This window comes from Streptomyces sp. NPDC005799, from assembly GCF_040630525.1.
Classification (GTDB): Bacteria; Actinomycetota; Actinomycetes; order Streptomycetales; family Streptomycetaceae; genus Streptomyces; species Streptomyces griseorubiginosus_B.
The window spans coordinates 17458-128016 of the sequence record NZ_JBEXXQ010000021.1; the positions used below are offsets into that span (position 1 = coordinate 17458).

105 protein-coding genes and 4 pseudogenes (1 of these 109 only partly in view) are annotated in these 110559 nt (G+C 71.5%); 53 read left to right on the forward strand and 56 right to left on the reverse strand.

Annotated features, from left to right (window positions below):
- Positions 1 to 273 precede the first annotated feature (273 nt).
- The 4 genes from ABZ453_RS21435 to ABZ453_RS21450 form a co-directional block, all read right to left on the reverse strand.
- Positions 274 to 1638 carry a diacylglycerol kinase family protein gene (locus tag ABZ453_RS21435; protein WP_359016584.1) on the reverse strand — a complete coding sequence of 455 codons (1365 nt, stop codon included), beginning with the start codon at positions 1636 to 1638 and terminating at the stop codon, positions 274 to 276.
- Positions 1639 to 1653: 15 nt separating this feature from the next.
- On the reverse strand, positions 1654 to 2076 hold the full coding sequence (locus tag ABZ453_RS21440) for a hypothetical protein (protein ID WP_359016586.1): 423 nt from the start codon (positions 2074 to 2076) through the stop codon (positions 1654 to 1656).
- Complete coding sequence (locus ABZ453_RS21445) at positions 2073 to 2507, reverse strand: SHOCT domain-containing protein (RefSeq protein ID WP_359016588.1); 435 nt, start codon at positions 2505 to 2507, stop codon at positions 2073 to 2075. The genes ABZ453_RS21440 and ABZ453_RS21445 overlap by 4 nt, the downstream gene beginning before the upstream one ends.
- A 105-nt stretch (positions 2508 to 2612) precedes the next feature.
- Positions 2613 to 3275, reverse strand: a complete 663-nt coding sequence (locus ABZ453_RS21450) for an HdeD family acid-resistance protein (RefSeq protein ID WP_359016589.1) — start codon at positions 3273 to 3275, stop codon at positions 2613 to 2615.
- 198 nt (positions 3276 to 3473) lie between these two features.
- Between ABZ453_RS21450 and ABZ453_RS21455 the strand changes: the two genes are divergently transcribed.
- Positions 3474 to 4880: a DUF2252 domain-containing protein gene (locus ABZ453_RS21455; protein ID WP_359016591.1), complete on the forward strand. Its 1407-nt coding sequence runs from the start codon at positions 3474 to 3476 to the stop codon at positions 4878 to 4880.
- 11 nt (positions 4881 to 4891) lie between these two features.
- On the opposite strand, the gene ABZ453_RS21460 is transcribed toward ABZ453_RS21455, so the two are convergent.
- On the reverse strand, positions 4892 to 5089 hold the full coding sequence (locus ABZ453_RS21460) for a hypothetical protein (protein WP_359016593.1): 198 nt from the start codon (positions 5087 to 5089) through the stop codon (positions 4892 to 4894).
- Positions 5090 to 5225: 136 nt separating this feature from the next.
- Positions 5226 to 7895 carry a LuxR C-terminal-related transcriptional regulator gene (locus ABZ453_RS21465; RefSeq protein ID WP_359016595.1) on the reverse strand — a complete coding sequence of 890 codons (2670 nt, stop codon included), beginning with the start codon at positions 7893 to 7895 and terminating at the stop codon, positions 5226 to 5228.
- 254 nt (positions 7896 to 8149) lie between these two features.
- Here ABZ453_RS21465 and ABZ453_RS21470 point away from each other — a divergent pair, with 254 nt between their 5' ends.
- The 3 genes and pseudogenes from ABZ453_RS21470 to ABZ453_RS21480 all read left to right on the forward strand — a co-directional run.
- On the forward strand, positions 8150 to 8227 hold the full coding sequence (locus tag ABZ453_RS21470; RefSeq protein ID WP_359016820.1) for a putative leader peptide: 78 nt from the start codon (positions 8150 to 8152) through the stop codon (positions 8225 to 8227).
- 171 nt (positions 8228 to 8398) lie between these two features.
- Entirely contained in the window at positions 8399 to 8953 is a 555-nt protein-coding gene (ssuE, locus tag ABZ453_RS21475) for an NADPH-dependent FMN reductase (protein ID WP_356763992.1), read from the forward strand.
- Positions 8954 to 9001: 48 nt separating this feature from the next.
- Positions 9002 to 9174: pseudogene (locus ABZ453_RS21480) on the forward strand (alkanesulfonate monooxygenase); the annotation flags it as partial.
- Between the two features lie 105 nt (positions 9175 to 9279).
- Here the strand turns inward: ABZ453_RS21480 and ABZ453_RS21485 are convergent.
- Both ABZ453_RS21485 and ABZ453_RS21490 read right to left on the reverse strand, forming a co-directional pair.
- Positions 9280 to 10197, reverse strand: coding sequence for a class I SAM-dependent methyltransferase (locus ABZ453_RS21485; RefSeq protein ID WP_359016598.1), 918 nt, complete (start codon positions 10195 to 10197; stop codon positions 9280 to 9282).
- Positions 10198 to 10260: 63 nt separating this feature from the next.
- Positions 10261 to 11334: an acyl-CoA dehydrogenase family protein gene (locus tag ABZ453_RS21490; protein ID WP_359016600.1), complete on the reverse strand. Its 1074-nt coding sequence runs from the start codon at positions 11332 to 11334 to the stop codon at positions 10261 to 10263.
- A gap of 97 nt (positions 11335 to 11431) precedes the next feature.
- On the opposite strand from ABZ453_RS21490, the gene ABZ453_RS21495 reads away from it, so the two are divergent.
- From ABZ453_RS21495 to ABZ453_RS21520, 6 genes and pseudogenes are all read left to right on the forward strand, one after another.
- A complete protein-coding gene (locus ABZ453_RS21495) occupies positions 11432 to 11788 on the forward strand; it encodes a YciI family protein (RefSeq protein ID WP_359016602.1) in 357 nt (118 codons plus the stop codon).
- Positions 11788 to 12984, forward strand: coding sequence for a sigma-70 family RNA polymerase sigma factor (locus tag ABZ453_RS21500; RefSeq protein WP_359016604.1), 1197 nt, complete (start codon positions 11788 to 11790; stop codon positions 12982 to 12984). Before ABZ453_RS21495 ends, ABZ453_RS21500 begins: the two co-directional genes overlap by 1 nt.
- A 33-nt stretch (positions 12985 to 13017) precedes the next feature.
- Positions 13018 to 13301: pseudogene (locus tag ABZ453_RS21505) on the forward strand (aldehyde dehydrogenase family protein); the annotation flags it as partial.
- 51 nt (positions 13302 to 13352) lie between these two features.
- Entirely contained in the window at positions 13353 to 13715 is a 363-nt protein-coding gene (locus ABZ453_RS21510; RefSeq protein WP_359016606.1) for a metalloregulator ArsR/SmtB family transcription factor, read from the forward strand.
- Positions 13712 to 14359: an SRPBCC family protein gene (locus ABZ453_RS21515; protein ID WP_359016608.1), complete on the forward strand. Its 648-nt coding sequence runs from the start codon at positions 13712 to 13714 to the stop codon at positions 14357 to 14359. Before ABZ453_RS21510 ends, ABZ453_RS21515 begins: the two co-directional genes overlap by 4 nt.
- 186 nt (positions 14360 to 14545) lie before the next feature.
- Positions 14546 to 15835, forward strand: coding sequence for a chloride channel protein (locus ABZ453_RS21520; protein WP_359016822.1), 1290 nt, complete (start codon positions 14546 to 14548; stop codon positions 15833 to 15835).
- Positions 15836 to 15860: 25 nt separating this feature from the next.
- Here the strand turns inward: ABZ453_RS21520 and ABZ453_RS21525 are convergent, their stop codons facing one another.
- Positions 15861 to 16799, reverse strand: coding sequence for a YhjD/YihY/BrkB family envelope integrity protein (locus ABZ453_RS21525; RefSeq protein ID WP_359016610.1), 939 nt, complete (start codon positions 16797 to 16799; stop codon positions 15861 to 15863).
- 228 nt (positions 16800 to 17027) lie between these two features.
- Here ABZ453_RS21525 and ABZ453_RS21530 point away from each other — a divergent pair, with 228 nt between their 5' ends.
- Positions 17028 to 17699, forward strand: coding sequence for a GAP family protein (locus ABZ453_RS21530; protein ID WP_359016613.1), 672 nt, complete (start codon positions 17028 to 17030; stop codon positions 17697 to 17699).
- Here ABZ453_RS21530 and ABZ453_RS21535 read toward each other — a convergent pair.
- Complete coding sequence (locus tag ABZ453_RS21535) at positions 17680 to 18978, reverse strand: hypothetical protein (RefSeq protein WP_359016614.1); 1299 nt, start codon at positions 18976 to 18978, stop codon at positions 17680 to 17682. The genes ABZ453_RS21530 and ABZ453_RS21535 overlap by 20 nt on opposite strands.
- Positions 18979 to 19118: 140 nt before the next feature.
- Here ABZ453_RS21535 and ABZ453_RS21540 point away from each other — a divergent pair, with 140 nt between their 5' ends.
- From ABZ453_RS21540 to ABZ453_RS21565, 6 genes are all read left to right on the forward strand, one after another.
- A complete protein-coding gene (locus ABZ453_RS21540; RefSeq protein WP_359016616.1) occupies positions 19119 to 19559 on the forward strand; it encodes a DUF6325 family protein in 441 nt (146 codons plus the stop codon).
- Positions 19560 to 19680: 121 nt separating this feature from the next.
- The gene (locus ABZ453_RS21545) at positions 19681 to 19986 is read left to right on the forward strand and encodes an SHOCT domain-containing protein (protein WP_359016617.1); all 306 of its coding nucleotides are present in this window, start codon (positions 19681 to 19683) and stop codon (positions 19984 to 19986) included.
- 406 nt (positions 19987 to 20392) lie between these two features.
- Entirely contained in the window at positions 20393 to 21757 is a 1365-nt protein-coding gene (locus ABZ453_RS21550) for a phospholipase (protein ID WP_359016619.1), read from the forward strand.
- 40 nt (positions 21758 to 21797) lie between these two features.
- Entirely contained in the window at positions 21798 to 22703 is a 906-nt protein-coding gene (locus ABZ453_RS21555) for an aldo/keto reductase (protein ID WP_359016621.1), read from the forward strand.
- Positions 22704 to 22842: 139 nt separating this feature from the next.
- Complete coding sequence (locus tag ABZ453_RS21560) at positions 22843 to 23235, forward strand: VOC family protein (RefSeq protein WP_359016623.1); 393 nt, start codon at positions 22843 to 22845, stop codon at positions 23233 to 23235.
- Between the two features lie 42 nt (positions 23236 to 23277).
- Positions 23278 to 24348: an adenosine deaminase gene (locus ABZ453_RS21565; protein ID WP_359016625.1), complete on the forward strand. Its 1071-nt coding sequence runs from the start codon at positions 23278 to 23280 to the stop codon at positions 24346 to 24348.
- Here the strand turns inward: ABZ453_RS21565 and ABZ453_RS21570 are convergent.
- Together ABZ453_RS21570 and ABZ453_RS21575 are read right to left on the reverse strand one after the other, a co-directional pair.
- The gene (locus tag ABZ453_RS21570; RefSeq protein WP_359016627.1) at positions 24330 to 24845 is read right to left on the reverse strand and encodes a DUF664 domain-containing protein; all 516 of its coding nucleotides are present in this window, start codon (positions 24843 to 24845) and stop codon (positions 24330 to 24332) included. The genes ABZ453_RS21565 and ABZ453_RS21570 overlap by 19 nt on opposite strands.
- A gap of 17 nt (positions 24846 to 24862) precedes the next feature.
- Positions 24863 to 25756 (reverse strand): LysR family transcriptional regulator, encoded by an 894-nt coding sequence (locus ABZ453_RS21575; RefSeq protein WP_359016629.1) that lies wholly within the window; start codon positions 25754 to 25756, stop codon positions 24863 to 24865.
- Between the two features lie 126 nt (positions 25757 to 25882).
- Between ABZ453_RS21575 and mgrA the strand changes: the two genes are divergently transcribed.
- Complete coding sequence (gene mgrA, locus ABZ453_RS21580) at positions 25883 to 26875, forward strand: L-glyceraldehyde 3-phosphate reductase (protein ID WP_359016631.1); 993 nt, start codon at positions 25883 to 25885, stop codon at positions 26873 to 26875.
- Here mgrA and ABZ453_RS21585 read toward each other — a convergent pair.
- The gene (locus ABZ453_RS21585; RefSeq protein ID WP_359016633.1) at positions 26865 to 27851 is read right to left on the reverse strand and encodes an oxidoreductase; all 987 of its coding nucleotides are present in this window, start codon (positions 27849 to 27851) and stop codon (positions 26865 to 26867) included. The genes mgrA and ABZ453_RS21585 overlap by 11 nt on opposite strands.
- 100 nt (positions 27852 to 27951) lie before the next feature.
- On the opposite strand from ABZ453_RS21585, the gene ABZ453_RS21590 reads away from it, so the two are divergent.
- Entirely contained in the window at positions 27952 to 28869 is a 918-nt protein-coding gene (locus ABZ453_RS21590; RefSeq protein WP_359016635.1) for an AraC family transcriptional regulator, read from the forward strand.
- Here ABZ453_RS21590 and ABZ453_RS21595 read toward each other — a convergent pair.
- Both ABZ453_RS21595 and ABZ453_RS21600 read right to left on the reverse strand, forming a co-directional pair.
- Positions 28866 to 29147, reverse strand: coding sequence for a DUF1905 domain-containing protein (locus ABZ453_RS21595; RefSeq protein WP_359016637.1), 282 nt, complete (start codon positions 29145 to 29147; stop codon positions 28866 to 28868). The genes ABZ453_RS21590 and ABZ453_RS21595 overlap by 4 nt on opposite strands.
- A 76-nt stretch (positions 29148 to 29223) precedes the next feature.
- Positions 29224 to 29607 (reverse strand): nuclear transport factor 2 family protein, encoded by a 384-nt coding sequence (locus tag ABZ453_RS21600; RefSeq protein ID WP_359016639.1) that lies wholly within the window; start codon positions 29605 to 29607, stop codon positions 29224 to 29226.
- Between the two features lie 322 nt (positions 29608 to 29929).
- Between ABZ453_RS21600 and ABZ453_RS21605 the strand changes: the two genes are divergently transcribed.
- Genes ABZ453_RS21605 through ABZ453_RS21625 form a run of 5 tightly spaced genes read left to right on the forward strand, consistent with a single transcriptional unit; the run spans position 29930 to position 34870 of the window.
- Positions 29930 to 30340: a hypothetical protein gene (locus tag ABZ453_RS21605; protein WP_359016641.1), complete on the forward strand. Its 411-nt coding sequence runs from the start codon at positions 29930 to 29932 to the stop codon at positions 30338 to 30340.
- Positions 30341 to 30399: 59 nt separating this feature from the next.
- Positions 30400 to 32739, forward strand: coding sequence for an FHA domain-containing protein (locus ABZ453_RS21610; protein ID WP_359016643.1), 2340 nt, complete (start codon positions 30400 to 30402; stop codon positions 32737 to 32739).
- 7 nt (positions 32740 to 32746) lie between these two features.
- The gene (locus tag ABZ453_RS21615) at positions 32747 to 33301 is read left to right on the forward strand and encodes a hypothetical protein (RefSeq protein WP_359016645.1); all 555 of its coding nucleotides are present in this window, start codon (positions 32747 to 32749) and stop codon (positions 33299 to 33301) included.
- The gene (locus ABZ453_RS21620) at positions 33291 to 34289 is read left to right on the forward strand and encodes a serine/threonine-protein kinase (protein WP_359016646.1); all 999 of its coding nucleotides are present in this window, start codon (positions 33291 to 33293) and stop codon (positions 34287 to 34289) included. Before ABZ453_RS21615 ends, ABZ453_RS21620 begins: the two co-directional genes overlap by 11 nt.
- 38 nt (positions 34290 to 34327) lie before the next feature.
- The gene (locus ABZ453_RS21625; protein WP_359016648.1) at positions 34328 to 34870 is read left to right on the forward strand and encodes an MOSC domain-containing protein; all 543 of its coding nucleotides are present in this window, start codon (positions 34328 to 34330) and stop codon (positions 34868 to 34870) included.
- Positions 34871 to 34877: 7 nt separating this feature from the next.
- On the opposite strand, the gene ABZ453_RS21630 is transcribed toward ABZ453_RS21625, so the two are convergent.
- Complete coding sequence (locus ABZ453_RS21630) at positions 34878 to 36146, reverse strand: streptophobe family protein (protein WP_359016650.1); 1269 nt, start codon at positions 36144 to 36146, stop codon at positions 34878 to 34880.
- Between the two features lie 173 nt (positions 36147 to 36319).
- Here ABZ453_RS21630 and ABZ453_RS21635 point away from each other — a divergent pair, with 173 nt between their 5' ends.
- A complete protein-coding gene (locus ABZ453_RS21635) occupies positions 36320 to 37504 on the forward strand; it encodes a DUF6777 domain-containing protein (protein ID WP_359016652.1) in 1185 nt (394 codons plus the stop codon).
- Positions 37505 to 37610: 106 nt separating this feature from the next.
- Positions 37611 to 38066: an ATP-binding protein gene (locus ABZ453_RS21640; protein ID WP_133048660.1), complete on the forward strand. Its 456-nt coding sequence runs from the start codon at positions 37611 to 37613 to the stop codon at positions 38064 to 38066.
- 58 nt (positions 38067 to 38124) lie between these two features.
- Here the strand turns inward: ABZ453_RS21640 and ABZ453_RS21645 are convergent, their stop codons facing one another.
- Positions 38125 to 39012 (reverse strand): RNA polymerase sigma factor SigF, encoded by an 888-nt coding sequence (locus ABZ453_RS21645; RefSeq protein WP_359016655.1) that lies wholly within the window; start codon positions 39010 to 39012, stop codon positions 38125 to 38127.
- 114 nt (positions 39013 to 39126) lie between these two features.
- Complete coding sequence (locus tag ABZ453_RS21650) at positions 39127 to 39915, reverse strand: class I SAM-dependent methyltransferase (RefSeq protein ID WP_359016657.1); 789 nt, start codon at positions 39913 to 39915, stop codon at positions 39127 to 39129.
- A gap of 81 nt (positions 39916 to 39996) precedes the next feature.
- Between ABZ453_RS21650 and ABZ453_RS21655 the strand changes: the two genes are divergently transcribed.
- Positions 39997 to 40413 (forward strand): helix-turn-helix transcriptional regulator, encoded by a 417-nt coding sequence (locus ABZ453_RS21655; RefSeq protein WP_359016659.1) that lies wholly within the window; start codon positions 39997 to 39999, stop codon positions 40411 to 40413.
- 21 nt (positions 40414 to 40434) lie between these two features.
- Here the strand turns inward: ABZ453_RS21655 and ABZ453_RS21660 are convergent, their stop codons facing one another.
- From ABZ453_RS21660 to ABZ453_RS21670, 3 genes are all read right to left on the reverse strand, one after another.
- Complete coding sequence (locus ABZ453_RS21660) at positions 40435 to 41037, reverse strand: ATP-dependent Clp protease proteolytic subunit (protein WP_356763927.1); 603 nt, start codon at positions 41035 to 41037, stop codon at positions 40435 to 40437.
- 1 nt (position 41038) lies between these two features.
- Positions 41039 to 41677, reverse strand: coding sequence for an ATP-dependent Clp protease proteolytic subunit (locus tag ABZ453_RS21665; RefSeq protein ID WP_359016662.1), 639 nt, complete (start codon positions 41675 to 41677; stop codon positions 41039 to 41041).
- Between the two features lie 125 nt (positions 41678 to 41802).
- Positions 41803 to 43002, reverse strand: a complete 1200-nt coding sequence (locus tag ABZ453_RS21670) for an epoxide hydrolase family protein (RefSeq protein WP_359016664.1) — start codon at positions 43000 to 43002, stop codon at positions 41803 to 41805.
- A gap of 123 nt (positions 43003 to 43125) precedes the next feature.
- Here ABZ453_RS21670 and ABZ453_RS21675 point away from each other — a divergent pair, with 123 nt between their 5' ends.
- On the forward strand, positions 43126 to 43608 hold the full coding sequence (locus tag ABZ453_RS21675) for a VOC family protein (protein WP_208785079.1): 483 nt from the start codon (positions 43126 to 43128) through the stop codon (positions 43606 to 43608).
- A gap of 51 nt (positions 43609 to 43659) precedes the next feature.
- Here ABZ453_RS21675 and ABZ453_RS21680 read toward each other — a convergent pair whose 3' ends face one another.
- The 7 genes from ABZ453_RS21680 to ABZ453_RS21710 all read right to left on the reverse strand — a co-directional run bounded on the left by ABZ453_RS21680 (position 43660) and on the right by ABZ453_RS21710 (position 51883).
- The gene (locus ABZ453_RS21680) at positions 43660 to 44574 is read right to left on the reverse strand and encodes an SGNH/GDSL hydrolase family protein (protein ID WP_359016666.1); all 915 of its coding nucleotides are present in this window, start codon (positions 44572 to 44574) and stop codon (positions 43660 to 43662) included.
- An 82-nt stretch (positions 44575 to 44656) separates the two neighbouring features.
- Complete coding sequence (locus ABZ453_RS21685; RefSeq protein WP_359016668.1) at positions 44657 to 46318, reverse strand: ATP-binding protein; 1662 nt, start codon at positions 46316 to 46318, stop codon at positions 44657 to 44659.
- A gap of 29 nt (positions 46319 to 46347) precedes the next feature.
- A complete protein-coding gene (locus ABZ453_RS21690; protein ID WP_359016670.1) occupies positions 46348 to 47022 on the reverse strand; it encodes a response regulator transcription factor in 675 nt (224 codons plus the stop codon).
- A 199-nt stretch (positions 47023 to 47221) separates the two neighbouring features.
- Positions 47222 to 48097 carry a geranyl diphosphate 2-C-methyltransferase gene (locus ABZ453_RS21695; RefSeq protein WP_359016672.1) on the reverse strand — a complete coding sequence of 292 codons (876 nt, stop codon included), beginning with the start codon at positions 48095 to 48097 and terminating at the stop codon, positions 47222 to 47224.
- A gap of 44 nt (positions 48098 to 48141) precedes the next feature.
- Complete coding sequence (locus ABZ453_RS21700; RefSeq protein ID WP_359016674.1) at positions 48142 to 49191, reverse strand: family 2 encapsulin nanocompartment cargo protein terpene cyclase; 1050 nt, start codon at positions 49189 to 49191, stop codon at positions 48142 to 48144.
- A gap of 14 nt (positions 49192 to 49205) precedes the next feature.
- On the reverse strand, positions 49206 to 50636 hold the full coding sequence (locus tag ABZ453_RS21705) for a family 2B encapsulin nanocompartment shell protein (protein ID WP_359016676.1): 1431 nt from the start codon (positions 50634 to 50636) through the stop codon (positions 49206 to 49208).
- 236 nt (positions 50637 to 50872) lie between these two features.
- Positions 50873 to 51883, reverse strand: coding sequence for a zinc-binding alcohol dehydrogenase family protein (locus ABZ453_RS21710; RefSeq protein ID WP_359016824.1), 1011 nt, complete (start codon positions 51881 to 51883; stop codon positions 50873 to 50875).
- Positions 51884 to 52045: 162 nt separating this feature from the next.
- Between ABZ453_RS21710 and ABZ453_RS21715 the strand changes: the two genes are divergently transcribed.
- Positions 52046 to 52843 (forward strand): VOC family protein, encoded by a 798-nt coding sequence (locus ABZ453_RS21715; protein ID WP_359016678.1) that lies wholly within the window; start codon positions 52046 to 52048, stop codon positions 52841 to 52843.
- 29 nt (positions 52844 to 52872) lie between these two features.
- Positions 52873 to 53574 (forward strand): ribonuclease H, encoded by a 702-nt coding sequence (locus ABZ453_RS21720; protein ID WP_359016826.1) that lies wholly within the window; start codon positions 52873 to 52875, stop codon positions 53572 to 53574.
- A 9-nt stretch (positions 53575 to 53583) separates the two neighbouring features.
- Here the strand turns inward: ABZ453_RS21720 and ABZ453_RS21725 are convergent, their stop codons facing one another.
- Positions 53584 to 54036, reverse strand: a complete 453-nt coding sequence (locus ABZ453_RS21725) for an SRPBCC family protein (protein ID WP_359016680.1) — start codon at positions 54034 to 54036, stop codon at positions 53584 to 53586.
- 149 nt (positions 54037 to 54185) lie between these two features.
- Between ABZ453_RS21725 and ABZ453_RS21730 the strand changes: the two genes are divergently transcribed.
- The 3 genes from ABZ453_RS21730 (at position 54186) to ABZ453_RS21740 (ending at position 57590) form a co-directional block, all read left to right on the forward strand.
- Positions 54186 to 55397 (forward strand): FAD-dependent monooxygenase, encoded by a 1212-nt coding sequence (locus ABZ453_RS21730; RefSeq protein WP_359016682.1) that lies wholly within the window; start codon positions 54186 to 54188, stop codon positions 55395 to 55397.
- A gap of 109 nt (positions 55398 to 55506) precedes the next feature.
- Positions 55507 to 56988 carry an MFS transporter gene (locus ABZ453_RS21735; RefSeq protein WP_359016684.1) on the forward strand — a complete coding sequence of 494 codons (1482 nt, stop codon included), beginning with the start codon at positions 55507 to 55509 and terminating at the stop codon, positions 56986 to 56988.
- Positions 56985 to 57590 carry a TetR family transcriptional regulator gene (locus ABZ453_RS21740; RefSeq protein ID WP_359016686.1) on the forward strand — a complete coding sequence of 202 codons (606 nt, stop codon included), beginning with the start codon at positions 56985 to 56987 and terminating at the stop codon, positions 57588 to 57590. The genes ABZ453_RS21735 and ABZ453_RS21740 overlap by 4 nt, the downstream gene beginning before the upstream one ends.
- On the opposite strand, the gene ABZ453_RS21745 is transcribed toward ABZ453_RS21740, so the two are convergent.
- Together ABZ453_RS21745 and ABZ453_RS21750 are read right to left on the reverse strand one after the other, a co-directional pair.
- On the reverse strand, positions 57559 to 58398 hold the full coding sequence (locus ABZ453_RS21745) for an alpha/beta hydrolase (protein WP_359016688.1): 840 nt from the start codon (positions 58396 to 58398) through the stop codon (positions 57559 to 57561). The genes ABZ453_RS21740 and ABZ453_RS21745 overlap by 32 nt on opposite strands.
- A 40-nt stretch (positions 58399 to 58438) precedes the next feature.
- On the reverse strand, positions 58439 to 60172 hold the full coding sequence (locus ABZ453_RS21750) for a cholesterol oxidase substrate-binding domain-containing protein (protein WP_359016690.1): 1734 nt from the start codon (positions 60170 to 60172) through the stop codon (positions 58439 to 58441).
- A 136-nt stretch (positions 60173 to 60308) separates the two neighbouring features.
- Here ABZ453_RS21750 and ABZ453_RS21755 point away from each other — a divergent pair, with 136 nt between their 5' ends.
- Entirely contained in the window at positions 60309 to 61292 is a 984-nt protein-coding gene (locus ABZ453_RS21755; RefSeq protein WP_359016692.1) for an aldo/keto reductase, read from the forward strand.
- A gap of 15 nt (positions 61293 to 61307) precedes the next feature.
- On the opposite strand, the gene ABZ453_RS21760 is transcribed toward ABZ453_RS21755, so the two are convergent.
- Entirely contained in the window at positions 61308 to 61658 is a 351-nt protein-coding gene (locus ABZ453_RS21760; protein ID WP_359016694.1) for a hypothetical protein, read from the reverse strand.
- Positions 61659 to 61845: 187 nt separating this feature from the next.
- On the opposite strand from ABZ453_RS21760, the gene ABZ453_RS21765 reads away from it, so the two are divergent.
- On the forward strand, positions 61846 to 62319 hold the full coding sequence (locus ABZ453_RS21765; protein WP_359016696.1) for a DUF6328 family protein: 474 nt from the start codon (positions 61846 to 61848) through the stop codon (positions 62317 to 62319).
- Here ABZ453_RS21765 and ABZ453_RS21770 read toward each other — a convergent pair.
- The 3 genes from ABZ453_RS21770 to ABZ453_RS21780 all read right to left on the reverse strand — a co-directional run bounded on the left by ABZ453_RS21770 (position 62240) and on the right by ABZ453_RS21780 (position 65151).
- Entirely contained in the window at positions 62240 to 62950 is a 711-nt protein-coding gene (locus ABZ453_RS21770; protein ID WP_359016698.1) for a DUF2238 domain-containing protein, read from the reverse strand. The two genes, ABZ453_RS21765 and ABZ453_RS21770, sit on opposite strands and share 80 nt — an antisense overlap.
- Before the next feature lie 95 nt (positions 62951 to 63045).
- Complete coding sequence (locus ABZ453_RS21775) at positions 63046 to 64071, reverse strand: hypothetical protein (RefSeq protein WP_359016700.1); 1026 nt, start codon at positions 64069 to 64071, stop codon at positions 63046 to 63048.
- A gap of 108 nt (positions 64072 to 64179) precedes the next feature.
- Entirely contained in the window at positions 64180 to 65151 is a 972-nt protein-coding gene (locus tag ABZ453_RS21780) for an LLM class F420-dependent oxidoreductase (RefSeq protein WP_359016702.1), read from the reverse strand.
- A gap of 75 nt (positions 65152 to 65226) precedes the next feature.
- On the opposite strand from ABZ453_RS21780, the gene ABZ453_RS21785 reads away from it, so the two are divergent.
- Positions 65227 to 66669 (forward strand): serine hydrolase domain-containing protein, encoded by a 1443-nt coding sequence (locus ABZ453_RS21785; RefSeq protein ID WP_359016704.1) that lies wholly within the window; start codon positions 65227 to 65229, stop codon positions 66667 to 66669.
- Here the strand turns inward: ABZ453_RS21785 and ABZ453_RS21790 are convergent.
- The 4 genes from ABZ453_RS21790 to ABZ453_RS21805 all read right to left on the reverse strand — a co-directional run bounded on the left by ABZ453_RS21790 (position 66661) and on the right by ABZ453_RS21805 (position 71860).
- Positions 66661 to 68283 carry a serine/threonine-protein kinase gene (locus ABZ453_RS21790; protein ID WP_359016706.1) on the reverse strand — a complete coding sequence of 541 codons (1623 nt, stop codon included), beginning with the start codon at positions 68281 to 68283 and terminating at the stop codon, positions 66661 to 66663. The genes ABZ453_RS21785 and ABZ453_RS21790 overlap by 9 nt on opposite strands.
- 198 nt (positions 68284 to 68481) lie before the next feature.
- The gene (locus tag ABZ453_RS21795) at positions 68482 to 69159 is read right to left on the reverse strand and encodes an AIM24 family protein (protein WP_359016708.1); all 678 of its coding nucleotides are present in this window, start codon (positions 69157 to 69159) and stop codon (positions 68482 to 68484) included.
- 64 nt (positions 69160 to 69223) lie between these two features.
- Positions 69224 to 70567: a CAP domain-containing protein gene (locus tag ABZ453_RS21800; RefSeq protein WP_359016710.1), complete on the reverse strand. Its 1344-nt coding sequence runs from the start codon at positions 70565 to 70567 to the stop codon at positions 69224 to 69226.
- A gap of 90 nt (positions 70568 to 70657) precedes the next feature.
- Entirely contained in the window at positions 70658 to 71860 is a 1203-nt protein-coding gene (locus tag ABZ453_RS21805) for a serine hydrolase domain-containing protein (protein ID WP_359016713.1), read from the reverse strand.
- Between the two features lie 246 nt (positions 71861 to 72106).
- Between ABZ453_RS21805 and ABZ453_RS21810 the strand changes: the two genes are divergently transcribed.
- Positions 72107 to 73918, forward strand: coding sequence for a M4 family metallopeptidase (locus ABZ453_RS21810; RefSeq protein WP_359016715.1), 1812 nt, complete (start codon positions 72107 to 72109; stop codon positions 73916 to 73918).
- An 18-nt stretch (positions 73919 to 73936) separates the two neighbouring features.
- Here ABZ453_RS21810 and ABZ453_RS21815 read toward each other — a convergent pair whose 3' ends face one another.
- On the reverse strand, positions 73937 to 74671 hold the full coding sequence (locus ABZ453_RS21815) for a hypothetical protein (protein WP_359016717.1): 735 nt from the start codon (positions 74669 to 74671) through the stop codon (positions 73937 to 73939).
- A gap of 95 nt (positions 74672 to 74766) precedes the next feature.
- On the opposite strand from ABZ453_RS21815, the gene ABZ453_RS21820 reads away from it, so the two are divergent.
- From ABZ453_RS21820 to ABZ453_RS21835, 4 genes are read left to right on the forward strand one after another with little or no spacing between them, the layout of a single operon-like run.
- Positions 74767 to 75954, forward strand: coding sequence for an ROK family transcriptional regulator (locus ABZ453_RS21820; RefSeq protein WP_359016719.1), 1188 nt, complete (start codon positions 74767 to 74769; stop codon positions 75952 to 75954).
- A gap of 26 nt (positions 75955 to 75980) precedes the next feature.
- Positions 75981 to 77777 (forward strand): CBM35 domain-containing protein, encoded by a 1797-nt coding sequence (locus tag ABZ453_RS21825; RefSeq protein WP_359016721.1) that lies wholly within the window; start codon positions 75981 to 75983, stop codon positions 77775 to 77777.
- Positions 77778 to 77797: 20 nt separating this feature from the next.
- The gene (locus ABZ453_RS21830) at positions 77798 to 80161 is read left to right on the forward strand and encodes a glycoside hydrolase N-terminal domain-containing protein (RefSeq protein WP_359016723.1); all 2364 of its coding nucleotides are present in this window, start codon (positions 77798 to 77800) and stop codon (positions 80159 to 80161) included.
- The gene (locus ABZ453_RS21835) at positions 80158 to 81396 is read left to right on the forward strand and encodes an SGNH/GDSL hydrolase family protein (protein ID WP_359016725.1); all 1239 of its coding nucleotides are present in this window, start codon (positions 80158 to 80160) and stop codon (positions 81394 to 81396) included. The genes ABZ453_RS21830 and ABZ453_RS21835 overlap by 4 nt, the downstream gene beginning before the upstream one ends.
- A gap of 12 nt (positions 81397 to 81408) precedes the next feature.
- Here ABZ453_RS21835 and ABZ453_RS21840 read toward each other — a convergent pair.
- From ABZ453_RS21840 to ABZ453_RS21860, 5 genes and pseudogenes are all read right to left on the reverse strand, one after another.
- Positions 81409 to 84362, reverse strand: a pseudogene (locus ABZ453_RS21840) (AAA family ATPase).
- 90 nt (positions 84363 to 84452) lie between these two features.
- Positions 84453 to 84806, reverse strand: a complete 354-nt coding sequence (locus ABZ453_RS21845) for a UBP-type zinc finger domain-containing protein (RefSeq protein WP_359016727.1) — start codon at positions 84804 to 84806, stop codon at positions 84453 to 84455.
- Positions 84803 to 86260, reverse strand: coding sequence for an ATP-binding protein (locus tag ABZ453_RS21850; protein ID WP_359016729.1), 1458 nt, complete (start codon positions 86258 to 86260; stop codon positions 84803 to 84805). The genes ABZ453_RS21845 and ABZ453_RS21850 overlap by 4 nt, the downstream gene beginning before the upstream one ends.
- On the reverse strand, positions 86257 to 87933 hold the full coding sequence (locus tag ABZ453_RS21855) for an FAD-dependent oxidoreductase (RefSeq protein ID WP_359016731.1): 1677 nt from the start codon (positions 87931 to 87933) through the stop codon (positions 86257 to 86259). Before ABZ453_RS21855 ends, ABZ453_RS21850 begins: the two co-directional genes overlap by 4 nt.
- A 136-nt stretch (positions 87934 to 88069) precedes the next feature.
- On the reverse strand, positions 88070 to 88663 hold the full coding sequence (locus ABZ453_RS21860) for a helix-turn-helix domain-containing protein (RefSeq protein WP_359016733.1): 594 nt from the start codon (positions 88661 to 88663) through the stop codon (positions 88070 to 88072).
- A 141-nt stretch (positions 88664 to 88804) separates the two neighbouring features.
- Between ABZ453_RS21860 and ABZ453_RS21865 the strand changes: the two are divergent.
- Positions 88805 to 89737: pseudogene (locus ABZ453_RS21865) on the forward strand (SDR family oxidoreductase).
- Positions 89738 to 89753: 16 nt separating this feature from the next.
- Here the strand turns inward: ABZ453_RS21865 and ABZ453_RS21870 are convergent.
- The gene (locus ABZ453_RS21870; RefSeq protein WP_359016735.1) at positions 89754 to 90110 is read right to left on the reverse strand and encodes a VOC family protein; all 357 of its coding nucleotides are present in this window, start codon (positions 90108 to 90110) and stop codon (positions 89754 to 89756) included.
- A 60-nt stretch (positions 90111 to 90170) separates the two neighbouring features.
- On the opposite strand from ABZ453_RS21870, the gene ABZ453_RS21875 reads away from it, so the two are divergent.
- Complete coding sequence (locus ABZ453_RS21875; protein WP_359016737.1) at positions 90171 to 91043, forward strand: universal stress protein; 873 nt, start codon at positions 90171 to 90173, stop codon at positions 91041 to 91043.
- A gap of 1 nt (position 91044) precedes the next feature.
- Here the strand turns inward: ABZ453_RS21875 and ABZ453_RS21880 are convergent, their stop codons facing one another.
- The 3 genes from ABZ453_RS21880 to ABZ453_RS21890 all read right to left on the reverse strand — a co-directional run bounded on the left by ABZ453_RS21880 (position 91045) and on the right by ABZ453_RS21890 (position 93863).
- Entirely contained in the window at positions 91045 to 92280 is a 1236-nt protein-coding gene (locus ABZ453_RS21880; RefSeq protein ID WP_359016739.1) for a DUF4032 domain-containing protein, read from the reverse strand.
- Positions 92281 to 92321: 41 nt separating this feature from the next.
- The gene (locus ABZ453_RS21885) at positions 92322 to 93068 is read right to left on the reverse strand and encodes an MBL fold metallo-hydrolase (protein WP_358602166.1); all 747 of its coding nucleotides are present in this window, start codon (positions 93066 to 93068) and stop codon (positions 92322 to 92324) included.
- 168 nt (positions 93069 to 93236) lie between these two features.
- Positions 93237 to 93863 carry an alpha-ketoglutarate-dependent dioxygenase AlkB gene (locus ABZ453_RS21890; RefSeq protein ID WP_359016742.1) on the reverse strand — a complete coding sequence of 209 codons (627 nt, stop codon included), beginning with the start codon at positions 93861 to 93863 and terminating at the stop codon, positions 93237 to 93239.
- Between the two features lie 143 nt (positions 93864 to 94006).
- Between ABZ453_RS21890 and ABZ453_RS21895 the strand changes: the two genes are divergently transcribed.
- Both ABZ453_RS21895 and ABZ453_RS21900 read left to right on the forward strand, forming a co-directional pair.
- Complete coding sequence (locus tag ABZ453_RS21895) at positions 94007 to 94639, forward strand: TetR/AcrR family transcriptional regulator (protein ID WP_359016744.1); 633 nt, start codon at positions 94007 to 94009, stop codon at positions 94637 to 94639.
- 17 nt (positions 94640 to 94656) lie between these two features.
- Entirely contained in the window at positions 94657 to 96327 is a 1671-nt protein-coding gene (locus ABZ453_RS21900) for an FAD-binding dehydrogenase (RefSeq protein WP_359016746.1), read from the forward strand.
- A 1-nt stretch (position 96328) separates the two neighbouring features.
- On the opposite strand, the gene ABZ453_RS21905 is transcribed toward ABZ453_RS21900, so the two are convergent.
- On the reverse strand, positions 96329 to 96679 hold the full coding sequence (locus tag ABZ453_RS21905; protein WP_359016748.1) for a DUF488 family protein: 351 nt from the start codon (positions 96677 to 96679) through the stop codon (positions 96329 to 96331).
- 149 nt (positions 96680 to 96828) lie between these two features.
- Between ABZ453_RS21905 and ABZ453_RS21910 the strand changes: the two genes are divergently transcribed.
- From ABZ453_RS21910 to ABZ453_RS21925, 4 genes are read left to right on the forward strand one after another with little or no spacing between them, the layout of a single operon-like run.
- On the forward strand, positions 96829 to 98232 hold the full coding sequence (locus tag ABZ453_RS21910) for a M1 family metallopeptidase (RefSeq protein WP_359016750.1): 1404 nt from the start codon (positions 96829 to 96831) through the stop codon (positions 98230 to 98232).
- Positions 98233 to 98279: 47 nt separating this feature from the next.
- Positions 98280 to 99038, forward strand: a complete 759-nt coding sequence (locus tag ABZ453_RS21915) for a L,D-transpeptidase family protein (RefSeq protein WP_359016828.1) — start codon at positions 98280 to 98282, stop codon at positions 99036 to 99038.
- A gap of 18 nt (positions 99039 to 99056) precedes the next feature.
- Positions 99057 to 99755, forward strand: coding sequence for a response regulator transcription factor (locus ABZ453_RS21920; protein WP_359016752.1), 699 nt, complete (start codon positions 99057 to 99059; stop codon positions 99753 to 99755).
- Positions 99752 to 101575: a HAMP domain-containing sensor histidine kinase gene (locus ABZ453_RS21925; protein ID WP_359016754.1), complete on the forward strand. Its 1824-nt coding sequence runs from the start codon at positions 99752 to 99754 to the stop codon at positions 101573 to 101575. The genes ABZ453_RS21920 and ABZ453_RS21925 overlap by 4 nt, the downstream gene beginning before the upstream one ends.
- A 105-nt stretch (positions 101576 to 101680) precedes the next feature.
- On the opposite strand, the gene ABZ453_RS21930 is transcribed toward ABZ453_RS21925, so the two are convergent.
- Positions 101681 to 102676 carry a zinc-binding dehydrogenase gene (locus tag ABZ453_RS21930; RefSeq protein WP_359016756.1) on the reverse strand — a complete coding sequence of 332 codons (996 nt, stop codon included), beginning with the start codon at positions 102674 to 102676 and terminating at the stop codon, positions 101681 to 101683.
- 54 nt (positions 102677 to 102730) lie between these two features.
- Between ABZ453_RS21930 and ABZ453_RS21935 the strand changes: the two genes are divergently transcribed.
- Positions 102731 to 103546: a helix-turn-helix transcriptional regulator gene (locus ABZ453_RS21935; RefSeq protein ID WP_359016758.1), complete on the forward strand. Its 816-nt coding sequence runs from the start codon at positions 102731 to 102733 to the stop codon at positions 103544 to 103546.
- A 34-nt stretch (positions 103547 to 103580) separates the two neighbouring features.
- Here ABZ453_RS21935 and ABZ453_RS21940 read toward each other — a convergent pair whose 3' ends face one another.
- Together ABZ453_RS21940 and ABZ453_RS21945 are read right to left on the reverse strand one after the other, a co-directional pair.
- Entirely contained in the window at positions 103581 to 103838 is a 258-nt protein-coding gene (locus ABZ453_RS21940; protein ID WP_133048717.1) for a WhiB family transcriptional regulator, read from the reverse strand.
- 110 nt (positions 103839 to 103948) lie between these two features.
- On the reverse strand, positions 103949 to 105163 hold the full coding sequence (locus tag ABZ453_RS21945; protein WP_359016760.1) for a saccharopine dehydrogenase C-terminal domain-containing protein: 1215 nt from the start codon (positions 105161 to 105163) through the stop codon (positions 103949 to 103951).
- A gap of 101 nt (positions 105164 to 105264) precedes the next feature.
- On the opposite strand from ABZ453_RS21945, the gene ABZ453_RS21950 reads away from it, so the two are divergent.
- A complete protein-coding gene (locus ABZ453_RS21950) occupies positions 105265 to 105996 on the forward strand; it encodes a TetR/AcrR family transcriptional regulator (protein ID WP_359016762.1) in 732 nt (243 codons plus the stop codon).
- Here the strand turns inward: ABZ453_RS21950 and ABZ453_RS21955 are convergent.
- Entirely contained in the window at positions 105962 to 106870 is a 909-nt protein-coding gene (locus ABZ453_RS21955) for a LysR family transcriptional regulator ArgP (RefSeq protein WP_359016764.1), read from the reverse strand. The two genes, ABZ453_RS21950 and ABZ453_RS21955, sit on opposite strands and share 35 nt — an antisense overlap.
- Positions 106871 to 106936: 66 nt before the next feature.
- On the opposite strand from ABZ453_RS21955, the gene ABZ453_RS21960 reads away from it, so the two are divergent.
- On the forward strand, positions 106937 to 107554 hold the full coding sequence (locus ABZ453_RS21960; RefSeq protein ID WP_359016766.1) for a LysE/ArgO family amino acid transporter: 618 nt from the start codon (positions 106937 to 106939) through the stop codon (positions 107552 to 107554).
- A gap of 93 nt (positions 107555 to 107647) precedes the next feature.
- Entirely contained in the window at positions 107648 to 108955 is a 1308-nt protein-coding gene (locus tag ABZ453_RS21965) for an MFS transporter (protein WP_359016768.1), read from the forward strand.
- 184 nt (positions 108956 to 109139) lie between these two features.
- On the opposite strand, the gene ABZ453_RS21970 is transcribed toward ABZ453_RS21965, so the two are convergent.
- Positions 109140 to 109595 carry a cyclic nucleotide-binding domain-containing protein gene (locus tag ABZ453_RS21970; protein WP_356763811.1) on the reverse strand — a complete coding sequence of 152 codons (456 nt, stop codon included), beginning with the start codon at positions 109593 to 109595 and terminating at the stop codon, positions 109140 to 109142.
- Between the two features lie 266 nt (positions 109596 to 109861).
- Positions 109862 to 110559, reverse strand: the 3' end of a protein-coding gene (locus tag ABZ453_RS21975) for an aminotransferase class I/II-fold pyridoxal phosphate-dependent enzyme (protein ID WP_359016770.1). The gene runs 790 nt beyond the window's last position; only the last 698 of its 1488 coding nucleotides appear in the window; its start codon lies beyond the right edge, outside the window; the stop codon is at positions 109862 to 109864.

A 110559-nucleotide genomic window follows, 5' to 3' on the forward strand; every position in this document is an offset into this window, starting at 1 on the left:
TGTCTGTGGCACGACTCTCTGCGTTGTCGGGGGTTTTGGCCCGGGTGGACGTCGAACGGGGGTACCGCTCGGGCCGGTTCGGTTCAGGTGGCGGGCGTGCCCCGTCGGCGGTGCGGGGCGAGGCGGCTCGACCTGAGCGTTGCCGCGCGGTGTCGGTCCGTGGGGGTCACGGGGCGACGTCACGGGCTGGTGTCTGTGGCACGACTCTCTGCGTTGTCGGGGGTTTTGGCCCGGGTGGACGTCGAACGGGGGTACCGCTCGGGCCGGTTCGGTTCAGGTGGCGGGTGCGCTCCGTCGGTGGTGCGGGGCGAGGCGGCCCAGCCCGAGCCTTGCCACCTGTGGCCAGTCCGCGGGGCCGCCGGACGCCGGCACCCCCGGCCGGTGACGCGGCACGACCACCCGCAGTGCCGCGGGGGCGGACCGGCACACCACCGGTGCCGGCAGCGTGACGTACTCCCCGTCGATGCCGACCGCCACGGCGTCCGAGTCCGCCTCCACCACGACTTCCTCGGCGTTCAGCCGCACGACCGACCCGGACCGCGGACCGCGCACCAGACGGGCCGCCTGAGCGGTGTTGCCGACGCGGACGCACAGCACGCCGAGCCGTCCCGAGTCCAGCCGTTCCCGGCGTCCCGGGTGGGCCGAGTCGACCGCGCGCCGGTAGGGGTTGTTGCTGACCAGGAGCGCCTGCAGGCCCTCCGCCTCGGAGCCCCCGGCCCGCATGCGCAGCGCGGGCGCGTCCTTGCCGGTGAGGAGTTCGGGGAGGGTCTGCAGGGCGGTGTGCACTTTGGCGTCCCGGTAGGCGGGGTCGGCGACCACGGACGCGTAGCTCCCGAAGGACGCGTTGTTGACGAACACCCGGTCGGCGGCGAACCCGAGGTCGACGCGGAGCTCCACGCCGTCGGTGAGTGCCTCCAGGCTCGCGGCGGGATCCTCCCGGTCCAGACCGAGGTCGAGGGCGAAGTGGTTGCGGGTGCCGGCGGGGATCACGGCGAACGGCACGTCGTGATGCGCCGCCACCTCGGCCACCAGCGCCTGGGTGCCGTCACCGCCCGCAACGGCCAGCAGATCGGCCCCCTCGGCCACGGCCCGGCGCGCCAGGTCCACGACGTCCTGCCCCGCCTCGAGCAGCACCACCCGGGCGCCCGCCGCCCGCGCCTTCTCGGCGAGATGGAACCGGTCCACCTTGCCCCCGCCGGAGCGCGGGTTCATCAGGATCCAGGGGCGGTGCGGGGTCTCGGCCGTCTTGGGCTGCCGGGTGGTGTGTGAGGGTGCCAGCGCGGTGTGCGCCGCGGCGACGGCCAGGGCCCACAGGGCCAGCGACAGACAGGCGGGACCCAGCATGCCGGAGGACGCGTACAGGGCGAGCACGGCCAGGGGCGCGGTCACCGACAGCACCACCCCGAGGACACGCAGCACACCGGTGTGGGCCAGCGTCCACCACACGCCGACGGCGGCGAGCGCCAGGCCGGCGAGGCCGACCAGCGCCCACAGCACACTGCGCAGACCGGCGACGATCAGCGGCACGAGCACGCTGCCCAGCAGGGCGAGCAGCGCGACCCGTGCCCTGAGGACACTGCCCGAGGGCGGATCCGCCGCAGGGCTCGTGCTCGCGCCCGAGTCGCGGTGCCGACCCATGTCCTCACCCGTCCGTCACATCGCGGAGGTGTCGTCCCGCTGGACCACGCACAGGGCCCAGATGATGAACCCCGACATCGCGATCATCACGACCGACCACACCGGGTAGTACGGCAGCGAGAGGAAGTTGGCGATGATGACGAGGGCCGCGACGCCCACGCCGGCGACACGGGCCCAGGTGGACGTCACGAACAGTCCCATGCTGACGATCACGGCGACCACACCGAGGGCGAGGTGGACCCAGCCCCAGCCGGTGAGGTCGAACTGGAAGACGTAGTTACGGGTGGTGACGAAGACGTCGTCCTCGGCGATCGCCATGATCCCCCGGAAGATGGCGAGGAGGCCGGCGATCGTCAGCATGACGGCGGCGAAGGCCGTCAGGCCGGCGGCCCAGTTCTGCTTCGTCGAGGGAGCGTGTGCGGTGTGCGTGGCGGTCATCCTGAGTACCTCGTTCCACTGAGCACCAGGTCCTTGGCCCTGGCGTACTCCTGGTCGGTGATGTCGCCGCGGGCGCGGATCTCAGACAGCCTGGCGAGTTCGTCCACGCTGCTGGACCCGGCGCCGTTTCCGGCGGTCCTGCGGATGTAGGAGTCGAACTCCCGTTGCTGCGCCTGTGCCTGTGCCACCTCACGGCGGCCCATGCTCTTGCCGCGGGCGATCACGTAGACGAACACCCCGAGGAAGGGCAGGAGGATGACGAGCGCCAGCCAGCCGGCCTTCGCCCAGCCGCCCATGTCGTCGTCGCGGAAGATGTCGACGACGATCCGGAAGAGCAGGACGAACCACATGATCCACAGGAAGAACACCAGCATGGACCAGAAGACGCTCAGCAGCGGATAGTCGTACGCGAGGTACGTCGGCGTGCTCATGGCTCTCCTCCGTCCCGGGCGGCCGCACGGCCGCCTTTCTCTGCCTTCTCAGCGTGCCCACGGCAAGTAGCGGACGGCCTCACCCGGTGCGGGTGAACGGGGGCGTCAGGTCGCCGCCGAGGGGCCCGCGCCGCCCCTGACACCCGACCTGCGCAGAGCCGCCCGCCAGGCGAGGGCGAGCACCAGCTCCATCAGGCCCAGCAGGACGAGCCACAGGCCCAGCAGCCGGGTCAGCGCGCGGGCCGACTCGGTCGGCAGGGCGAGGACCACGACCCCGGCGAGGATGCCGAGCACCGCGGCGCCCAGGACGAAGCCGCGGTGCGGCAGGTCCTCGGCGGTGATCGCCGTGTAGAGGGTGAGGATCCCGGACACGAGCCAGAGGATCCCGACGACCAGCGAGAGCGCGGTCACGGTCTGCAGCGGGTTGCGCAGGCACAGCACTCCGGCCAGCACGTACAGCACGGCGACGAGCAGTCCGGCGATGCGTTCGCCGATTCCCTGTCCGGCGAACAGCGCCACGAATCGGAACGCCCCGTTCACCAGCAGGTACAGGCCGACGAGGACGGCCAGGACGTGCAGGGTCTCGTCCGGCCAGACCAGCACCAGCAGGCCCGGTATCAGCGTCGCGACCGCGGACCCCAGGATCCAGGTCCAGGAGCGGCCCAGCTGCTCCAGGGCCCGCTCGGTGCCGTCCGCCTGATCGCGGACCGCCCCGTCGGGACTGAACTGCGGTCCGGTACGCGGTGCCGTACCACGCGGAACGGTCATGGCTCCTCCTCGCGTGGGTGGGGCGGGTCGGCACCGGACCGCCGACGGGGCGGTGTGCGGGGACCTCAGGGCAAGCGTCCTCCGCTCCACCGGCGGCCGGGTCACCCGTTCCGGGTGATCCGGGCGGAGTCGCCGCGCGGGTGGGCTGGAGTCCGCGACGCCGCGTGGCGGAACGAGCGATCTCAGGGAGGCCGGGCCATGACCGTACCCAATTTCAGCGCAGCCCTGTCGACCGCCGAGCGGGCCGCGATCGGCCGGCACGCCCGGGTCCGTGCGTCCCGTTCGTGCCACGGGTGGTTCGAGGCCGGCCCCGACCGGTTCGATCCCGTCGAGATGATGGAACGTCAGTCGGCTTCCTGGGCGCCGGAGTTGGTGCGGGTCCGTCACGGCCGCATGCTTCAGTCGCCGTTGTGCTTCTACCGCGGCGCGGCGGCGGTCATGGCCGCGGACCTCGGGCCCACCCCCAATACGGGTCTGGGAGTGCAGCTGTGCGGTGACGCGCACCCGCTGAACTTCCGGCTGTTCGTCTCACCGGAACGCCATCTGGTCTTCGACATCGACGACTTCGACGAGACCTTCCCCGGACCATTCGAGTGGGACGTCAAACGTCTCACCGCCGGCTTGGTGATCGCGGGCCGGGAGAACGGCTTCTCCCCCAGTCAGCAGAACCGGGTCGTACGCTCCTGCGTGCGGGCCTACCGGGAGCGGGTGCGCGACTTCGCCCGCATGCGCACCCTCGACGTCTGGTATGCCCAGGACGACGTGGACCGGCTGCGCAGGCTGCTCGCCTCCTCGACGGACAAGGACGCCAGGCGCCAGGCCGCCCGGGCCGTCGTGCCCGCCCGCTCCCGCACGCACCTGCAGGCGTTCGAGAAGCTCACCCGCACCACGGTCGAGGGCCGTCGCATCACTCCGGACCCACCGCTGATCACTCCGCTGAGGGACCTGGTGTCCGTTTCGTCGGGTGACGAGGAGGAGAAGATGCTGCGGCTCGTGGTGGAGGGATACGCCCGCTCCCTGCCTCCCGAGCGCAGGCACCTGTTGCGCCGCTACCACCTGGTCGACATCGCCCGGAAGATGGTGGGCGTCGGCAGCGTCGGCACCCGCTGCTGGATGCTGCTCCTGCTGGGCGGGAACGACGACGATCCCCTGCTGCTGCAGGCCAAGGAGGCGCAGGAGTCGGTGCTGGCCTCTCAGATGGGCGGCGACCGCTACGACAACCAGGGCCGCCGGGTCGTCAACGGGCAGCGGCTGATCCAGGCGACGAGCGACATCCTCCTGGGCTGGACGCACGCGGTGGGTCTGGACGGCAAGGGCCGGGACTTCCATGTGCGACAGCTGCACGACTGGAAGGGTGTCGCCAGGCCGGAGACCATGGACGCGGATCTGCTGAACGTCTTCGCCCAGCTGTGCGGCGCCAGTCTGGCACGGGCCCACGCCCGGTCCGGCGACCCCGTCGCCATCGCCGCGTACCTCGGCGGCAGCGACCGCTTCGACCGGGCGATCGCCGAGTTCGCCCAGTCCTACGCCGACCGGAACGAGCGGGACTTCGAGGCGCTGCGGGCCGCGGCACGCTCCGGCCGGATCATCGCGTCGGAGCTGTGAGCCGTCCTCGCTCACTCGGGCGTCTGCCGCATCTCCAGGACGCGCAGGCCCAGCGACTGGCAGCGGGCCAGCAGCCCGAACAGCTGGGCCTCGTCGACGACGGAACCGAACAGGACCGTCTGGCCCGACATGAGGACGTGGTCCAGCTCCGGAAAGGCCTTGGCCAGCGTCTCCGACATGTTTCCCTCGACCCGGATCTCGTAGCGCATGGGCTTTGCTCCCGCGAGCGACCTGGTGCGGCGGTCTGCGCCCCGTACTGAGATCGTCCGGCCGTTCGGCCCACCCGGCCTCACCCTGCACAGGTGAACCGTCGTCCCGGTCGTCGGTCGTCCGAGGAAGGCACGGTCACAGCAGTCCCATCTCCCGGCCACGGCGTACCGCGACGCTGCGGCGGTTGACCGCCAGCTTGCGGTACAGGCTCTTGAGGTGGGTCTTGACCGTGTTCACCGAGACATACAGGTCCGCGGCGATCTCCTGGGTCGACATCATCTGGGCCAGTCGCTGAAGGACTTCGAGTTCCCGTGTGGTGAGCTCCTCCACGACGATCGGCAGGGGGAGCGGCGCAGACCCGGCCGCCCCCATGTGCGTCGAGGTACCGGGTGTGAGCCACCCCGCCGCCAGCTCGTTCAGCGGAGACGTGACCAGGAGCGGGCGGATCCACCGCCCGGCGTCCAGGAAGGGGCGCCGCAACTGCTCGCGCCGGGCGTCGAGGAGGGCCTGTGCGACGAGTCGGTGGGCGGCGTCGACGTCCCCCGCGGCATCCGCGGCCTGGGCTCTGACCAGAGTCGCCCGGACGGTCACCGCCGGGCCGGGCCGGCCGGCCGCGGGGACGGAGTCGAGCAGGTCGACGGCCGCCTCCTCGTTGCCCACGGCCAGCTGGATACGAGCGGCTTCCACGGCGCACGACGGCTGGTCGTCGCAGAGCTGCCGCAGCACGTCGGCGGCCTGCTCGGGCCGGCCTTCGGCCAGGTAGGCGGCCGAGGTCACCAGCATCTCGTGGCTGTTCGCCCACGGCGAGGCCACGGCGGCGGCGACGTCCGGATCCGCCGCCTCTACGGCGGCCGGGGCATTGCCCTGGGCGAGCTGGAGCCGGGCCGTCACGATGGCCCGTCCGGCGGCCGTCACCGGGTCGTGCGGCGCGACGGAGAGCTCGGCGGCCTCCTCGAGGAGAGCCCTGGCCCGGCCCAGCTCGTTGCGGTCGATGGCCACGGCGGCCAGAACCACCTGTCCGATCCCGGAGCCGGACGGCGGGGAGAGGCGGCCGTAGCGCTCCGTCTCGCTCACCGCCTCCAGGGCCTTGTGCTCGGCTCGGGCCGGCCAGCCGTTGAGATAGTCGATCAGCGCCAGGTGGCCCATCGACTCCTCTCGTGCCAGCACGGTGGAGGCCTTGCCGGGAGAGGCCACCACCTGGGACAGCGCGGCTCGGGCGTCCTCGAACCGCCCCGCCCACAGACGTGCCGAACCGAGATGGGTCAGCAGCAGGGCGGGTAGTTCGGGATGCTTGTCCAAGAGGTGCGGGGGAAGCTCCGGCCGCGCTTCCTCGGCCGTCTCGGCGGCCCGCTCCGCCAGCTCGGGTGATCCGGTCAGCCGGGCAGCGAGCGCCTCCAGGAGTGCGCAGCTCAGCTGCACGGCCGCAGGATCGCCGGCGTCGGTGGCCGGGTGGGCCTGAGCGTCGCGCAGATGGGCGAGACCGTGCTGGAAGTCGCTCCGGGACAGGTCACGGGCGGCCCGTACGAGGTCGGAGGCGGGGCTGGTGGTCTCGGGCCCCATGCCGGAGAAGAGCCCCGCCAGGTCGTCGGAGCCCAGGCCCGTGAAGAACTGTCCGATGGCCAGGTCGTCGACGAGGGCGCCGGCGGTGAAGTCCCAGGCGCCGGCGGCGGCACCGTGAGCGAGGGTCTCGGGAAGCGACCCCGCCCGGCGCAGCCACCGCGCGGCGCGCAGGTGGAGCTCGGATTCCAGACCGGGACGGTGCACACGCAGATAGGTGCGCAGTATCTCCCCGAACAGCGGGTGCAGACGGAACCAGGAGTGCCCGAGCTGCTCCACGAACGCGTTGTCCCGGTGCAGGTCGGTCAGGATGCGCTCGGCGTCGTCGCGGCCGGTCAGCGAGTTCACCAGATCGGGACAGAAGCGCTCCAGGACGCTGACGCGCAGCAGCAGGTCCTGCGTCTGTTCCGGCTGCCGTTTGAGCACCTCGCCGAGCAGGTAGTCGGCGATGGTGCTGCGGTCCGCCTCGAACTCCTTGAGGTAGGCCGCGGGGTCAGGGCTCTCGCGCGCGGCCAGGGCGCACAGGCGCAGCCCGGCGGCCCAGCCGCGCGTGCGGTCCACGAGGGCCCGGGCGGCGGCGACCGAAAGGGTCAGGCCATGCAGATCCAGCAGCGAGACGGCCTCTTGAGGGGTGAAGGCCAGCTCGGCGTCCCGGATCTCCGTCAGTTCGCCCGCCGCCCGGTACCGGTGCAGCGAGAGCATGGGTTCGGTGCGGGTGACGAGGATCAGATGCAGCCCCTGCCCGGCATGCCGGAGGACGAACTCCAGCTGGTCCGCGATCTCCGGTGCGGTCACGCGCTCGTACTCGTCCAGTACGACGGTCAGGGCCGGACCGGCCGCGTCCAGATTCTCGGCGATCGCGAACAGCACCCGTTGATCCACGCGGTCCGCGTCGGTGGGACCTGCGACCTCCTCGGGCAGGGCCCTGCCGCCGGCGCGCACGGCCTCGAGGAAGTACGCCCAGAACATGCCCGGCCGTTTGCCCTCCGCCTCGACGGTGAGCCAGGCGACCGGCTGCTCCAGGCCGGCCGCCCAGTCCGCGACCAGGAGTGTCTTGCCGGCACCGGCCGGACCGTTGACCATGGTCAGCGGCGTGTCGAGGGCATGGTCCAGATGCTGGTTGAGCCGGTGCCGGGCCAGGAAGGTGCCGGGTCTGGCGGGCAGGGCGAAACGTGTACGCAGGAAGGGGTCCCCGAGCGGGTCGACGTACTGTCCGGTCGGAACCGGCTGGTCCTTGGTAGCAGCCACGGCGCTCACCGCCAGTGTGAGTCAGGTCATGGGCAGCGCTCCCCATCGCTCAGCATCCCATTGTCCTCACACATGCGCCTGGCACACCCGGCCCAATGACCTCATCGCTGGGTCGAACGGCCCAACGAAAGGCCCACGGGGCCTACGACGTGGGCGTACGGAAACCCACACAGGGCTCCGGGTCCGCGATACGAGATCACTCCGGCTTTCCTTGACGCTTCTCGCCACCGGCTGCCACGATCGTCGACATGAAGATGCGACTGGACCTCACGCGGCGACGCCACGTCGACCTCGCACGCGTCTCCAGCGCCTCCTGTTGCTTCGCGGCCTGATCAATTTCTGGATCCGCCGCGTTTTCCGTCTTCCCACGTTTGAATTCACCGCACTCGCGGCTGCGCTGAAAAGGCGCCCTTCTCGAATTCGGCGTGCCCGGAAACATTCGGCCTCCGCTCCCAAGCGTGCACATCCCGGCGCCACCCCCGCGCATCCCCGAAAGAGGACCCATGGCCACCGTCCTGTCCGTCTCCGGCAGCCCCTCCGCCTCCTCCCGCACCAACCGACTGCTGCGCCACCTGGACCAGCGGCTGACCGCCCAGGGCCACGAGGTGATCCCGCTCGACGTGCGCACCGTGCCGGCCGAGGCCCTGCTGGGCGCGGACTTCCGGCACCCCGCCATCGTCGAGGCGACCGAGTTGTTCGAGCGGGCCGACGGGGTCGTCGTCGGCACCCCCGTCTACAAGGCGTCGTACTCCGGCGTGCTCAAGGCGCTCCTCGACCTGCTCCCGCAGTACGCGCTGGCCGGCAAGACCGTGCTGCCGCTGGCCACCGGCGGCTCCACCGCCCATGTCCTGGCCATCGACTACGCGCTCCGGCCGGTCCTGTCCTCCATGGGTGCCGCACACATCGTGCAGGGCTGGTTCACCCTCGACAAGGACATCACCGTGCACGAGGACGGCTCACTCACGGTCGCGCCTCCCGCGACCGAGGCGCTCACCCAGGTGGTCGACCAGTTCTCGACGGCCCTGGGCAGCCCCCGCGTGCTGGCCGCGGCGAGCTGAGCCCCGCTATCGGCCGCCGTGCCCCCACGCACCCTGATCGGAGATCGCGTGTCCCTCACCCTCCACTGGTTCCCGCCCACCAACGGCGACAGCCGCCATGTGGTCGGCGGCGGCCACGGCACGCCGGCGACCGCCTCCGGCCGCCGACGGTCGCCTGTCTGAGTCAAATCGCCCGTGCGGCCGAGGACTTGGGCTTCGTCGGCGCGCTCACGCCGACCGGTCGGCTTCGCTCGAGCGGGGGGACCCCCATCGAGGGCGCTCCGGCGCCTTGCGATGCACGGCACCAGACCACGCGACCTGATCGGACGCTCATCGTGAAAGGACCCCTACCGGGAGCGGTTGGCCAGTGCCCGGCGCACCGTCCGGGTGAGGATCGGGGGCATCAGGTCCACGCCTATGCGGCGGGCGCGGGAGCGCGGGCGCCGGGGAGCGGGCACCGAGGGCGGGGCGGGGGCCGTCGGCGGCTGCGGCTCGGGCGGTGTGTAGTGCCGGGAGTGCGGGAAGGGCGGTGCCTGCATGCCCTTGTTGGCGCGGGTGCGCACCAGCCGGTGCCCGGCGGCGTCCTGCACGCTCAGACCGATGTCCGTCCGCTCCTCCAGCATCGCCAGCAGCTCCTCCTGCACCGGCTCGGGATCGCCCCATGTGCCGTACAGCTTCTGGGTGCTGAGGCAGATTGGGCGCAGCCCGCGGTTGAGCACGGCCTCCCAGGTGGCGACCGAGACGCCGGGGGTGTGCTCGGAGCGGAAGTCGTCGAGGACGACGATGCCCTCGGGCAGCAGCAGGTCGCGGGCGGCCCCGATGTCGTCGCGCACGTGCTCGTACAGGTGGGAGGCGTCGATGTGGACGAAGCGGCAGGTGCCCGGTTTCACCTCGGCCGAGATCACGGAGGACGGGGCCTCCAGCACCCGGGGCAGGGTGTCGTGGAAGGAGAGGTAGTTGCGCTCGAAGGCCTGCCGGGTGAGGGAGGAGTACGACTTCGCCGTCTCGGCCTGGTTGGCGCCGTCCGGTGCCTCACCGCCGAACAGGTCGCAGACCGTGAACTCCTCGTCGTCCTGCCGGTGTTGGCCGAGCAGGATCGCGCTCTTGCCCATGTACACGCCGAGTTCCACCAGATCGCCCCGGAAGCCGCCCTTTTCCTGCCGCTCCAGGAACCAGGTGAACAGGAGCTGGTCCAGCGGAGGGAACCAGCCGGGGACGTCTTTGAGCTCGGCGGGGTTCTTGTCGATTGACTGTGCGATCGCCATGGAACGAGTCTGCTCATCCGGCGCCGGAGAAAGTGGCCGCCGACTGAATGTCCAGTGAACAGCTCAGTCGGCCCACGGCGCGGCCAGAGCGTCGAGATGGGCCCGGCGCACCTCGGCCGTCTGGCCCTGCACGAGGAGGAACATCCCCTCACGGGCGAGGCGTTGGGCGGTCCCGGCCAGATCCATGGCGCGCCCGCCGCCCGCCACGATCGCCGCTGTCGTCGCCGCGCGCATCAGGTCGTACGACCGTGTCTTGAGTGCCAGGCGTTCCTCGACGCGTTCGTGCGGGACCGGGTGTTCGGCCAGGGCGTACACCTGTCGTCGCACCTCGTCGATGCGCCCGCGCAGGGGGCGTGCCGTCTCCGCTTCCCCGGCCTCCTCCAGTACCCGCAGCGCGGCGTACGCCACGCCGAAGACGGCGGGGGAGGCGTTGGTGTTGCGCGGCCGGTCCACCAGGGCGAACTTCTCCTGCGGGGTGCGCAGTACGACCGACTCCTCGGGCAGCCACAGCCCGTCCAGCTCCAGGGAGACGGTACGGGCGGCGGTGAGCGCCGCCAGCCGCATGGGCGGTGACGGGCGCAGCCCGGGCTGCTCACGCGCCTCGGTGAAGGCGAACACCACCTCGTCCGTGCCGGTCACCCCGGCGAGCAGCATCACGTCGTTCAGGCCCCAGCCCGTGTACCAGGGCACGGTCCCCTCGAAGCGCCAGCCGCCGCGCTCGGCGCTCGCGCGGACCGGGACGTGAGGAAAGGCACGCACGTGCGCGAAGGCGATGCCCGCCAGCAGTTCCCCGGTGGCCAGTGGCCGCAACAGCCGCTCCCTGACCGGCAGTTCGCACTGTGCCAGCAGTTTCACCGGTGTGTGGTGCTGGGTCTGGACGAACCAGGTCGAGCAGCAGGCCCCGGCGAGGATCTCCATGATCTCCCGCGCCACCGCGTCGGGAGCCCCCGCGCCGCCGTACTGCCGCGGCGCGCTCACGCCCAGCAGGCCCGAGCGCTTGATCGCCTCGATGTGCCCCGCCGGCACGCCCTCCTGGTCGACCCGCGCCGCCTGCGGAGCGAGGAGGGAGCCGGCGAGGCTCCGGGCGGTGGTGACGAGCGGGTGGGGTGCGGTGGCCGGGTGCGGTGCCGTGGTCATGGAAGAGATTCTCCCGATCTCGTCGTGCGCGGTGTCGATCCGGGGGAGGGGCGTTCGTGTAGGAGGTGGAGAAGGACACGACCCCGAGGAGGACCTCATGCAGTACTACCTGCTCAGCGTGATCACCCCGGCCGACGGCACGCCGCCCGGTCCCGAGGCGATGGCGGAGATCCGCCGCAACCTCGACACCTTCCACACGGAGCTGCGCGAGGCCGGCGCCTGGGTGTTCGCCGGCGGGCTGCACGGCCCCGAGACGGCGACCGTGCTGCGCCCCGAGGACGGCGAGGTGCTGATCACCGACGGGCCGTACGCCGAGGGCAAGGAGTACCTGGGCGGCATCTGTCTCATCAAGGCGCCCGACCTGGACGCTGCCCTGGAGTGGGGCAGGAAGGCGACCCGCGCCACCACTCTGCCCATCGAGGTGCGGCCGTTCCTGCACCAGGCCGACGACTGATGCCACAGCCCGTCGACGTCGAGGCCGTCTTCCGCGCCGAGTACGGGCGCGCGGTCTCCGTCCTGGTCCGCTTCCTCGGCGACATCGACCTCGCCGAGGAAGCGGTGCAGGACGCGTTCGCCACGGCGCTCGGCAAATGGCCGGAGACCGGTGTGCCGCCGAGTCCGGCCGGATGGATCATCACCACCGCCCGCAACCGCGCGCTCGACCGGCTGCGTCGGGAGGGGAAACGCGACGCACGGCACGCCGAGGCCGCTCTGCTGCACACCCCCGACGCACCGGCCGAGGAGGGCCCCGTGCGCGACGACCGGCTCCGTCTGATCTTCACCTGCTGCCATCCCGCGCTCGCCCCCCAGGCCCGGGTCGCCCTCACCCTGCGCCTGCTCGGCGGCCTGACCACACCCCAGATCGCCCGCGCCTTCCTGGTGCCCGAGCCGACCATGGCCCAGCGGATCGTCCGCGCCAAGGCCAAGATCCGCGACGCGCGGATCCCCTACCGCGTGCCCCGGGACGCCGACCTCCCGGACCGGCTGCAGGGCGTCCTGGCCGTCGTCTACCTGATCTTCAACCAGGGGTACGAGGGCACGCCCGAACTGACGTCGGAGGCGCTGCGCCTCGGCCGGCTGCTCGTCGACCTGATGCCGGACGAGCCGGAGGCCGTCGGCCTGCTCGCGCTGATGCTCCTCGCCGACTCCCGCCGGGACGCCCGCCGGGACGACCACGGCGAGCTGGTGCCGCTGCCCGAACAGGACCGCGCCCGCTGGAACCGGGAGCTGATCGCCGAGGGACAGTTGCTCGTGCGACGCTGTCTGCGCCGCGACCGGCCCGGCCCGTACCAGATCCAGGCCGCCATCCAGGCCGTCCACAGCGACGCGGCGACCGCGGAGGACACCGACTGGGGGCAGATCCTCACGCTCTACGACCAGCTGACGGCCTTCACCCCGAGCCCGGTCGTGGCGCTGAACCGGGCGGTCGCGGTGGCCGAGACCGAGGGCCCGAGCCCGGCGCTGGAACTGGTCGACGCCCTGGACCTCGACGCGTACCACGTCTTCCACGCGGTCCGCGCCGACCTGCTGCGCCGGCTGGGCCGCGACACCGAGGCGGTGCGGGCGTACGAGGCGGCCGCCGAGCGGGCCGAGAGTCCGGCGCAGCGTGCCTTCCTGGAACGGCGTCGGCGGGAACTCCTGCGGACGTGACCGGAGGAGACGGGATGTGACCGGAGGGCGACCGTCCTGCCCATGATCACCGTGTCCGACCTCGACAAGGCGATCGACTTCATCGACGACCGCGACAAGCCCCTCGTGCCGTACGTGTTCTCCGAGTCCGAGGAGACCCGCGCCCGGATCGCCGCCGAGACCTCCACCGGCGGCCTCGGCCTGCCGCTCGCCCATCTCGCCGTCTCGGACCTGCCCTTCGGCGGAGTGGTGGAGAGCGGCATGGGCAGCTACCGCGGCCGCTGCTCCATCGAGACCTTCAGTCCCGCAAGGCGGTGCTGAGCAAGCCGCCGTGCTGAAACCGGATATCAATTGCTGCTTATATAAGCGATCGCTGATACATTGACCGTATGCACGCCTTCGATGTGCTCGGCGATCCGGTGCGCCGACGGATCCTGGAACTGCTGGCCGACGGCGAGATGACCTCCGGAGCGGTGTGCGAGGTCATAGGGGAGGAGTTCGGGATCTCGCAGCCCGGCGTGTCGCAGCACCTGAAGGTGCTGCGGGACAACGGGTTCGCGACCGTGCGCCCCGAAGGAGCCCGACGGCTCTACGCGGTCAACACCGAGCCGCTGCAGGACATAGACGCCTGGCTCGACCGCTTCCGCCGCTTCTGGACCCCGCACCTGGACGCCCTCGCCACCGAACTGGCCCGCGGCAAGCGCGCGCGCCGGCTCGGTGGCGCCGACGAGACCCCGAGGAGCACCTCATGACCGACGTGACCCACGACATCAACGACGTACACCGGCAGGTCGGCCGGCGTGCCTTCCGGGAGGGGGAGGCCCGCGTGGTGACCGTGGCCCGGTCCTACGACGCCCCACTGGAGGATGTGTGGGACGCCTGTACGAACGCCGAGCGCATCCCGCGCTGGCTGCTGCCGGTGTCGGGGGAGCTGCGCCTCGGCGGCCGCTACCAGCTCGAGGGCAACGCCGGTGGCGTGATCGAGCGGTGCGACCCGCCACGCGGCCTTACGGCGACCTGGGAGTACGGCGGAGAGGTCAGCTGGATCGAACTGCGTCTGACACCGGAGGGCGGCGGCACGCGCTTCGAACTCGACCACATCGCCGACGTCGACGACACCAAGTGGGCGGAGTTCGGCCCCGGTGCGGTGGGCGTCGGCTGGGACCTGATGGTCCGGGGTCTGTCCCTGCATCTGGGCAGCGACGGCGCTCCCGTCGACCCGAAGAGGTTCATGAGCTGGATGGGCTCGGACGAGGGCCGTCGGTTCATGACGGACAGCAGCGAGGCCTGGTACGCGGCGAACCTCGCGGGCGGAGAGGACGAGAAGACGGCGCGCGCGGCGGCGGACCGCACCATCGCCGCCTATACCGGAGCCGGTGAGCCCGAAGAAGGCTAGGACGGGCTAGGACCTGTGGCCCGGGCTGTCCCCCGCGGGTATGTTCGTCCCGATATGTTCCGATAGTTGGAGCGGCCACCGCGTGTGGCGCCGAAATCGGGAGGACCCATCGCCGGGACGACGTCGGAGGGCCGCTCGGAGGCGGCGGAGCGCAGCCAGCCTCCGGAGGCCGATCTGCTGAGGACCATGCTGGGCCGGCCGGAGTACCGCAAGGCCCTGGTGTTCTGCGGGCTGATCGGCGTTCCGGTGGCCCTGATCGCGTTCTGGTTCCTCGTGGCCCTGCGCCAGCTGGAAGACCTGCTCTGGACGACCTGGCCCAAGGACCTGGGCTGGAAGCAGGCTCCCTGGTGGTGGGCGCTTCCGCTGCTGACGGTGGCCGGTCTCGTCGTCGGCCTGGTGGTCGCCCGGTTGCCGGGTCGGGGCGGACACCTCCCCGCCGGAGGTCTGCACGCCGGAGGCGTCTCCAGCAAGGCGCTGCCGGGTGTCCTGATCGCCGCACTGGTCGGGCTTCCGCTCGGCGTCGTGCTGGGACCCGAGGCCCCGCTGATCGCGATGGGCGGCGGATTCGCACTGCTCTTCGCGGGCCTGGTCCGAGCTCCGCAGACCCAGGCGAGTACGGCGCTGCTGGGCGCGGCGGGGGCGGCGGCCGCCATCTCCGCGCTCTTCGGGAACCCGATCGTGGGCGCGGTGCTGCTGATGGAGGTCGCCGGGGTGGGCGGGCCGCAACTGTTCGCGGTGATGCTGCCGGCCCTGCTGGCCAGCGGCGTGGGAGACCTGATCTTCACCGGATTCGTCCACTGGACCGGCCTCCAGACGGGAAGCCTGAACATCGGCCTGCCCAAGCCGCCGCCACTCGACTGGGGTGACGTGCTGTGGGTGCTGGTGCTGGCCCCCGCCCTCGCGTTCCTCGTCCACTCGATCTTCGTGGGCGGGCGGTTCGCGGCCCGTTTCGTGGCGAGGCGGACGGTGCGGAACACGACCATCTGCGCGCTCGGCGCCGGGGTCTGCATCACCCTCTACGCGCTCGCCACGGGACGCTCACCGGCCGAGGCGGCCCTGTCCGGGGAGGACACGCTGGCCCGGCTGGCCCAGGACCCGCATGCCTGGCCGGTGGGCGCGCTCATCGCCGTACTGGCCTTCAAGGGCCTGGCGTACGCGCTGTGCCTGGGCAGCCTGCGCGGTGGCCCTGTGTTTCCCGCCCTGTTCCTGGGCGGTGCGGCCGGGGTGCTGCTGGCACCGCTGCCCGGACTGGGGGTGGTCCCGGCGATGGCGGTCGGGATGGCGGCTTCGGTGACCGCGGCCCTGCGGCTGCCGGTGAGCTGCGTCGTCCTGGTCGTGCTGCTGCTGGGCAATGTCGAGACGGTGGCCCTCGTCGTGCTGGCCGCCGTCGTGTCGTTCGTGGTCGTCCAGCTGCTGCCGCAGGGCCCGAGCCTTCCGGTGGCCGGCGAGGAACCGGCCGATCAGCCGGCTCACTGACGCGCCTTCTCCCCGGAACGGTCCTCTACATGTCGTCGGGCGGCGCGTCCGGCAGCACGGGCGTGCCCAGACGGCGGGCCGCCCAGGGCTCGCGGGCGATGACAGCGCCGGCAGTGATGCACAGGGTCGCGACCACGCAGAGCGTGATGAGCCAGGACAGCAGGGTGAAGACGGCGCCCAGCGAGCCGTACTTGTCCAGGCTGTGGTTGAGGGCCCTGGGCACGTACAGGGGCGCGGCGGAGGTGAGGACGGTCAGGGCCGCTCCGGTCAGCAGCGCGCCCGGCAGCAACGGCCGCCAGGGCACGCGCGCCACCAGCAGCAGATGCTGCGTCCACCACCAGATGGCGACCTCCGCGATCAGCAGCAGGGGCACGCCGAGCCACAGGCCGAGGCCGAAGCCGTCGCGCAGGCTCCCCTGCAGTCCGAACATCAGCAGCCAGGCCGCGAGCCAGACGACCCAGCGCCAGGCGGCCACCCGTGCACCCGCCTTGGGCAGGCTCCAGGCGCGCTGGCACATCCGTTGCATGGCACGGCTGCACGCGGTGGCCGAGACGAGCACCATCAGCCCGCCGATCACACCGGTGGTCTGCCGAAGCTCGTCGGACGGGGCACCGGTGCCCTGGACGGCCTTGCTGAGTTCGGCGTTCGCACTTCCGGACAGTCCGAAGGCGTCGTGCAGGGAGTTGACGAGCTGGTCGCGCAGGGCCGGCGGGGCGATGGACGCCACCACGAACAGCAGCGGGACGGCCGTGAGGAACGTCTGGGCCGCCAGCCGGGTCGCCGAGTCGAGCACGTTCACCGAGATCAGATGCGACAGCAGATGTGTGATCACCGGGAAGCGGGTCTCGGCCCGGGTCCGCAGTCCCACCAGCCGGGCCCGCGTCGAGGCGAGGCGTTTCCGGCGCGATGCCCGGCGCGACGGGCGGTCCGGGCTGTTTCCTCCGGTCCCTGTCCCTGACTGCATGCTGCCAGGGTGCCCTCACTGGGGCCGCTTGGCCCAGGCAGGCGCACCCCGCAGGGCCGAACGGGTCAGCAAAACGGCATGAACAGCGGCGACCGAGAAGCATGGCCACGCGATCGGGTGAGCCGCCCCACCGTTGACGAATGGTGAGCCGCGCGCCCAGCGGTGAGACTGAGGCCATGGGCGAAAGCCGTTCCGTGTCCGGGCGGGCAGGATCGCGCGGGGGCCGCGATGGTGCTTGACCTGGTGTTCATCGGCCTCGCGATCGCCGTGTTCCCCCTGTCGGTGACCGCGTTCGTCCTGGTGCTGTCGGCTGATCGCGGAATCCTGAAGGGCCTGGTCTTCATCCTGGCCTGGCTCGCGTGTTTCGTGGCTGTCCTGACCGTCGTCCTGCTCACCACCGGCGGCAAACCGCCGGCTCCGAGGTCCCCGCCCTCCACCGCCGCCTCCGCCGTCAAGCTCGCCATCGGCGTGGGGCTCCTCGGGTACGGCTGGTACCGGCACCGGTCGCGGCACGGCGACCATGATCGGCGCCGGCACCGGCACAAGTCGTCCGGCGGCGGATTGATGGCGCGGCTCGACCGGCTGTCCCTGTGGGGCGCGGCGGGGATGGCTCCGCTCCTCCAGCCCTGGGGGCTCGTGGCGGCCGGCGCCGCGACGGTGGTCGGCGCCGACCTGTCCCACACCTCCTCGTACCTGGCCCTGTTCGGCTACTGCCTGCTCGCCACGAGCAGTCTGCTGGCGATGGAGGTGTACACGACGTTCGCCCCGGACTCGGCCAGGGTGCGCCTCGGGAAGCTGCGCACCTGGATCGAGACCCACCAGGAACAGGCGCTCGTGGCCGTGGCACTGGTGGCCGGGCTGTTCCTGGTGAGCAGAAGCATCAGTCAGCTGACGTCCTGACGTCCAGGAACTCGCGGATGGCGAAGGCGGCCAGCACGATCACGGCGGTCCAGATCACCACCGCCGTGGTCGGATAGCTCCAGGTGAACAGGACGATCGCGGCCACCGCGAGGATCGCCGCTCCGATCCACTTCTTGAAGCGGTGCACGAACCGGCCCACCGGGCCCAGTCGCAGCCCGGCCGAGACGGACGCGTCCCGCCCCGCGCCGATGCTCCTGCTGAAGAAGTGCCGGGTGAAGACGGCGGGGCGGGACGGGCCGACGAAGAACGCGCCGATGGCCGTGACCAGGGCCAGCGCCCCGACCGCCCGCACGCTGGAGCGCAGGAACCGCACCAGCGCGTCGTACACGGCGCCCGCGGCGGCCGAGTTGGTGCCCGGCGGCAGATGGTCCAGGTACACCGCGCGGAAGACACTGAGCGTGACACCGAGCAGCACCATCGCGAGGAAGAACCCGATCGCGGCCCCGATCAGCGCCCGCCGGCGATGGGTTGCCACGAACACGCCCGCGGCGGCGACGAGGACCGCGATGATCGGCATCCAGTCGCCGATGATCTGCAGCACTCGCAGATACGTCTTCACCTTGCCGATGTCCTTGCCCTGGACCACCACGAAGTCCGTGTGGACCGACGGGATGTTTGCCGCGACCCCCAGACCCGAGGAGACGAGGCGCTGCTTCACCTGGTCCACGATCGGCCCCACGTCGATGGCGACCGCGTTGTCCTTCAACTGGACGACACTGTCGCTGTTGCCCGTGAGCGCCTTGTCCACGGCGCTGTGGGCCCGGCGGTTGGCGTTCTTCCAGGCCGTCTCGAAGGCGGAGCTGGAGACCACGCGCTGCACGGTGGTGCTCACCAGTGTCTTCAGGCCGTTGGTGATCGGTGCGTCCAGTTTGCCGATCAGGGTCGCGACCTTCGGCGGCACGCCCTTCTGTGCCGCCGCGTCTTCCAGCTGCTTGACGAGCGCGTCCACGTCGACCCGCTCCAGAACGGCGTTGGTGACCCGGTCGGTCACCGCCTTCTGCACGTCGGGGTTGGACGCGAGGGGTGCCACGGTGGCGACGTAGCGATCGGTGTCCCGGATGATGCTGTTCGCCCAGACCGCGACCACCGCGAGCAGGGCCAGCAGGGACGCCAGAATGATCAGCAGGGTCGAACCGAGCGCCCGCAGCCGGTGCTTCGGCTCGCGCCGGGTGCTCTCCAGTTCACTGACCCGGCGCCGCAGTTCCTCCAGCTCACCGTCGTTCGGGCGGTCCGGCTGGGGCGTGTCGCTGCTCGTCATGCCTCCGAGGAGATCCCGGGAGAGGTCACCGGGCGAGCCGGGAGGGCCCGGAGGAGTGACGCTTGCACGAGGTGCGCCGGTCCATGTCCGGTGATGCAATGGCAACCAGGGGGAGTCCAGGCCTGCCAGAGGTGACCACCATGAGCGAGTTCGACGACATGGGACCCATCGACTACGTGGTCGTGGAGTTCCCCGGCAACCGCATGACGGGCGAGGCCTTCCCGCTGCTGGTGGATCTGGTGGACCGCGGCATCATCCGCATCCTGGACCTGAGGTTCATCAGGAAGGACGAGGACGGATCGGTGACCGCCCTGGAGATCGCCGACCTCACCGGCGACGGTCAACTCGACCTCGCCGTTTTCGAAGGGGCCAGCTCGGACCTGCTGGGGCAGGACGACCTGGAAGAGGCGGCCGCGGCGGTGGAGCCGGGCAACTCGGCCGGTCTGCTCGTCTACGAGAACCTGTGGGCGGCGCCCTTCGCGAGCGCCCTGCGGCGCGGCGGCGCCCAGCTCGTCGCCTCCGGACGCCTGAACGTGCAGGCCGTCCTCGCCGCCCTCGAGGCCGCCGAGGCCGCGTCCTGAGGTGAGAAGCGCGGGATCATGGAACGCGCACGTCATACGCCATGCCGAGATGCCGCCCGATGAGGGTGATGGTGCAATGGACATGGTGTCTTCCATCGACTTCGGGTAAGAGGCGATTGCCATGCCAGGTCTACTTCGCGGAGTTGCGCGTACCGCCGTGGTCGCGGGCACGGCGACCGCGGTCTCCAATCGGGTGTCACGCCGCCAGCAGGGCCGCTGGGCGGAGCAGGCCCAACAGCAGTCCGCCTACCAGGAGCCACAGGGGCCCCAGCAGGGCTACCAGGCGCCTCCGCCTCCGCCCGCCACCTCCACTGCCGACGACATGACGAACAAGATCGACCAGCTCAAGCAGCTCGGCGACCTGAAGGCCCAAGGCGTTCTGACCGAAGCCGAGTTCGAGGAACAGAAGCGCAGGCTGCTCGCCTGACGGCCCATCACCGCCCCACGAACCCCGGTGTGTTCGCACCGGGGTTCGTCGCGTGCGTGCCCCTTTCCGGACGGGAACCGGGGTTGACTGGTCTACACCCTTGACTGGTACAGACCAAGGGAGTTGAGTGTGGCTCCACAACCCCCCACCGCGGCCGTGCCCCTCACCGGGTACGGCCGTGTTCCGCGAAGGAGCCGATCGTGTCCGGGCCTCGTATCGCTGCCGGCTTCGTGGTCGGCAAGGCGCAGTGCAACCAGCCGTTCCCGAACCGGAGTTCCTCCTGAATGCCACAACTGCGCGCACTGGCGTGTCACCCGGCGGCAACCTCTCCTGCTGACGGCGGCCCCTGCCTCATGGTGTCATGCACCTGATCACCCGATGCTCACCTCGGACGAAGGGCACCACCATGCGCACCCCCCACGCCCTGCTCGCCACGGCCGCGGCGCTCGCCGCCACGGTCGTGGCACCTCCGGCCCACGCGGCAGCCGCCGTTCCGGCACCCGGCCTCTACTACGTCCAGAGCGCCACGACCGGGCTGAACGCCGCCGACAACGCCGGAGCCGTCGAACAGCACAGACCCAAGGGCAACGAGGACCACCAGCAGTGGAGACTGACGGCGAGTGGATCGTCGTACCTCCTGGAGAGCACCGACGCCGCCGGCAGCTGTCTCGGCCGCTCCGGTGACCAGGCCAGAACCCTCACCTGCACGAGCCCGGACGCGGCGTGGGAGATCGTCCCCTCCGGCAGCGAACAGTTCACGCTCAAGGCACCTGGTACGGACCGCTACTTGACGGTCGCGGGCAAGCCCTCCGGGGCCAACTACCCCGCCCAGCTGGCCGTCGGAGCCTCCGGCGACCTGTCCGGCTGGTACCTCACCCCCGTCACCACGCCGACCGCGCCGATGCCGCCCCAGGACCAACGTACCCTGGACCAGGTCACGTTCCTCACCGCCCACAACGCCTACGCCAACGGCGTCGACGGCGGTTTCGCGCCGCCGTTCGTCAACTTCTTCCCCAACCAGGCGCGTGGCATCAACCAGCAACTCGCCGACGGCGTACGGGGGTTCATGCTGGACATCCACCAGACCCCGGACGGTGCGATCCTCTGCCACGACAGCTGCACCCTGGTCAGCAGGCCCGTCGCCCTCTGGGTCGACCTCCAGCGCATGGTCGACTTCCTCAAGGCCCATCCCGACCAGGTCGTCACCGTCTTCCTCGAGGACTACGTCGATCCGGGCGTCCTGCGGTCCGAACTCGCCCGCGTCAGCGGCCTGTACGACGTCCTGTACCGTCCCGACCGCACCGGGGTCCGGCAGCACGGCTGGCCCCGACTGGCCGACCTGATCGCCGCGAACCAACGGCTGCTGATCTTCACCGATCACAGCCGCTCCTCCGACGAGTCGGCCGGCCTCACCCGGGACAGCTTCGGCGTGATGTACCAGCGTGAGTGGACCGTCGAGAACTACTGGTCCATGGGCTCCGGCGTCGGCTCCTCCGACTGGTCCTGCTACAGCCGCTGGTACGACGCGAACACCAACGTCCCGCTCACCCGCACGGAGAGCGGCTTCCGTCCCCTGTTCGTCATGAACCACTTCCGGGACGCCGCGGTCGCCGGCACGGCCGGCACGGACAACACCAAACTCGCCGACCGCGCCCAGCGGTTCTGCCAGCCGGCCGCCCGCAAGAAGCCCAACTTCCTCGCTGTGGACCGCTACGACCTGGGCGACCCCGCCTCCGCCGTCGACACCCTCAACTCGTACACGTATCCGTAAAAGGATCGGCGGAGCACGGGTGCTGTGCGAGACTCCGCCGATGACCTCCGAAACGATCACCGCGGACGCCGCGGGCACCTGGAAACTCGCCGGCCTGACCGTCAGCCGCATCGGCTTCGGAGCCATGCGGCTGACGGGCAGCGCCGCCTTCCACCTCGGCACCCCCAGCGACCGGGACCGCTCGATCGCCGTGCTGCGCAGGGCGATCGAGCTCGGCGTCAACCACATCGACACCGCCGCCTTCTACTTCTCCCAGCTGCGCTCCGCCAACGAGATCATCAACGCCGCCCTGGCGCCGTACCCGGACGACCTCCTCATCGCCGTGAAGGTCGGCCCCTTCCGCGACTACCACGGCGAGTGGGGCACCTCCGCCCGGCCCGACCAGCTGCGCGGCCACGTCGAGGAGAACCTGCGCCAGCTCGGCCGCGACCACCTGGACCTGGTCTATCTGCGCCGCATGCGGCAGGAGTCCGTCGCCGAGCACTTCGGCGCCCTGGCCGAACTGCGCGAGGCGGGCCTCATCAGGCACCTGGCCCTGTCCGACGTCGAACCCCGGCACTTGGCCGAGGCGCAGGCCATCGCGCCCGTGGTGAGCGTGCAGAACCGGTACGCGCTCGACGACCCGAACCCCGACACCGACGAAGTCCTGCGCCTCTGCGGCGAGCAGGGCATCGCCTTCGTGCCGTTCTACGCCGTCGCCGGCAAGAGCGGTCCGCGCGCCGCCGCCGATCACCACGACGCCGCGGTACGCGCCGTCGCCGAGGCCCATGGCGCCAGTCCCGCTCAGGTCCGGCTCGCCTGGACCCTGCACCAGGGCCCGCACGTCCTCGCCATCCCCGGCACGAGCAACCCCGACCACCTCGTCGAGAACCTCGCCGCGGGCGCGTTGCGGTTGACGGACGAGGAACTGCGACGGCTGGGCGCCCTGCGCGGACCGAGCGACTGACCACCCGCCGTACCCGTGCCTCCCGGCCCGTCCCGCGAAGGCGGTCCGGGGTCGCCGCAGGGCCTTTCCGATACCGACTGGCGTTCCCCGAGTTTTACGTATAACCTCACCCGTCAACCGCTCACCCCGAAAGGCCCCGATGAGTCGCATCGCCCTGGTCACCCTCGTCGTCGACGACTATGACGAGGCGATCCGCTTCTACACCGAGGCCCTCGGATTCCGGCTCGTCGAGGACGCACCGCGCCCCGACGGGTCCCGGTGGGTGGTCGTCGGTCCCGGCACCGATGCCCACGGCACCGGCCTGCTGCTCGCCCGCGCCAAGGGCGAGGCGCAGCGTGACCGGGTCGGCGACCAGACCGGCGGACGGGTGGGCTTCTTCCTGCACACCGACGACTTCGCCCGCGACCACGCCCGTATGCTCGCCGCCGGCGTGACCTTCCTGGAGGAGCCGCGGCATGAGCCCTACGGCTCCGTCGCCGTCTTCCAGGACCTGTACGGAAACCGCTGGGACCTGCTCCAGCCCGCCGTGTAACCCCCGTTCTCCCAGAACCGCCTGTCGTAGAAAGCGCCCGCCATGACCGCTACGCGCGTAGACGCCGATGTGATCCGCCGCCTCCCCAAGGCCGTCCTGCACGACCACCTGGACGGTGGCCTGCGCCCCGCCACCGTGGTGGACCTCGCGGCCGCGGTCGGTCACACCCTGCCCACCACGGACCCCGACGAGCTGGCCGCCTGGTACTTCGAGGCCGCCAACTCCGGTGACCTGGTGCGTTACATAGCCACCTTCGAGCACACCCTGGCCGTCATGCAGACCCGCGAGGGCCTGCTGCGTGTCGCGGAGGAGTACGTGCTCGACCTGGCGGCCGACGGGGTCGTCTACGCGGAGGTGCGCTACGCGCCCGAGCTGAACACCCGGGGCGGGCTGGCGCTCAGCGAGGTCGTCGAGACCGTCCAGGAGGGGCTCGCGGCCGGCATGGCGAAGGCCGCTGCCGCCGGTACCCCCGTCCGGGTGGGCACCCTGCTGTGCGGCATGCGGATGTTCGACCGGGTCCGCGAGGCGGCCGACCTGGCCGTCGCGTTCCGGGACGCCGGCGTCGTCGGCTTCGACATCGCCGGCGCCGAGGACGGTTTCCCGCCTGCCGACCACCTCGACGCCTTCGAGCACCTGCGCCGCGAGAGCGTGCCCTTCACCATCCACGCCGGCGAGGCGCACGGACTGCCCAGCATCCACCAGGCCGTACAGGTGTGCGGCGCGCAGCGCATCGGCCACGGAGTGCGCCTCACCGAGGACATCGTCGACGGCAAGCTCGGCCGGCTCGCGGGCTGGGTGCGCGACCGCCGTATCGCGCTGGAGATGTGCCCGACCTCCAACCTCCAGACGGGTGCGGCCCCCTCGATCGCCGAGCACCCGATCACGGCCCTTAAGGACCTGGGCTTCCGGGTCACCCTCAACACCGACAACCGTCTGGTCTCGGGCACGACGATGACCCGGGAGATGTCCCTGCTGGTGGAGGAGGCGGGCTGGACGGTCGAGGACCTGCGCACCGTCACGGTGAACGCCGTCAAGAGCGCGTTCATCCCGTTCGACGAGCGCAAGGCCCTCATCGAGGACGTCGTCCTGCCGGGCTACGCGGCAGCGTTCTGAAGCAGCCCGCGCACATAGGCGGCCTGTCCGACGTGCTGCAGATCGTCGGACAGGACGCTGACCAGGCGGACACCCAGGGTGACGGGCGGCTCCCAGCGTTCGTCGACGACGCGGTCCAGGTCTTGCGAGGCCAGCTCACCCAGGACGGAGAGGGTCTGCTCGTGCACGGCGTCGTAATAGCCGGTCAGCAGCTCGCCGGAGTCGACCCGGACCTTGCCGACCCTCGTGGAGCTGTGCCCGTAGCCGGTGTCGTGGCGGGGCAGGTCCAGGCCGAAGCGCTTGAACCAGTCCTGGGTGAGCCAGACCTGCTCCAGCCCGAAGGCGTCGGCGACGTGGTCGTCCTGGACCCGGGTCAGATGCCAGATCAGCCAGCTGACGGAGTTGGCGTCGTGCGAGGGGCGGGCGTTGAGCTCGTCCGGGCCGAGCCCCTCGACGACGGAGTGGACTTCTTCCCGGATGCGGCTGTGGCCGTCGATGAGGATGTCCTTTGCATGCATGACTCCACCATCGCGCATCACACGCTGTCGTGTGTCGCCTGTTCCAGAAGCGCCATCAGTGCCCGCGCCGCCGGACTGGTCGCCGGGGCCGGCGGCAGCAGGGCCACCGTCTCGTAGACCGTCTCGCCCGTGCCCTTCACGGGCAGGGCGGTCAGCGCCTCGCGCTTGTGCCGGAAGTGCCGGGGGACGACGGCCACGCCGAGGTTCTCGTCCACCAGGTCCAGCAGACTGTGCACGTCGTTGACCTCCAGCGCCACCGTGCGCCGTACACCCGCCGCGGTGAAGGCCGCGTCGGTGGTGCGGCGCGGGCCCCAGTCGGGCTGGAAGTCGACGAACACCTCGCAGCCCAGATCGTCCGGGGTCACCGCCGCGTCGTCCCTCGCCAGGCGGTGGCTGGGATGGCACAGCACGGTCATCGGCTCGGCCGTCAGCGACACCGAGCGCAGCTGGTCGGTGTCCGCCTGCGTACGGTAGGCGAAGGCCAGGTCCAGCCGTCCCGCCGCGACCTCCTCGGCGAGTTCCAGCGAGCCCGCCTGCCGCAGCCGGATCTCCACGTCCGGATGCCGGTGCCGGAACGCCGCCAGCAGCCGCGCCACATGCACGCCCGCGATGCACTGCTCGGTCCCCACCGACAGCGTGCCCCGCAGCACTCCCTGCACGGCCGCGACCGCCTCGTGCGCCGCCCGCACCTGTGCCAGGATCCGCTCGGCCTCGCCCAGCAGCGCCCGTCCCGCCTCGGTGAGCGTCACCCTGCGGGTGGTGCGCACGAACAGCGGCGTCTGCAACTCCCGCTCCAGCGCCCGGATCGAGGCCGACAGCCCCGACTGGGAGACCATCAGCCGTTCGGCGGCCCGGGTGAAATGCTGGTCCTCGGCGACCGCGACGAAGTGCTGGAGATGGCGGAGTTCCATGATTGTGCAGCCTATCTGCTGAGTTCCATCGCATTCTCCTGTTGGACCACTGCCCTCAGGTCGCCAAAGATGGGGTACCGGTTTCCGGAACCGAGAAAGTCCTGTGCCAACCCCTCTGGAGTCGCGTTGTACACCGCACACCCCGACCGCTACGCGGACCTGCCCTACCGGCGCACCGGACGCAGCGGCCTCAAGCTCCCCGCGATCTCGCTCGGCCTGTGGCACAACTTCGGTCCCGACCGCCCGGTCGAGACTCAGCGGGCCATTCTGCGCCGCGCCTTCGACCTCGGCGTCACCCACTTCGACCTCGCCAACAACTACGGCCCGCCGCCCGGCGCCGCCGAGCTGGCCTTCGGCGAGGCCCTCAAGGGCGACTTCGCGCGCTACCGCGACGAGCTGGTGATCTCCACCAAGGCCGGCTATCTGATGTGGCCCGGCCCGTACGGCGAGTGGGGCTCGCGCAAGTACCTGCTGTCCTCGCTGGACCAGAGCCTTGCCCGGATGGGCCTGGACTACGTCGACATCTTCTACTCGCACCGCCCCGACCCGGAGACTCCGCTGGAGGAGACGATGGGCGCCCTGCACTCCGCGGTGCAGCAGGGCAAGGCGCTCTATGTCGGCATCTCCAACTACTCGGCCGAGCAGACCCGGGAGGCCGCACGCATCCTGGGCGAGCTGGGCACCCCACTGCTGATCCACCAGCCGCGCTACTCGATGCTCGACCGCCGCCCCGAGGACGGCGGCCTGCTGGACGCGCTCGACGAGCTCCAGGTCGGCTCCATCGTCTTCTCCCCGCTGGAGCAGGGCCTGCTGTCCTCCCGCTACCTCGACGGCATCCCGGAGGACTCGCGGGCCGCCTCCGACAGCCCGTTCCTGCAGTCGGACGCGGTCACCGAGGACCTGGTGGCCAAGCTGCGTGCTCTCGACGAGATCGCCAAGGGCCGCGGACAGACCCTGGCCCAGCTGGCCCTCGCGTGGGTGCTGCGCGGCGGCCGGGTGACCTCCGCGCTGGTCGGCGCGAGCAGCCCGCAGCAGATCGAGGACAGCGTCGCGGCCACCCGCAACCTGGACTTCGACGCCGACGAACTGGCCCGCATCGACGCGATCGTCACGCCGTAAGACGCTCGCTGACCTCCCAGAGGCGGGCCGCCGCCTTCGGATCGACGGCGCCCGGCAGCACGCCGGGCGTCCGCTCGCTCTCGTACCAGGCGGCCTCGGTCTCGGGCGTCACGAGCGGGCTGACGTCGCAGTTCTCGCAGTAGACCCCGCCGAGGCCGGCCAGCTGGGGACTGGTCGCGCACCAGACGCCGGTGGCCGCGCCCTGCTGCACCGTCTTCCACTGACGGCCGGGATCGATGACGGGCCTGCCGTCTGCGTCGACCGTGCCCGACGCCCGGACGATCTCCGGGTCGAGGTGCTTGATCAGCCCGGTGTCGATGATGATGCCGGGGTGCACGGAGAAGGCCCGTACGCCCTCGGTGCGCCCGCGCCGGTCCAGCTCCACGGCGAACAGCGCGTTGGCCGTCTTCGACTGGCCGTACGCGACGAACGGCTCGTAGGGCCGGTGCTCGAAGTGCAGGTCGTCGAAGTCGACGCCGCCGAAGCGGATGCCCCGGGAGGACACGGACACGACCCGTGCTCCGCCTGCCGCGACGAGCGCCGGCCACAGGCGTCGGACCAGCTGGAAGTGCCCCAGGTGGTTGGTCGCGAACTGTGCCTCGTAGCCGCGCGCGTCCCGGGTCAGGGGAGTCGCCATGATCCCGGCGCTGTTGACCAGGAGGTGCAGCGGCCGTCCGGAGGCCAGGAACTTCTCCGCGAAGGCGTCGATCGACGCCGGATCCAGCAGGTCCAGGTACTCGGTCTCGGCCCCGGGCACAACCGTCAGCGCGGCCCGCGCCCGCTCGAGGTCACGCGCCGGTACGACGACCTGGGCGCCGGCGGAGCGCAGCACCCGGGCCGTCTCCAGGCCGATCCCCGAGTAGCCGCCGGTGACGATCGCGACCTTCCCGGTCAGGTCGATCCCGCTGGTCACCTCCTCGGCGGTGGACGCGGCGCCGAAGCCGGAGCGGACGGGACGCTGTGCGGTGGTGGTCATGTCTGGCTCTCCTCGAAATGGACTGACCAGGCCACCGTAGGACCGCCGATCCGTACGATGAATGCTTGAGAATCCGCATTGCTTGCGTGATGGTTCGAGCATGACCGCGGATCCGCTCTCCGACGCTCTCGCCGTCGCCGACGCCCGCAGTGTGTTCTCCGGGGGATTCCTGGCCGGAGGGCACTGGGCGATCCGGCTCGTGGGGCGCGACAAACTGAAGGTCAACGCCGTGGTGCGCGGACGATGCCTGCTGCTGCCGCCGGACGGCGGCGAGCCACTGCCACTGGTCGAGGGCGACATCGTGGTCTCCGACGGCAGACGGCCGTATGTGCTGTGCAGCGGGCCCGGCATCGAGCCGATCAGCTCCGACCAGGTCGCGATGGACCCAGGAACCCGCATGGGGCGGCTCGGCGAGGGCGAGGACGTCGCCTGCGTCTCCGGGCACATCGACCTCAGCCGGGACAGCGGCGAGCTGCTGCGCCGGGCGCTGCCGGAGCTCATCCACGTGACAGCCGACGCGGCCGAGGCGTCCGTGCTGCGCTGGCTGGTCGGGCAGCTGATGGGGGAGATGAAGACGCGCCGGGCGGGCGGCGAGTTCGCCTCGGACCAGCTGGCCCAGCTGATGTTCGTGCAGGTGCTGCGGGTCTGCCTCGCCGAGGCCGGCGGGCTGCCGCCCGGCTGGCTACGCGCTCTCGCCGACGAACGGCTCGTCCCGGCGCTGCGTCTGATGCACGCCGACCCGGGACACCCCTGGCGGCTCCAGGAGCTGGCCCGCGCCGCCGCGATGTCCCGCACCACCTTCGCCGTACGGTTCAAGGAGGCGGCCGGGGTGCCGCCGCTGACGTACCTGCTGAACTGGCGCATGAGTCTCGCGGCCCGCGCCCTGCGCCAGGACACGGCCCCCATCGCCACGCTCGCCCGCTCCGTCGGCTACACCTCCGAAAGCGCCTTCAGCAACGCCTTCAAACGCTCCATGGGCGTAGCCCCCCGCCGCTACCGGGACGCCGCCCGGGCCTAGAGCCGCTCCTCCAGGCGTACGGTCACCGAGTCGCCCTCCGTCTTGCCGATCGCCTTGCGGAGGTCGGCCTTGACCGGCAGTTTGTGGGTGCCGTCGCCGAGGGCCATGAAGGAGCTGCGGAAGGGGTGTCCGTCGATCGTGCCGCGGACCTTGACGAGCCCGCGGGTGCCGAAGAAGTCGACGGACTTCGGCCAGACCAGATAGGTCCAGCCACCCTCGGCGGGGCTCTTGCGCAGGACGGCGGTGAACTGCTCGTCGAGTTTTCCGGTCGTCACCATGGTGGTTCCTCCGCTCCCGGTGGTCGTGTACAGGAGACCGTCGGGAGCGGGGAAACTCATCGCCCCGGCCGCGTGCTCACGTCCCGGTCGGCACCCGGTCCAGAAAGCCCAGCACGGTGCGGATGCGCCCGTCCTCGTCCAGCGTGATGACGTCGAAGCCGGCCACCGGCGCCGAGCCGTCGGACTCGTTGACCAGCTCCCAGGAGAAACGCGCCGTGCCGTGGTGGCCGTCGACCGGGCCGGCCGGCCGGAAGGCGAACCCGGGGAACTGCTCGTGGGCCGCGGCGATCACGGCGGCGATCCCCTCGTGGCCGGTGACATCGGCCAGCGGGTCGGTGTAGGAACCGTTTGGGGTCCACGCGGCGGCGACCGCCTTCGCCAGCTCCTCCGGCTCGCCCGCGTTCCAGGCCTCGAAGTAGCGGGCGACGGCGTTCTCGTAACGGTCGGTGTTCGCGGACATGGCGATCAGCCTCCACAGAGGTAGTCGTTGCTGGTCAGAGCCTGGATCGCGGTCTCGGCGACCCGGTACGACCACCCTGCCCGGCGCGGGGCGGTGGGTCGATTACCCCTCGGGTAATGAACCGACCCGCGCATTTCGGCCAACTGCCCCTGTGAATATGCCAGGAGACTGGCCGGAAAAGCATGGTGACACTGTTTCAGTAGTGAACATACTCAACAGTTGAGGGACTTCACGGCGAGCGAAGACGCCGTCACGTACCGCACATGAGCCGCCCGGAAAGCGAGGAAAGGCCGAGAGGCGAACGAGCAGCGGGGGAATGACCATGCATGACGAGTTCTTATGCCACGTCACCGCGTACGGAGTCTGTGCCGGGCAGCGCATCGGCGTACCCCTGGGCACCTACCGTGCCCCCACCCTCGCCCTCGCGCTGTGGTGGCTGCGCGACCGCGCCATCTGGATCGCCGACCGTCTCGACCCGCAGCCCGAGGCCGAACACTTCCCGTCCGGTTCGCTGATCCCGGTCGCCGAGACCGTGCCGGACGTGCCGACCGCGCTGCGCTGGTGGTGCGGTGAACTCTCCCAACAGGAGCTGGTCGCCGACGAGTTGGCCGCCGGGAGACTGGTGCGGGTCGCCATCTGCGACGAGACCACCGAGTACGAGCTGCTCGCCGAGTCCGTAGACGCACTGCGCATGCAGCGGGTCGTCCCGGCGCTGTTCATGCCTGTCGGCTGAGCTCCGGGACCGCTCCTCGCGCCAGGCGCACATGTGGACGAATCGGTAGTATTTGCCGCATGGCAGAGCGGCCGGTCGCTCCGACAGCGCCTGAACTCGTGCTGGAGACCGAGACGGGCTCCACGGTGATGAGCCCGAGCCACGACTACCACGTGGGCCGCGACCCGCTGTGCGACATCGTCCTGGACGACGCGCGGGTCTCGTGGCACCACGCGGTGCTGCGGCCCGAGGACGGTCACTGGCTGGTCGAGGACGAGCACAGCACCAACGGCACGTTCGCCGACGGCCGCCGTGTCCACGAGTGGGGCGTCGGACCCGGAAGCGTCATTCGCTTCGGCAACCCCTCCGACGGCCCCCGCGCCGTCCTGCTCGACTGCCCGCCACCGGTCGTCGAACGCCCCTCCGCGGTGTCGATGCCCGGCCTGACCGGCACCTTCCGCCAGCCCACCACCGTACGGCCGCTGCCCACCCGCACCCTGCGCATCGGCCGCGCCACCGACAACGACCTGGTCATCGACGACCTCGGCGTCTCCCGCCGGCACGCCGAACTGCGCGCCCTGCCCGACGGCAGCTACGAGATCGCCGACCTCGGCAGCCACAACGGCACCTACCTCAACGGCACGCCCGTCACCGTCGCCCCGATCGGCCCCGGCGACATCGTCGGCATCGGCCACTCGGCGTTCAGCCTCGTCGGCGACACCCTGCAGGAATACGTCGACACCGGCGAGGTCTCCCTCGACGTGCAGGATCTCGCGGTCGCCGTCGACCGGGGCCGCAAGACGCTGCTGGACCACGTCTCCTTCCCGGTCGGGGAGAAGTGCCTGCTCGCGGTCGTCGGCCCGAGCGGTGCCGGAAAATCCACCCTGCTCAACGCGCTCACCGGGCAGCGGCCCGCCGACCACGGCACCGTCCTCTACGACGGCCGCGACCTCTACCGCGACTATGCCGAGCTGCGCCAGCGCATCGGCCTGGTCCCGCAGGACGACATCCTGCACTCCCAGCTCACCGTCCGCAGCGCCCTGTCCTACGCGGCCGAACTGCGCTTCCCGCAGGACACCGCCAAGGCCGAGCGCCGGGCCCGCGTCGACGAGGTCATCCGCGAGCTGGGCCTGGAGCAGCGCGCCCGCCAGCCCGTGCACAGCCTCTCCGGCGGCCAGCGCAAACGCGTCAGCGTCGCCCTGGAGCTGCTGACCAAGCCCTCCCTGCTCTTCCTCGACGAGCCGACCTCCGGTCTGGACCCCGGCATGGACCGCTCGGTGATGCACATGCTGCGCGGCCTCGCCGACGACGGACGCACGGTCATCGTCGTCACCCACAGCGTCCTCAGCCTCGACGTGTGCGACCGACTCCTGGTCCTCGCACCCGGCGGCAAGGTCGCCTACTACGGCCCGCCCGAGGACGCCCTCGCCTTCTTCGGCTTCGAACAGTGGCCGGAGGCCTTCGAGGCCTTCGAACGGGACGCCGACCGCGACTGGGCGGGCGACTTCCGCCTCTCGCCCTTCCACCGGCACTACGTCACCGAGGCCACCGCCCAGCCCCGGGTGCCCCGCTCCGGCCCGGTCGTCATCACCCCGCCCGCCCGGCCACGCAGCCGGGGCGCCCAGCTCGGCACCCTGGTGCGCCGCTACACCGCCGCGCTCAGCGCCGACCGCACCTTCCTCGCCATCATGATCGCCCTGCCGTTCGTGATGGGCGCCATGGCCCGCGCCCTGGCCGGCAGCAAACTCACCCATGACACGGCGATGAACGCCCTGCTGATCCTGTGCGTCGGCGGAGTCCTCACGGGGGCGGCCAACGCCGTGCGCGAACTGGTGAAGGAGCGCACCATCTACCAGCGGGAACGCGCCGTGGGCCTGTCCAGATCGGCGTACCTGATGTCCAAGGTCGTCGTCCTCGGCACGGTCACCGTGCTGCAGGCCGTTGTGCTGACCCTCGTCGCCCTGCTCGGCGTCGATCTCAACGCACCCGGCGGGAAAGGCGTGTTGATGCCGCCCCTGGTCGAAATCACCGTCGCGGTCGCCCTGCTGGCGTTCACGGCGATGATGCTCGGCCTGCTGGTCTCCGCGCTGGTGCGCAAGGAGGAGGTGACGATGCCGCTTCTGGTGCTGCTCGCCATCGTCCAGGTCGTCTTCTGCGGCGCCCTGTTGAAACTGCACGGCGTACCGGGCCTGGAACAACTGTCCTGGCTGGTGCCCTCACGCTGGGCGCTCGGCGCGATGGCCGGCACGATCGGGCTGTCCCGGATCGTCCCGGGCGAGCTGACCGCCGACCCGCTGTTCCGGCACTCCACCGGGGTGTGGCTGCTGAACATCGCCATGCTGGTCGTGCTGTCCGCCGTCTTCTGGTTCGCGGTGTCCCGGCTGCTGCGCCGGCACGAACCGGCCGTGATGCGGAAGTAGGGCCGCGATGACCACGCCCGGATTCCGGCCCACCCACGTCGTCCCCCAGCACGGCATGCCCGCCTGGGAGGCCCCCGACCCCGCCCGCCCCACCATGCCCCTCGACCCGTTGCTGCCCGTGCAGCTGACGGAGCGGCGCGGCGACTGGGCGCACGTCCTGTGCGTCAACGGCTGGTCGGCCTGGGTGGACGGCCGCCTGCTGGTCGCCGTACCCCAGGAACCGCCGGCCGCCGGCGATCCCCGCGCCCGGATCGCCGACCCGCGCCCCCTGCTCGCCCGCGCCGAACAGGCCCTGGCCCACTACCGGGCCGCCGTCGAGGACCTCGCCGGCGGCATGGACGGGGAGTCCTTCCGCGGCCGTACGCGCGGGCTGCGCGTCGGAATCGTCGTCGACGGCGAGTCCGTGTGGCTGTACGACACCGAGCAGGGCCGGTGGGTGTACGGCGACGGAGCGCGTCTGGCCCCGTACGCCACCGACGACGGACCCGGCGCGGCCGCGGGTCCGGCCGCGGCGGACGCCGGGCATGCCCCGACCCAGGTCGTGACGCCCGATGGACCGTGACACGGGCCTGTTCTCGGGCCGCCCCTCCGAGCTGGTCGGCACCCAGGTCGCCGACTACCGCATCGAGCGCGAGATCGGGCGCGGCGGCATGGCCGTCGTCTACCGCGCCCGCGACCTGCGCCTGGACCGCACGGTCGCGCTGAAGCTGCTCGCCCCCGAGCTGGCCCGCAACGACACCTTCCGGCTCCGTTTCACGCACGAGTCCCGGGCGGCCGCCGCCATCGACCACCCGCACATCGTGCCGATCTACGAGGCGGGCGAGACGGACGGCGTCCTGTACATCGCGATGCGTTACGTCGAGGGCAGCGACCTGCGGCATGTCCTGGACCGCCGCGGCCCGCTGGCCCCCTCGGTCGCGGTCCGCATCGCCGCGCAGGTCGCCTCCGCGCTGGACGCGGCCCACGAACACGGGCTGGTCCACCGGGACGTGAAGCCCGGCAACATCCTGGTGGCCCGCGGCACCGACAGCGACCACCCGGAGCACAGCTACCTCACCGACTTCGGCCTGACGAAGAAGTCGTTGTCCCTGACCGGCTTCACGACCGTCGGCCAGTTCGTCGGCACCCTCGACTACGTGGCACCCGAGCAGATCTCCGGCCGCCCGGTCGACGGACGCTGCGACGTCTACGGTTTCGCCTGCGTCGTCTACGAGTCCCTCGCGGGTCACCCGCCCTTCCGCCGCGACGACGACATGGCCCTGCTGTGGGCCCACCAGTACGACCAGCCGCCTGCGCTGACGGAGTCCCGCCCCGACCTCGCCCCCGAGGTCGACCCGGTCTTCACCAAGGCCCTCGCCAAGCCCCCGGACGAGCGCCACGCCTCCTGTCTCGCCTTCGTCTCCGATCTGCGCGCGTCCCTGACCGGAGGCCTGGACGCCAGTCATCCGGCGACGGCGGTGGACCTTCGGCAGGCGGGCCCGGGGGAGGAGCCGCCACCGGCGCCCCCACGCTGGGCCGACCCGGTGTTCGGGCGTCCGGGCCCGGGATAGGCTCATAACTGATCGTTACCGACGAGGGGGGTCCGACGATGAGCGGAAGCGTGACGGCGGTCAGCAGCAACGGGGTGTACTCCTTCACCAAGCCGAACCGGGACAGCATCACGCTGCTCGCCGGGCTGGGGGTGGAGGGGGACGTGCACGCCGGGGTGACGGTCAAGCACCGGTCCAGGGTCGCGCAGGACCCCACCCAGCCCAACCTGCGCCAGGTGCATCTCATCCACGAGGAGCTCTTCGCCGAGGTCGGCGAGGCCGGGTTCAAGGTGGCGCCCGGCGAGCTCGGCGAGAACATCACCACGCGCGGCATCGACCTGCTCGGCCTGCCGGTCGGCACCCTGCTGCGCGTCGGCGACTCCGCCGTCCTGGAGGTCACCGGTCTGCGCAACCCCTGTCTGCAGATCGACAACTTCCAGGACGGGCTGCTCAAGCAGGTCGTCGGCAGGGACGAGGCCGGCAAGGTCGTACGCAAGGCCGGGATCATGACCGTCGTGCGGGAAGGGGGCGTGGTGCGCCCCGACGACAGGATCGAGGCGGAACTCCCCAGCGGCCCGCACCGGCCCCTGGACAGGGTCTGACCACACGTCACACCCCTGCGGCGGCACCCCTCCGCCGTACCGGCCTCGCCAGCAGCGCGCCCAGGAACCCGGTCACCAGCCCCCACAGCACCGCCAGCCCCAGCGCGCTCCACACCTGGGGCGTGAGGAACAGGTTCCCGCCCAGACGCCCGCCCAGGTCGCCGATGCCCAGCACCGACAGGCCGTAGTGCGCGGAGATCCGGCCGACCAGGCAGATCATCCAGACCGTGAGCGCGAGGGCGACGGCCATGTGCAGGGCGTGCTGCCAGGCGCGCGTCCGGGACGGGGAGCGGGCCGCCATCACGAAGGCCGCGCCCAGCAGCAGCACCGCGTCCACGACGACCAGCCACCACACCCGGCTGTCGTAGTCGGAGAGGGTGCTCAGGTTGAGCGTGGAGACGTCCTTGGTGCGCAGCACCTCGTCGAGCACGTGCGGCATGGGCAGCCCGAACGGCCCCTGCACCCTGCCGTGCCAGGTCGCGCCGAGGCCGAGGGTGAGGGTGAGCCAGGCCAGGTTCGGCATGCCCAGCAGGATCACCGCGAGGGTCTCCACGGCATGCCCGCGGGTCGCCGCGGTCACCAGGCCGATGACGACGCCGAGAGCGACGTACACGAGGAGCAGGGCCACCATCGCGTACGCGGCCGGACGCACCGACTCCTGGAAGCGCAGCAACCGGCCGGGCAGCGGCGCCCCGCGCGAGACCAGCAGGGCCAGCACCAGGACGCCGGCCAGCCACAGCAGGCCGAAGAGAAGCGTTTGCGGTACGTCGGTCTTGAAACCGACCTTCGGCGAGACGTCGAACAGGTCACCGACGTCGCTGAGCGTGCCGTTGCCGAGGGAGAGGGCGAAGGTCTGGCGGGCACCGAAGGCCAGACCGAGCAGGGCGAGCAGCCACAAGGCTGCGATCCGGGCCGCCCATCCAGCCAGTTCGGGCGCTCCGGTGACCGCCCGGTGCCGCAGCGGGCGCAGGAAGCCGGCGGCGAGCACGAGCGCACCCGTCAGCGTGACGGACAGCGGGATCACGGTCAGCCCGGCGGAGGACGAGGCGAGCCCGCCCGCGTCCCCGGACAGCTCGATCGTGCCGCCGACGGCCGTGACCACCGTCGCCGCCACCACCCGGGGAAACGCGCCCTGGGGAAGATCCGTCGCTCCGGCCGCCCACAACCCCAGGGCGGCCACGACCCCCATGGCGATCAGCGCGGCCAGCACCGCGGCCAGGGCCTGCACCCAGCCATGACGGGTCACGGTCTGCTCGGAGGCGGTTCGCAGGCTCACGCCTGCCACGCTAAGCAGCACCCGCCCACCCCGCCCGCCGGGAGGGCCGTCCGCGTCGGCTTGCGAGCCGCGCACGACAGATGCAGACAATAGGTATGTAGGTCATTTGAGCTGCACAACTCCGAGCAAGCAGCTGGAAACCAGCAGGAATCCAACGTCGGGAAGAAGAGCTCGTGAGCGTCGAACCGCCGTCTTCCGGCCGCCCCACAGGACCGCCCTCGGGCCCGCTGTCGGGTCCCACCGAGCCACCGTCCGGTCCGCCCTCCGAGCCGCCGCCCGGCAGCAGTGGCGGAGCGCCCACACCGGAACCCCACCGTCCGTGGTGGAGGTCGGTACCGCGCGTCGCCCTGCTTACCACCGCGGTCGTCGCGGTCGTGGCCCTGGCACTCGTGTTCACCCACTCGGGCGGGGGTGGCGGCGGCAAGAAGAGCGGCGAGGTCTTCCTTCAGGCGGCGGACAAGAGCGGCCCCGACCCGTTCACCCCGTCCACCGCCAAGAACAGCTCCACCACCCCCGTCTCGCCCTCTCCGGCCACACCCTCGGCCCAGTCCAACGCGGTGCAGGGGGTGGACGGCGGCGCGCCCGGCCTCTACGGCGGCAGCCGCAACGTCTCCAGCTGCGACGTGGAACAGCAGATCAAGTACCTCCAGGCGACCCCGGCGAAGACCCAGGCCTTCGCCGGCGTCGAGGGCATCGCCCCCTCCCAGGTCCCCGCCTACCTGCGCTCGCTCACCCCGGTGCAGCTGCGCATGGACACCCGCGTCACCAACCACGGCTACCGCAACGGCACCGCCACCACCTACCAGGCCGTCCTTCAGGCGGGCACCGCCGTCATGGTCGACGGCCACGGCGTACCCCGCGTCCGCTGCGCCTGCGGCAACCCGCTCACCCAGCCCGTCGCCCAGCAGGGCGCGTTCAGGCAGACCGGCGACGCGTGGCCGTCGTACCACGCCTCGAACACCGTCGTGGTCACACCCGCACCGCAGATCATCAACGTCTTCGTGATCTACGACCCCCACCACAAGGCCTGGATCGGCCGGCACCGCGGAGACACCGGGCACCACGACCGGCCGGTCAAACCGCCGACGCGACCCTCGCCGTCGGTGAGCGTCACCACGCCCACGCCGTCGTCGCCGTGCGCCTCCTCGCCGGGCCCGGGTTCGGGCAAGAAGTCCCCCTGCCCGCCCAGCTCGAGCACCCCATCCTCCCCGTCCTCCTCGTCGCCGAGTTCGGAGTCGCCGTCGTCCGTGCCGCCCACGACCGCGCCGCCGTCCTCGGATTCCTCGTCCCTCGAGCCGCCGACGGCCTCGAGCTCACTGAGTTCCTTGTCATCGGTGGGCACGACACCGGCGCTCTGAGTGGAAGCGGACACATCGGGCCGCGGCGGGGACTGCGAAGCGCGGCTCGGGGTACGAGCACTGGTGCAGCAGCGTCCGGCCGGTCCGGCTTCCGAGAGAGAAACGCATGAACGACCATGTGGGCGGAGCAGTGGTGGCAACTGGTTTCGATGTACCGGTGGAACCCCTCCGACGGGCGGCCCACTACACCGGCGAACCGGGGTGCATCGCCGAGGCCAGGGCCTTCGCCGCGCACTTCGTGGGCCGGCTGAGAACGGAGTGGTGCGCCGAGATCGGGTCACGCGCCGAGGAGGAGGTCCTGCTCGTCGTGAGCGAGCTGGTCACCAACGCCGACCGGCACAGCAACGGCCCCTACATCCTGGAGCTGGAGGGCACGGACACCTTTGTGACGGTGTGCGTGTGCGACAGCAGCGCGGCCCTGCCGCGCCGGTTCCCGCGCGACCCCGAGCGCATCGGCCGGCACGGTCTGGAGATAGTCCACGCGCTCGCCAAGGGGATGTCCGTCGAACGGGTGCCGGTGGGCAAGCGCGTGTCGGCCGTGGTGGCGCTGAGCGCGGAGTGAGTGCGTCGGCTGACCGCTGCGGGCCATCGCGGCGGTCAGCCGACTTCGTGCGGGTATCTCAGGCGCAGCCGAGTTCGCCCAGCATGCCCTCGCGCAGCCGCGCGATGATCCGCTTGATCAGGCGGGACACATGCATCTGCGAGCAGCCGAGGCGCTCGCCGATCTCCGCCTGGGTGGCCTCCTCCACGAACCGCATGTGGATGATCTGCCGGTCGCGCTCGCCGAGCTCGGCCATCAGCGGGGCCAGCGACTGGAAGTCCTCGACGAGCCGCAGCCCGTCCTCCTCGACGCCGATGAAGTCGGCCAGCACCGCCTCGCCGCCCTCCGGTCCGTCGCCGGTGAGCGCGGCGTCCAGGGAGGAGGAGTTGTACCCGTTGGCGGCGATCTGCGCCTCGACGGCCTCGTTCTCGGAGATGTTCATGAGCGTGGCCAGCTCGGCGGTCGTGGGATCGCGGTCCAGCCGGCTGGCGAGTTCCTCGCGCGCCTTGGCGAGCTCCACGCGCAGTTCCTGCAGCCGCCGCGGCACGTGCACGGCCCAGGTGGTGTCGCGGAAGAACCGCTTGATCTCACCGACGATGTACGGCAGCGCGAAGGACGTGAACTCCACCTCGCGGGACAGCTCGAACCGGTCGATCGCCTTGATCAGGCCGATCATGCCGGTCTGGACGAGGTCCTCCATGTCGTCGCCGCGCCCCCGGAACCGCCCGGCGGCGAACCGCACCAGCGACATGTTCATCTCGATGAGGGTGTTACGGGCGTACTGGTACTCGTGCGTACCCTCTTCCAGCTCCGCGAGCCGCTGGAAGAACTGCCGGGACAGCTCTCGCGCGTCGCGCGGTGCCACGGACCGGGGCTCGACGATGCCCGGAAGCGGCCCGTCGCTCGTGCCGGTCCCGGCGGTCTCCGCTGTGACCTGCGCCTTCGACCGATTCACGGCGGTATTCATTTCCTCTCCCACGGAAGTCGGGGTCCGACGGTGTGTACTACCTCGGGTCCTCGGGATGCGGGTACCCCGGGTTCGGCGGACCATACCTCCCGCAGATCCGGCTGGCGGAAAATATCACTCCGGTGTCCGGGCGGCCACGACGAGTTCGTGGAGATAACGCTTGGTGACGGTCCCGCCGAACCGGGTGTCGATGAGCTGCCGCAGAGAGGTCAGCAGGCCCTGTCGGGCCGTGTCGTCCAGTGCCCGGTGGCCCGAGTAGGTCAGCAGGACGTCGATGTACTGGTCGGCGGTGTAGGTGATGTCCTGGGTGACACGGACCGGCACCGGGGTCTCGAACAGGTCGGATCCGTTGAGCTGGGCGGTCTCCGCGAAGACGATCTCGGACGCCGGCTGCAGACGCAGCCCGGGCGGGGTGGCCGGATCCCAGCGTTCGTAGCACTCCTGTGCCAGCCGGAAGAACTCCTCGGTGCCGCCCGCGACGTGGTCGGTGAGGATCAGGGCCAGACGCCCGCCGGGCCGCAGCGCCCGCGCCGACTTCACCAGCCGGACCGCCGGGTCGATCCAGTGGAACGCGGTGGCGCACACCACCAGGTCGAACGGCTCGTCCGGCAGTTCCCAGCGCTCGAAGTCCGCCACCCGCACGTCCACCCGGGGAAAGCCGCGCAGGCGCCGCCGGGCCACCTGTGCCATGGCGTCGCCGAGTTCCACCGCCGTGATGCGGCAGCCCGACTCGGCCAGCGGAAGGGTGAGTTGACCGGTGCCCGGACCGATCTCCAGGACCCTGCTGTCCGGGCCGAGGTCTGCGGCGCGCGTCAACTCCTCGACGAGGGAGGCCGGATAGCGCGGCCGTGCCCGGTCGTACAGCTCCGCGACTTCGTTGAACGTCTCCCGCAGCACCTTCATCGCGTCCTCCGCTCCTGGGATTCCACCCAGGGCAGAATGCCGATCTCTTCCCATCGGGGCGATCGAATTTAGTCTGAGGGGGTGAGCAGCCAAGCGCCGAACGAAGCACGTGTCATTCCCCTGCGCCGTCCGCAGGCCGAACGTCCCGCAGCCTCGCCGCCGCGTGAGGCGGCCCCGGCGCCCCCCGCGCCCAGGGAGCCGCTCTGGCGTGACCTGGTCGGGGACGTCCTGCGGCGCGAGCGCCTCGCGCAGGAGCGCACCCTCAAGGACGTGGCGGACGCCGCCCGGATCTCCATGCCGTACCTCTCCGAGGTGGAGCGGGGCCGCAAGGAGGCCTCCTCCGAGGTCCTCGCGGCCGCCGCCCACGCCCTGGGCCTGGGCCTCGGCGACCTGCTGTCGCTGGCGCAGGGCGAGCTCACCCGGAGCGGCAGTCGCCGGCACGGCCGGAGCGCGGCCACGCCCGCCTCGCCGTACAACGGACTGTGCCTGGCCGCCTGACCGCGGCAGCGGGCCGGCGCCTCAGACCGCCACGAGGCGCCGGCTCAGCACCTCGTCGGCCAGTCCGTAGGCCACCGCCTCCTGGGCGGTGAAGACCTTGTCGCGGTCCATGTCCGCGCGCAGGGTCGTGATGTCGTGGTGGGTGTGGCGCGCCAGCACCTCCTCGATCTGCGAGCGGATCCGCACCATCTCCTTGGCCTGCAGGGACAGATCGGAGACCGTGCCCTGCCGGCCGCCGCTGGCCGGCTGCCCCAGCAGCACCCGTGCGTGTTCCAGCACGAACCGCCGCCCCGGATCGCCGCCCGCCAGCAGGACGGCCGCCGTGGAGGCCGCCTGGCCGACACAGAACGTCGAGATCGGCGCCTGGACGAACGTCATCGTGTCGTAGATCGCCATCAGCGAAGTGACCGAGCCCCCCGGGGAGTTGATGTAGATCGCGATCTCGTGCTCGGGGGCCGCCGACTCCAGGTGCAGGAGTTGCGCGATGACGACGTTGGCGACGCCGTCGTCGATCTCGGTGCCGAGGAAGATGATCCGTTCCGACAGCAGCCGGCTGAACACGTCGGAGGAGCGCTCGCCGTGCGCGGTCCGCTCGACGACGTACGGAATCGTGTAGTTCCCCATGTCACAGCCCCATCCGTCGCTTGGAGGCGGCCGGGCGGACGTCCGCGAGGGAGTCCAGGACCCGGTCGACCATGCCGTACTCCCTGGCCTCCTCGGCCGTGAACCAGCGGTCGCGGTCGCCGTCCCGGGAGATGGTCTCCGGGCTCTGCCCGGTGTGCTCGGCGGTGATCCGCTCGATGGTCCGTTTGGTGTGCTCCAGGTTCTCCGCCTGGATCTCGATGTCGGCGGTGGTGCCGCCGATCCCGGCCGACGGCTGGTGCATCATGATGCGCGCGTTGGGCAGCGCGTACCGCTTGCCCGTCGCGCCGACGCTGAGCAGGAACTGGCCCATGCTGGCCGCGAAGCCCATGGCGAGCGTGGAGACGTCGTTCGGGATCAGCCGCATGGTGTCGTAGATGGCGAGACCGGCGTGGACCGAGCCGCCGGGGCTGTTGATGTAGAGGCTGATGTCGCTGCGCGGGTCCTCCGCGGACAGCAGGAGCAGCTGGGCGCAGACCCGGTTGGCGGAGATCTCGTCGACCTGGGTGCCGAGGAAGACGATGCGCTGCCCGAGCAGTTGGGCGGCGAGATGGTCGTCGAAGCGGCTGGGCGGGGTGTCGCCCTCCTCGGCGCGGGGCGCGAGCGGGGTGAGTGGAGTCATCGGTTCTCCTGTCGAACGGGTGATGCCGTCGCATCGTGATGCCGTCGACTCCACTCTTGGCCCGGTTCGGTGCCCCGATGCGGTTTCTCTGCCCGCGGCAGATTCGCCACCGGCAGAGCCCGCCGTCAGCCCTTCTCGCGCAGCTGCCGGAAGAACGCCCGCACGTCGCCGACCAGCAGGTCGGGCTCCTCCATCGCCGCGAAGTGCCCGCCGCGGTCGAACTCCGTCCAGCGCACCAGGTTCTCGGTGCGTTCCGCCTTGTGTCGCAGCGGGATCTGGGGTTCGGCCGGGAACAGGGCGAGTGCGGTGGGGGCGGTCGACGGCTCGGTCTGCAGGGCGACCCGGCCGGTGGCGTGGGCGCGTTCGTAGTAGATGCGGGCCGCGGAACCGGCGGTCCCGGTCAGCCAGTAGAGCATCACGTTGGTGAGCAGCCGGTCCCGGTCCACGGCCTCCTCCGGCAGCAGCTGGGAGTCCGTCCACTCGTGGAACTTCTCGACGATCCAGGCGAGTTGGCCCACGGGGGAGTCCGTGAGCGCGTAGGCCACGGTCTGCGGCCGGGTGGCCTGCAGGACGGCGTACCCGGTGCCCTCGCGCGACCACTCGCTCCACCGGCGCCACGACAGCAGCGCCCGCTCCTGTTCCTCGGTGCCCAGCCCGTCCAGCTCCTCCTGCGTGGGCTCGGTGAGCTGCTGAGCCCCCGGCAGCAGGTTGAGGTGGACGCCGATCACCCGGTCGGGGTGGGCGCGCCCCAGTTCACGGGAGATCGCCGCGCCCCAGTCGCCGCCCTGCGCGCCGAAGCGCTCGTAGCCCAGGCGGCGCATCAGCTCGGCCCAGGCGTCCGCGACCCGGCCCGCCTCCCAGCCGGTGTCCGTGGGCGGTCCGGACAGCCCGAACCCGGGAATGCCGGGGACGACGACGTGGAAGGCGTCGGCCGGGTCGCCGCCGTGCGCGGCCGGATCGGCGAGCGGGCCGACCACGTCCAGGAACTCCACGATCGATCCCGGCCAGCCGTGCGTGATGATCAGCGGGGTGGCGTCCGGTTCGGGGGAGCGGACGTGCGCGAAGTGCACGGTCGAGCCGTCGATGGTGGTGGTGAACTGCGGCCACCGGTTCAGCTGCGCCTCGGCGGCCCGCCAGTCGTAGGTGTGGCGCCAGTAGTGGACCAGCTCGCGCAGATAGTCGGCCGGCACGCCGTACGCCCATCCGGTGCCCGGCAGCTCGTCCGGCCAGCGGGTGCGGTCGAGGCGGTCGCGCAGGTCGTCGAGGTCGCGCTGCGGGATGTCGAGGCGGAAGGGGCGGATCGTGTCCGTGGGGGATGACGTCATAGAGCGGAGCCTAGGCGGGGGCCTAGGCAGGGCCATATGGATTAATCGGTCGCCCCACCGATGAGTTCCGCCGCCAGGATCGGTCGGTAGAGGTGACAGCGTTCCACGTCCCAGGAGGAGCCCATGACCACCGACGGATTCACCACCTGTCTCTGGTTCGACGGACAGGCCGAGGAGGCCGCTCACTACTACGTCTCGATCTTCAAGAACTCCAGCATCGGCCGCGTCGGCCGGAACGTCGAAGGGGGAGCGGGCCCGGTCGGCTCCGTGCTGGCGGTGGAGTTCACCGCCAACGGCCAGAAGTTCGTGGCGCTCAACGGCGGGCCCCAGTTCACGTTCAACGAGTCGATCTCCTTCCAGATCTTCTGCAAGGACCAGGAGGAGATCGACTACTACTGGACCAAGCTCACCGAGGGCGGCGGCGAGCCGGGCCCCTGCGGTTGGCTCAAGGACAGGTACGGCCTGTCCTGGCAGGTCGTACCGGACAAGCTGATCGACATGATCAGCGACCCGGACCAGGAGAAGGCCTCCCGCACCACCAAGGCCTTCATGGCGATGTCCAAGTTCGACATCGCGGCCCTGGAGAAGGCCTACGCGGGCGAGTGACGGCCCGTCCGACTGCTGCTGCCGTGGGCGCGCGGGGTCACTGGCCGGCGGTCAGTGCCCCGCTGCCTGCCGCGCGATCACCCGGGTGACCTCGCGGGCCATGCGCAGGATGCCGGGGGAGCGCACCGGGCACGGCTTGGGGGTGGACGTCGTGGGGGCCAGGCAGAAGTGCAGGTAGTCCGAGCTGAGGTGGAGGGCGGTACGGTCCTGGTCCGCCTGGGTGCAGTAGTCGGGGTGCGCGTGCTCGTAGGGGGTGCACGGCAGGTACTGCGCCCAGGTGTAGCGGCCGCCCGCCGGGCTGACCGTCGCGCCCGCGTCGGCGACCAGGTCGTGGGAGGCGGCGGCCTGCTGCTCGTACATCTCGTTGACGCGGCGCACCCGGTCCGGCGTGATCGGATCCGGTCCCTGCAGCACCCACACGATCCTCGGCCGTTTCGCCCCGCCCGCGTCCGCGATCTGCTCGGTGAGTCTGCGCAGGTCGGCGCGGTAGCGGGTGAAGTACCGCTGCTGCGAGGCGTTGTAGGTGATGCCGTTCATGCACCAGGTGTAGCCCCAGGCGTTGCCCCAGAACTGCATCACCACGTAGTCCGGATGCCGTGCCCGTACCAGCGCGGCGGCCTTGTCGGCGTCCGGCACCAGCGAGCGCGCCCCGGTGCCCTCCAGGTAGTCGCAGAGTGTGGTGCCCGAGTACGGGGCGCTGGCGTAGGTCGCGTTCAGATCCGTGCGCAGCTGCCGTCCGAGGACGTTCTGGGCCTCCATCGCCAGCGAGTCGCCGAGGTACAGCACCTTGGGGGCCACGGCCGGGCGGCCGGGGGAGGCGGGGGCCCGCTGGTGGGTCGTGGTGGCACTCGCGCCCGGTACGGCCGGGGAGGGCGGCGGGGCCTGCGGGGCGGACGACGGGTCGGTGCACCCGCCGAGCAGGAGCGCGCAGGCCAGCGACACCCCCACGATCCACGGTTTCCGCATGCAGCAACTCCCGCCCCGGCAACCGAAAACGGTTCCCCAGGCAAGCACAGGAGGGCGCAAGGGGGAAGATGCGGGGGCGAGTTCAGGCCTGGCCGAGCCGTTCGAGGAGGTCCAGCAGCTCGGCGAGCGGCAGTGGTTTGGCCAGGTGGGCGTCGAAACCGGCCGTACGGGACAGGGCGCGGTCGGTGCCCCGGCTGAACCCGGACACCGCGATCAGGCGCAATCGGTCCCCGCCCGGCCTGGCACGCAGGGTACGGGCGACCGTGTAACCGTCCATGTCCGGCAACCCCAGATCGCACAGGACGGCGTCGAAGGACTCGTTCCCGGTGGCGGCGAGGGCATCCGCGCCGGTGTGGACGGCGGCGACCCGGTGGCCCCGGCGTTCCAGCAGGGTGCGGTAGGTGGCGGCCAGGTCCGCGTTGTCCTCGACGATCAGCAGGGAGAGACGGCCGGGTGCCGGACGGGTGGCCGTGGTGCGCGTCGGCCGAGGGGCCGTCACCTCGGTGGTCGGCAGCCGCACCGTGAACGCCGCGCCCTTGCCGGGGCCGTCGCTGTGGGCGCCGATCCGGCCGCCGTGCAGCTCCACCACCGTGCGCGCCACCGCGAGCCCCAGTCCCAGCCCCTCCGGGGTGTCGGGGCCGGCCGGGGCGGCCCGCATGAACACCCCGAACAGCTCCTCGGCCTGTTCCGGGGCGAAGCCGATGCCGTCGTCGCGGACGGTGAGCAGGGCCAAGCCGTCCTCGACTTCCAGGCCCACCTCGGTGTGTCCGCCGGTCCGGGTGTACTTCAGCGCGTTGGACAGGAGGTTGGTCAGCACCTGGGCCAGGCGCAGCCGGTCGCCGTCGATCATCACCGGCTCGGACGGCACGACGACGCCCAGGGTGCGGCCCTCGTGTCCGAACACGCCCCGGATGTCGGCACACGCGCCGTCCACGACCGAGCGCAGGTCGACCGGGTCGCGCACCAGCTCCAGACGTCCGGTCACCGCCCGGGTGCCGTCCAGCAGGTCGTTGCTCATCCGCGCCAGTGTGCCCAGCTGCCGCTCCAGGACCGACAGCGCCGGATGGCCGCCGGGCAGGTCGAGGGCGAGCAGCTCGGTGGCCGCGGTGGCGGCGGCGAGCGGGTTGCGCAGTTCGTGCGAGAGGGTGGCGATGAACCGGTCCTTGGCCCGCTGCTCCTCCCGCAACCGGCGTCCGGCGGCGTCGAGTTCGGCGTTGGCCCGGCTGAGCTGCTCGTTGACCTCGCGGATCTCCCGGGCCCGGACGAACAGGTCGATCTCCATGCCCTCGGCCCGCATCTGCGCCTCGGCGACGGCCCGCCGCTGCTCGCGCCCGACCCGGCGCAGATGCACGAAGTCCGTGACGTCCTCGACCCGGTGGATGATGTGGACGACACGGCCGTCGTCGTCCAGGACCGGTGCGTTGACCGGGCTCCAGTAGCGCTCGGCGAAGACGCCCTCCTCGCCGGCGGGGATGTCGTAGCGCTGCAGCGCCATCGTGTCCGTACGGCCGCTCGCCACCACCGTCTCCAGTGAGCGCCGCAGATTGGCCACGCCGTCGGCCGAGGGGTCGTCCGGATTGTCGGGGAAGACCTCGAAGATCGGCCGCCCCACGATGTCCCGCTCCGTCCGTGTCGCCGTCAGATACGCGCGGTTGACCTCGACGATGGTGAAGTCGGTGCTCAGGACGAGCAGCGGGGACAGCGTGGCGTCGAACAGGCGCCGGTAGTCCGGCTCGTCGGGCATGGTCGGACCTCCGGACCGAGGCGGGTCACTCACAGGTCGAGGCGGTAGCCGTAGCCGCGGACGGTCGTGATCCGCGGGGCGGGGGCGGGCATCGCCGCGAGCTTGCCGCGCAGCCGGTACACGTGCTCGACCACGGTGGCCGCCTGCTGCCAGGACGAGCCCCAGATCCGCTCCAGCAGCTGCTCCGCCGAGAAGACCCGGCCGGGCGCCTGGGCCAGCATCTCCAGCAGCGCGTACTCCTTGGGACGCAGCGTCAGCGTCATGCCGTCGACGGAGGCCTGGCGGCCCGCGCTGTCGATGAGCAGGGAGCCGACCCGGAGCACGGTGGGCGCCTCGGGCGGCTGCGAGCGGCGCAGCACCGCGTGGATACGGGCCACCAGTTCCCGTTGTGAGAACGGTTTCACCAGGTAGTCGTCGGCGCCGATCTCCAGCCCCGCCACCCGGTCCGTCTCCGCGCCGCGTCCGCTGACCACGATGACCGGCAGCCGGCTGGTGGAGCGCAACGCACGCAGCAGCTCGAGGCCGCTGCCGTCGGGCAGCCCCAGGTCGAGGACGGCGAGGTCGATGCCGCCCTCGTGCAGAGCGGCCTTGCCGGCGCGCGCGTCCATGGCCCAGGTGACGGTGAAGCCCGCGCGCTCCAGATAGGAACGGCACATCAGTGCGAAGTCGGGGTCGTCCTCGATCAGCGCGAGATGCGGTCGCATAACGCATCACCCGGACTGTCTGCCGCCCGCTCGTTGTGCAGCTCATGAGCGGGCGTTGATGCCCCGACCATGTGGCGAAGGTAGAACAGGACAAGCCCACGGTTCAAGGGGGAGCCGCCCGGGGGGAGTTTCGGCGCGGGCTCGTGCGGTGCGGGGATGTGTGTCGCAACCGCCGCACGGGCCCGCGCCGGAACGCGGATCAGACGCGGTCCGCGGCGATCAGCAGGTACTGGAAGCTGCCGTTGCGGTACGCGGACAGGAACGTGTCCTCGATGCCGGTGACCAGGTGGTCCGCCTCGCGGCGCAGTTCCCAGTAGGGGATGGTGTCGGCGGTCAGGTCCTGGACGTGGACCGGGACCAGACGGTGGCGGGCCATCGCCCGGAAGTACTCCGAGCGCGGGTGGATGTCGCAGATGTAGTGGGCGTTGATCAGGGACACCTCGCGCGAGGCACGCCCGTAGGTGTCGTTGTAGCAGCCGGTGATCACGACGTAGCGTCCGCCGCGGCGCAGCAGCCGGGCGTGCTCCGCGAACAGCAGGTCCAGTTCGACGTACATGGTCGACTCGTTGTTCCACGACGCGGCGTAGGCACCGGTCTCGAAACCGGTGTCGAGCATGTTGCGGTGGTGGTAGCGCACCCTGCCGTCGATGCCTCGTTTGCGGGCCTGTTCGCCCGCGAAGGCGGCCTGCTTGGCGGAGATGGTCACGCCGTCGGCGTGGCAGCCGTAGCGCAGGTTCGCCACCACGCTGCCGCCGCCGCGTCCGCAGCCGGCGTCGAAGACCCGGTCGTCCGGGGTGAGTGGGCCGAGATGGGCGGCGAGGAGTTCGGCCTGGGCGTGTTCCAGCCGGTGCAGTTCCGCGGTGATCCGCTCACGGCGCAGCACGGGGTCGCTCTCGTCGAGCACGGAGTGGTCCGCGGCGCCGACGCCGTAGTGGTGGTGGTAGAGGTCGTCGAGCTTGCCGAGTTCGAGGTTGACCGGGTTCTCCTCGGCGTTCCAGTAGTCCGCCACGCGGTTCTGGTACGTGGACTGGGTCGGCAGCGGGACGTTCCTGGTGTCGGCGGGGGCGATGGTCAACGGTGACTCCTCGTGGTGTTGCTGATGGTTCATCGGGGTGGCGCCTACCAGTAGTCGGGAAGGTGGTAGCGGTGGGTGTTGGTGGCGTGCCACTCGTGGTTGCCGGCCACCCAGTCGGACAGGCTCCGGGCGTAGCGCTCCACGAGGGGCGAGGCGGCGGACAGAACGGCCGACTCGTCCTCGAACGCGGTCATGATCTCGTTGTGGATGTCGACGGCCCTGAGATAGGCGGCCTTCAGCCCGCACCGCTCGTTGGCGGCGACGACCTGCGGCAGGTTGAGGTGGTCGGGGTCGCTGGCCAGCTCCTTGGTGAAGGAGTACAGGTCGTTGACGATGGTCGTGGCGTTGCAGGCGAGCGCGGTGATCCGCTGGATCTCCGGGCGGGCGTAGACGGCTTCCGGCAGTTCGTAGCCGTCCACCGCGTCGACGATGGACAGACAGGGGCGGAAGTTGTTGAACTGCCGCATCACCAGGTACTCCCAGACCCGCGGCACGTGTCGGGTCTCCATCCAGGCGGCCTCCGCGAGATAGCCGAGGTGGAGGCGGGCGATGTCGTGGACGAAGCGGTCGCTCTGGCTGGGGGTGGCGAAGGCGGCGAAGTCCTTCATGGCCCAGTGGTACGAGCGCAGCGGGCCGTCGGCCTGGACGCCCTCGCGCCACTCGGCCTCCAGGGCGGGTGTGCCGTGGTACGGGTCGATCGCCGACTGGGCCAGGATCAGCGGCCCGCCGAGTCCGCGGCGCGCTCCGCCGCGGCCCTCGTCCTCCTCGCAGTAGCAGCTGTCGACGAGGTTCTCGGCGAGCAGCAGCTGCCCGGCCACGGTCAGCCGGTCCAGGTCGGCCGCCTGAGGATGCTGCAGCACGACGGCCCGGCCGAACTGGAACCCGGAGAAGTCCCCCTTCCAGGCGGCCGGGAACAGCTCCAGGCCGCGGGCCCAGGTCTCCAGTCTGCGGTCGATCTCCGCGGCCTTCTCGGGGTCGGCGGGGACGACCGGCCGGTACTTGAGCCCGGGGATCGCGCCGCCACGCCGGGTGCGCACGGTGCGGGCCAGGTTCGGCGGCCCCGGCAGGGACGGGACGGACGTGGGGGTGCTCATCGCGTGCTCCACCCTCAGTCGGCCGTCCGGCCGATCTGGACGTTCTCCAGGATCCCCGCCGCGTCCGGCACGAGGATGGCGAGCGAGTGGTACGCGGTGACCAGGTAGCTGATGATCGCGGCCGCGTCGATCCCCATGAACCGCACGTTCAGGCCCGGCTGGTACTCCTCCGGGATGCCGGTCTGGAACAGGCCGATCACGCCCTGGTCGGACTCGCCGGTGCGCAGCGCGATGATGCTGCTGGTGTGCCGGTCGCTGACCGGGATCTTGTTGCAGGGGAGGATCGGCACCCCGCGCCAGGCGGGAATCTCGTGCCCCTCGACGGTCGCCGTGCCCGGTACCAGTCCGCGGCGGTTGCACTGCCGGAAGAAGGCGGCGATCGCCTTGGGATGGGCGAGGAACACCTTGGTCTTGCGGCGCATGGCCAGCAACTCGTCCATGTCGTCCGGTGTCGGCGGCCCGGTGAAGGTGCTGACGCGCTGTCCGTAGTCGACGTTGTGCAGCAGCCCGAACTCCCGGTTGTTGACCAGCTCCCACTCCTGGCGCTCGCGGATCTCCTCGATGGTCAGGCGCAGTTGCTGCTCGGTCTGGTTCATCGGGTCGTTGTAGAGGTCGGCGACCCGGGTGTGCACCCGCAGCACGGTCTGGGTGAGCGACAGCTCGTACTCGCGCGGGGCGAGGTCGTAGTTGACGAACCCGCCGGGCAGCGTCGGTTCGCCCACGTGGCCCGCCTGGACGGGGACGTCGGCCTCTCCCTTGCGGTTCATCGGGAGTTTCTGCCGCTCGGCGAACGCCTGGAGGTGGGCGGCCAGCGACGGCACCCGGTCGGTGAGCTCGGTGACGACGTCCCAGGGCAGCGCCAGCAGCACGCCCGCCGTCTCCGCGCGCACCGAGCTCAGCCACAGCGGGTCCGACTGGCCGATGGCCTCGTCGCCCATCTGGTCGCCGTCGGTGACGACTCCGGTGATCTCCTCCTCGCCGTACTTGCCGGCCGTGTACCGGGTGAACCTGCCGTGCACCACCAGATAGGCCTCGGTGACCGGCTGGCCGGCCTCGAACAGCACCTGTCCGGCACGTACTTCGCGGACCCGGAAGCGGGTGGCGACCTCCTTGAGGACATCGATGTCGGAGTAGCCGCGCAGCACCGGCAGTTCGGTGAGCGTCTCGGGGATGACCTTGATGTCGTTGGCGCCGTTCTGCTCGAACTGCACCCGGCCGCGACCGATCTTCAGCTGCAGGCGCCGGTTGACCCGGTAGGTGCCGCCCCGGACGTCCACCCACGGCAGCGCCTTCAGCAGCCAGCGCGAGCTGATGGCCTGCATCTGCGGTTCGGACTTGGTGGTCGTGGTGAGCCGGCGCGCCGCCCGGGTGCTGAGGCTGGTGAGCTGCGGTTCGCCGGGATCGTCGGGAGCGGGGTTGTCGGTGGTGCTTTCGGGGACGGACACATTCCCTCCCTGAACAGGGGTGTGCGGAGTGGTCGTTGAGAAGGACGAGAGCGCGGTGGCTGACAGGAACGCACCGCGTGTACAAGCCAACAGGCATGGCGGCGGCCCTGGTACGGCGTGCGGGGGGCGTTTTCCCGGAGCGGAGGGGCACATACCCCTCCTTGTCCCGCGCGGGTTCGTCGCAGGTGATCGCGCGCCGGGCGTGTGAGCCGTGCGGCCCCTTTCGAGGAGGGCGCTCAGGAGAGGTCGTTCACCACGACCGCGGCTCCGTCGAACCGCCCCGCCTTCAGGTCCCGCAGGGCCTGGTCGGCCCGCGTCAGGGGATAGGCGTGGGTGGTGGCGCGCACGCCGTGCCGGGCGGCCAGGGCGAGGAACTCCCGGCCGTCATCACGGGTGTTGGAGGTGACGCTGCGCATCTGCCTCTCGTAGAAGAGGTCGGTCTCGTAGTGCAGCGGCGGGGTGTCGCTGAGGTGGATGCCCGCGACGGAGAGAGTGCCGCCGCGGTCCAGGGCGCGCAGCGCGACCGGGACCAGGTCGCCGACCGGGGCGAACAGGATCGCGCTGTCCAGCGGCTCGGGCGGCATCGCGTACGCGTCGCGTGCGGAGGCGGCGCCGAGTTCCAGTGCCAGCCGCTGTGCCGTGCTCCCACGGGTCAGGACGTGCACGGTGGCGCCCTCGGCCAGGGCCAGTTGCGCGCACAGATGGGCGCTGCCCCCGAAGCCGTACAGTCCGAGCCGTCCGCCCGGCGGCAGCGCGGCCCGGCGCAGCGCGCGGTAGCCGATGATCCCCGCGCACAGCAGCGGCGCGAGCGCCACGTCGTCGAGGGCGCCGGGCAGCCGGTAGGTGAAGGAGGCGGGCACGGTCGTGTACTGCGCGTAGCCGCCGTCGGCGTCCCAGCCGGTGTAGCGCGAGGCTGGGCACAGGTTCTCGGCGCCGCGTGAGCAGTAGGCGCAGGTGCCGTCCGTTCGCCGCAGCCAGGCCACGCCGACCCGGTCACCGGCGGCGAAGCCCTCGACCGCCGCTCCGACCCCGGCGACGACGCCCACCACCTCGTGCCCCGGGGTCACCCCGGCCCGGTGCACGGGCAGATCGCCCTCGGCGACATGCAGATCGGTGCGGCACACCCCGCACGCGCGCACGTGCACGAGCAGTTCGTCGTCGGCGGGCTTCGGAACCGGTTTCTCGACGAATCGGAGAACCCCTTCCTCCTCGACCGGCCCCGGGGTCACCACCGACCACGCCCGCATCGTCCCGTTCGCCATCCCGCACCCCGTCCGTCACCTCGACAGCCCACCGGAAGCCTCCCCGACCAGTCTGGAACGGACTCCGGCGTTCGGCGCGCGCTTCGACCGGCGGATGGCTAGCGTGAGGAAACGGACCATCCGCATATTCGGGAAAGGGCCGCTGTCATGGCCGTACAACCTGAGGGAACCCCCTGCTGGGCCGACGCGATGTTCGGTGACGTCGAGGGAGCCAAGAGCTTCTACGGTGACGTCCTCGGCTGGACCTTCGGCGAGGCGTCGTCGGAGTACGGCAACTACACCCAGGCCTACGCGGACGGCAAGGCGGTCGCCGCCGTCGTACCGCCGATGCCCGGCCAGGAAGGCCAGTCGCAGTGGTGCCTGTACTTCGCCTCCGCGGACGCCGCCGCGACGGCCGCCAGGATCCGGGAGAACGGCGGCGAGGTGCTGATGGAGCCGATGCAGGTCGGCGAGTTCGGCACCATGTGCATCGCCCGTGAGCCCAGCGGCGCGGTCTTCGGCCTCTGGCAGGGCGGCACCCACGAGGGCTTCGAGGCGACCGCGGTACCGGGCGCCTACGGCTGGGCCGAGGTCTTCACCCGGGACCCGGAGCGGACGGACGCCTTCTTCAGCGCCGTCTTCCCGTACACGGCCCAGCAGATCGTCGACGACGCGGTCGACTTCCGCATGTTCAACCTCGGCGACAACACGGTCCTGGGCCGCATGCGGATGGGCGAGGAGTTCCCGCCGGAGATCCCCTCCTACATCAACCTCTACTTCGTCGTCCCCGACTGCGACGACGCCGTCGCCAAGGCGACCAAGCTCGGCGGAGTCCTGCGCTTCGGTCCCATGGACAGCCCCTACGGCAGGTTCGCGGCCCTGAGCGACCCGCAGGGGGCGAGCTTCTCGGTGATCGACATCACGCGCACCGCGGGCGAGATGCCCCGGACCGAGGAGGTCTCCTAGAGGTGCCGGAAGGCCCCGTCCGCCGTGGCATGATCGAGCCCATGCGTGAACGTGTGGTGGCCGCCTGCGACGGGGCCTCGAAGGGAAACCCGGGACCTGCGGGCTGGGCGTGGGTGGTCTCCGACGACTCCGAGGTCCCGGCTCGCTGGGAGGCCGGACCGCTGGGCCGGGCCACCAACAACGTCGCCGAACTCACCGCGCTGGAACGCCTGTTGACGTCGACCGACCCGGGTGTGCCGCTCGAGGTCCGGATGGACTCGCAGTACGCCATGAAGGCGGTCACCACCTGGCTGCCCGGATGGAAGCGCAACGGATGGAAGACGGCGGCCGGCAAACCGGTCGCCAACCAGGACCTGGTGGTGCGCATCGACGAGCTGCTCCAGGGCCGCTCGGTCGACTTCCGTTACGTGCCGGCCCACCAGGTCGACGGCGACCCGCTGAACGACTTCGCCGACCGGGCCGCGAGTCAGGCGGCGACCGTGCAGGAGCCGGCGGGCAGCGCACTCGGCTCACCGGAGCCGCCGCCCTCGCCGGACACCCCGAAAAAGGCCGCCGCCCCGCGCCGGAAGCCTGGTGGGGCCCGGCAGGGCGGCGGCTCGTCGTCCCGCACGATCAAGGCGAAGTTCCCCGGCCGTTGCCTGTGCGGCCGGTCCTACGCGGCCGGGGAGCCGATCACCAAGAACGCGCAGGGCTGGGGGCACCCGGAGTGCCGTACGGCGGAAGCCGGTTAGCGGACGGGGTCAGACGACCGCGCCGCGCCACTCGCCGGTCTCCCGGCCGCGCTTCTCGATGAACTGCTTGAAGCGCTCCAGGTCGCCCTTGGCCTGCCGCTTCACGACTCCGAGCTTGTCGCCGACCTTCTCGGTGACGCTCTCGGGCTGGAACTCCATCTGCAGCATGACCTTGGTGTGCGTGTCGTCGAGGCGGTGGAAGGTCACCACCCCGGCCTGCTTGGCCTCCCCGGAGATCGTGGTCCAGGCGACCCGCTCGTCCGGGATCTGTTCGGTGATCTCCGCGTCGAACTCCCGGTGAACCCCGTTCACACTGGTCACCCAGTGGGTGAGCGTGTCGGTTCGCTGCTCGATGCGCTCCACGCCGTTCATGAACTCAGGGAACGTCTCGAACTGCGTCCACTGGTTGTAGGCGGTGTGCACCGGGACGCCGACCTCAATGGATTCCTCGACCTGCGACACGGGTGAAACCCTCCTTCGTTCTCAGACGGTTGCGTGCGGGCCGGGTACCCGTGACCTGCGCGGCGAACCTTCCGTTGAACAGCCGTCCATCGACGTCCTGCTACTGTGCGTCGCAAGCTGCAAACTCTGAGTAATTCCAAGGGGTGCGCGTGAAGGTCGCCTGCGTCGGCGGCGGGCCCGCCGGCCTGTATCTCTCGATCCTGCTCAAGCGGCAGGACCCGTCCCACGACATCACCGTCCACGAGCGCAATCCGGAGGGCTCCACCTACGGCTGGGGAGTGACCTACTGGCGCGGACTGCTCGACAAGCTCCACGAACACGACCCGGAATCGGCCCGCGCCCTGGAGCGGCACTCCGTGAGCTGGAACGAGGGCGTGGCCCGCGTACGCGACGCGGAGGCCCGGCACCCCGGCGACGAGGGCTTCGGCATCGGACGCCACCGGCTGCTGGAGATCCTCTCCGCGCGTGCCCGCTCCCTCGGCGTCCGGCTGGAGTTCGAGCACGAGATCACCGACACCAACCTGCCCGTCGCCGACCTGGTCGTCGCCGGTGACGGCGTCCACAGCGCCCTGCGCACCCGGCACGAGGACGACTTCGGCACCGAGATCAGGGCCGGCCGCAACCGCTACATCTGGCTCGGCACCACCAAGGTCTTCGACTCCTTCACCTTCGCCTTCGTCGAGACCGACCACGGCTGGATCTGGTGCTACGGCTACGGCTTCAGCCCCGAACGCAGCACCTGCGTCGTCGAATGCGCCCCCGAGACCTTCAGCGGCCTCGGCCTCGACACCGCGGGCGAGGCCGACGGGCTCGCGCTGCTGGAGAAGCTCTTCGCCGACGTCCTGGACGGTCACCCCCTCATCGGCCGCTCCTCGGCCGACGGCAGCGCCCAGTGGCTGACCTTCCGCACCCTCACCAACCGCGCCTGGTCCCGCGGCAACCTCGTCCTCATGGGGGACGCCGCCCACACCACCCACTACTCGATCGGCGCCGGCACCACCCTCGCCCTGGAGGACGCCATCGCGCTGGCCGGCGCCCTGCGCACGCACACCGACCTCCCGCGGGCCCTCGCCCACTACGAGCGCGAACGGAAGGCGCAGCTGCTGTCCATCCAGAGCGCGGCACGCTACAGCGCCCAGTGGTACGAGAACCTGCCGCGCTACATCGGCCTGCCCCCGCAGCAGATGTTCGCCCTGCTCGGCCAGCGCCACTCGCCCCTGCTGCCGTACGTCCCGCCCCAGCTCTACTACCGCCTCGACAGCGCGGCCGGACAGCTGGAGGCGCTGCGCCGCTTCAAACGCTGGCTCGGGCCGAAGGTCGCCCGGACCGTCCACGCGCGGGCGCTGGCCTCCCGGAAGTAGCTGCTCCTCAGTGGCCGCATACGGAAAGGCCTTGGGTGAATGGCTATTCACCGGCTATGGTGAATAGCAATTCACCGCTTCTTTTCCGCAGCCACACACTGGAGTACCCATGGGCCAGCCAGTACCGATAGCCGAGCCCTCCACGGCGAGGGCCCTGCGGGACCGGCTCACGATCCCGGTGCTGGCGTTCGGCGGCATCCTCATGGCCGTCATGCAGACGGTGGTCGTACCGCTGCTGCCGGACCTTCCCCGCCTCACGCACTCCTCGGCGGGCGCGGTCTCCTGGACGGTCACGGCCACCCTGCTGGCCGGAGCCGTTCTCACCCCGGTCCTCGGCCGCGCCGGCGACATGTACGGCAAGCGCAGGGTGCTGACGGCGGCGCTCGGCCTGATGACGGTCGGCTCGGTGATGTGCGCCCTGTCCTCCGACATCGCCGTACTGATCACGGCCCGTGCCCTGCAGGGGGCAGCCGCCTCCGTCGTACCGCTGTCGATCAGCATCCTGCGCGACGAACTGCCCCCCGAGCGCCGGGGTTCCGCGGTGGCCCTGATGAGCTCCACCGTCGGCATCGGCGCCGCCCTGGGCCTGCCGCTGGCCGCGCTCGTCGTGCAGTACGCCGACTGGCACACCATGTTCTGGCTGACCAGCGCCCTGGGCGCGCTCGGCGTGACGGCGGTGTGGTGGGCGGTCAGGGAGTCGCCGGCGCGCGAGCCGGGCCGGTTCGACGTGGTGGGCGCCCTGGGTCTGGCGGCGGGGCTGGTCTCTCTGCTGCTCGGGGTCTCCCAGGGCGGTGAGTGGGGCTGGGGGAGCGCACGGGTCGTGGGCCTGTTCGCCGGCTCCGTCGTCATCATGGCGCTGTGGTGGTGGCAGCAGCTGCGCGCCGAACGGCCGCTGGTCGACCTGCGCCTGGTCTCCCGGCCCCGGGTGGGTCTGTCCCATGTGGCGGCGCTGCTCACCGGATTCGCCTTCTACGCCAACTCCCTGGTGACCGCCCAGCTGGTCCAGGCGCCCAAGGCCACCGGCTACGGCCTCGGGCTCTCGATCGTGCAGACCGGTCTGTGCCTGCTGCCCGGCGGCGTCACCATGCTGCTGTTCTCACCCGTCTCGGCCCGTATCTCCGCGGCGCGCGGACCGCGGATCACGCTCGCGCTCGGAGCCGCGGTCATCGCCTGCGGCTACGTGGTGCGCATCGCCGACAGCCGCGACCTGTGGATGATCATCCTGGGGGCGACGGTCGTGTCCATCGGCACCACCCTCGCCTACTCGGCCCTGCCCACCCTGATCCTGCGCGCCGTCCCGGCCGGGCAGACCGCCTCCGCCAACGGCGTCAACGTCCTGATGCGCACCATCGGCCAGGCCACCTCCAGCGCCGCCGTCGCCGCCGTCCTGGTGCACCACACCAGCCCGGTCGGCGGGCTGCCGGTGCCGACCCTGCACGGCTATCTGATGGCGTTCGCGATGGCGGGCGCGATCGCGCTGGCCGCCGCCGCGACGGCGCTGACCATCCCGGGCGACTCCGCCGACGGCGGGACACGCCGGGCCCGCGGCCGCACCCGGGGCTCACGGGACGAGGCACTGGAGGGAGCATGAGTGCCGTGAGCACTCCCCCCACCGCCTCCGCTCCCGCCCGCCGCGACGCCGAGGCCACCAAGGCGGCCATCCTCAAGGCCGCCCGCCATCTGCTGGCCCGGCACGCGCACGCCGACATCACGCTGAAGGCGGTCGCCGAACGCGCCGGTGTCAGTCCGCCGTTGATCCTGAAGTACTTCGGCAACAAGGACGCCCTGTTCGCCCGGGTGATGTCCTTCGAGGCCGACGCGGACGCCCTGCTGGACGCCCCGCTGGAGGACCTTGGCCGGCACATGGTCCGGCTGGTCCTGTTCGGCCAGTCCCGGCAGGGCGCCGACCCGCTGCTGCGGATCGTCTTCGCGCCCCTGCACGGCGAACAGGGCGACATCCTGCGCGGCAACTTCCGCACCCAGGTCACCGAGCGCCTCACGGCCCGCCTCACCGGGCCCGACGCGGGCCTGCGCGCGGAACTCGCCGTCGCCGCCCTGCTCGGCCTCGGCGTGATCTACGGCATCGCCCGTGGCACCCACGTCCGGGCGGCGGACCTGGACGACGTGGTCGCCCGGTACGCGCCCCTCGTACAGCAGCACCTCACGCCAGGAACCCCGCCGTCGCGGCCGTGAACACCTGCGGATCGTCGAGCCACGGGAAGTGCCCGGCGCCGGACACCTCGACGAACTCCGCCTTGGGGAAGAGGCCGGCGAGCTCGGAGACGGCGGGGGAGGGGGAGTTGAGGTCGACCTGCCCCGCCAGGACGAGCGTCGGTGCGGTGCACCCGGCCAGGGCCGCGCGCGTGGCGTCCGGGTCGAAGGCGCCGTCCGCGGCGAAGACGGATGCCGCCCGCTGGTTCTTCTGGGCGGCTCCGGCGGCGTGGTGGGCGCGTGCCGTCTCGTCCCAACGGCCGTACAGGAAGGGCGCGATGGCGTCCCAGCTGTCGGCCGTCGCGCGTCCGGCGGTGATGTCCCGCAGGGCGGCGAAGGCGACCGGGAACCACGGCTCGTCCTGCCTGAGCTGCGCGGTGCGGCGCCGGATCTCCGGCAAGACCGTGATGCCGACGGCCGACATGCTCGGCGTCACCAGCACCAGCCTGGCGACGCGGTCCGGGTGCCGGGTGGCGTACAGCAGGGCCGGGTTGGTGCCGGCGGAGTGGCCGAGGAGGTCCACCGTGTCGAGGCCGAGGTGCTCGCGCAGGGCCTCCACGTCGTCGACGAGACGGTCGCAGCGGTAAGTGGCCGGGTCCTCGGGCGCGGCGGACTCACCGGTGCCGCGGAAGTCCAGCAGCACCAGTCGGCGGTGCGCGGACAGCCCGCCGAGGTCGCCCAGATAGGCGGACGCCTGCATCGGGCCGCCCGGCAGACAGATCAGCGGCCGGCCCTCCCCGCGGACGTGGTAGGCGAGTTCGGTCCCGTCGGGCGCGGTGAAGTCAGGCATGATCGGCAGCCTCGCAGCGGCGCCCGCCGGGGGCAACCGGTTAACGCAGCAGCCGGTCGAGGAAGGGGTTGCCGAAGACGCGGTGCGGGTCGAGCCGGTCCAGGATCCCGGCCGCCTGACCCCACACGGACTCGCCGAACGAGGCGGGCACGGCCGTGTCCAGTACCTCCGCATCGCTCCAGACGGCCTCGTCCGTGTAGGCCCAGCCCTTGGACCACTCCACCCGGGTCAGCGCGTGCTCCCCGTCGTAGGTGCGCAACAGGAACCGCTCCAACTCCCGAAGGAACGCCTCGGCGTACGGCGTGCCGGGCAGCGTCAGCACATCCAGCCATACGGCCGTGTCCCACTCGGGGTGTGCCGCGCTCTGCCGCAGCGCCGACAGCAACGGGGCCCGGGCGCCGACGAGTTCGGCGTCCGCGGGGTCGTCCAGGCCGGTGATCCGGATCTCCACCGAGCCGTTGACCGGGAAGCGGCCCACGGCGGTGTAGGCGCTCAGCCGCTCGCGGTAGTAGGCCGTGAACTCGCTGACCACGCGCTGCACTTGGGCGCGGGAGGTGAGCACCGCGTACCCGTTGGCGGTCACCCGCAGGGTCGTGGGCCGGATGTAGAGCAGCGTGTTCTTCGACGGCCCCCAGATGTCGGCCGACAGCGTCGCCGTGAGTCCGGCAGCGGCCACCGTGTACTGTGCGGTGCCCAGCTCCGGGGCCAGATACCAGGCCGCGTCCGCGGTCATGCGCCCCACGAGGTCGGCGACCACGGTCGGGACGCTGTCGGAGAAGGGGTAGTTGTACGGCGATGTCACGTGCCGCGAGGTCAGCGGCCGGGTCGGTGCCACGCTCCAGACCTTGAACCAGGGGAACTCCGTGAAGGCGAACCAGATCGCCTCCACCCGCCCCGCCCGCTCGAGGAAGCTCGCGAGGGTGCGTCCGTCGGACCCGGGCGCCGCGAACAGTTCCGCGGCCGGGATGTCCGTACGGCTCACGCACCGCAGGTTCACATTGGCACCCACCCGCAGCACGACCTCGGTCACCAGGGAGCGGCCGAGATGCGTGAGCAGGGCGGCGCTGTCCGCCTCGTCGCGGTGGTAGGTGCGCAGCACATACGCTCCCGCGCCCTCGTCCCACACGACCGCCGTCAGCGACAGCACCAGATTGCTGAGCGAGCCGTACGTGTGCCCCGGCAGCCGGCTCTCACCCTGCGCCGGTACGGCCGTACCGTGCGCGTCGACGGCCAGGGCGCCGCCGAGCGTGAGGTCGCCGGGAGCGGGGGCGGCGGTGACACCGAGCCCGTGCTGTTCGAGGTGGGTGAGCAGGGCCTCCAGGGTGACTCCGGTGCCGGCCCGGACGGCGGTGGGGGAGTCGAGGGACAGGCCGGTCAGGTGCGGGACGGTGTCGAGGAGGAGGACCTTCGCGTCCGAGGGCGTCGCCGCGGTGATCGTCAGCGGTGACCAGCCGTGAGCGCAACCCCGGGCGCGGACCGTCCAGCCATGCCGCCAGGCCCAGTTGACGACGGCCGGCACCTGCTCGGGGCCGGTCGGCGCGCAGGCCCACAGTCCGTCGGCGGTGATCTCGCCGACCCAGTTGCGGTACGCCGAGCGGTAGAGGTCGACGTCCTCGGGGAAGCCCGGCAGCTCCTCGGCCGCGACCGCGGGATCGGCCGCGATCAGGACGGGAACGGCGGCCAACGCGGCGGCCGACAGCACAAAGGCGCGGCGGCTGAAGGACGGGTCGTCGGCAGCGACGGTGGGGTGGTTGCTCACTGAACGATCTGTCACGGGGCCACGCTAGGCGGCGGTTGACACGAGTCGACCCGCTGTCGGCATGCATCACCCATGTGAGTGAATGCTTCCCACATGCTGCACCGGAGCGGCCCGTTCCGCGCACCGGTGTCACGAATGACAGACTGACGTCATGGACGAGCGCACTTTCGGCAGGTCGAATCAGCACGCATCCGTCGTCGGTCTCGGAACATGGCAGCTGGGCGCCGACTGGGGAGACGTCGACGACAAGGAAGCCCTCGCGGTGCTGGAGGCGGCGGCCGAATCGGGGGTGACCTTCTTCGACACCGCCGACGTCTACGGCGACGGGCGCAGCGAGCAGACCATCGCCGCCTTCCTCGCCGGCCGGCCGGACCTGCATGTGCTGGTCGCCACCAAGATGGGCCGGCGGGTCGAACAGCTCCCGGAGAACTACGTCCTGGACAACTTCCGTGCCTGGAACGACCGTTCGCGGCGCAACCTGGGCGTCGACCGCATCGACCTGGTCCAGCTGCACTGCCCGCCCACGCCCGTCTACTCCACCGACGAGGTCTTCGACGCCCTGGACACCCTGGTCGAGGAGGAGCGGATCGCCGCGTACGGGGTGAGCGTGGAGACCTGCGCCGAGGCGCTGACCGCGATCGCCCGGCCGGGTGTGGCGAGCGTGCAGATCATCCTCAACCCGTTCCGCATGAAGCCGCTGCGGGAGGTGCTGCCGGCCGCGCGGGAGGCCGGCGTCGGCATCATCGCCCGCGTCCCGCTGGCTTCCGGGCTGCTGTCGGGCAAGTACACCAAGGACACCGTCTTCCCCGCCAACGACCACCGCACCTACAACCGGCACGGCGAGTCCTTCGACGTCGGCGAAACCTTCTCCGGCGTCGACTACACGACCGGCGTCGAGGCGGCCGCCGAGTTCTCCGCCCTGGTGCCCGAGGGGTACACCCCGGCCCAGCTCGCCCTGCGCTGGATCGTCCAGCAGCCGGGCGTGACCACCGTGATCCCCGGCGCCCGCTCGCCCGAGCAGGCCCGCGCCAACGCGGCCGCGGCGAAGCTGCCGGAGCTGCCGGAGCAGACGCTCGGCGCGATCCGCGATCTCTACGACCGTCGGATCAAGGACCAGGTCGAGGTCCGCTGGTAGGGCCCGGGGAACCGGTCACGGCTCCAGGAGCAGCTGCCACTCCTGCTCCTGGTCGCCGGAGACCGAGCCCTGGTCCTGGGCCGTGAAGGCGTGGGTGAGCGACTCGCGCGCCAGCGCCACCGCATCCGGGGCGCCCTGCACGGTCACCGTCACCGCCCCGGACAGATGGCCCGGGCCGCCCGTCGCGGGCTCGGTCGGCCGGTCCGCGGGATCGTGTTCGAACCGTGCCGTGTGGACCGTGACGTCCTCGTCCTTGGGCGGTTCCTCCTTCGCCTGCCCGAAGGCGGGCTCCAGGACCCGCACGACCGCGCGCGCGTCGGCGGCGGTGGCGCCGCTGAGGGTGACCGTGAGCTCGGTACCGGACATGGGCGTCGGATCCCTCCGCTGGTCGTCGTACACCATGGCCTCCGTGTAACCGTCCCGTGATCGCCCAAACAGCGGTGGTTCGTCCCGGGGACGATCAATCGCGGACTTTGCGGGAACACGGAAGGCGACGGTGTCGGGGGCGAACACGCCGGGAGGAACAGTGCCTGCCACGGAGAACGAGTCAGGTGTGAACGAGTGGGGGAGGCACGAGACCGACGAGGAGAGGGCCGACCGCAAGTGGAGTGACCTGATCCAGGAGGTCAGGGTCGCCCAGACGGGGGTGCAGATCCTGTTCGGCTTCCTGCTGACCGTCGTGTTCCAGCAGAAGTACGCCTCGCTGGAGGACACCGACAAGACCATCTACATCGTGACCGTGGTGCTGGGCGCCGCCGCGACCGGGGCGCTGATCGGGCCGGTCTCCCTGCACCGCCTGGTCTCCGGACAGCGGGTCAAGGCCGAGGCTGTCGAGTGGGCCTCGCGGATGACCTTCGTGGGCCTGCTCCTGTTGCTGGCCACGATGACCTCCTCCCTGCTGCTGATCCTGCGGGTGGCCACCCACAACGAGGCCGTGCCGTGGATCGTCACCGCAGTGGTCGCGTGGTACGCCCTGTGCTGGTTCGTGGTCCCGATGTGGACGCGGCGCCGTCATACGACGAAGTGAGGGCGAGCGCGTCGAGCTGGCGGTCGTGAAGGCGCGGGAGGACCAGCACCGAGACGGTGGCGCCGATCAGCGCGCAGAACATGTCCCACTGGGTGTCCCACACATCGCCCTGGGTGGCCAGGAAGGCGTCCGCGGAATGCCCACCGACCACCGCGGCCAGCCACTCCAGCATCTCGAAGACGGCACTGAAGGCCAGGCAAGCGCACACGGTCAGCGGCGCCAGCCAGCGGCTGCCCCGCAGCGGGGAGGTGCGGCAGAGCAGCTCCCGTACCAGCACCGCCGGGACGAAGCCCTGCATGAGGTGCCCGAAGCGGTCGTACGGATTGCGGGCCAGCCCGAGGGTGTCCCGCACCCAGTCGCCGAGCGGCACCTGCGCGTAGGTGTAGTGGCCGCCCACCGCGAGGACCAGGGCGTGCGCGGCCAGCAGACAGCACAGCAGGTTCGTCAGCGGGAAGCGCCGCCAGGCGAGCACGACGAGCGGCAGCCCGACGAGCACCCACACCGTCTCCAGGAACCAGGTCCCGCGCTCCCGTGCGCCCCAGGCCGAAAGGGCCATGCCGACGACCACAACGGCGGCGGCCACGGCGGGCAGAGGCCGGCGGGGGAGGGCGGAGTGCACAACAGCGGTCATGGAGGCTCCTCTTGGTCAGGAGCCCCCATGCTGGCGGAGCGGGCGGGCGGCGGCATGAGTACGGCTACTCAGCGCCGCCCGGGTAGCGGGACCGCTCAGCCCTTCGCGCCGCGCAGGGCCGTCAGGCAGCCGGTGATGGCCTGCTGGAGCTCCTCCAGGCGCTGGACCATGTCGTCCTCGACGAAGTCCTGGACGTCGTCGAAGGTGAGCTCCTCGAAGGCCTTCGTGGCCTTCTGCAGGCTGCTGTAGAACTTCGTGCGCCGTTCCTGGACGCGCAGTTCGGGATCGGCCTCCACGGCCTCGGCGACCAGGGACTTCATGGTGTCGTAGGCCTCGGTGGCCCAGTCGCCGGTGTCCTCGTCGTCCTCCAGTTCGTCAATGAGCGACAGATGCCGCTCGGCCTCCTGGCGCAGGTCGGCCGGGGCGTCGATGGTCTGCCCGGCGGGCGTCCTGACCTGGCCGGACTCGGCGATCTGGCGCACGTAGCCGATCCGGTCGGCCGACCTGCTCTCGCTGGCGACGGCCTTCTTCAGATCGTCCGTGCGGACCACGTCCCGCGCCAACTCGGCCTGCAGTTCCGGGTCTTCGCGCACCCGGTCGAGCAGTGCCTGTTGGGCCGCCCGGGCGGTGGAGGGGTCGGCGAGGATCGCGGCGCGCAGCGCGGTGGGGTTCTCGGCGACCTCCAGCGCCTTCGTGGGCCGGATGCCCTCGGCCTCGGCGGCCTCGGCGATGGCGGTGCCACGCTCGGAGGTGGCGCTGTTACGGGAGACGTAGTAGCTCAGCCACACGTCGGCGTCCGGCAGTTCCACCTCCTGGCCCGGCGCGAGTGCCTCGAAGTGCGGCACCATGCCGTCGTCGGCGGCCCGGTCCCAGGCCTTGTAGTAGCGCATCACGCGCTCCGGGGAGCAGGCCGCCAGTTCCGCGAACTCCTTCGCGGAAACCTTCGCCGTCTCCTCCGCGCCCTGACCGCCGGGCCGTACGCTGCGCGCCACCATCAGGCCGAAGGCCCATCCACCGGTCCGCGCGTAGACTCCGAACTCGCGCGCGTCCCGCGCCACGAGGTCGGACAGGGGCGCGGGGGACGGCTCGGACGTCTCGGCAGGGTCGATCGCCAGTGTCACCGATGACTCTCCTGTGCAAAGCTGGTCGGACTGCGGAAGTGCAGACCGGCAGCCTATATGCACCCGTTGACGTCGCTTTGTGAGGCGCCGGTGGTGGCGCGCGCCGCGTCAGCCGAACGCGTCCCGCAGTGCGGGCAGCAGCGTCTTCTCCGCCCAGTCCAGATACGCCGGCTGCGATTCGCCGCCGATCTGCACCAGCGCGATCTCCCCGAACCCGGCCTCGGCATACGGCCGTACGGCCTCGACGAAGTCCTCCGGGTCGTCCCCGCACGGGATCGACTCGGCGACGTCGTCCGGAGTCACGAACTGCGTCGCGGCCTCGAACGCGTCCGGGTGCGGCAGTTCGGAGTTGACCTTCCAGCCGCTGCCGAACCAGCGGAACTGGGAGTGCGCGCGCTTGATCGCGGTGTCCCGGTCGGGGTCGTGGCAGACGGGCAGCTGACCCACCCGCGGCTTGCCCTCGCCGCCGTGCCGGTCGAACGACTCCAGCAGCCCGGCCTTGGGTTCGGTGGCGATCACCAGGTCGGCGAGCCGGCCCGCCAGCGCGCAGGACTGCTCGCCGGAGACGGCGACACCGATCGGCGGCGGCTCGTCCGGCAGATCCCACAGCCGGGCCGACTCCACGTCGAAGTGCGTGCCGCGGTGGTTGACATGGCCGCCCTCGAACAGCGCCCGGATGATCTGGACGGCCTCCTCCAGCATCTCGTGGCGCACGTCGACCGACGGCCAGCCGCCGCCCACCACATGCTCGTTGAGGTTCTCGCCGGCGCCGAGCCCGAGCCGGAAGCGGCCCTCGGACAGCAACTGCAGCGTCGCCGCCTTCTGCGCCACGATCGCCGGGTGGTAGCGGACGGTCGGACAGGTCACGTAGGTCATCAGCGGAATGCGCGAGGTCGCCTGGGCCGCCGCGCCCAGGACGCTCCACGCGTACGGCGAGTGCCCCTGCGAGCGCAGCCACGGAAAGTAGTGGTCCGAGGTCACCGAGAAGTCGTAACCGGCCTGCTCGGCCCGCACCACGTGGTCGACCAGTTCACGAGGGCCGGCCTGCTCGGTCATCATCGTGTATCCGATTCGTACCATGACGCCCGAGTCCCCTGCACCGGCGACGGAAAACGGCCTCTCGATCCGGCGCGGCCCACCAGGCAGGATGCCCTCATGAACCCCAGCCCGCTGCCGTCCAGTACCCCCGCCGCCCAGGGCGTCGACGCCACCGGTGTCCACGCCTTCCTCGACGCCCTCGAAGCCGATCCCGAGATCGAGCCGCACAGCCTGATGATCCTGCGGCACGGCCGCCTGGTGTCCGCCGGCTGGTGGGCGCCGTACACGCCGGGGCGTCCGCACCTGCTGTACTCCCTCAGCAAGAGCTTCACCGCGACGGCCGCCGGGATCGCCGCCGGCGAGGGCCTGCTGAACTTCGACGAACCGGTGATCTCCTACTTCCCGGAGTTCGAGGCCGACATCACCGACCCGCGCAGCCGGGCGATGCTGGTGCGGCACGTGGCGTCCATGGCCAGCGGGCACGAGGGCGAGACCTACGAGCGGGCGTTCGCCCTCGACCCGGGCGAAGTGGTGCGGGGCTTCCTGCTGGTCCCGCCCGAGCGCGACCCCGGGACCGTGTTCGCCTACAACCAGCCCGCGACGTACACCCTCGCCGCGATCGTGCAGCGCGTCACTGGGCAGCCGCTGACCGAGTATCTCCGTCCGCGGCTGCTGGACCCGCTCGGCATCGGCGAGGTGGCCTGGCTGCGCGACCGCAATGGCCGGGAACTGGGCTTCAGCGGGCTGCACGCCACCACCGACGCCATCGCCCGGCTCGGCCTGCTGTATCTGCGGGACGGGGTGTGGGAGGGCGAGCGGCTGCTGCCCGAGGGCTGGGTGGCCGAGGCCACGCGCCCGCACGTCGACAACGGTGACGGTACGGCCGAGGGAGCGCTGTCGGACTGGCAGCAGGGCTACGGCTTCCAGTTCTGGATCGCGCGGCACGGATATCGCGGCGACGGCGCCTACGGGCAGTTCTGCCTCGTGCTGCCCGAGCACGACGCCGTGATAGCGACGACCGCGGCGACCGAGCGGATGCAGCAGGTCCTCGATCTCGTCTGGGAGCACCTGCTGCCGGCCTTCGGACCGGAGCCGCTGTCCGGCAGGGAGCACGAGGACACGGCCCTGCGGGAGCGCCTGGCCCGGCTCTCTCTGCCTCCGGTCACCGGGAAGCCGGCACCGCCCGAGCGTGCGGGGGAATGGTCCGGTGCCGCGTTCACCCCGCTCGGCGGTGTCTGCGCCGAGCAGCCGAAGCTGGGCTCGGTCACGGTGACGGCCGCCGACGGCGGCTGGGAGCTGCGGCTCACCGAGGACGGCCACCCCCTCGACCTGCGCCTGGGGACCGGCTGGACGGTCACCGACGGGCCGCTGCCCACCGCGGTCAGCGGCGGCTGGACCGACGCCGGCATCCTCACCGTGGACATCGTGTTCCTGGAGACACCGCACCGCCTGACCGTGACGTGCACTCTTTCGGACCGCACGTTCACGGCCCACTGGCACACCTCCCCGCTGCACCACCCGCCCCTGCGCGCGCTGCGGGCGCCGCGGCCGTCAGCCTGACGACGGACTGAACGTCCGCAGGAGGGTCGCCAGTGCCTGCTGATTGGCGGAGGTGTCCCACTCGGCGTTCGGAGTCGTCCACCGCAGCGAGAACCCGCGGCCGCCGCCCAGCAGGAAGCCGCGCCCGAAGGTGCGCACCCGGGTGCCGTCGACGGTGGAGCGCCACTCCATGTCGGCGGCCTTGTGGCCCTGGTAGGTCGTCGCCTTGATCTCGCCGATCCGCTGGTAGCCGACCTCCTTCTGCAGCTCCGGCTCGACGTCGTCGCGCCATACGGCGACCGGGTCGGGGCCCAGGACGGTGCTGTAGGTGATCGCCAGGGTGCGCGGATCTCCGCTCGCGCCGAAGGTCACGCGGTACGAGAGGTCGCCCACGCGGTGGGTGTCCACCCGCTTCCAGCCCTTGGGGAGGTCGACGGAGAAGCCCTCGGGTGCGGAGTAGCGGACGAACGCCGGCGGCAGGGCCGAGGCCGACGGCGATCCCGAGGGAGACGGCGAGATCACCGACGGGGAGGTGGAGGGGGTCGCGGAAGGAGAGGGAGCGGTCGTGCCGTCGGTGCGGCTCTCAGGCGCGGAGACGGAGGGGGAGGGCCGGGGCGCGCCTTCGGGCGAGGCCGTGCCGAGGCCCGGCAGCCGGTGGGTGGCGGCCAGCGCGGCGACTGCCACGGTGACCACGGCCAGGGCGGTGCCGGCCGCCATGGCGCGCCTGCCCCACGGCGGGGCCGCGTGCCAGGCGGCGGTGTAGTTGCCGCGCAGCCGGGGCCTGGGCGCGCTCTGCGCGAGCGTGCCGGGATCCTCGGTCAGGACCCGCTGGAGGGCCTCGCGGACCACCGGACGGGTCAGCCGTTCCCGGGAGTTCTTGCGCAGCAGGCCCAGCACGGTCTGGGTGAGCGGGCCCGCGTGCACCGGCGTGCGCAGCGGCAGGCGGTCCACGCCCTTCAGCGTGGCCTCGGGCCGGTCCCGGTCCCGGAACGGCGGGCGGCCCTCGACCATGGTGTAAAGGATCGCGCCGAGCGCCCAGAGGTCCGCCGCGGGCCCGATCCGCTCGTCGCGGGCCTGTTCGGGGGAGGCGTACGACGGCGCCGTCAGCCGGGGTGCCAGGGTGGCGCCGGCCAGGCCGAAGCCCGTGACCACGACCGAACCCCGGTCCCGCACGAACACCTGTCCGGGGCTGAGCTCGCCGTGGGTGATGCCCTGGCCGTGCGCCGCCTCCAGCACGTCCAGCAGCTCCAGACCGATGCGGGCCGCCCGCACATAGTTGAACGTGCCTTCCTGGGCGAGGAGTTCGCCGAGCGGCGTGCCGTCGATCCAGTCGGTCACGATCCATAGGGTGCCGTTCTCCTCCACGGCGTCCACGACGGTCGCCACCGCGCCGGGGCACAGCAGTCCCATCGTCTCGGACATACGCATGATGCGGGCGGTGGTGCGCAGCGCGGAATCGTTGTCAGGGTCCGCCGGGAAGTCGATCTGGGTGAGCAGATAAGGACGCTGGGCAGCGCCGTCGGCGGCCTTGCCGTACCAGCAGACCCGGTTCGCCTCGCGGTGGACGACGTCGACGAGCCGATACCTTCCGGCAACCAACTCGTGTGTGAAGACATGCGCCTTGACCATGGTCATCCCTCGTTGAACCCCTGGCTCTCACCTTTCACAAGAGGTACGAGAAGTGCGCCGGTGCGTGTTCAATGCATCCTCAACTCACCGGCGCACGCCCCTATTTGTTCATGCGCTGTTGGGGGAATTCCGGAAGTGCCCTACGTCCGACCCCAATTCAGGCCGCCACATGTTCCCGCCGGTAACTCCCCCTCGGCGTGGAACTCAGTGCTGCTGGGCCTTCTGCGGCGTCGCCTCGCTCGGCCGTACGACCACACAGCCGTCGCCCTGCAGCATCAGCTGGACCGCCTCGCCCGAGCCGCCGCGCAGCATCGAGCCGATGGACTGCGAACGGTGCAAGGAGGTCTGCAGACCGGCCGTCCAGCCGACCACCGCGTCCGTGTCGACGTACACCGGGTACTGCGGGGAGACCGGGATGACCAGCGGGTTGCCCTCGCACACCAGGCCCAGCCTGCCCTGCCCGGTGAAGACGCTGTTGAACAGGCCGCCGCCGGCTATGCCCGCGCCCTTGACGGTCGCGATCCGGTACGACAGGGAGGCGTCGAAGCACAGGACGTTGCGGCCGTTGACGGTGAACTCGTCGCCGGGGTCGACGTCGACGATGAAACAGTTCTGCGCCTCGTGCGCGAACCACGCCTCGCCCTGCCCGCGCACCGACATCAGGGGCAGCCCCTCACCGGTGACCGCGCGCTTGAGCATGCCGCCCACGCCCTGGCCCTTGCGCTCGAACTGGAGGCTGCCGCGATAGGCGATCATCGCGCCCTGACGGGCGAGCATCTCGCCGTTGACCGCGTACTTGATGCACTTGGCGTTCTCGACCGACATACCCGCCTGGGTCGCCGGCTGGACCATGTGCTCGCTGGAAAAGAGGGAACCCTTCATGCGGGCATCCTGTCCCGGAGCGATTCATTCCGCCAAGATCACGACCGTCACGGGTTTTCGGTGGTCAGGCGCCGAAGAGCTGTGTCCAGTACGTCCCCTTGGGGCCGCCACCGGCGAACCCGACGCCGATGTGGGTGAAATCGGGCTTGAGGATGTTGGCGCGGTGGCCCGGGCTGTGCATCCAGCCGTCCACGACCTCGGCCGGGGAACGCTGACCGCAGGCTATGTTCTCGCCGATCGTGCGGCGGGTGGAGCCCGCGGCGGCCGCCCGGTCCCACGGCTGACGTCCTTCCGGGGAGGTGTGGGAGTAGAAGGCACGGGCCATCATGTCGGCGCTGTGCGCCTGCGCCGCGGACGTCAGGACGGGATCGACGGCCAGGGGAGGCAGGCCGGCCCCGGCGCGCTCGCGGTTGGTGCGTTCGACGACCTGCGTGGCCGTGCGTGTCAGGTCGCCGGGTGTGAAGGGCCTCGCCCACACGGCGGTCCAGAAGGTGTCGCCGGAGCGGGCGTGTTCGACGCTCGCGTGGGTGAAGGCCGGGTCGAGCAGGGTGCGCCGGGACTGTTCGTCGCCCAGCACGTAGTCGATGAACTCGGAGGCGGTGCGCGGGCCGGAGACCAGGTGCTCGCCGACCGTGATGTACGGGTATCCGGCAGCCGTCACCCGCTGGTACAGCGAGACGCCGTCCGGCCCCTCGACTCCGAGCCGCCCCGCGGCGGCCAGGGCGCCGACGTGGGCGTGCGCGGCGGTGGCGAGACGGGCATCAGGGGAGACGGGCGGGCAACCGGCCGCGGCGCGGGCGGAGTTGACGAGGCTGAGCCAGCCGCCGGGGTCGGGGGAGGAGCGGGGTGACGGGAAGGGCGCTGACGGCGTGGCGCGCGCGGGAGAGGGCGGCGGTACGGAGGCGACGGGCGGCACCGCGGTCGTCCCGTCGTCGGTCACGTCGACCCCGAAGTCCCGTGCGATCCCGGCGAGTCCGTCCGCGTACCCCTGCCCCAGGGCGCGCAGCTTCCAGCCGCCGGCCCGCCGGTAGAGCTCCGCGAGCAGCAGCACCGTCTCCTGGCGTGGCGGGGGCGGGGTGAAGCGGGCCAGGGGGTGGGCGCCGGGTCCGTCCAGGTGGAGGGTGGGTGCCGGGAGCCGGCCCAGGGGGGTGCCGGGGTCGGCAGGGCTGACCACCACCGTGACGCGGGTGGCCCCGGCGCGCAGCCTCGCCGGGTCGACGGTGAGCGTGTCGCCGTCGAGGCGGGCGCCGGGAGCGGAGGGCTGGTTGTAGAACACGAAGTCGGCGTCGCCGCGGACCCTGCCGCCGTCGTCCGTGATGAGCGCGGAGACGTCGAAGGGGCCGGGGACCCGGACGGTCACGGCGCCGCCCGGGAGGGGCATGTTGCCCCCGGGGACCAACTCGCTCATGTCACCGCCCCGGTGTCGTCGCCCTCGGCCCCGAAGGAGGGGCTCATCGGGGCAACGCCCATCGGAACGGGAGGGTTCCCCGCCGGGCGGTCACTGCCCGGCGAGCCCCCAGGCGGCGTCCCCCTGGCGTTCCAGGACCGCCGCACCCCGCCGCACCTTCGCCGGCTTGCCGCAGAACGCCGACTCCAGCGTGCCCAGCATCGTGTTGTGCACGGCGCCGTTGTTGGAGGTGTTGACCAGGGCCGTGAGAGTGCGCCGGCCGTCCTTGGTGGCGAAGGCGTAGGTGTAGTAGCCCTGGACGGCGCCCGTGTGGCCGTACACCGAGACGCCACAGGACAGGTCGCGGCGGCGCAGGCCGAGGCCGTACGCCTGGGTGCTGTTGACCGGGAGCATGTGCTCCATCTGACGCAGCTGGGCGGCCGAGGTGAGACGGCCGCGGAGCAGGGCCGACAGGAACGTGTCGAGGTCGCGGGTGCTGGAGATGAGCGCGCCCGCGCTCTGCGCCCAGGAGACGGTCTGCTCGGTCGCGTCCACCAGGGGCGCGCCCGCCGTGTCCGGGGTGAGATAGCCGTTCGTGTGTCTGCCGGGGATGGTCGTGCCGGGGTGCACGTAGAACGTGTCGCGCAGGTTCAGCGGCTTGATGATGCGGTTCTCGTACTCGGTGCGCACGGAGTGACCGGTCAGTTTCTCGATGAGCATCCCGGCGACGACGAAGTTGGTGTTTGAGTACGCGTACGCGGTCCCCGGAGCGTTGGTGCGGGTGTGCCGCAGTGAGCGGTCCACGAGCTGGCGGTAGGTGAAGACCCTGGTGCGCACGGCCTCGAAGCCGGAGACCGACTTCGCGAACATGTCGTTGGTGTAGTCGTACAGGCCGCTGCGGTGGCCCAGCACCTGCCGTACCGTGATGCGGCGGTCGGGCAGCAGGCCCGGCAGATAGCGGTCGACCGGGGCGTCCAGCTCCAGTTTCTTCTCGTCGGCCAGTTGGAGCAGCACGACCGCCGAGAAGACCTTGGTGACGCTGCCGATACGGAACCGGTCCGCGTTGCTGATGGCCCGTCCGCTCCGTCGGTCGGCGACGCCGACGGCGAGTTGCCGGACCGTGCCGTCGTCGTCGATCCGCGCGATCGCGCCGGGCGCGCCCTGTCTCAGCGCGGTGCGCAGGGCGGTGTCGACACCCGTGACGTCGGGGCGCGCGGGGGCGGCGGCGTGCGCGGGCGCCGGGAGCAGACAGAGCGCGACCGCGCCCAGGGCCGTGGCCCTGGATGCGAGATGAGTCACATTCACGTGGGGCAACCTTCTTCCGTCCCGTCACATCTCCACTACTGGCACACAGTTGGTGACTCCTCGATCACCGAGTGGTGGGGATTGGCAAAGTATTGCCCTGCTTTGCGTGGAATCCCATGATTTGGGCTTTACATGGACATGACTCGTCCATCAGGGTTCGAACTGGGGCCCGACCAGCCCCCATGGCGGACAACCAGGCCATGCGTCAGGGCGGTTGGCGAAAGCGGCCGTCCTGGAAGGAAGGAACCCTTATCAGTGCGTAGACCGCACATACGCAGCGTGGCGGTCGCCGTCGCCGTCACGACGGCCGCCACGGGCCTTGCCGGCACCGCCTTCGCGGGCCCGGACACGGGGACAGCCCATGCTGCGGCCGCCACGACCTCGGCCGCGTCCGTGGTGTCGGCGGCCCGCGCCGCCGCCTTCGCCCACGCCGGCGCGACCGGCGTCTCCCAGGGCGAGGAACTGCACGCCCAGGACGTCATGATCGACCCCGAGGGTGCGCGGCACGTCCGGTTCGCCCGGACCCACCGGGGCATGACGGTCCTCGGTGGCGACCTCGTCGTCCACCTGAACCGGCAGCTGTCGTACACCGGGGTCACCCGGGCCGCCGACCACACCGTCAGGCCCGCCGCGGCGAGTGCCGCCAAGCTCTCGGCCGACGAGGCCGAGCGGAAGGCCGCGTCCGTGGCCAAGGGCGACGCCGGCACCGCCCGCCTCGTCGTGGACGCCCGTGACGGCGCGTCCGCCCTCGCCTACCAGGTCACGGTCACCGACAGCGGCACCACCGAGGCTGCCGGGGCCCGGACCGTCGTCGTCGACGCCGTCACCGGCAAGGTGCGCAGCAACACGCCGAACAACGACGAGTTCCTCTCGCCCGAGCTGCTCGACACCCTGCGCGAGCGCGGCGAGATCGCCGACCCCGCCACCGGCATCGGCGCGCGGAGCGCCTCAGTCGCAACCGCGGCGGCCTCGTCGTCCGCGGCAGCCGCAGCCGTGCACTACCCGCGCACGGCCAAGGGCACCGGCAAGTCCCTCTTCGTCGGCCCGGTCCCGCTGACCACCACGCAGACGGCCATCAGGACGTTCGTGCTGAAGGACCCGACCCGGTACGGCACCGAGACCCGGGACGCCAAGGGCAGCTACACGGAGAGCTTCGCCCGCGGCAAGCAGATCGCCACCAGCAACGACGTCTTCGGCAACGGCGCCACGTCCAGCCGCAACAGCGCCGCCGCGGACGCCCAGTACGGCATCACCAAGACGCTGGACTTCTACCTGAAGACCTTCGCCCGCAGGGGCATCGCCAACAACAGCAAGCCCGCAAAGGGCATGGTCCACTGGGGCAGCAAGGTGGCCAACGCCTTCTGGGACTCAGGCTGCGGCTGCATGCTGTACGGCGACGGTGACGGCGACATGTTCAAGAAGCCGCTGGTCGTGCTGGACGTCACGGGGCACGAGCTGACCCACGGCGTGGTGGACGCCACCGCCAAGCTGGAGCCCACCCGGGTCGACGCGGACGGCAACCAGTACGGCGAGCCCGGCTCGCTGAACGAGTCCCTGGCGGACATCTTCGGCTCGAACGTCGAGTTCTTCACCAACAACCCGAAGGACACGCCGGACTACCTCATCGGCGAGAAGCTGGGCCTCGCGCAGAAGTTCCTGCGCCGCCTCGACCACCCCTCCCTCGACCGGCTCGAGGGCACGGTGGACTACTGGCAGCCCGAGGTGTACGACGCGGAGGTGCACGCCGGCTCCGGCGTCTCCTCGCACGCGTACTACCTGCTCGCCGAGGGCAGTGGCCAGAAGACGATCGGCGGCGTCAGGTACGACTCGCCGACCTACGACGGCTCGACCGTCAAGGGTATCGGCCGCGCCAAGGCCACGGCGATCTTCTACCGTGCGCTGACCCGCTACATGGTCTCCACCACCGACTTCCACGACGCGCGCGTCGCGACGCTGAAGGCGGCCAAGGACCTCTACGGGGCGACCGGCGTCGAGTACCGGACGGTGGACCAGGCCTGGGCCGCCGTCAACGTCAGCGAGGCCAACACGCCGGCCGACCAGCACTGACGCCGACGTCGGAGGTGCTCAGACCCACTGCCTCTCCACTTCCTGCGACACCGTGAACCCGGCGTCGCAGGAGGGGCAGTGGGCTCTGCCGAAGACGTACGTCAGCGCGTGCGCGACCTCGTGCTGTCCTGCCGCCACGGCCTCGCGGTGCAGGCGCGCGCCGATGCCGTCGAGGCGGTCCGGGGCGATGGGTGTCAGCTCCGCCCGCCCTTCCGTGTCCTCCGCGCCCGGCCCCGTCACGTAGTCGCCGGCCACGGAGAAGTAGCCGTAGGAACCGAAGGCGACGAACAGGCCGTCCTCGCACTCCGGGCACTGAAGCTCGTACTCCTCGTTGACCACGCCCTCCAGCGCCTCCGCCCACACACCGGCGTCCTCGAAGGCCAGGACGGCCATCTGCAGGTACACGAAGTCACCGGTCCCCGGGGTGGCGAGCAACGCGCGTGCCACCCCCAGCAGTTCGGCGATCTGGGGGGCGTACCGCTCCCGGCGCTCGGGGTCCGGGTCCGTCGTGATCAGGCCGGCCATGAGCACCGCCTGTATCGGTTCGCCCGGGGCCCGCCCGAGAGCGATGTCCGCCAGGACCGGCATGGCCGCCCAACTCGCCTCGTACACCGACCCCTGATGGCACAGCGCGGACCACAGATCCGTCCACACTCTGTCGTCCTCCGGGCCGCCGAGCTGCGCGAACAGTCCGGGGATGTCCTCGGCGCCGCCGTAGGCGTGGGTCAGCTCGCCCCAATTGATCGTCGTCATGCGGCGATTGTGCCCGCCGGGTCTGACAACGGGGCCACAGACGAATCCTGCTTCTTTTATTGACGGTGGAAAAGAAGCCCTCTAGGTTCCCGGTCATGCGCCCGACCCCCCGTGTCGAGACGTTCCCGGCGAACACGCCGGCCGCCTCGCAGATCTTCACCACGGTCCTGTCCCACGGACCGCTCACCCGGCTGGAGGTGGCCCGGCGGGCAGGGCTGTCGCCGGCCGCCGTCACCAAGGCGGTCAAACCCCTGATCGAGGCCGGGTACCTGGTGGAGGACGCGGCGGACGAGGACCGGCCGACGCTCGGCCGGCCCGCCAACCCGGTGCGGGTCGACGGCGGACGGGCCTTGTTCCTCGGCGTCAAGGTGACCGGCGACGAGATCATCGCCGTCCTCACCGACCTGTGCTGCCGTGTCCGCGCCGACCGCCGTCTGCCGCTGGCCGACCGCGACACCAGGTCCGTGCTCACCGGCATCGCGCGTCTCGTCGACGAACTGCTGCTGTCCGCCGACGAGTTGGGCTCAACCGTGCAGGGCCTCGGGATCGCCGTCTCCGGCGATGTGGACCGCGCCGAGGGCGTCGTACGCTACTCGCCGTTCCTGGAGTGGCGGGACGTCCCGCTCGCTGAACTCGCCGCCATGACCTGCGGGTTGCCGGTCACGGTCGACAACGACGTACGGGCCCTGACCGTGGCCGAGCAGTGGTTCGGCGAGGGCGTGGGCCTGTCCGACTTCGCCGTGGTGACCGTCGGTGCCGGAATCGGCTGCGGTCTGGTGGTGCACGGACGGGTCGTCTCCGGCGCGCACGGCGTGGCCGGCGAGATCGGTCATGTCACCGTCGACCCGGCCGGACCGGCCTGCCACTGCGGCAACCGCGGCTGCGTGGAGGCGATCGCGGGGGAGGCCGCGATCGTCCGCCAGGTCCGCGCCGCCACCGGCCGTCAGGTCGCCGACGCCACCGAGGCCGTCGCGCTCGCCCACCGCGAAGTGCCGGGCGTGCGGGAGGTGTACGCGCGGGCCGGTGAGGCCATCGGCCGGGGCATCGCCACCGTCGCCAACCTTCTCGGCCCCGAACGCGTGATCATCTCCGGCGAGGGCCTCGCCGCCCACGACCTCTTCGCCGAGCAGATCCGCGCCGCCTTCACCGCCGCCGCCTTCGGCTCCGCCGCCCGGTGCGACGTACTGACCCGTCCGCTGCCCTTCGAGGAATGGGCCCGCGGAGCCGCCGCCACCGCCATTCAGTCCTTCATCTCCTTAGACCCCCCGCAGCCGAGCCGCTGATCCGATTCCCCCTGGAGGCACGACCCATGAGGTCTTCCTCGTACTCCGCCCTGCCCGCACGCACCCTCAGAGCCGCGGTGGTCCTGGCCCTCGCCGCGGGCGCCGTCACCGTCGCCCCGGCGGCCCACGCCGGAACCACCCCTCCCACCCTCGCCGCCAAGCCCTACCTGGGCTGGTCGAGTTGGAGCATGCAGTCCTCCAAGTACCCCGGCCTCAACCCCGACGGCGACTACAGCTACCTCACCGAGGCCAACGTCACCCAGCAGACCGACGCCCTGGCCGCCAAGCTGAAGAAGTACGGCTACGACTACGTCAACATCGACGCCGGCTGGTGGCGCGACACCACCTGGAAGCCGGAGTACGACCAGTACGGACGCCAGAAGGCCGACCCGGGGCGCTTCCCCAGCGGCATGAAGGCCGTCGCCGACCGCATCCACGCCAAGGGCCTCAAGGCCGGCATCTACCTCCCCGCCGGCCTGGAGAAGGAGGCGTACGGCGACGGGAAGACGCCGATATGGAACGCCGACGGCTGCACCACCGCCGACATCGTCTACGGCGACCTGCGCACCACCAACGGCTGGGACAGCTCCTACAAGCTCGACTTCTCCCGCCCCTGCACCCAGAAGTACATCGACTCCCAGGCCCGGTTGATCGCAGGCTGGGGCTATGACTTCCTCAAGCTCGACGGCGTCGGACCCGGCTCCGGCAAGAGCGGTGACCAGTACGACAACGTTGCCGACGTGGCCGCCTGGAACAAGGCCATCACCGCCACCGGCCGCCCGATCCACCTGGAACTCTCCTGGTCCCTGGACATCGGACACGCCGCCGACTGGAAGAAGTACTCCAACGGCTGGCGCATCGACACCGACGTCGAGTGCTACTGCAACACCCTCGTCAGCTGGGAGAACTCCGTCGACGACCGCTGGGACGACACCCCCGGCTGGACGAAGTACGCAGGCCCCGGCGGCTGGAACGACCTCGACTCCCTCGACGTCGGCAACGGCGCGATGGACGGCCTGACCAAGGCCGAACGGCAGAGCTACGCCACCCTGTGGGCCATCGCCAAGTCACCGCTCTTCACCGGCGACGACCTCACCCGCCTCGACTCCTACGGTCTGTCCCTGCTGACCAACAAGGAAGTCATCGCCCTCAACCAGGGCGCCACCCCGCCGGCCCGGCCGATCACCCCGTCCGACCCGCAGCAGGTGTGGGCCGCGAAGAACCCCGACGGCAGCTACACCGTCGCCCTGTTCAACCTCGCCGACAGCCCCGCCGCCGCCTCCGCCTCCTGGGCCTCCCTCGGCTTCACCGGCACGGCGTCCGTCCGTGACCTGTGGAACCACGAGAATCTCGGCAGCCTCAAGGACAAGGTCACCGAGGCCCTGCCCGCCCACGGCTCCCGCCTGTTCACCGTCACCCCGCACGGCAGCGCACTCGCCTTCACCGGCTACGAGGCCGAGTCCTCCGCCAACACCCTCGCCGGCAACGCCTCCGTCGCCGACTGCTCGGCCTGCTCCGGCGGCAGGAAGGTCGGCAACCTCTACCTCGGCGGCAAGCTGACCATCAACGACGTCGTCGTCCCCAAGGCCGGCACCTACCAGGTGAAGATCGCCTACGTCAGCGGCGACGCCCGCTCCGCCGCCGTCTCCGTCAACGGCGGCGGCCCGACGAACCACAAGTTCCCCTCCACCGGCGACTGGGGGACCGTCGAGACGGTCAGCGTGCCGCTGACCCTCAAGGCCGGCTCCAACACGATCACCTTCGACAGCGGCACCGGCTACGCGCCGGACATCGACCGGATCGACATCCCGAAGTCTTCCTGACCCAGCCTCCAGGAGCCGCAGTGAACACCGATCCCGCCCGCCTGCTTCCCAGACGCGACCTGCTGGCCGCCACCGCCGCCGGAGCCGCCCTGGCGGCCCTGCCCGCCTTCACCGCCTCGGCCGCACCCGAACGGCCCGCCAACGCACCCGAGATCACGACAAGTTCGCACGACGAGCTGTGGTGGCAGGCCCCCGCCGACGACAACTCCATGATCGAACAGGGCCTCCCGGTCGGTAACGGCCGCCTCGGCGCCCTCGCGGGCAACGACCCCGGCCACGAGGTCCTGCTCGTCACCGACGCCACGATGTGGACCGGCGGCCTCAACGACACCCTCGACGCCGCCGGCCAGTTCCCCTACGACCGCGACCACTTCGGCTCCCTCACCCTGCTCGCCCGGCTCACCGTCGACATCCCCGAGCACGACCTCGGCGCCGTCTCCGGCTACCGCCGCACCCTCGACCTCGCCCGGGGCGTGGTGACCACGTCGTACGTCCGCTCGGGAGTCACGTATCAGCGGCAGCTCTTCGCCAGCCGACCCGACGACGTGATCGTGCTGCACTTCACCCAGAGCGGGGGAGGCCGCTACACCGGCACCGTCACGCTGGAGGGCACGCACGGCGAGGGCGCCGGAGTCTCCTTCGGTGCCGCGTTCGCCAACGGCCTCGAGTACGGGGCCGCCGTGACCGCGCACGGCACCGGCGGCCGCGTCACCGTCAGCGGCTCGCACATCTCCTTCGCCGGCTGCAAGGACCTCACCGTGGTGGTGAGCGGCGGCACCAACTACGCGCCGGACGCGGCCCAGGGCTACCGCGATCCGTCCCTCGAGCCCCGGCGCCTCGCCCGCACCAAGGTCGCCGACGCCGCCGCGCACTCCGCCGACACCCTGCTGCGCACCCATGTCACCGACCACCACGCGCTGTTCGGACAGTTCGGTCTCTCGCTGGGGACCTCAACCGCCCAGCAGCGTTCCCTCGACACCTGGGAGCGGCTGCAGGCCCGGGCGCGCGACGGCGCACCCGATCCCGAACTCGAGGCCGCCTACGTCCAGTTCGGCCGCTATCTGATGATCTCCGGGTCGCGCGGCAGCCTGCCGCTGGGGCTCCAGGGGCTGTGGCTGGACGGCAACGACCCGGACTGGATGGGCGACTACCACACCGACATCAACCTCCAGATGAACTACTGGATGGCCGACCGGGCGGGCCTGTCCGCCTGCTTCGACGCCCTCACCGACTACTGCGTCGCCCAGGTGCCGTCCTGGACCGACCTGACCCGCCGGCTGTTCGACGACCCCCGCAACCGCTACCGCAACTCCAGCGGCAAGAACGCCGGATGGACCCTCGCCATCTCCACCAACCCCTACGGCGGAGGAGGTTGGTGGTGGCATCCGGCGGGCAACGCCTGGCTGTGCAACTCCCTGTGGGAGCACTACGAGTTCACCCGCTCGCGCGCCCATCTGGAGAAGATCTACCCGCTGCTCAAGGGCGCCTGCGAGTTCTGGGAGGCCCGGCTGCTCACCACGACCCTGCCGGGCAGTTCCAAGGAGGTGCTGATCGCCGACAGCGACTGGTCGCCGGAACAGGGACCGCTCGACGCCAAGGGCATCACCTACGCCCAGGAGCTGGTGTGGGCGCTGTTCGGCAACTACTGCGTGGCCTCGGCCGAGCTGAAGCGGGACGGCGGCTACGCGGAAACCATCTTCGGCCTCCGCAAAAAGCTGTACCTTCCCCAGGTGAGCCCGAAGACCGGCTGGCTCGAGGAATGGATGTCCCCCGACAACCTCGGCGAGACCACCCACCGTCATCTCTCGCCGCTGGTGGGCCTGTTCCCCGGCGACCGCATCCGCCCCGACGGCTCCACCCCGTCCGACGTAGTGGCCGGCGCCACCGCCCTGCTCACCGCACGCGGCATGAACAGCTTCGGCTGGGCGAATGCCTGGCGGAGCCTGTGCTGGGCCCGCCTGAAGAACGCCGACAACGCCTACCAGCTGATCGTCACCAACCTGCGCCCGTCGGCGGACGGCGGCAACGGCACCGCGCCCAACCTCTTCGACATCTACGAGACCAGGCCGGGCCGGGGCATCTTCCAGATCGACGCCAACTTCGGTACCCCGGCGGCCGTGACCGAGATGCTGCTGTACTCCCGGCCGGGCCATCTGGAACTCCTCCCGGCCCTCCCGGACGCCTGGGCCGCCTCCGGATCGCTCACCGGAGCCCCGGCGCGCGGCGGCTTCGTCGTCGACCTACGCTGGCAGGACGGGAGGCCGACCGAGGCACGCATCCGCAGTGTGGGCGGCCGTACGACGACGGTCGCGTTCGGCGGCTCGTCGCGGACCGTGACCGTAGCGCCCGGAGGGTCCGTGACGATCAAGGACTTCGCGCGGTGAGCGCCCGGCACCGACGGGCCGTCCGGCTCGCCGCCCTCCTGCTGCTGGCCGGCGCCTTCCAGGCGTCACCGGTCGAGGCATCCGGCCGGCAGCCCGAGTTCGCGGTGGTGGGGGCGCCCGCCGACGGGCGGGACGTGGTCACCTGGGGCGCGAGCGCCGACCGGATCGGCGACGCCGTGCCCGACCGCGGCTACCGGCTGATCGTGCATACCGGCGTCGGCGGCACCGATCTGCGCGTCCGGCTCTCCAACGCCTTCGGGGACCGCCCCGTCACCTTCGACAGCCTCTACGCCGGCCTCCAGCAGACCGGCGCCGCACTGGTCCACGGCAGCAACCGGCGCCTGACCTTCGGCGGCGCCCGGTCGATCAGCATCCCCGCCGGCGCCGTCGCCCTCAGCGACCCGCTGCCCGGCTCGCTGCCGGCCGCCACCAACCTGGTCGTCAGCATCCACTCGCCGGACGCGGCGGGCCCGGCGACCGGCCACGGAATGGCCATGCAGACCTCGTACCTCGCCCGGGGCGACCACACCGCCGAGGAGGGGGCGGCCGACTGGACCCAGACGACCGGCTCCTGGGCCTATCTGGACTCCGTGTCCGTACGACCGCACCCGGGCACCGCGGCCGTCGTCGCGCTCGGCGACTCCATCACCGACGGCTGGCAGTCCACCAGCGACCTCAACCGCCGCTGGCCCGACTACCTCGCCCGCCGGCTCCAGAAGGCGCGCAGCCAGATCCAAGGCGTCGCCAACGAGGGGATCTCCGGCAATCAGGTCCTCGCCGACGGCGCCGGCCAGAGCGCCGTGAACCGTCTGCAGCGCGACGTCCTCTCCCAGCCGGGCGTGCGCACCGTCTTCCTCTTCGAGGGCGTCAACGACATCAAGAGCCACAGCGGTGTCACCGCCCAGAACCTCATCGCCGGCTACCGCGAGATCGCCCGCCGCGTCCACGCGGCCGGCAAGTGCGTCGTCGGCGCCACCGTCGCCCCCTTCAAGGGCTGGTCGGAGTGGGACCCGGCGGGCGAGGCCGTACGCCAGGAGGTCAACGCCTACATCCGCACCAGCGGCGACTTCGACGCGTACACCGACTTCGACCACATCCTGCGCAGCCCCTACGACACCGAACGGATCCTGCCCTTCTTCGACGGCGGCGACCATCTGCACCCCAACGACAAGGGAATGCAGGCGATGGCCGACGCCGTCGACCTCACCAGGCTCGACTGCACCGGACGCGGGTGATCGGGCGGCCCCTCAGCCCGAGGCCGTCGGCTCGGGCGCGATGAGACCCTCCCGGTAGGCGATCGCCACCGCCTCCGTACGGCTCGTCGCGCCCAGCTTGGCCAGGATGTTGGAGACGTGCACGCTCGCCGTCTTGCCGCTGATGAACAACTCCTCGCCGATCCGCCGGTTGCTGCGGCCGAGCGCGAGCAGCCGCAGCACGTCCTGCTCGCGGGCGGTGAGCGGCGAGGTCCGCCGGCCGTCGGCCGGTGCGTCGGCGAGACGGCCGCGGCGTATCAGTGCGTCGAGTCGCTGAAGCAGCGGCGCCGCACCGAGGTGTTCGGCCCTCGCCCGCGCCTCGCGGGCCTGGTCGGCCGCCTCCGCGCGCCGCTCGGCCGCCAACAGGGCCTCCACGAGGCGGACTTGGCAGCGCAACCGCTCGTACACGTCCCCGTAGGAGAACGCGGCCACCGCCTTCTCCCAGGCCGCCACGTCCGGACCGGACACGGCCCGCGCCCACTCCGCCTCGGCCCGCGCCAGCCATGCCACGCCCTCCGGGCCCTGCGACAGCCCGTCCTCCCCGTGCCCGGCCACACCCCGCGCCAGCTCGACCAGTTCGTCCGCGGTGTCCTTCCACCGCCCGGGCGCGTCACCGGCCGGCCGCGGCTCGACAGCCGCGTCCGCGACCGCGCCCAGCGCCAGCGCCGCCAGACGCACGGTCACGTCGGGGCGGCTGCCCGAGCCGTCACCGAGCGCGTCCGCCGTCTCCCGCGTCCGTCGCACCGCCTCCTCCGGGTCGCCCCGCAGGACGGCCGCCTCCGTCAGCGCGATGCCGGCGACCAGCGTGCCCATCCAGTCGAAGGGCCCCTCCAGCAGCGTCCGGGCCCGCTCGGCCGCCGACAGGTCACCCCGGGCCAGGGACACGTACAACGCGGGCCCGGACGCGTACCCGCCCGCCGCGGGCAGCACCGCGGCATCCGTCGCCGCGGCCCGCAGACACGCGTCCCAGTGGCCCAGCGTGTACAGCACCAGAAGATGCAGATAGCGCATCTCCAGCGGGTACGGCGACGACAGCAGCCCGGCACGACGGGCACGCTCCAGGCCCTCGGTCACCCAGGGCAGACACCCCTGGAGGTCACCGGCCTCGAAACAGCCGATGGCGAGGTTGAACAGGGCGCGCATCTCCACCGGCGCGTTCCCCGAGCGCCGGGCCAGCTCCCGGGCCGCCCTGAGCCGCTCGAGCCCCTCGGCGGTGCGGCGTCCGCCGCTCTCCAGGATGGCCAAGGAGACAGCAGGTCGGCCTGTGCGTCCAGCACGCCGAGTTCCTCGGCCACGTGCAGCGCCTGCCGGGCCACCCGCAGTGCCGTCCCGTTCTCCCCGACCTGGCGGGCCGCCAGAACATGGGTGGCCGCGGCCCACACCCAGGTCCGGGTCGGCGGCTCGGCGGGGATCAGCGCCAGCGCCTCGCTGCTGTAGGCGAACGCGGCGGTCAGGCTGTCGACGTCCAGCAGGTTGCCGGCCAGGGTGTAGCGGACGCGGGCGGCCAGCTCGGAGTCGGCGTCCTGACCGATGTGAGCGAGCGCGGACCGGGTGAGGGACAGGGCCCGGTGCGACTCCCCGGCATGCCTGGCCGCCGCCGAGGCGCGCAGCGTCAGCGGCACCCGGTCCAGGCCGTCGCCCGTCGGGCGGGCCGCCGCGTCGACGGCCTCCCAGAGGTCGAGGGCGGTTTCCAGGTGCCGTAGCTCCTCGGCGGGAGCGCCCACCCGCTGGGCGTGGTCGGCGGCCTCCAGGGAGGCGGCGAGGGCTTCGGCCAGGTCGTGGCTCTCGCGATAGTGGTGGGCACGCTCGGCCGCGCTCTCGGCCCCGTGCCCGCACACGGACAGCAGTCGGGCGAACGAGCCGTGCAACCGGGCGCGCTCGCCCGGGAGCAGGTCCGCGTACACCGCCTCGCGGGACAGCGCGTGCCGGAAGGCGTACGTGTCGCCGGTGCCGGGGACGAGGAGCTGACGGCCGATCGCCTCGCGCAGCGCCGACTCCAGCTCGTCCTCGGGCAGGCCGACCGCCTCCCGCAGCAGGTCGTGCTCCACTCTTCGCCCGGCGACGGCGGCCGTGCGCAGCACCCGCTGGGCCGTCTCCGACAGCTGCTCGATCCGGATGAGCAGGACGTCGGCCAGCCCGCTGGGCACTCCGCCCGCCCCGGTGTCGGTGGCCGCGAGCAGTTCCTCCGCGTAGAAGGCGTTGCCCTCCGCCCGCCGGACGATGCCGCGGACCGTGTCCTCCGGCAGCGGGCGGTCCTGCAGGGCCCGCACCAGGCGGATGACGTCCGCGTCGCCCAGGGGCCGCAGGTCCAGCCGCTCCACGGCCGGCAGCCGCACCAGCTCGGCCAGCAGCGGCCGCAGCGGATGACGGCGGTGCAGGTCGTCCGCGCGGTAGGAGGCGAGGACGGCGAGACGGTGGGTCGGGGCGCCGCCCGCCGGGCGCTGGAGGATGCCGCGGCTGAGCAGGAACCGCAGCAGGTCGCGGGAGGACTGGTCCGCCCAGTGCAGGTCCTCCAGGACCAGCAGCAGTGGCACGCGGTCGGAGAGGTCGGCCAGCAGTCCGGCCATGCCCTCGAAGAGCCGCAGCCGGCCGCCCGCGTCCCCCGAGGCGTCCGTGCCCGCGCCGAGCAGCCGGTCCACCACGGGATGCGCGGCCAGCACCTCGGCGCACCGCTCGTCACCCGCCAGCAGCCCGAGGATCTCCGTGAACGGCAGATACGGCAGACCCACGTCACCGAGATCCACGCAGTGCCCGGTGAGCACGGCCATGCCGGCCGCCGACGCCCGACCGGCGACCTCGTCCAGCAGCCGTGTCTTGCCGACCCCGGCGTCCCCCGCCACCAGCACCGCCCCCGCCTCGCCCCGACGGGCGCGCTCCAGCACCTCGCCGAGCCGGGCGAGGTCTTCGTCGCGGCCGATCAGCGGCGTGGTGAAGGCGTTCTCAGACACGCATCCATCCTGGCACGCGGCACTGACAGCGCGGCTGGGACAGGGGTTGCCGGACTGGACGTGAGGAGGCGCGCGAGGCCGTCGGAGGGGTCAGGACCGCAACACCCGCGCCCAGTCAGCCGGAACCCGTCCCGCCGGCCCCGGTGCGGGCTGGTCCTCGGGGTGGGCGACGGGCGGTGCGAGATCGGGGCCCGACTCGTACAGCTGTGAGCTGTCGAAGTCCCAGAACCACTCCTCACCCGGCTCGAAGCTGCGGATCACCGGGTGCCCGGTCTCCCGGTAGTGCGCGGTCGCGTGCTTCGCGGGGGAGTCGTCGCAGCAGCCCACGTGCCCGCACTGCGCGCAGCGCCGCAGATGGAACCACCAGCCGCCCGCCGCGTCGCACTCGACGCACCCGCTGCCGCTCGGCGGGACGCTGGGATCGATTCCGTTGCCGCCGGTCATGCGGGCTCCTCGGGTGTCTCGTCGGTCGTGGCCGTCAGCGGCAGCAGGACCTGGAAGCGGGTGTCGCCGGGCTCGGACTCCACCTGCAGGGTCCCGTGGTGCTTGTTGACGACGATCCGCCAGGAGATGTCCAGGCCCAGTCCGGTGCCCTCGCCGACCGGCTTGGTGGTGAAGAAGGGATCGAAGATGCGGTCACGGATCTCCGGGGGCACCCCGGGCCCGGTGTCACGGAACTCCACCAGCAGCTGGTCGTGCTCCAGTGCCGTCCGTACCGTCAACGCGCCCTCTCCGCCCGCGCTGTTGATGGCGGCGACCGCGTTGTCGATCAGGTTGGTCCACACCTGGTTGAGCTCCGCCGGGTAGGCCGGGATCTTCGGGAGCGTACGGTCGTAGTCCTTGACGACCTTGATCCGCTCCCCGATCTTGCCCGAGAGCATCAGCAGGGTGCTGTCGAGGAGTTCGTGCACGTCGACGACCTGGTAGGGGGCCCGGTCGAGCTGGGAGTACTGCTTGGCGGCGTCGACGAGGTGCGAGATGCGGGCCGTGGAGTCGGTGATCTCGTCCATCAACAGCTCCGTCTCGACGGTGTAGTTGAGCCAGCCGATCGCGTTCGGCAGGAGGTCCTCGTCCACGGCGGCCGCGACCTGGTCCAGCCAGTCCGCGTCCAGGCCCGCCTGCACGAAGGTCGGCGCGATCCGCCAGCCCTCCTGGATGTCGTGGTCGTCCAGCCAGTCGCTGAGGGCGTCCTCCCGGTCCGAGGCCTCCAGCGGGCTCAACGTCGGTGCCTTGGCGACGCGTTCGGCGGTGCGCTCCTGGATGTCGATGAGGTTGGCCATGACCTCGGGCGAGTAGTTGCCCTGGGAGATGATGGCCAGTTTGTGCCGCATCTTGCCGACCCGCTCGCGCAGCGTCGCGGTGGCCCGCACGGCCGCCGCGGCCGGGTTGTTGAGCTCGTGGGTCAGACCGGCCGACAACGAGCCGAGCGCCAGCAGCCGTTCACGCTGCCCGACGGCACGCTGGGTGTTCTTCGAACCCCAGAACAGCCCCTCCAGCAGATGGACCGCCATCGGGAACTCCGCCGCCATGAAGTCCGCGAACTGCTCCGCGGGCAGCACGAAGAACCGCGAGGGCTCGGTCACCCGCATGGAGTTGGCGTAGACCTGGCGCACGCGGTCCCCGAGGTAGGCCTGCACGGCTCCCGCGTACACCCCGGGCTGGGAGGTCCGCGAGACCTCCACGTCGTCGTCGCCGACCCGCCGGGACAACACGACCGAGCCGTCGATCATCACGTAGAAGCAGGTGGCGGGGTCACCCTCGGTGTAGACGGGCCCGGGGTCGAAGCCCTCGACCCGGCCCTTGCTGCACAGCTGCCCCAACTGCTCCGCGGAGAGCTTCTCGAAGAGGAACAGCGACCCGATCTCCTGCGGGCTGCACGGCAGCAGCCGCCCGCTCACGACTGCTCCAGATAACGGTGGACGAGCATCACGGCCATGGCTCCCTCTCCGACGGCGGACGCGACGCGCTTGGCGGACTCCGCGCGCGCGTCCCCGGCGACGAACACGCCGGGGATGTTGGTCTCAAGGTGGTACGGCGGCCGGTCCAGCTCCCAGTCCGCCGGCGGCCGGCCGTCGGCGGTCAGGTCGGGCCCGGCCAGGATGAACCCGTGCTCGTCGCGCAGCACGGTGCCGTCCAGCCAGTTGGTGAGCGGGGCGGCGCCGATGAACACGAACATCCACTGCGCGTCGACCAGTTCGGTCTCCCCGGTGTCCATGTCGCGCAGGGTGAGCTGCTCGAGGTGGTCGGAGCCGTGCGCCGACTCGACGACGGTCCGCGCCCGCACCGAGATGTTGGGCGCCTCGTTGATCTGCTGGATCAGGTAGTAGGACATGGACGCGGCCAGGTCCGCTCCGCGCACCAGCAACGTCACCGACTTGGCGCCGCGCGACAGGTACATCGCCGCCTGCCCGGCGGAGTTGGCGCCGCCGACGATGTACACGTCCTGCCCCTGGCAGGAGGCCGCCTCGGTCAGCGCCGAGCCGTAGAACACCCCGCAGCCGGTCAGATCGGTGCACCCCGGTGCCTCCAACTGCCGGTACGACACGCCGGTCGCCAGGATCACGCTGTGCGCGGCGACCGCCGACCCGTCGGAGAACCGTACCGTCCGCGCACCGCCGTTGACCTCGAGTCCCGTCACCTCGCGCGCGGTGAGGATCTCGGCGCCGAACTTCGCGGCCTGCCTGCGGGCCCGGTCGGTGAGCTGCGCCCCCGACACGCCGTCGGGGAAGCCGAGGTAGTTCTCGATGCGGGAACTCTGCCCCGCCTGTCCGCCGGTCGCCGACCGCTCCACGAGCACGGTCCGCAGCCCCTCCGAGGCCCCGTACACGGCGGCCCCCAGTCCGGCGGGCCCGCCGCCGATGACGACGAGGTCGTAGAAGTCCGCGGCCGGTGTCGTCGCGAGCCCCACCTGCGCGGCCAGTTCGGGCGCCTCCGGCTCGACCAGGGTCGCCCCCTCCGCCGTGATGACCAGCGGGAGCCGCTGTCCGTCCTGCCCGGCCGCAGCCAACAGCCGCTGCCCCTCGGGCTCCTCGGCCGAGTACCAGCGGTAGGGCACCTGGTTGCGGGCCAGGAACTCCCGTACGTCGGAGGAGCGCGCCGACCAGCGGTGGCCGACGACCTTGGTGCTGGGCACCGCGCGGAAGTCACTGCACCGCCAGGCCTCCAGCAGGTCGTCCAGCACCGGGTAGAGCTTCTCCTCCGGCGGATCCCACGGCTTGAGCAGATAGTGGTCGAGATCGACGACGTTGATCGCGTCGATCGCCGCGTTCGTGTCCGCGTACGCGGTCAACAGCACCCGCCGCGCTCCCGGGTACACGTCGAGCGCCTGCTCCAGGAACTCGATGCCGTTCATCTGCGGCATGCGGTAGTCCGCCAGGATCACCGCCACGAGATCACCGCGCAGCTTCAGCTCCCGCAGCGCGTCCAGCGCGGACTCGCCGGACTCCGCGCGGACGATCCGGTACGACGCGCCGTAGCGGCGCCGCAGGTCCCGGGCGACGGCCCGGGACACTCCCGGGTCGTCGTCCACGGTCATGATGACGGTCCGCGCTGCGTCGGACGCCTGTGCCATACGTCTCCCACCCCGAGGTCGGACTGACGGCACGGCGTCCCCGTACCGCGCCGGCTCCCGCCCATCGTATGTTCGATCGCCCTGGTTCGCTTCGGGATGAAGAAGCCGGTGTGAAGATCGCCCGCAGCTCCCGGAGTCAGGCGCTCACTTCAGCCTCGGTACCGAGGGCGGCGGCGCGGTCCCGCAGGTCGCGCAGGGCGGTGTGCGCGATCTCGGTGTACGGCCGTTCGTTGCCGGGCTCCGTCCAGCGCGCGAAGGCCGTGGTGAAGGCGAGGACGCCCATCTCGGCGGCCAGGCGTGAGGTCGTGTCGTCGACGCCCCGGTCGCGCAGCGCGGCGCCGATGGCCTCGGAGAGCCGGGCGAGCTTGAGCAGTTCGCGTTCCCGGAGCTCGGAGTGGGCCGTGGTCACAGCCCGCCGCTGCCGGGCCAGATCCTGGCGTTCCGGCGTGAACACCCGGGCGACGGACTCCAGCGCCGCGGTCAGGCATCCGGCGACGGTGGTCTCCGGCGACGCGCCGCGGATCACCTCGGCGAAACGGTCCGCCAGCTGGTCCCGGCCGCCGAACACGACCTCGCGCTTGTCGGCGAAGTGCCGGAAGAAGGTGCTCTTGGTCAGTCCCGCGCGGTCCGCGATCTCGGCGACGGTGGTGGCGTCGTAACCGCGCTCGACGAACAGGGCGAGTGCGGCGCGCTCCAGGCGTTCGCGTGCGTTCGGTTCCCATCGGGCCATGGGGCCCATCCTAGGCGACAGGACCAAGTCCCATGCCTTTGCCCGTGGTGATGGCACCAAGTCGCATCACCTTGCTACGGTGATGAGACCGGGTCCCGTCACGGGAGCCGGACTTTCTCGCATTCCCTTCCAGGAGCCCCCATGCGTGTTTTCGTCACCGGCGCGTCCGGACACATCGGTTCGGCCGTCGTCGCCGACCTCCTCGCGGCCGGGCACGAGGTCGTCGGCCTCGCCCGGTCGGACACCTCCGCGGCGGCCGTCGCCGCCCTCGGCGCGACCGTGCGCCGCGGTGATCTCGACGACCTCGACGGTCTGCGGGAGGCCGCCGCGGAGTCCGAGGGCGTCATCCATGCCGCCTTCAAGCACGACCTCATGTCGACCGACTTCGCCGCCGCCGTCCGCACGGAACTCGCCGTCGTCCACGCCCTCGGCGACGCGCTGACCGGTACCGGCAAACCGCTGGTCACAGCGTCGGGCATGGGGGTGCCGGAGGGCCTTGGCCGACCGTTCACGGAGGAGGACGCCGCGCCGCCCAGCACACCGGAGGAAGCGGGCACACCGCGTGCCCGGGCCGACTCCGAGAACGCCGTCGTCGGCTTCGCCTAGCGGGGCGTGCGCTCCGCGGTCGTACGGATCCCGCCCATCACGCACAGCAGCCGTGACCGCCACGGCCTGACCACCATGCTGGTCGCCATCGCCCGGCAGAAGGGCTTCGCCGGTCACCCCGGGGACGGGGCGAACCGGTGGCCGGCCGTGCACACGCTGGACGTGGCCCGTCTCTTCCGGCTGGTGCTGGAGAAGGCGCCGGCCGGGACCCGGTGGCACGCTGCGGAGGGTGAGGGGATACCGCTGCGGGAGATCGCGCAGGGCATCGGTGACGGCCTCGGACTGCCCGTCAAGAGCGTGCCGCTCAACGAGGTGCGGTCCCACTTCGGTCCGTTCCTGGCCACGGTGATCGCCCGTGACCTCCCGGCGTCCACGCGCACGACCCGCGGCGTCCTCGGCTGGGAGCCGGCCGGGCCGGGACTGCTCGAGGAGTTCGCGGCGGGGACCTACTTCACCGAAGGCGACTGACCGCGAACCCGCCGGTTCAGCTCCGCCGTGAACCGAGCACGCAGAACTCGTTGCCCTCCGGGTCCACCAGAACCACCCACGACTCGTCGCCGGCCTGTCCGACGTCCGCGTGCCGTGCGCCGAGTGCCATCAGCCGGGTCACCTCGGCGTCGCGGTCGTCGGGGCGGAAGTCCAGATGCAGCCGGTTCTTGACCGTCTTGGCCTCCGGCACCGGTACGAACAGCAGCCCCGGCAGACGGTCCTTCTCGGGGCGGATCTCGAACTCGTCGGCCGCGTCGTTGACCACGACCCACCCGAGCGCCTCGGTCCACCACCGTCCGAGGGCGACGGGATCGGCGGCGTCCACGATCACTTGCTCCCACTCCAAGGTCATGGGGCAAGAGTAGAGAAGACTGTCGCCGACGACGTGACCACGACACTGGGAGGCATCCCCATGACGCGCCCGATCACCGCAGGGGTCGACGGAACCGAGGAGAGCCTGGCCGCGCTGGACTGGGCGGCCAGGGAGGCGGTCCGCCGGGGGCTGGCGCTGCGGGTGGTGCGGGCCTGGCGGTTCCAGCCGTACGACGCGATCGACGCGGCGGACCGGCAGACGCAGGCGGGGTGGGTGCGGGACGCGGTGGACGAGGCGGCCAAGGCCGTCACCGCCCGCCACGCCGGCCTCGAGGTCAGCACCGAGGTGCTGGAGGGGGAGACGGTCGACACGCTCGTCGCCGCGGCGGCGGACGCCGAGATGCTGGTGCTGGGCTCACGCGGCTACGGGCCGGTCGTCGGCTTCCTGCTCGGATCCGTGGGACAGCAGGTCATCGCCGAGACCGCCCGGCCGGTGGTGCTGGTGCGGGCCGACGACCGGCCCACCGCCGAGGCGGCGGGCCGCGAGATCGTCGTCGGCCAGCAGGGCGAGGCGGAGGACAGCGCCGAGGCGCTGCGGTTCGCCTTCGAGACGGCGGCCGCTCGCGGGGCCGGTGTGCGGGTGGTACGGGCCTGGACGCTGCCCCCGGTGTTCGCCTACAGCCCCGGCTCGATGCACCTTCTTGACGAGGCGGGCGGACTGGAGCCGTTCGAGAAGAAGGCGCTGGCGGCGGCGGTCGCGCCGTGGCGGGAGCGCTTCCCGGACGTGCCCGTGGCCGAGCACGTCGAGATGGGCAGTGCCGCGCAGGTGCTGCTGTCGGTGGCCGCGCGGGCCCAGCTGATGGTCGTCGGGCGCCGTGCGCACCGTACGGCCGTCGGGGCGCGCATCGGCTCCGTTGCGCACGGGGTGCTGCACCACGCGGGCTGCCCGGTGGCCGTGGTCCCGCATGCCTGAGTCACTCGGCGGTGGCGGGCTGCAGTGTCTCCCGGGCCTTGGGCAGGATGTTCTCGATGTAGTCCTGGACCGCCGTGTCCAGCCCGATGTCCTGCTGCGCCCGCTCGGACAGGTACCAGCGGTGTTCGAGCAGCTGGTGGTAGATCTCGGCCGCGTCCATCGTGCCGCGCAGCTCGGGCGGCACGGCCCGGACCGTGGGCCGGAAGACGTCGCGCACCCAGCGGTGGGCCAGCACCTCCGGGCGCGCGGCGAGCGGGTCGCCCGGGGCGTAGTCGTCCTGGGTGGCCATCCAGCTCTCCAGGTCGTTCAGCAGCCGCCGGGCCTGGTTCTCCTCCGTGTCCAGGCCCGTCAGGCGCAGCAGTTGGCGCTGGTGGTGGCCGGCGTCGACGACCTTGGGCACGAAGGTGACGGTGTCGCCGTTGGAGGAGTGCTCGATCTGCATCTCGGCAACGTCGAAACCGAGGTCGTTGAGGCGGCGGATCCGGCGCTCGATGAAGTGGTACTTGCCCGCCGGGTAGACGGAGCTGCGGGTCAGCTCGTCCCACAGGCCGCGGTAGCGGGCGCAGATCTCCATGCCGAACTCGATCGGGTCCACCGACGGGTGCAGCGCCCCGGACGCCTCCAGGTCCAGCAGTTCGCCGCTGATGTTCACGCGGGCGAGGTCGAGGTCGTACTCCCGCTGCCCGGTGCTGAGCTGGGGGTGCAGGTCGCCGGTCTCGGCGTCGACGAGGTAGGCGGCGTAGGCGCCGGCGTCCCGCCGGAAGAGGGTGTTGGACAGGGAGCAGTCGCCCCAGGCGAAACCGGCCAGGTGGAGGCGGACCAGCAGCACGGCCAGGGCGTCCATGAGGCGGTGCATGGTGGCCGGCCGCATCGTCGTCTCGAACATCGAGCGGTAGGGCTGCGAGCCGCGCAGATGCCGGGTGATGAGCACGGGCTCCAGTGGGTCGCCCGCGCCGTCGGTGCGGCCGGTGACCACGGCCAGCGCGTCGACCGCGGGGATGCCGAGCCGGTCCAGGTCGCGCAGCAGCTCGTACTCGCGCAGGGCGGGGCGTTCGGCGAGTTCCTTGACGGCGATCACTTCGTCGCCGGCGCGTGCGTAGCGCACCACGTGCCGGGAGATGCCGCGCGGCAGGGGGACCAGGTACTCCTCCGGCCACTCCTCCAGGGGCAGCTGCCACGGCAGTTCCAGCAGGAGCGCGGGGTGCTCCGGGTTCGTCGCGCTGATCTGCAGTGCCATGAGGTGCGTGTCCTTGCCTCGCGGGTGATCGTGACCTCACCTTAAAGGGCGCGCTCCTTGGCCTGAAGTGCCGCTTCACGGACTGGACCGCGCAGTGCCGGGCCGTGTCCGGGCAGCAGCAGATCGCCGTCGAGGGCGGCGAGGACGTCCAGCGAGGCGACGGCTCGCGCCCGCTCGTGCTGGAACATGTCGGGCAGCAGCTGGGGGCCCTGGACGCGGGACGTGGGGTGGCCGGTGGCCAGGGCGTCCCCGGAGACGACCACGCCGAGATGCGGGAGATGGAAGGCCGTGTGTCCGTCGGTGTGCCCGGGGGTGTGCACCGGCACGGGCCGGCCCGGCAGGTCCAGCGGGCCCGTCGTGGGAAACGGCTCCGGAGCGGAGACCGGCACGTCGGCGGTGCCGCCGGAGCGCAGGGCGTGCAGCGCCCAGGGCAGTACGCCGGGGCGCCAGCCGTTGCGTGCGATCTGTCCGACGGTGACCTGGTGCAGGAACTCCCGGCGGGCGTGCGGCACTTCGGCCTCGTGCAGATAGACCGGCGTGTCGTAGGCGTCGCGCAGGAACTCCGCGGAGCCCAGGTGGTCGTTGTGGGCGTGGGTGATCAGTACGGCCGCGACGGCCTCCGGGGCGCTGCCCACCGCGGTGAGCGAGGCGAGGAGCTGCTCCCGGTCCCCGAGGTAGCCGGTGTCGACGAGGGTGACCTCGTCGCCCTCGCTGAGGATCACCCAGTTGGTGTCGCTGCCGTGCACCAGGTGAATGCCGTCGGTGACCTGCCGTACGTCCGCCCGCATGACCGCCCCGTGTCCGAAGTCCGTGCCCGACGCCTCAGCAAAGCAGACCCCGGCCCGACCGGAACCGTCGGGTCCGGGCCAAAGTACGGTACGAAGGGGAAAGGCGGCCTCCGGCACCGTCCGCCGGAGGCCGCCCCCGCGTGCGCCGGAAGCGGCCGCCTCTCCGCCTCAGCCCACGCCGTGCGGACGGAACTGGATGCTGATCCGGGGTCCCGTGGCCCGTGTGGTCTTCGGTACGCAGTGTTCCCAGGTGCGCTGGCAGGAGCCACCCATCACGATGAGGTCGCCGTGCCCGAGCGGCCGGCGCACCGACTCGCCGCCGTGCATCGGACGCAGCAGCAGGTCCCGCGGCTCGCCCACCGAGAGGATGGCGACCATCGTGTCCTCCCGGGCGCCGCGCCCTATCCGGTCGCCGTGCCAGGCCACGCTGTCCCGGCCGTCGCGGTAGTAGCACAGTCCGGCGGTGGTGAACGGCTCACCCAGTTCGTCGCCGTAGTGCGCGCTGAGCGCGTCACGCGCCTCGTCCAGCACCGGGTGGGGCAGCGCGTCGTCCGCGCCGTAGAAGGCCAGCAACCGCGGTACGTCCACCACGTGGTCGTACATCTTGCGGCGCTCCGCTCGCCACGGCACCTCCCTGGCCAGCTGTTCGAACAGCTCGTCGGCGCCGGCCAGCCATCCGGGCAGCACGTCGATCCAGGCGCCCAGGCCGAGCCGCGTCCGGCGGATCCCTTCTAGGGGGGCGAGACGGAGCTGGTCGGTCTGGTCGAAGAGCGAGCCCTGGAGGTGCGTGGCCATGGCACCAGCGTACTACTGATTCGAAAATATGTTCCAACAGATTGTCGGCCGATCGCAGGACCGGTTGTGATCCCCGCTGTACGGGCGCCTTTCGATACATCGGTGTATCGGATACATTCTTGTATCGAACGGGGAGGAGCGGCATGGCCACGGAGCAGACGACACCACGCGTGACCAGGCGCCGGGTGCGGACGCGGGCGAACCTGCTGGACGCCGCGTTCGCCGTGTTCGCCGCCAAGGGCTTCGGAAGGGTCTCCATCGAGGAGGTCTGTGAGGCGGCCGGCTACAGCCGGGGGGCCTTCTACTCCAACTTCGACAGCCTGGACGAGCTGTTCTTCGCCCTCTACCGGCAGCGCGCCGACCTCATCGCCGAACAGGTCGCCGGCGCCCTGGCCCTGGACGGCCCCGACCTCGACGTGCCGGCCGCCGTGGACCGCGTCACCGAGGTGCTGCTGCTCGACCTGGACTGGCTGCTGGTGAAGACGGACTTCCTGGTGCACGCCGCCCGCGATCCCGAGGTGGCCCAGAGCCTGCTGGAGCACCGGGCGCGACTGCGCGGCGCGATCGCCGACCGGCTCCTGCGGGCGCGTGGCCTGACCGAACTGCCCGCCGTGCTCGGGGACGTCGACGGCGCCGCGCACGCCGTGGTCGCCGCCTACGACGGCGTCACCACCCAACTGCTGCTGGACAAGGACGTCGAGGGCGCCCGGATCTGGCTGAAGCAACTGCTCACCGCGCTGCTGACCGACGGCAGCAACCCCCAACGAGCCCACTGAGAAAGGGAACGGACGCCATGGACGCGGACGTCATCGTCGTCGGAGCGGGCCTCGCGGGCCTGGTCGCCGCGCACGAACTCACCAGCCGGGGCCGCAGGGTCGCCCTGGTGGACCAGGAGAACGCCGCCAACCTCGGCGGTCAGGCCTTCTGGTCCTTCGGCGGGCTCTTCCTCGTCGACACCCCGGAGCAGCGCCGCCTCGGCGTCAAGGACTCCCTGGAGCTGGCCTGGAACGACTGGCAGGGCAGCGCACGGTTCGACCGCCAGGACGACGAGGACTCCTGGGCGGTGCGCTGGGCCCGCGCCTACGTCGAGTGGGCGGCGGGGGAGAAGCGGACCTGGCTGGAGGGGCACGGCATCAAGTTCCTGCCGACGGTCGGCTGGGCCGAGCGCGGCGACCTGCGCGCCGACGGACACGGCAACTCCGTGCCCCGCTTCCACGTCACCTGGGGCACCGGCACCGGAGTCGTCGAACCCTTCGTCACCTACGCCAAGCAGGCCGCCCGCGACGGACTGCTGACCTTCCACCACCGCCACCAGGTCGACGAACTGGTCATCGAGGACGGCGCCGCGCGCGGGGTGCGCGGCACGGTCCTCGCCCCGGACGACGCCGCCCGCGGTGTCGCCTCCAACCGCGAGCGCGTCGGCGACTTCGAGCTCACCGCCCGGGCCGTGGTGGTCACCACCGGCGGTATCGGCGCCAACCACGAGATCGTCCGCCGCTACTGGCCCGCGCGCCTGGGCACCCCTCCCGCCGAGATGGTCACCGGCGTGCCCGCCTACGTCGACGGCCGCATGCTCGACATCAGCGCCGAGGCGGGTGTACGCCTGGTCAACCGCGACCGCATGTGGCACTACACCGAGGGCCTGCGCAACTGGGACCCGATCTGGCCCGGCCACGGCATCCGCATCCTGCCCGGCCCGTCCTCGATGTGGTTCGACGCCCTCGGCCGCCGTCTGCCCGACCCCTGCCTGCCGGGCTACGACACCCTCAACACGCTCAAGCACCTGCGCACCACCGAGGACATCGCGGGCCACGACCACTCCTGGTTCATCCTCACCCGGAAGATCATCGAGAAGGAGTTCGCCCTGTCGGGCTCCGAGCAGAACCCCGACATCACCGCCAAGGACAAGGCCGCGGTCCTGAAGAATCGTCTCGGCAAGGGCGCCCCGGGCCCCGTGGACGCCTTCCTGCGCAAGGGCGCCGACTTCGTGACCGCCCCCACGCTGGAGCAACTGGTGACGAAGATGAACGGGTTGACGGACAAGCCGCTGCTCGACGCGGCCGACCTGCGCCGCCAGATCGAGGCCCGAGACCTGCAGATCGCCAACCCCTACTCCAAGGACGCCCAGATCCAGGGCATCCGCAACGCCCGCCGCTACATCGGCGACCGTCTCGGCCGCGTCGCCACCCCGCACCGCATCCTGGACCCGGCCGCAGGTCCCCTGATCGGCGTCAAGCTCAACATCCTCACCCGCAAGACCCTCGGCGGCATCCAGACCGACCTCGACTCGCGCGCCCTCGGCATGGACGGCACCCCGATCGAGGGCCTGTACGCGGCCGGTGAGGTCGCCGGCTTCGGCGGCGGCGGCGTCCACGGCTACAACGCCCTGGAGGGCACCTTCCTCGGCGGCTGCCTCTTCTCCGGGCGGGCCGCCGGGCGGGCGGCGGCGAAGCAGACCGCCTGAGTCAGGCGCCGAGGAGCCGCACCAGCACCGAGGCGTGGCTGTGCTCGGGGTCCTTCGACGAGGTCAGCAGGGTGACAGGTCCCTTGCGCACCAACTGCCTCAGGTGATCGAGGAGTTCGGCGGCCTCCGGAGCGTCCAGCTCCGCCTCGTAACGGTCGCTGAACTCCTCGTACGAGCCCTCGCCCGCGTGATACCAGCGCCGCAGCTCGGTCGAGGGTGTGAGGCCCTTGGGCCACTCGTCCACGTGCGCCGCGTCCTTGGACAGGCCGCGCGGCCACAGCCGGTCGACCAGGACCCGGACGCCGTCGTCCGGCTCGGGCGGTTCGTAGACACGACGTACGCGAACGCTCACTTCGGGCCTCTTTCCGTGTGGGGGATTCGAGCGTAAGACGCGGCTCTCGGGTGACGCTGCGTGACTTGGCCAAAAGGAGGAGGTGTACCGGTGGCCCGGCCCCCTAGCCTGGGCGATTGATCATCGGCCACCCCCCTCAAGGAGCTCATGTGAGACCGTCCCGCCGACAGACCGTCGCGCGCACCGCCGTGCCCCTGACGATCCCCGTCGCGCTCGCGGCCCTGCTCGCCGGCAGCGGAACCGCCGTCGCCGCCACCGGCGGAGCGCCCGGCGCCGGCGACCCCTACTTCCCGCTCGCCGGCAACGGCGGCTACCACGTCGAGCACTACGGCCTGACGCTCCGTTACGACACCTCCACCCGCCACCTCGACGCCACCGCCGTCCTCACCGCCCGCGCCACCCAGCACCTGACCCGCTTCGACCTCGACCTCAAGGGCCTGAAGGTCACCGGCGTCAGCGTCGGCCACACCAGGGCCGGCTTCCGCCGCGACGGACAGGAACTCGTCGTCACCCCGCGCCGGGCCCTGCACCAGGGCGAGCAGTTCCGCGTCACCGTCACCTACCAGGGCACGCCCAAGCCCGTCACCGACCCCGACGGCTCGGCCGACGGCTGGATCCCCACCGACGACGGCGCCTTCGTCGCCGGGGAGCCGCAGGGCGCCATGACCTGGTTCCCGGCGAACAGCCACCCCAAGGACAAGTCGTCGTACGACATCACGATCACCGTCCCCCAGGGCCGTACCGCCGTCTCCAACGGCCGCCTGCTCTCCCAGCGCACCGCGCACGGACGGACCACGTTCCACTGGCGCCAGAGCGAGCCCATGGCCGCCTACCTCGCCACGGCGACCGTGGGAAAGTTCAAGGTGGAGCAGTACACCACCCGGGACGGCATCCGCGTCTACAACGCCGTCGACCCGCGGGAGGCCTCCGCCGCCGCACCGGTGCTGAAGAAGCTGCCGTCCGTGCTGGAGTGGGAGAGCAAGGTCTTCGGGCCCTACCCGTTCCGCGACGCCGGGTCGATCGTCGACAAGGCCGACGTGGGGTACGCGCTGGAGACCCAGTCGCGGCCCCTGTACGACTCGGCGCCCGACCTGAGCACCCTCGTCCACGAGAACGCCCACCAGTGGTTCGGCGACTCCGTCTCCCTCACCTCCTGGAAGGACATCTGGCTCAACGAGGGCTTCGCGACCTACGCCGAGTGGCTCTACAGCGAGCAGCACGGCGGCGACAGCGCGCAGAAGGCCTTCGACTCCCTCTACGGCCGCCCGGCGAGCGACGGCCTGTGGGCCTTCCCGCCCGGCAACCCCGGCAGCGGCAAGAACATCTTCGGCACCCCCGTCTACGCCCGCGGCGCCATGACCCTGCACGAACTGCGCAAGGCCGTCGGCGATCCGGTCTTCTTCCGCATCCTGCGCGCCTGGGCCGGTGAACACCGGGGCGGCCACGGCACGACCGCGCAGTTCGTGCGGCTGGCCGAACGGGAGTCCGGCAAGAACCTCCACCCCCTGTTCACCTCCTGGCTCTACACTCCCGGGAAGCCGAACAGCGCCTGAAAGCTGACGAGTTCCTCACATGTGTGAGTCACAGTCGTTCCGTGATCATGAATAAACCCCGCGCCGCCCTGCTCGCCGCCTCCCTGCTCCTGACGGGATGCGGCGGCGGGGCCGTGGCGTCGCCGGGCCACCCCTCGGGCCCGGCGGCGGCCGGGCCGAGCGCGCCCGACATCAGCCCCCTGACCTCGCCCTCGCCCCAGCTGTCCGTCGAGGCCGCCCCGCTGCAACTGCCCGGCCTCGGCCCGAAGATGCTGGCCCGGATACCCGGCGACACCCGCCAGGCCGTCGTCGTGAGCGGCAAGGGCGAGAACTCCCCGGACTCCACGGTGGTGTTGTACGAGCGGACGGCGACCGGCTGGCAGGCCGGCGCGACTTGGCCCGCGCACAACGCCCTCAAGGGCTGGTCGGGCCACCACATGAGCGGCGATCTGCGCTCACCCGTCGGCGTGTTCGGCCTCACCGACACCGGCGGGCTGCTGAAGGACCCCGGCAGCAAACTGCCGTACCACCGCTCCAGGGGGTTCGTCGCACCCGGCACGGGCTTCGAGGGAGAACCCCTCGCGGGGTCCTTCGACTACGTTGTCGCGATCAACTACAACCGCGAGCCCGGCACCTCGCCCCTGGACTGGACCCGCCCGCTCGGCTCCGGCCGCGGTGGCGGCATATGGTTCCACGTCGACCACGGAGGCCCCACCCACGGCTGCGTCAGCATCTCCGCCGAGCACATGAAGGATCTGCTGCGCGCGCTCGACCCCGCCCTCCACCCCGTCGTCGTCATGGGCGACGCGGCGTCCCTGGCCCGCTGACCGCTTAGGATCCGCCGCGTGTGCGCACATGTACTGGTCGCCGAGGACGACGAAATGCAGGCCGAACTCATACGCCGCTCCCTGCTGGCCGAGGGCCACACGGCCACCGTGGTCCACGACGGTGCGGCCGCGCTGGAGGCCGCGAAGAGACTCGCTCCCGACCTGGTCGTCCTCGATCTGATGCTGCCGGTCATCGACGGCTTCGGGGTGTGCCGGGTGCTGCGCGGCGGGGACCAGGACGTGCCGGTCGTCATGCTGACCGCGCGGTCCGAGGAGGACGACGTGCTCCTCGGCCTCGAACTGGGCGCCGACGACTACATGACCAAGCCCTACAGCCCGCGCGAGCTGATGGCCCGTATCCGCACGGTACTGCGGCGCAGCGGCCGGGCGGTCGGCGTGCGGGAGGAGCCCGTGGTCCGCGCGGCCGGGCTGTCGGTCGACCCGGAGCGGTACGAGGTGCGCTGCGACGGCGAGCCGGTGGAGTGCACGCCGGCTGAGTTCCAGATCCTGCTCGCCATGGCGGGGGAGCCCGAACGGGTCTTCACCCGGAGGCAGTTGCTGCAGTGCACCCGCGGCTTCGACCGGGCCTCCACCGAACGCGCCGTCGACGTCCACATCATGAACCTGCGCAAGAAGATCGAGGCCGATCCGCGCCGCCCGGTGCGTCTGCTGACCGTGTTCGGCGTGGGCTACAAGCTCAGCGGCGGCCGTCCGTGAAGCGACGCATACCGCTGCGCAAACGGCTCCTGGTCCGACTGCTGTTCGCGTCGGCGCTCATCGCGGTGTGCTCGGTGGCCGCGACCACGTGGCTGGCGGTGGAGACCACCACCCGCGCGCTGCGTGAGGAACAGGGCCAGGACCTCGCCGACGACCTGCGCATCCTGGCCAGGCTCAGCGGGTACGCGGCCACCCACCCCGACTGGAAGGGCGTGCAGCCCCTCGTCACCGAGCTCGCCGAGCGGACCGGGCGGCGCATCGCCCTGACCACCACCGCCCGCGACCTCATCGCCGACTCGGCCCGCAAGGGCACCGCGCTGCCCCTCGGCGCCGCCGCCACCGTCGACCCGTTGCACACCGACACCTACACCCAGCCCGGCGCGCAGCTCAGCGGCATCGATCCGCGCGCCGTGGGCCCCTACCGGATCACGGCGAACGAACGCACCCGCCTCGACCTGCTCGCCGAGAAACTGCGCTCCTGCTCCTCCCGGTTCGGCATCGACGTCAGGATCGAGCACCTCCCGAGCGGCCGGCCCGTCCTGTTGAACTCGGACGGCAGCGACGGCACGGACACTCTGGCCCAGGACTGCGGCTACGGGTTGAACGAGCCCGTGCCCACGGAGAAGAAGGCACTGGACGAGCTCACCAAGACCGCGCGCACCTGCCTGCGGGACAATGACCAGAAGCTGCGCGAACCGCTCTACCTCTACCTCAACCCGACCGGCCGGAACCCGCTGAGCCGGTACGTCTTGGTCAAATACCCCGTAGTGGGCAACGGAGCGGCTCTGAAGACAGCGCAGACCTGTGCCGACTCCGCGCTGCGCGCCCAACTCGACCCGTACGTCGCCCCGGTGGCCGATCTGTATCTCGGCGGTGGCGACACCACTCCGCCCCGCTTCGACATGTCCCCCGCCAACAAGGCGAAGATCATCGGGGTCGTCGGCCTGGTCCTCGCCGTGACGGTCGCGGTGACGGCGGTCGTCGCCACCCGGCTCGTAAGGCCGCTGCGCGCGCTGACCGAGGCGGCCCAGCAGCCACCGGACCTGCACGTCAGGGTGCCGGTCACCACCCGGGACGAGACCGGCATCCTGGCGGAGGCCTTCAACGAACTGACCGAGCGCCGGGAACGCATCGAGGCCCAGCGCAAGGCGATGGTCAGCGACATCGCGCACGAACTGCGCAGCCCGCTCACCAACATCCGCGGCTGGCTGGAGGTCACCCGCGACGGCGTGGTCGACCCCGACCCGGCACTGCTCGGCTCCCTGCACGAGGAGGCGATGGTGCTGCAGCGCGTCATCGACGATCTGCAGGACCTCGCGGCCGCCGACGCGGGCACCCTGCGCCTGCATCCCGAGCCGGTCCGCGCCGAGGACCTGCTCGACCAGGTCGCGGCCGCGCACCGCGTCGCCGCGGCCGGGGCCGGAGTCACCCTGCGCACCGAGACCGACGGCTCCCCCTGGCTGGACGCTGATCCGGTGCGGATGCGGCAGGCGCTGGGCAACCTGGTCTCCAACGCCCTGCGGCACACCCAGCCCGACGGCACGGTCACCCTGGCGGCGCGCCGGGACGACGACGGGGTCGTCTTCACGGTCGGCGACACCGGCACCGGCATCGCCCCACAGGATCTGCCGCACGTCTTCGAGCGGTTCTGGCGCGCCGAGAAGTCCCGCAGCCGCCGCACCGGCGGCAGCGGGCTGGGCCTGCCCATCGTCCGCCACCTGGTCACCGCCCACGGCGGCACGATCACCGCGGCGAGCGAACCGGGCACCGGGACGGTGTTCACGATCCGACTGCCGGGCAGCGGGGCGCCGCGGGAGTAAGGCGCCCGGGGCTCCGACGCGCCTACGTGCAGGCCTCCGGGTCCCAGGCTTTGAGCAGGTCGCGAGGGCTGCGCCAGGTCCGGCAGCGTCGCCCGGGCCGCCGATTCACCGGGGCACGACGATCACCTTCCCGGTTGCCTCGTCGTTCTCCATGCACCGGTGGGCGGCGACAATGTCGTCGAGAGCGAAGACGCGGTCGACGTTGGGCCGGTAGACGCCGGCCTCGACCTCGCGCACGATCCGTCGCAGGACGTCCACGCCCGCGCCTCCCTTGTAGTTGTCGCTGTGGAAGGCGGTGAGCTTGGTGCCGGACGGGATCATCGCCACCGGTTCGAAGTCCGGGATCAGCCATCCGCTGAGCGTGCCCGTCATGCACACCGTGCCGCCCCGCCGGACCAGGCGCAGCGAGTCCACCGCCGTGCTCGTCCCGACGAGGTCGAGAACGTGGTCGGGACCCTCGGGCCAGATCGCGTGCACCTGCGGCCCCAGTGGCCCGCCCTCGTCGACGAGCACGTGGTCCACGCCGGCCGCGGTCAGTGCCTCGACCTTGCTCTGCCGCCGGGTCGTGGCCGCGGTCTGGAGACCGTAGCCGGCGGCGATCGACGCGGCCGCCATCCCGACCGACGACGTGCCGCCCCGGATCAGCAACCGTCCCCGGTCGCCCGGCGCGATCCCCAGTGCGTCCAGCGAGCCCTGTGCGGTCAGATACGTCTCGGGCAGGGCGGCCAGGACGTCCCAGGACAGCGTGGTCGTGAGGGGCATCAGCAGGGAGTTGGGCAGCAGCGCGTACTCGGCGTAGCCGCCGTCGAAGTCGCGCCCCATCTCGCCCATGACCGCGGCGACGGTCGTGCCTTCCGGCAGCGCGGGATCGGTCGAGGCCGCCACGACTCCCACGCACTCGATTCCCAGCACCCGCGGAAACCGCACGCTCGGCGAATGCCCCTGACGGGTCCTGAGCTCGGACCGGTTCAGTCCCGCGCCCAGCACGCGCACAAGACTCCAGCCCTCCCGGACCGCCGGCACCGGCAGCTCACGGATCTCCAGCACCTCGGGGCCGCCTGCCCGGACACACACGGCCGCTCGCATCGTCGTACTCAGCATGGGTCCACTGTCGCCACCCGGTCCTCCGACCGGCCACCGGTAGAATGCCAAGCCATGCCCATCGGCCGCCACGTTCCCGAGACCGGCCCGACATCACGTCTCTGGCCGTCGGGAGGGGCGCACCAGTGGCCGTCGGGCGGTACCAGCCCGGCGCACGCACATCCCCGTGGCCATCTGGTCTACGCGGCTCGCGGCGTCCTGTCGGTGCACACCGAGCGGGGCACGGCGGTCGTTCCAGCCAACCGCGTCGCCTGGACGCCCGCGGGGTTCACCCACCACCACCGCGCGCACGGCGACACGGACATGCGGATCGTCTTCCTGCCCGCCTCCCTGTCCCGGCTCGTCCCCGACCGTCCGGCCGTGTTCCTGGCCTCGGACCTCGCCCGCGAACTCCTGCTCGCGCTCACGGGCACGCGGGAGTACGACCGCGCGGCACAGGCCCGCCTGCGCCGCGTCCTCGTCGACGAACTCCACGAGGCCCACGAGCAGCCACTGCAGCTGCCGCAGCCGCGCGACGACCGGCTGCGGGCCGTCGCCCGGATCCTGTACGACAACCCCGCGGACACCACCCCGCTGGCCGAACTGGGGCGTGCGACCGGAGCCAGTGCCCGTACGCTCAGCCGCCTCTTCCACGACGAGCTCGGCATGAGCTTCTACGAGTGGCGCACCCAGCTGCGCGTCCATCACGCGCTCGTCCTGCTCGCCGACGGCCACGGCGTCACCCACGTCGCCCACGCCTGCGGATGGTCCAACCCCAGTGGCTTCATCGCGGCCTTCACCGCCGTCGTCGGCACCACACCCGGCCGCCACGCGGCGGCATCGGGGCCAGGACATACGTGGGGGACGCGCTCAAGATCGTCTCGACCTTGAGCGCGTCCACGGTCCCTGCGGGTACCGACCGCTCCTACGCGCCACCCCGGCGGGCCGCGGCGCGGCGGCGGCGTTGCAGGGCCCGCCGTTCCATCTCTCCGGTACCGCCCCACACGCCCAGGATCTCTCCGTGGTCCAGTGCCCATTCCAGGCACTCGTCCCTCACCGGGCAGCGGGCGCACACCGCCTTAGCCTGTTCGGTCTGCAACAACGCGGGGCCTGAGGTGCCGATCGGGAAGAAGAGCTCGGGATCCTCGTTGCGGCACGCGGCCTGGTCTCGCCAGTAGTCCATCAATAGTCACCTGCGATCGAAGTCGTACGTGCCCTCGCGAATGGCTTACTCGATTTCGGGTGACCTGTCGATGCGGGAGTAAAACAAGGGGAATCGCGGAGAAACGGTGTTCATTGCTCTCGCATGCCCCAGGGGGTGCCGTAGGCGCTGAGCAGATCGAGGAACGGACCGGCCGGGAAGGCCTCCGGACCGAGGACGCCGGAGCCCGACCAGGCGCCGGTGGCGAGGAGTTCGAGGGCGACGACCGGATTGACGGCGGTCTGCCACACCACCGCCTGGCTTCCGTACTCCGTCATGGACCACTGGTTGTCGACGACGTGGTAGAGGTACACCTCGCGCGGCGCGCCGTCCTTGGTGCCGCGCACCCAGGTGCCCGCGCAGGTCTTGCCGTGCATCCGCTCGCCGAGGGTGGCCGGGTCGGGCAGACACGCGGCGACGACGTCCCGGGGTGAGACCGCCACCGGCCCGGACGCGCTGGGCACGGTCACCGGGGCGGTGCTGTCCAGGCCGAGCAGGTGCAGCGTCCTGAGGGTGTCGATGAACTCGCCGCCGAGCCCGTACTTGAAGGTCACCCGGCGGGCGTCGACCCAGCGCGGCACGAGCAGCACCTCCTCGTGCTCCACGTTCACGCACTCCACGGGGCCGATGCCCTCGGGGAAGTCGAACACCTCGGGCTCGCTGAACGGCTCGGTGGTGAACCAGCCGCGGTCGGCCTCGTAGACGACGGGCGGGTTGAGGCACTCCTCGATCGTGGTCCAGATGCTGAAGGAGGGGGCGAAGTCGTAGCCGTCCACGGTGAGGTTGGCGCCGTCCCGGATGCCGATCTCCTCGATCTCGTCGAAGAGTTCGTCGGCGGCGTACCGGGCGAAGACGTCCGACAGGCCCGGCTCCACGCCCATGCCGACCAGCGCCAGCGCGCCCGCCTTCTCCCACTCCTCGGCGCGTGCGAACTGGTCGTCGCCCAGCTTGACCCCGCACCGCGCGTACGGCTGCTCGGGGTGCGGGTGCGAGAGGGACATGGCCATGTCGAGGTAGGTGGCGCCGGCGGTGCGGGCCGCCTGGAAGAGGGGCATCACGAAGCGCGGGTCGGTGGCGTTGAGGAGGACGTCGCAGCGGTGCCGGCGCAGCAGGTCCACGACCGCCGGCTCGTCGCCCGCGTCCACGCGCTCGGCGGTGAAGCGGTCGTCGTCGAGGGCGGCGACCGCCGCCGCGGCCCGTGCCGGGTCGTAGTCGGCGACGACCATCGCGTCGAAGAAGGAACGCCGGGCCGCGATCCGGGTGACGGCGGTGCCGACACCGCCGGCGCCCACGAGCAGTACACGCATGGCAGAACTCCCTGTGCGGGGGTGGGTGACATGGGGCCCCGCTGGAGATGGAACGCCTTGCGCGCCCGTAAGGTCAATGGCGTTGGCATAAGGAGGTCGCGGTGCCCAAACCGGTCGTGCCCGAGGAGCGGCGGCGCAGGCGCCGGCCCACCAAGAGCGGCACGGTGCTGTCGGAGCGGCTGATCGTCGAGACGGCACTGCGGATGCTGCGCGAGCACGGCAGCGCGGGTCTGACCGCCCGCCGGCTCGGTCTGGCGCTGGACGCCGACCCGAGCACCCTGTACCGCTACTTCCGCGGCATGGACGACCTGACCCTGGCCATCGGCGACGCGCTGATCGGCCAGGCCCTCGACGGCTGGCGGCCGAGGGGGGAGTGGCGGGCGGACCTGCGCGCGGTCGGACTGCGCATCCACGCCGCGTACGTCGCCCATCCCCAGGCCGCGCTGCTGACCACGAACCGGGTCACCGGCCGGGCGAACGAACTCGCCGCCGACGAGGCCGTCCTGGACGTGCTGCGCACGGCCGGCTTCCCGCTCGCCGACACCGTGCGCGTCTACCACGCCTTCATCGACCAGACGCTGGCCTTCGCCGCCCTGGACGCCGCCTCTCTCACCCTGCCCAGCGCGGCCCTGCGCGCCGACGAGGAGATGTGGCGCTCGACCTACGCCCGCCTGCCGCGCACCACGCACCCGCGCATCGCCGAGGCCGCACCCCTGCTCGCGACCCGCATGGTCCACAGCGCGTACCCGACGGCGCTGGAGATGCTGCTGGACAGCGCGGCCGCACGACTGGCCTCGTTCAGCCGCGCAGAGCCTGCTGAGCCGCCCGCGTGACCGCGTCGGCGACCGCGGCGACGGCGGGGGAGTCGAGCTTCCACTGCTGCCAGTAGAGGGGGACGTCGAGGGCCAGGTCCGGGTCGAGGCGGACCAGTCGCCCGGCCCGCAGCAGGGGTTCGGCCTGCACCTCGGGTACGAGTCCCCAGCCGAGGCCCGCCGCGACGGACTCGGCGAAACCCTCCGACGTGGGCACGAGGTGCCGTACCGGACTCGCGGCCCCGCCGCCCCGGCGCAGCCGGCGGACGAAGGCGTCCTGCAGGTCGTCGCTGCGGTCGAAGGCTACGGTGGGCGCCGTGGCGAGCACCTCGCGCAGCGGGCCGTCGAGATGCTCGCGGGCGAAGTCCGGGTTGGCCACGGGAACGTAGCGCATCCGGCCCAGCGCGCGCACCGAGCAGCCCGTCACGGGCTCGGACGACGACGTCACCGCGGCCATCACCGCGCCCTCGCGCAGCAGCGAGGCCGTGCGGGTCTCGTCCTCGCGGCGCAACTCGAAGCAGAGCCGGGGCTCGTGCCGTACCGCGGTGAGGGCGGGGAGGAGCCAGGTGGCGAGGGAGTCGGCGTTCACCGCGATCGACACCCGGGTCGGCTCGCCGGCCCCGCTCATGCCGAGCTCGGCGCGGGCGTCGCGCTCCAGCCGGGCCAGCTGGCGGGCGAAGCGCACCACGACCTCGCCCGACTCGGTCGGCCGTACCGGTTTCGTGCGCATCAGCAGCACCCGGCCGGTGCGCTGCTCCAGTGCCTTCACCCGCTGGCTGACCGCCGACGGCGTCACATGCAGTGCGGCGGCCGCCGCGTCGAAGGTGCCCTCGTCGATCACGGCGAGGAGGGTACGGACCTGGTCGAGAGGGAGTTCGGTCAGCTCGGTCTTCACATCGGCTAATGATACGTAAGAATCTTTAGCTGTACGTGGGGTGATCGTCTCCGTAGCGTCGATGTCATGACCAACGCCCTGACCGCCGCGGCCGCCGGATTCGGCACCGGCCTCTCGCTCATCGTCGCCATCGGCGCCCAGAACGCCTTCGTCCTGCGCCAGGGGATCCGCCGTGACGCGGTGCTCGCCGTGGTCGGCATCTGCGCCCTGTCCGACGCCGTGCTCATCGCCCTCGGCGTCGGCGGGGTCAGCGCGGTGGTGGTGGCGTATCCGCGGGCGCTCACGGCGGTCGGCTGGATCGGCGGCGCCTTCCTGCTGTGCTACGGCGCCCTCGCCGCCCGCAGGGTGCTGCGGCCGGCCGGGGACTCGCTGCGCACCGAGGGCGAGGCGACCCACTCGCGCCGGCGGGCGGTGGTGACCTGTCTGGCGCTGACCTGGCTCAACCCGCACGTCTACCTGGACACCGTGTTCCTGCTCGGCTCGATCGCCGCGCACCGCGGCGAACTGCGGTGGACCTTCGGCCTCGGAGCGGCCCTCGCCAGCCTGTGCTGGTTCGCCGTCCTCGGCTTCGGCGGTCGTCTGCTCGGCCGCTTCCTGGCCAGGCCGTCCGCCTGGCGGGTACTGGACGGGCTGGTTGCCGCGACGATGATCACACTCGGCGGCATGCTCGTGGCTCGGGCCTGATGTCCGAGGGCTGATCGCACGTCCCCAACGCCCAGGCGTTGCTGCGATAGTGGGCCCCGGCCCCGAAAGATGTATCGAGCAACCAGGACACCCGTGGACACGAGCGAGAGCAGCACAGAACCACAGCCACCGGCCCCCGCCGCAGAAGAGGCGGGGGCCCCTCCCGGGCGCGGCTGGCGCCGGTGGGCGATGGACACCCGCCCGCTGCGCGTCCCGGCCTACCGGCGCCTGTGGTCCTCGACGATCGTCACGGCGGTCGGCAGCCAGCTCACCGCGGTCGCCGTGCCCAAGCAGATCTACGACATCACCGGCTCCTCGGCCTGGGTCGGTGCCGCGAGCCTCGCCGGACTGCTGCCGCTGATCGTGTTCGCGCTGTGGGGCGGCGCGGTCGCCGACACCATGGACCGCCGCAAGCTGCTGCTGATCACCAACACCGGCATCGCGGTGACCTCCCTGCTGTTCTGGCTGCAGGCCGTCGGCGGACTCGAGTCGGTGTGGGCGCTGATGGCGCTGCTCGCGATGCAGCAGGCGTTCTGGGGTCTGAACGCCCCGGCCCGCAACGCCTCCATCGCCCGGCTGGTGCCCGGGGAGCAGCTGCCCGCGGCCAACGCGCTCGGCTCCACCGTCATGCAGACCGGCCAGGTCGTGGGTCCGCTGCTGGCCGGCGTCCTGATACCGGTCATCGGCCTGCCCGAGCTGTATCTGATCGACGCCCTCGCCCTGTGCGTCACCGTCTGGGCGGTCTTCCGGCTGCCCTCACTGCCGCCCCTGGCCGGCACCGCCGTGCGCCGGGCGGGCGTGCGGCAGATCGCGGAGGGCTTCCACTACATCTCCCGGCACAAGGTGCTGCTGCTGTCCTTCCTCGCCGACATCATCGCGATGGTCTTCGGCATGCCCCGCGCCCTGTTCCCGCAACTGGCCGCGCAGACCTACGGCTCCTACGGCGAGGGGCTCGCCCTCGGTCTGCTCTTCGCGGCCATCCCCATCGGCGCCGTGCTCGGCGGACTGTTCTCCGGGACCTTCTCCCGGGCCCGCCGGCACGGCTGGATGGTCATCGGCGCGGTCGTCGCCTGGGGGCTGGCGATCGCCGGGTTCGGGCTCAGCGGGAACCTGTGGATCGCGGCGGGCTTCCTGGCCGTGGCCGGCCTCGCCGACATGGTCTCCATGGTCTTCCGCGGGGCGATCCTGCTGTCCGCCGCCACCGACGAGATGCGCGGCCGGATGCAGGGCGTCTTCACTGTCGTCGTCGCGGGCGGCCCCCGCCTGGCCGACGTCCTGCATGGCGCCGCGGGCTCCGCCTTCGGTCCGCGCGCCGCGGTCGCGGGGGGCGGCCTGCTGGTCGTCGCCGTGATGCTGGCCCTCACCGCGGCGGCACCGGCCCTGCGCCGCTACCGGATCTAGGACCCGCCGGACCCTGTGCCGCCTGGATGATCCCATGACGGGCCTCGGCCGCCGAGGGCCGCTCCTCGACGCGATCGGCCCGGAGCGTGGCGCCGGCCGGCCTGCCTGCCGCCGATCCGAGCGGACGGTCGGTGCGCGGGTCGGCGGCCTGCGGGGACGAGCCGACCGGGGTGCTGTCGTAAAACTACAGACCGCCGCGCCGGTGTGTCGCGTACTGCTCCATCAGCCTGCCCCGGGTCATCTCCAGACGGTGGGCGAGGATCTCGGCGACGCTGCGCACCAGCACGATGCCCAGCGACGGATCCTCCTCGCACAGCCGCAGCACCTGCGCCGCGTCGAACTCATAGGCCCGCACCGGGCTGAAGGCCTCGGCCCCGAAGTCCCACTCGTGCGGCGGGAACAGCCACGACCAGCCGAGCAGATCGCCCGCGCCCAGGCTGGCCACGGTGACCCGCTGCAGCGAGTTGACCCGCTGGTCGAGGGTGACCGCCCCCGAGCGGATCACCCAGAAGCGGTCGGCCCGGCCGCCCGCCTCGAAGATCCGGGTGTCCTCCGGGAAGGAGACCTCCTTCGCCAGTGCCATCAGGCGCTGGCGCTGGGGCGGCGGGAGGGCGGTCAGCAGCTTGATCGCTTTGGTCATGGCACGGGGCTCCTCGCCGGCGTGGGTTGAGGTGTTTCCCTATGCCCATTTCAGCCGCTCCCGGTCCGCTGAGCACCTCGGCGGACGGCAGTTCCGGGGAAGAAGTCGCGCGCATGAAAAAGCCCTGGCTGGACGGGGGAGGCCAGCCAGGGCCGTTCGCGGTGATGCCGGAGGACGGATACGGTCGACTCCGTCACCACGTATGAATGAACGGTAAACCATCCAGGGGCGCTACGCGTAGCGAAAAGCGGGTTGCGTGACCGGTTTCACTCCGCGGACTGGTTTCCGGCCGCCACGACCCTGATCGTCCTGAGTTCCGGATCGCTGGGATCGGGCAGGTTCATGCCCGCCTCCAGACCCGTGCGCAGATACCGCAGCACCGGCTCGGTGAGCCGTTCGCCGGGCAGAACGGCCGGAATCCCGGGCGGATACGGCGTGATCATCTCCGCCGCGATCCGGCCCGCCGCCCGGCCGACCGGCACGTCCTCGGCGGGACCGAAGAAGGCGTCCCGCGGCAACTGCGCCTGCGCCATGCGCAGTTCGGTGGGCGAGGGCACGTCCACCCGTGGCGCGCGCGGAAGTTCGGGCGCCGCCTGCACGAGATCCTTGAGCCCGGTCAGCAGCTCGCCGGTCGTCTCCCGGTCGTCGGCGTGAGTGATCTGGGCGCCGATACGGCGGTGGTCGTTGAGGTGCATGTCCAGCCGCCGGTGCTCGCGCAGCCAGTCGGCGGCCTGGAAGCCGGTGATCCCGAGACCCACGACATCGATGACGCACGGCAGCGGGTCGAAGTCGTCGGCCAGGCCCTCACCGCAGAAGTCGTCCCGGTCGTTGACGTGCAGGCCGTCGATCTCCTCGATCGCCGCCCGCACCTCGGCCGCCAGGTCCAGCGCCCCGCCCATCAACTCCCGGCCGCGCAGGACCATCTGCCGCCGCCAGCCGTCCATCCCGGCGTACAGCAGCACCG

Bases quoted from the DNA above. Each gene is read 5' to 3' on its own strand.
- ABZ453_RS21540 (WP_359016616.1), top strand. From the start codon at position 19,119: ATGAGCGAGTTCGACGACATGGGACCCATCGACTACGTGGTCGTGGAG.
- ABZ453_RS21610 (WP_359016643.1), top strand. From the start codon at position 30,400: ATGGCAGAGCGGCCGGTCGCTCCGACAGCGCCTGAACTCGTGCTGGAG.
- ABZ453_RS21440 (WP_359016586.1), bottom strand. From the start codon at position 2,076: ATGACCGCCACGCACACCGCACACGCTCCCTCGACGAAGCAGAACTGG.
- ABZ453_RS21890 (WP_359016742.1), bottom strand. From the start codon at position 93,863: ATGGCCACGCACCTCCAGGGCTCGCTCTTCGACCAGACCGACCAGCTC.
- ABZ453_RS21450 (WP_359016589.1), bottom strand. From the start codon at position 3,275: ATGACCGTTCCGCGTGGTACGGCACCGCGTACCGGACCGCAGTTCAGT.
- ABZ453_RS21665 (WP_359016662.1), bottom strand. From the start codon at position 41,677: ATGACTCCACTCACCCCGCTCGCGCCCCGCGCCGAGGAGGGCGACACC.
- ABZ453_RS21770 (WP_359016698.1), bottom strand. From the start codon at position 62,950: ATGACCGCTGTTGTGCACTCCGCCCTCCCCCGCCGGCCTCTGCCCGCC.
- ABZ453_RS21935 (WP_359016758.1), top strand. From the start codon at position 102,731: ATGCCCATCGGCCGCCACGTTCCCGAGACCGGCCCGACATCACGTCTC.
- ABZ453_RS21820 (WP_359016719.1), top strand. From the start codon at position 74,767: ATGCGCCCGACCCCCCGTGTCGAGACGTTCCCGGCGAACACGCCGGCC.
- ABZ453_RS21900 (WP_359016746.1), top strand. From the start codon at position 94,657: ATGGACGCGGACGTCATCGTCGTCGGAGCGGGCCTCGCGGGCCTGGTC.
- ABZ453_RS21605 (WP_359016641.1), top strand. From the start codon at position 29,930: ATGCATGACGAGTTCTTATGCCACGTCACCGCGTACGGAGTCTGTGCC.
- ssuE (WP_356763992.1), top strand. From the start codon at position 8,399: ATGGCCACCGTCCTGTCCGTCTCCGGCAGCCCCTCCGCCTCCTCCCGC.
- ABZ453_RS21685 (WP_359016668.1), bottom strand. From the start codon at position 46,318: ATGCCCGACGAGCCGGACTACCGGCGCCTGTTCGACGCCACGCTGTCC.
- ABZ453_RS21860 (WP_359016733.1), bottom strand. From the start codon at position 88,663: ATGGCCCGATGGGAACCGAACGCACGCGAACGCCTGGAGCGCGCCGCA.
- ABZ453_RS21485 (WP_359016598.1), bottom strand. From the start codon at position 10,197: ATGGCGATCGCACAGTCAATCGACAAGAACCCCGCCGAGCTCAAAGAC.
- ABZ453_RS21915 (WP_359016828.1), top strand. From the start codon at position 98,280: ATGAATAAACCCCGCGCCGCCCTGCTCGCCGCCTCCCTGCTCCTGACG.
- ABZ453_RS21535 (WP_359016614.1), bottom strand. From the start codon at position 18,978: ATGACGAGCAGCGACACGCCCCAGCCGGACCGCCCGAACGACGGTGAG.
- ABZ453_RS21745 (WP_359016688.1), bottom strand. From the start codon at position 58,398: ATGCCTGACTTCACCGCGCCCGACGGGACCGAACTCGCCTACCACGTC.
- ABZ453_RS21615 (WP_359016645.1), top strand. From the start codon at position 32,747: ATGACCACGCCCGGATTCCGGCCCACCCACGTCGTCCCCCAGCACGGC.
- ABZ453_RS21515 (WP_359016608.1), top strand. From the start codon at position 13,712: ATGACCGACGTGACCCACGACATCAACGACGTACACCGGCAGGTCGGC.
- ABZ453_RS21825 (WP_359016721.1), top strand. From the start codon at position 75,981: ATGAGGTCTTCCTCGTACTCCGCCCTGCCCGCACGCACCCTCAGAGCC.
- ABZ453_RS21560 (WP_359016623.1), top strand. From the start codon at position 22,843: ATGAGTCGCATCGCCCTGGTCACCCTCGTCGTCGACGACTATGACGAG.
- ABZ453_RS21565 (WP_359016625.1), top strand. From the start codon at position 23,278: ATGACCGCTACGCGCGTAGACGCCGATGTGATCCGCCGCCTCCCCAAG.
- ABZ453_RS21645 (WP_359016655.1), bottom strand. From the start codon at position 39,012: ATGAATACCGCCGTGAATCGGTCGAAGGCGCAGGTCACAGCGGAGACC.
- ABZ453_RS21945 (WP_359016760.1), bottom strand. From the start codon at position 105,163: ATGCGTGTACTGCTCGTGGGCGCCGGCGGTGTCGGCACCGCCGTCACC.
- ABZ453_RS21960 (WP_359016766.1), top strand. From the start codon at position 106,937: ATGACCAACGCCCTGACCGCCGCGGCCGCCGGATTCGGCACCGGCCTC.
- ABZ453_RS21670 (WP_359016664.1), bottom strand. From the start codon at position 43,002: ATGACGTCATCCCCCACGGACACGATCCGCCCCTTCCGCCTCGACATC.
- ABZ453_RS21800 (WP_359016710.1), bottom strand. From the start codon at position 70,567: ATGAGCGAGTTGGTCCCCGGGGGCAACATGCCCCTCCCGGGCGGCGCC.
- ABZ453_RS21495 (WP_359016602.1), top strand. From the start codon at position 11,432: ATGCAGTACTACCTGCTCAGCGTGATCACCCCGGCCGACGGCACGCCG.
- ABZ453_RS21500 (WP_359016604.1), top strand. From the start codon at position 11,788: ATGCCACAGCCCGTCGACGTCGAGGCCGTCTTCCGCGCCGAGTACGGG.
- ABZ453_RS21545 (WP_359016617.1), top strand. From the start codon at position 19,681: ATGCCAGGTCTACTTCGCGGAGTTGCGCGTACCGCCGTGGTCGCGGGC.
- ABZ453_RS21780 (WP_359016702.1), bottom strand. From the start codon at position 65,151: ATGGTACGAATCGGATACACGATGATGACCGAGCAGGCCGGCCCTCGT.
- ABZ453_RS21660 (WP_356763927.1), bottom strand. From the start codon at position 41,037: ATGGGGAACTACACGATTCCGTACGTCGTCGAGCGGACCGCGCACGGC.
- ABZ453_RS21525 (WP_359016610.1), bottom strand. From the start codon at position 16,799: ATGCAGTCAGGGACAGGGACCGGAGGAAACAGCCCGGACCGCCCGTCG.
- ABZ453_RS21470 (WP_359016820.1), top strand. From the start codon at position 8,150: ATGCGACTGGACCTCACGCGGCGACGCCACGTCGACCTCGCACGCGTC.
- ABZ453_RS21715 (WP_359016678.1), top strand. From the start codon at position 52,046: ATGGCCGTACAACCTGAGGGAACCCCCTGCTGGGCCGACGCGATGTTC.
- ABZ453_RS21595 (WP_359016637.1), bottom strand. From the start codon at position 29,147: ATGGTGACGACCGGAAAACTCGACGAGCAGTTCACCGCCGTCCTGCGC.
- ABZ453_RS21585 (WP_359016633.1), bottom strand. From the start codon at position 27,851: ATGACCACCACCGCACAGCGTCCCGTCCGCTCCGGCTTCGGCGCCGCG.
- ABZ453_RS21880 (WP_359016739.1), bottom strand. From the start codon at position 92,280: ATGGCACTGCAGATCAGCGCGACGAACCCGGAGCACCCCGCGCTCCTG.
- ABZ453_RS21940 (WP_133048717.1), bottom strand. From the start codon at position 103,838: ATGGACTACTGGCGAGACCAGGCCGCGTGCCGCAACGAGGATCCCGAG.
- ABZ453_RS21970 (WP_356763811.1), bottom strand. From the start codon at position 109,595: ATGACCAAAGCGATCAAGCTGCTGACCGCCCTCCCGCCGCCCCAGCGC.
- ABZ453_RS21600 (WP_359016639.1), bottom strand. From the start codon at position 29,607: ATGTCCGCGAACACCGACCGTTACGAGAACGCCGTCGCCCGCTACTTC.
- ABZ453_RS21870 (WP_359016735.1), bottom strand. From the start codon at position 90,110: ATGACCTTGGAGTGGGAGCAAGTGATCGTGGACGCCGCCGATCCCGTC.
- ABZ453_RS21680 (WP_359016666.1), bottom strand. From the start codon at position 44,574: ATGCGGAAACCGTGGATCGTGGGGGTGTCGCTGGCCTGCGCGCTCCTG.
- ABZ453_RS21740 (WP_359016686.1), top strand. From the start codon at position 56,985: ATGAGTGCCGTGAGCACTCCCCCCACCGCCTCCGCTCCCGCCCGCCGC.
- ABZ453_RS21530 (WP_359016613.1), top strand. From the start codon at position 17,028: ATGGTGCTTGACCTGGTGTTCATCGGCCTCGCGATCGCCGTGTTCCCC.
- ABZ453_RS21885 (WP_358602166.1), bottom strand. From the start codon at position 93,068: ATGCGGGCGGACGTACGGCAGGTCACCGACGGCATTCACCTGGTGCAC.
- ABZ453_RS21795 (WP_359016708.1), bottom strand. From the start codon at position 69,159: ATGAAGGGTTCCCTCTTTTCCAGCGAGCACATGGTCCAGCCGGCGACC.
- ABZ453_RS21790 (WP_359016706.1), bottom strand. From the start codon at position 68,283: ATGACCATGGTCAAGGCGCATGTCTTCACACACGAGTTGGTTGCCGGA.
- ABZ453_RS21930 (WP_359016756.1), bottom strand. From the start codon at position 102,676: ATGCTGAGTACGACGATGCGAGCGGCCGTGTGTGTCCGGGCAGGCGGC.
- ABZ453_RS21735 (WP_359016684.1), top strand. From the start codon at position 55,507: ATGGGCCAGCCAGTACCGATAGCCGAGCCCTCCACGGCGAGGGCCCTG.
- ABZ453_RS21700 (WP_359016674.1), bottom strand. From the start codon at position 49,191: ATGAGCACCCCCACGTCCGTCCCGTCCCTGCCGGGGCCGCCGAACCTG.
- ABZ453_RS21650 (WP_359016657.1), bottom strand. From the start codon at position 39,915: ATGAAGGTGCTGCGGGAGACGTTCAACGAAGTCGCGGAGCTGTACGAC.
- ABZ453_RS21785 (WP_359016704.1), top strand. From the start codon at position 65,227: ATGAACCCCAGCCCGCTGCCGTCCAGTACCCCCGCCGCCCAGGGCGTC.
- ABZ453_RS21460 (WP_359016593.1), bottom strand. From the start codon at position 5,089: ATGCGCTACGAGATCCGGGTCGAGGGAAACATGTCGGAGACGCTGGCC.
- ABZ453_RS21555 (WP_359016621.1), top strand. From the start codon at position 21,798: ATGACCTCCGAAACGATCACCGCGGACGCCGCGGGCACCTGGAAACTC.
- ABZ453_RS21620 (WP_359016646.1), top strand. From the start codon at position 33,291: ATGGACCGTGACACGGGCCTGTTCTCGGGCCGCCCCTCCGAGCTGGTC.
- ABZ453_RS21455 (WP_359016591.1), top strand. From the start codon at position 3,474: ATGACCGTACCCAATTTCAGCGCAGCCCTGTCGACCGCCGAGCGGGCC.
- ABZ453_RS21445 (WP_359016588.1), bottom strand. From the start codon at position 2,507: ATGAGCACGCCGACGTACCTCGCGTACGACTATCCGCTGCTGAGCGTC.
- ABZ453_RS21720 (WP_359016826.1), top strand. From the start codon at position 52,873: ATGATCGAGCCCATGCGTGAACGTGTGGTGGCCGCCTGCGACGGGGCC.
- ABZ453_RS21845 (WP_359016727.1), bottom strand. From the start codon at position 84,806: ATGACCGGCGGCAACGGAATCGATCCCAGCGTCCCGCCGAGCGGCAGC.
- ABZ453_RS21590 (WP_359016635.1), top strand. From the start codon at position 27,952: ATGACCGCGGATCCGCTCTCCGACGCTCTCGCCGTCGCCGACGCCCGC.
- ABZ453_RS21855 (WP_359016731.1), bottom strand. From the start codon at position 87,933: ATGGCACAGGCGTCCGACGCAGCGCGGACCGTCATCATGACCGTGGAC.
- ABZ453_RS21510 (WP_359016606.1), top strand. From the start codon at position 13,353: ATGCACGCCTTCGATGTGCTCGGCGATCCGGTGCGCCGACGGATCCTG.
- ABZ453_RS21625 (WP_359016648.1), top strand. From the start codon at position 34,328: ATGAGCGGAAGCGTGACGGCGGTCAGCAGCAACGGGGTGTACTCCTTC.
- ABZ453_RS21895 (WP_359016744.1), top strand. From the start codon at position 94,007: ATGGCCACGGAGCAGACGACACCACGCGTGACCAGGCGCCGGGTGCGG.
- ABZ453_RS21675 (WP_208785079.1), top strand. From the start codon at position 43,126: ATGACCACCGACGGATTCACCACCTGTCTCTGGTTCGACGGACAGGCC.
- ABZ453_RS21570 (WP_359016627.1), bottom strand. From the start codon at position 24,845: ATGCATGCAAAGGACATCCTCATCGACGGCCACAGCCGCATCCGGGAA.
- ABZ453_RS21435 (WP_359016584.1), bottom strand. From the start codon at position 1,638: ATGGGTCGGCACCGCGACTCGGGCGCGAGCACGAGCCCTGCGGCGGAT.
- ABZ453_RS21875 (WP_359016737.1), top strand. From the start codon at position 90,171: ATGACGCGCCCGATCACCGCAGGGGTCGACGGAACCGAGGAGAGCCTG.
- ABZ453_RS21710 (WP_359016824.1), bottom strand. From the start codon at position 51,883: ATGCGGGCGTGGTCGGTGGTGACCCCGGGGCCGGTCGAGGAGGAAGGG.
- ABZ453_RS21815 (WP_359016717.1), bottom strand. From the start codon at position 74,671: ATGACGACGATCAATTGGGGCGAGCTGACCCACGCCTACGGCGGCGCC.
- ABZ453_RS21550 (WP_359016619.1), top strand. From the start codon at position 20,393: ATGCGCACCCCCCACGCCCTGCTCGCCACGGCCGCGGCGCTCGCCGCC.
- ABZ453_RS21520 (WP_359016822.1), top strand. From the start codon at position 14,546: ATGCTGGGCCGGCCGGAGTACCGCAAGGCCCTGGTGTTCTGCGGGCTG.
- ABZ453_RS21690 (WP_359016670.1), bottom strand. From the start codon at position 47,022: ATGCGACCGCATCTCGCGCTGATCGAGGACGACCCCGACTTCGCACTG.
- ABZ453_RS21640 (WP_133048660.1), top strand. From the start codon at position 37,611: ATGAACGACCATGTGGGCGGAGCAGTGGTGGCAACTGGTTTCGATGTA.
- ABZ453_RS21575 (WP_359016629.1), bottom strand. From the start codon at position 25,756: ATGGAACTCCGCCATCTCCAGCACTTCGTCGCGGTCGCCGAGGACCAG.
- ABZ453_RS21760 (WP_359016694.1), bottom strand. From the start codon at position 61,658: ATGTCCGGTACCGAGCTCACGGTCACCCTCAGCGGCGCCACCGCCGCC.
- ABZ453_RS21490 (WP_359016600.1), bottom strand. From the start codon at position 11,334: ATGACCACGGCACCGCACCCGGCCACCGCACCCCACCCGCTCGTCACC.
- ABZ453_RS21755 (WP_359016692.1), top strand. From the start codon at position 60,309: ATGGACGAGCGCACTTTCGGCAGGTCGAATCAGCACGCATCCGTCGTC.